Genomic DNA, 112,222 nt, shown 5'->3' with positions numbered 1-112,222 from the left:
CCAGCTTGGGCGCTGGCAGTGGCTCGCGTTTCATCTGCTCGTTGAGCATGTCCAGATGGTTCTCGTACACATGGGCGTCGCCGATGAAGTAGGTGAACCAGCGTGGCGTGTAGCCCGTCAGGCGACCAACCAGGGACAGCAGCGCGGCGCCTTCGGTGAGGTTGAACGGCGTGCCCAGGCCCAGGTCGTTGGAGCGGATGTACAACGTCAGCGAGATCTCGCGGGTTTCCGGGTTGGGGTGGAACTGGTACAGCAAATGGCATGGCGGCAGCGCCATTTCATCGAGCTGGGCGCAGTTCCAGCCGTGGAACAGGATCCGCCGGCTGCCAGGGTCCTTGATGATGGTGTCGACGCACTGGCGAATCTGGTCGATGGCCTTGTACAGCACCACGAAGCTTTCGCCGTTTTCCTCGGCCTGGGCAATCTGCCGATAGCCCTGGCTGGTGGCCACCTCGATTGCCGCCGGGTTGCTCAGGGCGATGCGCTTGTAGGCCGGCCACTGGCGCCACTGCACACCATAGATCTCGCCCAGATCGTCTTCGCCCTGGCGGAACGGATTGGCCAGCCATTGGGCATTCTCGTTGGCATTCTGGTCCCAGACCTTGCAGCCCAGGGCGCGGAATTCCGCGGCATTGTTGACCCCGCGCAGAAAACCGACCATTTCGCCGATGGCCGACTTGAACGCCAGCCGCCGGGTAGTGATCGCCGGAAAGCCTTCCTGCAGGTCGAACCGCAGCATGGCACCCGGGAAACTGATGGTGCGCACGCCGGTGCGGTTGCTTTGCAAGGTGCCGTTCTTGATGACGTGGGCGACCAGTTCCAGATATTGCTTCATGACTTACCTGCATCGTTCAGGGCGCAACCGCAGTCACGCCCAGGCAAAAAGAATCAAACGGCCGGACGCGGAGCCGCCGGCGTGCGGTGGTAGGCCCACCAGATCAACCCCAGGCCGCCCAGGATCATCGGCAGACACAGCACTTGTCCCATGGTCAGCCAGCCCCATGCCAGGTAGCCCAGCTGCGCATCGGGCACACGGACGAATTCGACGATGAAACGGAAGATTCCGTAGAACAGCGCGAACATGCCGGATACCGCCATGGTCGGCCGCGGTTTGCGCGAGAACAACCAGAGGATGATGAACAGCGCGACGCCTTCCAGGGCGAACTGGTAAAGCTGCGAGGGGTGACGGGGCAGCTGTGCCGGATCGCTGAAGGGCGGGAAGATCATGGCCCATGGCACGTCGGTAGCCTTGCCCCACAGCTCGGCGTTGATGAAGTTGCCGATACGCCCGGCGCCCAGCCCGATCGGCACCAACGGGGCGATGAAATCCATCAGTTGGAAAAACGACTTGTCGTTCTTCTTGCCGAACCACCACGCGGCCAGCATCACGCCCAACAGCCCGCCATGGAACGACATGCCGCCCTTCCACACCTCGAATATCAAAGTCGGGTTGGCGATGTATTGCTCCAGATCGTAGAACAGCACGTAGCCGAGGCGGCCGCCGAGGATCACCCCCATTGCGCACCAGAACACCAGGTCCGAGAGCTTTTCCTTGGTCCAGGTCGGGTCGAAACCGTTGAGCCGGCGCGAGGCCAGCAACCAGGCGCCACCAATGCCCACCAGGTACATCAAGCCGTACCAGTGGATTTTCAGCGGTCCGATGGCCAGTGCCACCGGGTCGATCTGCGGGTAAGGCAGCATTGCAATTCCTCAGCTAAGCAAAAAACTCATGCCGACGCTGAACAGCAGCGCGGCGAACAGGCGTTTGAGCACGCGTGGCGATAACTTGTGCGCCAGGCGGGCACCGTATTTGGCGAAAAACATGCTGGTCACGGCGATACCCGCCAGGGCCGGCAGGTAGACGAATCCGAAACTATGCGCTGGCAGGCCCGGCTCGTGCCAGCCCAGCACCATGAAACTTGTCGCGCTGAACAGGGCGATCGGCAAGCCGACCGCCGAGGACGTCGCGACGGCCTGCTGCATCGGCACGCTGCGCCAGGTCAGGAAGGGCACGGTCAACGAGCCGCCGCCGATGCCGAATATGGCCGAAGCCCAACCGATCACCGTGCCGGCCACGCCCAGACCCAGTTTGCCGGGTACCTGGCGGGTGGCCTTGGGCTTGAAGTCCAGCGCCATCTGGATGGACACCAGCACGGCGAACACGCCGATGATTTTCTGCAGGTGCGGGCCCTGGATCAACGACGCCGTGAACGCGCCGATGCCTGCGCCCACCACGATGCCCAGGGTCATCCAGCCGACCACAGGCCACTGCACCGCTTTCATCTGGTGATGGGCACGAATGGCATTGATCGAGGTGAACACGATGGTGGCCAGCGAGGTGCCCACTGCCAGGTGCGTCAGTACCGAGGCATCGAAGCCCTGCAAGGTGAAGCTGAACACCAGCACGGGCACGATGATGATACCGCCGCCCACGCCGAACAGGCCGGCCAGTACGCCAGCGCAGGCACCGAGCAGTAGATACAGCGCGAATTCCATGGTTGCCCCCGTAAACAGTTCGGCATGGTACCGGAACCGGTGCCCCACGCTCCACCTTGCAGCGATGGATAGGCGCGCCGGGGATCGGTAGAGTGAAGCCAAACTACAAGGATTTCCACGTATGTGCCTGATCGTTTTCACCTGGCAGCCCGGTGACGCCCACCCGCTGGTGCTGGCGGGCAACCGTGACGAATTCCACGCACGGCCCACGGCGCCCCTGTGCCAGTGGCGGGAACACCCCGGCGTCCATGCCGGGCGGGATCTGGAAGCCGGCGGTACCTGGCTGGGCATCGGGCCCGAGCAGCGCATCGCCGCCCTGACCAATATCCGCCGACCTGGCCAGCCGCCCGCTCGGCGCTCCAGAGGTGATCTGGTCGCAGGGTTTCTCACCGGCACAGGGTCGATCGACGAGTACCTGCAGCGTGTCATGGACCGCCTGGACGAATATGCCGGATTCAATCTGCTGCTCGGCGATGGCCAGCGCCTGTGCTACCTGCACTCGGCCGAGGGTACCCCACAGTATCTGTCGGCGGGCACCTATGGATTGTCCAATGCCGGGCTCGATACGCCATGGCCCAAGCTGGTGAAGGCCCGTCAGGGGCTGGAAGCATTGGGCAGCCAGCCCAATGCGCTGCTGGACATGCTGGCCGACCCGGCCCAGGCGCCCGAGCATGCATTGCCCGACACCGGCGTGGGCCTGGCCACCGAGCGACTGCTGTCGAGCGTATTCATTACCGGCGCCAGCTACGGGACCCGGGCCAGCACCGTGGTCATCGTCGATGCTGCAGGTCGCCGGGAAATGATCGAGCGCAGTTTCGGCCCACTGGGCAGCGCACTGGGCGAAGTGCGCCTGCAATCGGTCTAGCCAGTTGCCGGCTAAACCGAACGGCCGATGCGTTTGCCCTGGCGCTTGCCGATGTCGCTGGCCTGGCCATCGCGCTGCTTGCCGGTGCGCGCATCGCTGATCAGGCCGGGAATCAATGCCCCTTCGGGGAGGTTCTTCCAGAAGCGGGTGGGCAGGTGGCCCTGCATGACCTTGGGGTTCAGGCGCGCAGGATTGAAGATGTGGCTGTAATAGGTCAGCCACAGTTCGCCTTGCGGGTCGTGCGCCTGCTGCGCCAGCTGTTGCCATTCCAGCGGGCATTGCCGTTCGTGGATCAACTGAGTGCCGTCGTAATAGACCCCGTCCTGGGGCGTTGCGATCAGCCAGCGACTGCGCCCCATGCGGCCGATGAAATGCTCGCTGGCGAGGGCCAGAATGTCGTGGGCCGGTTCATGCCAGGCCACGTACTCGGGGCCCGGTGGCCCCTCGGCTGCCACCGGCAGCTCGACGAAACGCAGGAAGGCATGCAGATGATGGCTTTCACGTCGCACCTGCTTGATGCGCCGGTGCAGTTCACTGCCCAGGCGATCACCCGCCAGCATGGCCGTGCGATCGCCGTGACTGACGCGCCAGAGCACTTCGTACAACAGGCTCCAGCGTTGCTCGCCACGGTACTGCGCGGCGCTTTCAAGAAGCTCGATGAGGGCTACGGGAATGCGCGCCTGGAATGGCCCGATTTCCGCCGGGTAGTGCTCGTCCGTGGCGAACAGGTCCGCCACGGTGTTCCAGCCCACATGACTCGGATCGATCTGATGGCTGAGCAGCCAGCGCGCCTGTTGCCGCCAGGTCGCGAACAGGTTGTCGCAGTCCAGGCATATCATCCCCACAGCCCCAACTGCTGGGGTTGCGGGCGATCACGCAACTGGTCGCGCAGCAGCAAGGTGGAAATCTCGGCCTGCTGCGGGTGGTAGTCGCTGGTGATGAAGAACGGCTTGGCCTTGGCCAGCACGCAACGCAGGCGGGTCAGGTCTTCATAGCGAATCCGCCGCTGCCGGCGCAGCTCCACCAGGCGCTTGGTGGTACGCAGGCCAATACCGGGTATGCGCGCGATCAGCGCCGGTTCGGCACGGTTCAGGTCCAACGGAAAAACGCTTCGGTTTTCCAGCGCCCAGGCCAGTTTCGGGTCGATGTCCAGCGCCAGGTCGCCCGGACCGGACAGCAATTCGTCCGCCTTGTAGCCATAGCTGCGCAGCAGGAAGTCGGCCTGGTAGAGGCGGTGCTCGCGCATCAGCGGCGGCGCTGCCAGCGGTACGCTCTTGGGACTGTTGGGAATGGGGCTGAACGCCGAATAGTAGACCCGCTTGAGGCCGAAGTTGCCGTACAGCGACTCGGCGCTGTGCAGGATGGTGCTGTCATCGGTCTGGTCGGCACCGACGATCATCTGCGTGCTCTGCCCAGCCGGTGTGAAACGCGGCGCGCGCGGCTCGTTGAGCACGGTCTGCTGACCGGTGTAGATGGTGCTCATGGCTTTCTTGATCGAAGCCACGTCTTTTTCCGGGGCCAGGGTCTGCAGGCTGGCATCGGTGGGCAGCTCGATGTTCACGCTCAAGCGATCGGCATAGCGACCGGCCTCGGCGATCAGCGCCGGGTCCGCTTCGGGAATGGTCTTGAGGTGGATGTAACCGCGAAACTGATGTTCCTCGCGCAGCAGGCGTGCGACGCGAATCAACTGCTCCATGGTGTAGTCGGCCGAGCGAATGATGCCCGAGCTCAGGAACAGCCCGCTGATGCAGTTGCGGCGATAGAAATCCACCGTCAGCCGCACCACTTCCTCAGGCGTGAAGCGCGCCCGCGGCACGTCACTGGAGCGGCGGTTGACGCAATACTGGCAATCGAACAGGCAGAAATTGGTCAACAGGATCTTGAGCAGCGATACACAGCGGCCGTCCGGCGTGTAGCTGTGGCAGATGCCCATGCCATTGGTCGAGCCCAGTCCGCCCTTGCCTTCCGAGCTGCGCTTGGGCGCACCGCTGCTGGCGCACGAGGCATCGTACTTGGCGGCGTCGGCGAGGATGCTGAGCTTATCGATCAATTGCATGAAATTTCCCGATACTGTTTTTATGTACAGTACAGAAATACCGGCCCACCAGCAACGCCACCGGTCGGCCAGAAGCCAGGCAGCACGCGGCTTCGGACCTGACCGTCGCCCCCCCCCAGGAACTCAGCCCACGGTGTCGAACTGATCCTTGATGTAGCGGATTTCGCTGCGTCCGTGAGGCGCCGGCAGGCCATCTTCGCCGAGGTTGACGAACACCAGCTTGTCCACGGTCAGGATGCTCTTGCGGGTGATCTTGTTGCGCACTTCGCACGTCAGGGTGATGGAGGTCCGCCCGAACTCGGTCGCCGTGATGCCCAACTCGATGATGTCGCCCTGGCGCGAAGCGCTGACGAAGTTGATCTCGGAGATGTACTTGGTCACCACGCGCTGATTGCCCAACTGGACGATGGCGTAGATGGCCGCTTCCTCGTCGATCCAGCGCAGCAGGCTGCCACCGAACAAGGTGCCGTTGGGGTTGAGGTCTTCGGGTTTTACCCATTTGCGCGTATGAAAATTCATGCTGGCTCCTCTGTTCTTCACCTTAAGTGGCTCGAATCATGGCAGACCGCGGCGCCCGGCTCCATTGAGCTTTGCCTATGAATACCATTATCGATCCGGCGCTGATCGTCAGAAATACTTTGGCAGCTGGGCACATCGCTATATAATCGCCACCGATTCACCCAACGGCCCTTTTCACTCCCGGCCGTTCCCGCCACCCGTCCGAGGGGCGCTGCAGCAGGCTCGACCTGTCAGGCTCGGATGGGGCGTTGTCCTTTCCGGCCTTGCCTGGGGACGCCAAACGCACACAACGGCGCCCATTCGAACCTTACGAATGGAGGCTCTTAATGAGCGCTGTACTTACGCCTGCTGGTTTTTCCGATTTCAAAGTCGCCGACATTTCCCTGGCTGCCTGGGGCCGTCGCGAAACCATCATTGCCGAGTCGGAAATGCCTGCACTGATGGGCCTGCGCCGCAAATACGCCGGCCAGCTGCCGCTCCAGGGTGCGAAGATCCTGGGCTGCATCCACATGACCATCCAGACCGCCGTGCTGATCGAGACTCTGGTCGCGCTGGGTGCCGAAGTGCGCTGGTCCTCGTGCAACATTTTTTCCACCCAGGATCAGGCCGCTGCAGCCATCGCTGCCGCCGGTATCCCGGTGTTCGCCTGGAAAGGTGAAACCGAGGAAGAATACGAGTGGTGCATCGAGCAGACCATCCTCAAGGACGGCCAGCCATGGGATGCCAACATGATCCTGGACGACGGCGGCGATCTGACCGAAATCCTGCACAAGAAATACCCGGCCATGCTGGACAAGGTCCACGGCGTGACCGAAGAAACCACCACCGGCGTGCACCGCCTGCTGGACATGCTGGCCAAGGACGAACTGAAGATCCCGGCCATCAACGTCAACGACTCGGTGACCAAGAGCAAGAACGACAACAAGTACGGCTGCCGTCACAGCCTCAACGACGCCATCAAGCGCGGCACCGACCACCTGTTGTCGGGCAAGCAGGCGCTGGTGATCGGCTACGGTGACGTGGGCAAGGGCTCGGCCCAGTCGCTGCGTCAGGAAGGCATGATCGTCAAGGTTTCCGAAGTCGACCCGATCTGCGCCATGCAGGCCTGCATGGATGGCTACGAGCTGGTTTCGCCATTCATCGACGGCATCAACGATGGCACCGAAGCGAGCATCGACAAGGCCCTGCTGGGCAAGATCGACCTGATCGTCACCACCACCGGTAATGTCAACGTCTGCGATGCCAACATGCTCAAGGCGCTGAAGAAGCGTGCCGTGGTCTGCAACATCGGTCACTTCGACAACGAAATCGACACCGCTTTCATGCGCAAGAACTGGGCATGGGAAGAAGTGAAGCCACAGGTGCACAAGATCCACCGCACCGGTGCCGGCAGCTTCGACGCGCAGAACGACGACTACCTGATCCTGCTGGCCGAAGGCCGTCTGGTTAACCTGGGCAACGCCACCGGTCACCCAAGCCGCATCATGGACGGCTCGTTCGCCAACCAGGTGCTGGCACAGATCTTCCTGTTCGAGCAGAAGTACGCCGACCTGGACGCCAACGGCAAGGCTGCGCGCCTGACCGTCGAAGTGCTGCCAAAGAAACTCGACGAGGAAGTGGCTCTGGAAATGGTCCGCGGCTTCGGCGGCGTGGTCACCCAGCTGACCCAGAAGCAGGCCGACTACATCGGCGTCACCGTCGAAGGTCCGTTCAAGCCAGAAGCCTACCGCTACTAAGCTTCTGCACCGTTGACACGGCGGGCCAGCCAACACTGGCCCGCTCGATGGGTTTACCGAGAAACTGCCATGTCTCAAGATCGTCCCTTAAGCTTCGAGTTCTTTCCGACCAAGACCGATGCCGGGCATGAAAAGCTGATGGGCGTTGCCCGCCAATTGGCTGCCTACAAACCCGATTTCTTTTCCTGCACCTACGGCGCTGGCGGTTCGACCCGCGACCGCACGTTGAACACCGTTCTGCAGCTGGAAAACGAAGTCAATGTTCCCGCCGCTCCGCACCTGTCGTGCGTGGGCGACAGCAAGCAAGAACTGCGTGGCCTGCTCGACCAGTACAAGGCGGCGGGCATCAAGCGCATCGTTGCCCTGCGCGGCGACCTGCCTTCGGGTATGGGCATGTCCAGCGGCGAGCTGCGCCATGCCAACGACCTGGTCGAGTTCATTCGCGCCGAAACCGGCGACCACTTCCACATCGAAGTGGCGGCCTACCCCGAGATGCACCCGCAGGCGCGCAATTTCGAAGATGACCTGGTCAACTTCGCGCGCAAGGCCAATGCCGGCGCCAGCAGCGCAATCACTCAGTACTTCTTCAACGCCGACAGCTATTTCTACTTCGTCGAGCGCGTGCAGAAGCTGGGCGTGAACATTCCGATCGTGCCCGGCATCATGCCGATCACCAACTACAGCAAGCTGGCGCGTTTCTCCGACGCCTGCGGCGCGGAAATCCCGCGCTGGGTGCGCAAGCAGCTGGAAGCCTACGGCGATGACGTGAAAAGCATCCAGGCGTTCGGCGAGCAAGTGATCACGCAGATGTGTGAGCGTTTATTGCAGGGCGGCGCACCGGGCCTGCACTTCTATACCCTTAACCAGGCAGAACCCAGCCTGGCCGTATGGAACAATCTGAAACTCAGCAGCTGAGTCTTCTCAGACGGCCTCAGGGCCTCGGCACATTGCCGGGGCCTTTTTTTGTCGTTCATCAGCATCAGAATCAGGTCCATGGTCACTCAAACCCGCTCTTCTCGTCCGCAGCTGGTCTACCTCGTGTTCGGTGCCGACACCTATCACCGGGAAGCCATCTTCAGCATCTGCAGTGCCCTGGCTCGTCTACGTGAAACGCCCGGTCACAGCATCGACATCCAGGTGTTCACCGACGACCCCGCACCCTACGGCGACCTGCCGGTGCGCGTACGCAATTTCGACGCGGCCACCCGCAAGGCGTGGATGCAGCCGCACGGTTACCACTTCCGCATCAAGCACATGGCGCTGCTCGAAGTGCTGCGCGAATCCGAAGTCGCCCTGCTGATAGACACCGACACCTTCTTCCATCAGTCGCCGCTGGCGCTGTTCGAGCGTATCGCGCCGGGGAGCCTGCTGTGCAACGCGATCGGTATCCGCTATGGCGACTGCCGGGAAAGCGTGCTGTACAGCGCATTGAGCGAAGAACTGCAGGCGCGCGGCCTGGCCGATGACCAGATGCCCCTGATCAACTCCGGGGTGATCGGCCTGCATGCCGACAATGCCTGCCTGCTGGAGCGCTCGATCGAGCTGATGGACGATCTGTACCCGCGGGCCCAGGGCGCCTACATTCTCGAGGAGTTCTGCCTGGGCATCGCCGCCTACCGGCACTACGCCCTGCGCGAGTGCCCCGACCTGATCCACCACTACTGGAGCCGCAAGCAGCTGTTCCGGGCCAAGGTCATGGCGTGGCTGCGCAAGCACCAGGACGTGCCGCTCGACCCCGCTGCGCTGGACGATACCCAGCAAGTCACCGCCCAATTGCCGCGTCCGCCCGCCGCGCAACGCTTGCTGTTCAAGGCCGTGACCCTGCTGCTGCCCGGTCATCAGCGGCAGTTCGTGCGCGAAGTGCTGTATGGCTGCTACCCCCATGCCAACGAATTCGACCAGGCCTGCGCACCCGTCTGGTGGGAAAAGGCCCAGGACAACGTCGAGCGGCGCATGCGCACGCCGCTGCAGCCCAGGCAACTGGAGCAGTGGCTGGGGCATCCCGGCGTTCGTTTACTGCTGGGCCGCCGCCGCAGCTCCATCTATCAGCACCTGACGAGCCGGCAAAAGTCCTGAAAGCCCGGCGCAGACCTTTTCAAGCGGAGCCAGCCGTCGTAATCTCCGGCCCATGGTTGCCATCCTCCGCTCGTTGCCCTCTGCGCTTCTCCTTTGCTGGTGCCTGCAGGCCCACGGCGAAACGCTGCGTATCGTCACCGATTCGTGGGCGCCCTACGCCTTCGAGGAACACGGTAAGGCGCAGGGAATCGACTACGACATCACCGCGCTGATCTTCGAGCGCCTGGGCATTCAAGTGCAATGGCAGTTCCTGCCGTGGAAACGCTGTCTGGCCATGCTCGATCAAGGCCAGGCCGACGGCATCCTCGATATTTTCCAGACCAACGAACGCGACGCCAGCCTGTTCTACCCCAGGGAGCCGCTGTCGGAGGTGGAATGGGTGTTCTACCAGGCCAACGATCGCCCTCACCCAGTGCAGAGCATGACCGACCTCAAGGGGCTGACCGTGGGCATCACGGCCGGGTACGACTACGGTGACGAGTTCGCCCAGGCACCTGGTGTGATCCGCGAGAGCGGACCCAGCCAGGAAGCCAACTTCGGCAAGCTGGCCAAGGCACGCATCGACCTGCTGATCACCGACCGCCGGGTCGGGGAATACACCGTCAAGCGTCTGGGCCTTGAGCAGCGGGTCAGTCGCCTGCCCATGGAGATCGGCAGCAACCCGCAGTTTCTGGCGGTACGCCGCGGCGCCGGGATGGACCTGCTGGTGCAGCGCTTCGCCGCCGAACTGCGCCGGTTCAAACAGGAGCCAGCCTACGCGCAGCTGCTGGCACGCTATGCCGATGCGCCAATGAGTGGTAAAACGCTACCTTCCGCTGCGCCGCATATCCTCCGGCAATCGCCTGCGGACACCGCTGGGCAGCGTGAAAGCAGCGCAATGTGATTGCTCTGTTATACTCGGCCCTTGTGCCAGGCTTACGTCCGGCCGCTCGGCCTTGCCAAGGCCTCCCGAAGCACCTGCCAGCTGGGCTTGCGCCCGCGCACCGCTTCGTGATGCCCCCTTTGCAACCCCAGCAGGACCGGACGCGGCAGTGTCATCACACACCCGTCGCGCCAGGCAAGATTATCCCTCGGGCATAAGCCCCTACTAGAACAGGATTACTCATGTCCTTTGCTTCCCTCGGTCTCTCCGAGGCTCTAGTCCGCGCCATCGAGGCAGCGGGCTACACCCAGCCCACCCCGGTGCAACAGCGGGCCATTCCCGCCGTGTTGCAAGGCCGCGACCTGATGGTTGCCGCTCAGACAGGTACAGGTAAGACCGGCGGTTTCGCCCTTCCGATTCTGGAACGGCTGTTCCCAGGTGGTCACCCGGACAAATCCCAACGTCATGGCCCGCGCCAACCGCGCGTGCTGGTCCTGACTCCGACGCGCGAACTCGCCGCCCAGGTTCACGACAGCTTCAAGACCTATGCCCGCGACCTCAAATTCGTCAGCGCCTGCATCTTCGGCGGTGTCGGCATGAACCCGCAGGTTCAGGCCATGTCCCGCGGTGTCGACGTGCTGGTGGCCTGCCCCGGCCGCCTGCTCGACCTGTGTGGCCAGGGCAGTGTCGATCTGTCCCACGTCGAAATCCTCGTGCTCGACGAAGCTGACCGCATGCTCGACATGGGCTTCGTGCACGACGTCAAGAAAGTACTCTCGCGCCTGCCGTCCAAGCGTCAGAACCTGCTGTTCTCGGCGACGTTCTCCAAGGACATCACCGACCTGGCCGGCAAGCTGCTGCACAACCCCGAGCGCATCGAAGTCACGCCGCCCAACACCACGGTCGAGCGCATCGAACAGCGTGTCTATCGCCTGGCCTCTAGCCACAAGCGTTCGCTGCTGGCGCACCTGATCACTCAGGGCGCGTGGGAGCAGGTACTGGTGTTCACCCGTACCAAGCACGGCGCCAACCGCCTGGCCGAGTACCTGGAGAAGCATGGCCTGAGCGCCGTGGCGATCCACGGCAACAAGAGCCAGAACGCACGCACCAAGGCCCTGGCAGACTTCAAGGCCGGTGCCGTACGCATCATGGTTGCCACCGACATTGCTGCCCGTGGCCTGGACATCGACCAGTTGCCGCACGTGGTCAACTTCGAGCTGCCCAACGTCGACGAAGACTACGTGCACCGTATCGGCCGTACCGGCCGTGCCGGCCGCAGTGGCGAGGCGATCTCGCTGGTCGCGCCGGACGAAGAGAAGCTGCTCAAGAGCATCGAGCGCATGACCAGGCAGAAGATCCCGGACGGTGATCTGATGGGCTTCGATGCCAGCACCGTGGAAGCGGAAAAACCCGAGGTGCGTGAACGCCCTCAGGCCAACAATGCTCGCGGCGCTCGCGCGCCACGCGGCGACGGCAGCAGCAATGCCGGTGGTGGACGCAAGGACAAAGGGAAGGACAAAGGCAAGGAAAAGCCCGCCGGGGCGCGTTCTGAACGCCAACCCCGTGACCAGAAGCCCCGTCAGCCCCAAGCTGCGCGCCCGGCCGTAGAACCGACTGTTTCCGCCAACCGTGCGCCGGACGAATTCCTCGATGACGAAGTGGACAACTTCGGCAACCGCGCGGATTACGTCAGCCCCTATCAGGGCAAGAACCAGGGCCGTGGTCGTCGTCCGGGCGCCTCGGCTCCGGCCGGTGCTGCCGCGCCTGCAGCCGCGCCTCGCCAGGGTCGTCCTGCCGGTGGTGCGCCGCGCAGCGGTGGCGCCGCGCGTCCGGCTGGCACTGGTGACAACGCCGGTGCCAAGCGTGGCCCGCGCAGCAACGGGGGTGGCGCGCGTGACGGCCAGCCCCGTCGCGAAAGCAACCCGCGCAACCGCCGCCCGGCACGTGACGAGCAGCCACGCCAGGAACCGGTGGTAGCTGACTCGCGCAACCCGAGCCAACCGGTGATCGTGCACAAGGAATCGAAGATCGATCGTTTCCCCACCGCCGAGCAGCTGGAGCAATTGCCAAGCCGGCCACGGGGTGAAAAGCCTGCGCTGCTGACGCGTAATCGCGAAGGCTGAGCATGAGGTAGGCAGGCTCGCAGCCCTGTGGGAGCGGGCNCTGCGGCGTTTTTTTGTGTCAGCGAATAACTTACTTCGCTTTCACACCTTCAAACGTGAAGTACAGCTCGACGGTGTCCGACTGTGGACCAAGGTCCATCGACTTGGGCGCGAAGTCCTTGCGGTTGATCGACGTGGTGCCTTCGAAACCGGCACGGTAGCCGCCCCATGGATCCTTGCCTTCACCCAGGAAGGTAGCCTTGATCACGACTGGCTTGGTCACGCCGTGCAGGGTCAGGTCGCCGGTCACGTCAGCAGTGGTCTTGCCATCGGCGCTTTTGCCGGTCGGCTTGACGCTGGTGGACTTGAAGGTAGCCTCGGGAAACGCGGCGACGTCCAGGAAGTCCTTGCTGCTGATGTGCTTGTCGCGTTCGGCGTGGTTGGTGAACACGCTGGCGGTCTTCAAGGTCACGTCGATCTTCGAGTCTTCAGGCTTGGCTGCATCGAAGCTGAACGAGCCGTCGAAGTCCTTGAAGGTACCGGTGATGAAGCTGTAGCCCAGGTGGCTGATCTTGAAGTCGACGAAAGCGTGCTGGCCTTCCTTGTCGATCTTGTAGTCGGCGGCCATGGCCTGGCCTGCGGTGAACAAGGCAGAACCAATGGCAAGTGCGGCGAGCGTCTTTTTCAACATACAGAATATTCCTCGAATAGATTTATAGGTACGGCAGTCAAGCTTTGCGACCCAGCATGCGAATGAGGGTTGCATCACGATCGATGAAGTGGTGTTTCAATGCGGCCAGGCCATGCAATACGGCGAACATCACCAATACCCAGGCCAGGTAGAAATGCACGGTACCGGCGGTTTCAGCCTGATCGGGCAACCCGCTGACCAATGCCGGAATCTCGAACAGTCCGAACACGGGAATTCCCACGCCGTCGGCCGTCGAGATCAGGTAACCGGCGCTCATCACCAGAAACAGGTCCACATAGAGAAACAGGTGGCCCAGATGAGCCGCAGTGCGGGTGAGCTTGCCTTGATTGGGCGTGGGTGGCGGCGGCGGGCTGATGAAGCGCCAGACCACGCGCAGCAGCATGAAGAAGAACAGCACCAGACCGATGCTCTTGTGCAGGTCGGGGCCAGCCTTGCGCCATGGGTCGTAGTAGCCCAGGCCAACCATCCACAGACCGAGGGCAAAAAGCCCGAACACGGTCAGCGCGGCGCCCCAGTGCAGAACGATGCTGACCCAGCCATAGCGAGAGGGAGAATTACGTAGTTGCATGTGCCTGGACCCTGTAAGAACTGCGCTCAAGATGACTGACTCACTTATCGAATTAAAGCGGAAAATCTCGCTTTGAAATATCGATAAAGTCGATTAAGTCAGTATTAAGCGCAGGGATGTCAGTGACAAGGTCGCGACTTCTGCATGTAGAAGGCTCGCCGCCAACCTGCGAAGAAGGCGACGGCGAGGGTGCGAAACCTACGGCTGTACCGCAGGCTTTTTCGCTTCGGTCTTGTTTTTCGGTTCAACCGGCTTTTTGGTTTCGACCGGCTTCTTGGCCGCAGGCTTGTTCACCTCGGCCTTCTTCGTCTCTGGCTTCTTGGCGTCGACCTTTTTCACGGGTGCAGCCTTCTTCACAGGCTCGGCCTTGGCCGGCGTTGGCGCAGGCACCACCACAGGCACCGGGGCGGGCGTTGGAACAGGCGCTGGCGCCGGTACTGGCGCAGGAGCAGGCGCAGGTGCTGGCTCGACCGGCTTGGCCACGGGCGTCTCGCCCCCACCAAACCATTTGGAGAAGAATCCAGGCTTGCTGTCGACGGCCTTCGCTGGCACAGCCACTGGCAGAGCCACTTTGACCGGCTCGAAAGATTTACCTGCCGCCAGGTCCAGAACCTGGCCCGCGGCGTGCTGGCCACTGCGCAGCGCACCTTCCAGCGTGCCTGGGTACAGCGCATCGGTATGTTCACCGGCGAAAGCGATGCGCTGCTGAGGCTTTTCCCAAACCTTCCAGAACTTGCTGATCTGCCCCGGCCCGTAAGCCAGGTAGGCGCCGCCATAGGAAGGATCGACACTGTAGCGACGGATTTCATAGCCAGTGAAGGCACCGCGCGCCTGAGGATAGAACGCGTGCAGGCGGATCAACACCTGGTCGACCATCTGCTTGTCGCCAAAGGCCTGCAGCAGGCGAGCGTTGTCACCGGACAGGTTGATCACCACGTTGGCGCCGCCCTTCAAGGCCGGCTCGATCCACAACATGCCCAGCCCGGTGTTGCTGTAGATCTCGCCGGACATGCGCGCCTTGCTGTCCCACACCGGCGTCTTGAACTTGAGCAGCAACTGGTCGCGCCAACCGTAGTTGGTGCCTTTGATCGCCGCCAGCTGACGATTGTCCAGCGCCGGCGTGAAAGCGATCTTGCCCAGCGCACGCAAGGGTACGGCCAGCACCACGTAACTGGCCTGGTAACCCACGGCACCGACCTTGACGGTCACGCCGTCCTTGTCCTGACTGATGGCCGAGACCGGTGAATCGGTCTTGATGGTCTTGATCTGTTTGACGAAGGCCTGAGCCAGCACGGGGCTGCCGCCAATCAAGCGCGAAGCGCGCAGATCGCGATCGTCGATGTCCTGGTAGACGCGGCTCTGCTGGGCGAAATACAGCAGCGACAGGCGCGATGGTTCGTCATAACGCGTACGAATTTTCTGATTGATCAGCTGCCGTGCCGTGGCGGGCAGTTGCAGGCGGTCCAGCCAGTTGGACACGTTGATCTGGTCCAGGGCGAACAAGGTGCTGGTTGCACCGGGGTTTTCCGGGTCCTTGACCGAGCGGGCCAGGTCATCCAGGGTTTTCTCGTAGCGCTTGAGCGCCTCCGCCGTCGCTGGCTGCTTGGTGGCCAGGTCGGCAGCGCTGAAGTACTCGCCGTCGATCAGGTAGCCGGGGTTGCGGACGAATTCCGGTGCTGGCTGGGTGGCCAGCTTGAAGGTGTTCACATAGCCGTTGAGCACCGGCTGAATCTTGCTGCCGCCGATCCACTCGCTGGTGGCCAGGCCCGAGCGGCCGCCAAGGCTGGGGCGCGCCTCGAGCAAGGTCACCTGCCAGCCCTTGGCCTGCAGCTCATAGGCAGCCGTCAGGCCCGCCAGACCGCCGCCGACGACGATCGCCGTCTGTGCCTTGTCATTGCCCAACGCCTGCGCGCTGAACAGCCCCACCACTATCAGCGCCCAAGCGCGCAACCAACCAGCAGACATGCAGAGAACTCCGGCAGAGCAAGCGATATGGCCGGATCATGCCCCGGCAATGGCAAAGTGCCGCGCAGCATACGCCAGCGCCATACTGCCCGCCAGCGCCGCCATCGAGCATGTTTGGGTTGTGAGCCGAGGCCTCATTGCATAGGCTTGCGCGACTGTTTGCCAAGCGTGTTGCCGCGGGAGAAAAAGATGGGACTCAACGATCAGTGGATGAAGCGCGACCTCGAGGTCTTGTGGCACCCCTGCACCCAGATGAAAGACCACGAGCGGCTGCCGCTGATCCCGATCAAGCGCGGTGAAGGCGTATGGCTGGAGGACTTCGAAGGCAAGCGTTACCTGGATGCGGTCAGCTCCTGGTGGGTCAATGTATTCGGGCACGCCAACCCGCGCATCAATCAGCGCATCAAGGATCAGGTCGATCAGCTGGAACATGTGATTCTGGCCGGCTTCAGCCATCAGCCGGTGATCGAGCTGTCCGAGCGGTTGGTGAAGATGACGCCCGAAGGCCTGACCCGCTGTTTCTACGCCGACAACGGCTCGTCGTGCATCGAAGTCGCGCTGAAGATGAGCTTTCACTACTGGGTCAACCGCGGTCAGCCGAACAAGCAGCGCTTCGTCACGCTGACCAACAGCTATCACGGCGAAACCATTGCGGCGATGTCGGTCGGTGACGTGCCGCTATTCACCGAAACCTACAAGCCGCTGCTGCTCGACACCTTGAAAGTGCCGAGCCCGGACTGCTACCTGCGGCCCGAAGGGGTGAGTTGGGAGGAGCATTCGCGCACGCTGTTCCAAGCCATGGAACACACCCTGGCCGAGCACCATGAAAGCATTGCTGCGGTGATCATCGAACCGTTGATCCAGGGTGCTGGCGGTATGCGCATGTATCACCCGGTGTACCTCAAGCTGTTGCGCGAGGCGTGCGACCGCTACGGCGTGCACCTGATCCACGACGAAATTGCGGTGGGGTTCGGCCGTACCGGAACGATGTTCGCCTGCGAGCAGGCCGGCATCCGTCCGGATTTCCTGTGCCTGTCCAAGGCGCTGACCGGGGGCTACCTGCCGCTGGCCGCCTGTGTGACCACCGATGACGTCTACAGCGCTTTCTACGACGACTACCCGACACTGCGCGCCTTCCTGCATTCGCACAGCTACACCGGCAATCCGCTGGCCTGTGCCGCGGCGCTGGCAACACTGGACATCTTCGAGCAGGACAACGTCATCGAGAACAACCGCGCCCTGGCCGAGCGCATGGCCAGCGCCACGGCGCACCTCGTCGATCATGCCCATGTGGCCGAAGTGCGCCAGACCGGCATGGTCCTGGCCATCGAAATGGTCCAAGACAAGGCCAGCAAGACCGCCTACCCCTGGCAGGAGCGGCGCGGATTGAAAGTATTCAACCACGCACTCGAACGTGGCGCGTTGCTGCGGCCGCTGGGCAGCGTGGTGTATTTCCTGCCGCCCTACGTAATTACGCCCGAGCAAATCGACTTCCTGGCCGAGGTGGCCAGCGAGGGGATCGATATCGCCACGCGCAGCAGCGTGAGCGTGCAGGTAACCGAAGATTTCCACCCTGGGTTTCGCGATCCGGGTTGAGTAGGGCGTCGCCTGTACCAACGCTTTCGCGGCCACTGGCCGCTCCTACAGGGGCACACGATGCAACCGTAGGAGCGGCCAGTGGCCGCAATGAGGCCCGAATAAACACCACAAAATCACCAGAGACACCCCATGCGACTGTCCCGCTTTTTCATCGACGCCCCGCTCGCCCTGGGCGAACACGAACTCCCCGAAGCCCAGGCCCACTACATCGGCCGCGTGCTGCGTATGGCCGCCGGCGACAAGGTGCAGCTGTTCGACGGCAGCGGTCAGGAATACCTCGGCACCTTGCTGGAAGTAGGTAAGAAACGCGTCAGCGTCACCCTCGACGAACAGTTTGCCGGCCAGCCCGATTCGCCGCTGGCCATCCATCTGGGTCAGGGCCTGTCCCGTGGCGAACGGATGGACTGGGCGATCCAGAAAGCTACCGAACTGGGCGTGAGTGAAATCACCCCCCTAGTGAGCGAACGCTGCGAGGTGCGCCTCAAGGACGAGCGCGCCGACAAGCGCATGGCGCACTGGCGCCAGGTAGCGGTCAGCGCGTGCGAGCAGTGCGGCCGTTCCAGCGTGCCGGTCATTCATGCGCCGCAGGCGCTGGCCGATTGGGTCGCTGCCAGCCACGCCGAGCTCAAGCTGGTGCTGCATCCCGTTGCAGAGCCGCTGCTCAGCCATGCAAAACCTGCCAGCCTGGCGTTCCTGATCGGCCCTGAAGGGGGTTTGAGCGATGCCGAAGTGGAGCAGGCCAAGGCCGCCGGCTTTCACGCAGCCCGCCTTGGCCCTCGCGTATTGCGCACCGAAACCGCGCCGGTGGTCGCCTTGGCGGTGGCGCAGCAGCTGTGGGGTGATTTCTAGGGTTCAGATGACGTAAAAAAAGATCGCGATGAAGTGCAGCACGCTGCCTGCGATCACGAACAAGTGCCAGATACCGTGGGCATGGCGCAGGCGTTTGTCCAGTGCGAAGAAGATGATGCCCACGGTGTACAGCGCGCCGCCTGCGGCCAGCCAGGCGAATCCAGCGGGGCCCAGCAGGCGCAGCAGTGGGTTGATCGCGACCAGCACGATCCAGCCCATCACCGCGTAGATCACGACAGACAGCACGCGGGCCTCGGAGCGTGGCTTGATCTCTTGCAACATGCCCAGTACCGCCAGCCCCCAGACCACACCGAACAGGCTCCAGCCCCAGGGCCCGCGCAGGGTGACCAGGCAGAACGGCGTGTAGCTGCCGGCAATCAGCAGGTAGATCGACAGGTGATCGAGCTTCTGCATGAGCGCTTTGCCGCGCCCGCGCACGCTGTGGTAGATCGTGGAAACGCTGTAGAGCAGGATCAGCGTGCTGCCATAGATGCACACGCTGACGATCTTCCAGGGGTCACCTTGAAACGCCGCCAAAAGCAGCAGCCAGACAGCACCGACCGCCGCCAGCACGGCGCCGACCAAATGGGTCCAGGCGTTCATTCGTTCGCCATGGTACATACAAACTCCTTACCCCTGTAGCAGCGGCGCAAGCCGCGTCAAACGCCGACGCGATTGACCGTCCCACCGCGGTGTCCGCCGACGCGGCTCGCACCGCTGCTACAGGGTAGCGGTGATGCCGGACGCGGTTACCGTGACGGCGATCGTCATTACCCGGACGCCGAACGCGGTTGCCGCAACGACAGATTCCTTGTAGCAGCGGCGCGAGCCGCGTCGGCGGGCAGCGCAGTGAACCTGGCGCAACGCGGTGAGGCCTGACGCGGCTCGCGCCGCTGCTACGGGGTCAGCGGACCACGATGCCTTGCTTGGCCATGAACGCTTTGGCTTCGGGCACGGTGTACTCGCCGAAGTGGAAGATACTGGCGGCCAGCACCGCGCTCGCGCCGCCCTGGATCACGCCATCGGCCAGATGCTGCAGGTTGCCCACCCCGCCGGAGGCGATCACCGGGATGCCCAACGCGTCGCTGATGGCGCGGGTCACGCCCAGGTCGAAGCCGTTCTTCATGCCGTCCTGGTCCATGCTGGTCAACAGGATCTCACCCGCGCCCAGGCCTTCCATCTTCTGCGCCCATTGCACGGCATCCAGGCCGGTAGGCTTGCGCCCACCGTGGGTAAAGATCTCCCAGCGCGGCTCTTCGCCGGGCCCTGAGACCTTCTTCGCATCAATGGCCACCACGATGCACTGCGAGCCGAAGCGCGAAGCCGCCTCGCCGACGAACTCCGGGTTGAACACCGCAGCCGTGTTGATCGAGACCTTGTCCGCACCGGCATTGAGCAGGTTACGGATATCCGCCACCGTGCGTACGCCGCCGCCCACGGTCAGGGGAATGAACACCTGGCTGGCCATGCGCTCGACGGTGTGCAGGGTGGTGTCACGGCCGTCGACACTGGCGGTGATGTCCAGGAACGTGATCTCGTCGGCACCCTGCTCGTCGTAGCGCCGGGCGATCTCGACCGGGTCGCCGGCGTCGCGGATGTTCTCGAACTTGACACCCTTGACCACTCGGCCGTTGTCCACGTCCAGGCAGGGGATGATGCGTTTGGCCAGGGCCATGAGGAATCTCCGATTGGATGGGGAGCGAGGTGCTGGCGGACGCGGCTTGCGCCGCTGCTACAGGGGGCCGCGTCCAGCCGTTACGCGTTGTACGAATCGCAGAATGCCTGGGCCTCGGCGACGTCCAGGGTGCCTTCGTAGATGGCGCGGCCAGTGATGGCGCCGATGATGCCCGGCGCCTTGGCATCCAGCAGGGCACGGATGTCGCCCAGGTTGTGGATACCGCCGGAGGCGATCACCGGGATCTTGGTCGCGGCCGCCAGAGCAGCGGTGAAGGGCACGTTGCAGCCCTGCATCATGCCGTCCTTGGCGATGTCGGTGTAGACGATCGCCGCCACGCCATCGGCCTCGAACCGCTTGGCCAGGTCGATGACCTGCACCGTGCTCACTTCCGCCCAGCCGTCGGTGGCGACGAAGCCATCCTTGGCGTCCAGACCAACGATGACCTTGCCGGGGAATGCACGGCAGGCCTCGGCGACGAACTCGGGCTGCTTGACCGCCTTGGTGCCGATGATCACGTAGCTTACGCCGGCCTTGACGTAGTGCTCGATGGTTTCCAGCGAGCGGATGCCGCCGCCGATCTGGATCGGCAAGTGCGGGTAGCGCTTGGCAATGGCAGTGACCACTTCGCCGTTCACCGGCTGGCCTTCGAAGGCGCCGTTGAGGTCGACCAGGTGCAGGCGACGGCAGCCGCCCTCGACCCACTTGGCGGCCATGCTCACCGGATCGTCCGAGAACACCGTGGAATCTTCCATGCGGCCCTGGCGCAGGCGCACGCAGGCACCGTCTTTAAGATCGATAGCGGGGATAATCAGCATCTGCAAAAACCTTCGAAGTCGGTGAACGGCGATGCTCGGAAGTCAGTTCTTCTCGAGCGCCCACAGGTCGCTCTCGATGCTTTCGAACCTCTCGCTGAGGTGCGCCTGCACATCGAAAATCGCCCTGTTGTAATAGTGTGGAGCCATTTCGCGGGTGAACAGCTCGAGCACCTCGAGGGCCTCGAACGAACCCAGGTCGAGATCGAAGCGGTCACGCATGAACCGCTTGATCTTCTCGGCCGCTTCGCTCTCCTGCTCCGGGGTCAGGCTAAGAATGGGCGGCTTGCTGGCCTTGGCCATTACCAGCGTCCATCCCAGGCTGCGAAATTCTGCAGCAGCTGCAGGCCATGGGTATGGCTCTTCTCGGGGTGGAACTGCACGGCGAAACGTGACCCTTCGGCCAGTGCCGCGGCGAAATCACAACCGTAATGGCCGCGCCCCACCACCTGGCCCGGCTTGCCGGCCTCGATGTAATAGCTGTGCACGAAGTAGAAACGCGCCAGGTCGGGAATGTCGTGCCACAGCGGGTGATCCACCGCCTGCTGCACTTCGTTCCAGCCCATGTGCGGGACCTTCAGGTGCTCGCCACCTTCGTGCAGGTCCTTGCCGAAAAAGCGCACCTTGCCGGGAAACACGCCGATGCAGTCGACGCCGGCGTTTTCTTCGCTGTGCTCCATCAAGGCCTGCATGCCAACGCAGATACCCAGGAAAGGACGGTCCTGACTGACTTCGCGCACCAGCGCATCGAAGCCCAGGCGGCGGATTTCAGCCATGCAGTCGCGAATGGCGCCGACACCGGGAAAGACCACGCGGTCGGCTTCACGAATGACATTGGCGTCACTGGTGATCAGCACCTTGCCGGCACCGACATGCTCCAGAGCCTTCGCCACGGAGTGCAGGTTGCCCATGCCGTAGTCGATTACCGCGACGGTCTGCATCAGAGCACGCCCTTGGTCGACGGCATCTGCCCGGCCATGCGTTCGTCGACCGCGACGGCCATGCGCAGCGCGCGGCCGAAGGCCTTGAACACGGTTTCGATCTGGTGATGGGTGTTGTGCCCACGCAGGTTGTCGATGTGCAGGGAGACGTTGGCGTGGTTGACGAATCCCTGGAAGAACTCCTGGAACAGGTCGACATCGAAGCCGCCAACGGTGGCGCGGGTGTAGGGCACGTGCATCTGCAGGCCGGGGCGGCCGGAGAAGTCGATGACCACGCGCGACAGCGCTTCGTCCAGCGGGACGTAGGCGTGGCCGTAGCGAAAGATGCCTTTCTTGTCGCCGATGGCCTTGGCGAATGCCTGGCCCAAGGTGATGCCGACGTCCTCCACGGTGTGGTGGTCGTCGATGTGCAGGTCGCCCTTGCACTCGATGTCCAGGTCGATCAGCCCGTGCCGGGCGATCTGGTCAAGCATGTGCTCAAGAAAAGGAACGCCGATATCGAATCGGGCCTTTCCGGTGCCATCCAGGTTGATCGAGGCTTTGATCTGGGTTTCCAGAGTGTTGCGCTCGACGAACGCGATACGTTCGGCCATCACCAGCTCCGCAAAATCGTTGGGCGAAAAAGGTGATCATTATAGGCACGCAGGCGGGAAACGGGAACAGAGAGGTTCAGAGGGGGATTGGCGGTGCGCCCGTTCGCGGCCGATGACCGCTCCTACGGGATGTCGTAGGAGCGGTCATCGGCCGCGAACGGGCCACCGCCGATTCAAGCATCTACATCAATGAAACAGCACCGCCGTCTTCTGCAGGGTCACCCACACACCCCACGCCAGCGGAATGCCTACGGCCAGCCAGGCAGCAATGGCCAGTGGCTTGGAAGCCGGATTGGCCTTCCACTCCAGCACGGTCGTGCCGTCCGCACCTTTGTCATGGCCCAGCGCCTGCTCGGCCTTGAGCTCGGCATCGGTCATGAAGTACTTGTCGGCCACCGGACGCACCAGCGCGTTGCAGATGAAACCCAGCACCAGCAAACCGGAGAGGATGTACAACGTGGTGTCGTACACGGCCGCGCGGGGAACACCCTGCGCCAGTTGGTAGTCACGCAGGTTGGTCACCAGCACCGGACCCAGCACACCGGCCACGGCCCATGCGGTCAACAGGCGACCGTGGATGGCGCCGACCATCTGCGTGCCGAACAGGTCGGCCAGGTAGGCCGGAACCGTGGCGAAGCCGCCGCCGTACATCGACAGCACGATGCAGAAGGCTGCCACGAACAGCGCGATGCTACCCGAATGACCCAGCGTCGGTACCGAGGCGTACAGTGCCACGCCCAGGGCGAAGAACACGAAGTAGGTCACCTTGCGGCCGATGTAGTCGGAGAACGACGCCCAGAAGAAGCGTCCACCGATGTTGAACAGGCTGAGCAAGCCGGTGAAGCCCGCCGCGATGGCAGCGATCTGCGCCAGTTGCGCCGAGTCCAGCTGGTTGAACGCCAGGTCCACGCCCAGCAGCTTGCCGCCGAACACTTCCTGCAGCAGCGGCGAAGCCATGCCGAGGATGCCGATACCTGCGGAAACGTTGAGGCACAGTACCAGCCACACCAGGGCGAACTGAGGGGTCTTCCAGGCCACGTTCACGTGCACGTGGCGGTTGGTGATCATGCCCTTGGCCTTCTTCGCCGGAGCGACGTAGCCTTCAGGCTTCCAACCGGTAGGCGGTACGCGGTAGGACAGTGCGCCGCCGATCATGAAGACGAAGTAGATCGCCGCCATCACCAGGAAGCTCTGCCACACGCCGACGCTGGTAGGCGAGGCGAAATGACCCATCAGGACCGCTGCCAGCGGTGCGCCGACCATGGCGCCGCCACCGAAGCCCATGATCGCCATGCCGGTAGCCATGCCGCGCTTGTCCGGGAACCACTTGATCAGGGTCGATACCGGGGAAATGTAGCCCAGCCCCAGGCCGATACCGCCGATCACGCCCGAGCCCAGCCACATCAGCCAGATCTGGTGGGTGTAGATACCCAACGCGGAAATGACCAGACCACCGCACCAGCACAGTGCCGAAACCACACCGGCCTTGCGCGGCCCGGCGTGTTCCAGCCAGCCGCCCCAGATGGCTGCCGAGCAGCCCAGGAAGATGAAGAACAGTGTGTAGATCCAGCTCAGCATCGACACCGACCAATCACAGGACGATGAGAATACCTGGCTGAAGAAGCTCATGTCGGGCGCGCACGCCACTGGCGCGGTGATACCGATCGCCTTGGACAATGGCAGCCAGAACACCGAAAAACCGTACGCCATGCCGATGCACAAGTGAATGGCCAACGCCGCTGGTGGAACCAGCCAGCGGTTGAAGCCAGGCTTGGCGATGATCCGCTCCTTGGACAGGAATCCTGGCTGGGCACCCACGCCGCCGCCCGAAAGACTACTGCTCATTTTGTAACCCCCGTTGATTTTTGTAGTTCAGCTGTCTGCACACAAATGCGCCCACATTCTTCACGCGCTTTGGCGATCGATTGTTTTATCGGCAGCACTTGGCAAATCGCGACATAAAGTCGCAGCGGACAGTTGAAGGGGCGGAGATTACCACTAGATGTAACCAATGGAAGCAAACTGCTATCCCTTTATTGCGATGAACTGCCGGGTGGTTGGCAAAATCCTCCTGGATGGCTCTGCAGTCGCCTGACGGACCGGCGAAACCCGCGCCCCAAAGCCCTTGGGCTACCCGGATGAAGCAGCCGTAGGTGCCTAGTGAAATGGCACCGACGGACCGCCCACATCGCCAGTCGCACAACGTTATACTCTCCCGCTAACTTCCAAAATTCGGACTAAAGGACTCGCCCATGAAAGCGTTCGGCAAAATCCTCGGCCTGTGCATTCTCGGTCTGTTGTTGATTCTGGTGGCCCTGGGCTTCGCCCTCACCCACCTGTTCGACCCCAACGACTACAAGGACGAGATTCGCCAACTGGCACGGGACAAGGCTCACGTCGAGCTGACCCTCAACGGGGACATCGGCTGGAGCCTGTTCCCATGGCTGGGTCTGGAACTGCACGACGCCAGCGTGGCCACCCTTGCCAACCCCAAGGCGCCCTTCGCCGACCTGCAGATGCTCGGGCTGTCCGTGCGCGTGCTGCCGCTGCTGCGCAAGGAAGTGCAGATGAGCGACGTACGGGTCGAAGGTCTGAACCTGTCCCTGGAACGTGATGCCAACGGCCACGGCAACTGGGAAGACATCGGCAAGCCGCTGCCCGCCACCACGGCCGACGCCACCGACCCGAACGCACCGGCAGTCACCGAGCCGGGCAAACCGCAGGCGCCCTCGCGCCCGGTCAAGCTCGACATCGACAGCCTGACCGTGAACAACGCCCGCGTGCAGTACAACGACGTGCGCACAGGCCGCATGTACACCGCCGAAAGCATCCAGCTGAGCACCGGCGCCGTCCATGAAGGCGCAGACATTCCGCTGAAACTGACCGCTTTCCTGGGCACCAACCAGCCGGTCGTGCGGGCACGCACGGAGCTTGCCGGCGAGCTTCGCTTCGACCGCGTGCTCAAGCGCTACCAGCTCGAAGACATGCGCCTGAGCGGTGAAGCCTCGGGCGACCCGCTGCAGGGCAAGACCGTGACCTTCAGCGCGCAGGGGCAGTTGCTGCTCGACCAGTCCGCCAACGTCGCCGAATGGACCGGCCTCAAGCTGGCCGCCAATCAGCTGCGCGCGCTGGGCGAACTGCGCGTGCGCAATCTGGACAGCAACCCTCAGCTCACCGGCGGCCTGTCGATTGCCGAGTTCGACCTGCGCGCCTTCTTCGACGGCATCGGCCAACCGCTGCCGGCAATGGCAGCGGGCAGCCTGGGCAAGTTCGAGCTGGTCAGCCGTCTGCAGGGCACCCGCGACAGCCTTGGCCTGGAAGACCTGACGCTGAAACTGGACGACAGCACCTTCACCGGCCGCATCGCCGTAGAGGATTTTGCCCGCCAGGCCCTGCGCATGCAGCTCAAGGGCGACACCTTCAACGCCGATCGCTACCTGCCGACCAAGACCGAAAAGGCCGCCAATGCCAGCGCGGCGCGCCAGGCCGAAGTGCAGAACAGCGAAGCGGCCGCAGTCGCCTCGGGCGAATCACCGCTGCCTGAACCCCCGACCCGCGGCGCCTGGAGCGATGACCGCCTGCTGCCTGTGGAGCGTCTGCGCGCCCTGGACGTGCAGGCCGACCTGACCATTGGCCAACTGACCCTGAAGGGCCTGCCTGTGCACAACGCCACCCTCAAGGCGCAGGGCCAGGGCGGCATGCTGACCCTGCAGACCCTAGCAGGCGGCCTCTACAACGGCAGCTTCAACACCCAGGGCACGCTCGACGTGCGCCCGGACATGCCGGTGCTGGCATTGCAGACACGCATCGACAAGGTGCCCGTTGAAAACTTCATCAAGACGCAGAACGCCAACCCACCGCTGCGCGGCCTGTTGAACCTCAACAGCAACCTCAGCGGTTCAGGCAACAGCCAGAAAGCACTGGTCGAATCGCTCAACGGTACCGCCAGCTTCGTCCTCAACGACGGCGTGCTGGTCAACGCCAACCTCGAGCAGCAGATCTGCCGCGGCATCTCGGTGCTCAACCGCAAAACGCTCAACGGCGAACCGCGCGGCAAGGACACGCCGTTCAAGGAGCTCAAGGGCAGCCTGGTGTTCCGTAACGGTGTGGCCAGCAACCAGGACCTGCTCGTGCGCATCCCCGGCCTGACCGTGAAGGGCAACGGCGACGTCGATCTGCGCGTGCTGGGCATGGACTACCGCATTGGTGTGGTGGTCGACGGCGAACAAGGCACCAGCGCCGACCCGGCCTGCCAGGTGGGCGAGCGCTTCGTCGGCGTCGAGCTGCCGCTGCGCTGCCGCGGCCCGCTGGAGATGGGCGCCAAAGCCTGCCGGATCGACCGTGACGGCTTGGGTCAGGTCGCCGCCAAGCTGGCCGGCGACCGTATTCGCGACAAGATCGACGAGAAGCTCGAAGAAAAACTGGGCGACAAGGTCGATCCAAAACTCAAAGACGCATTGCGAGGTCTGTTCAACCGATGAGCCCCGAGCAGTTTTCCAGCGCCGTGCTGGAATGGTACGACCGCAATGGCCGGCATGATCTGCCCTGGCAGCAGGGCATCAACCCATACCGGGTATGGGTATCGGAAATCATGCTGCAGCAGACCCAGGTCAGCACAGTGCTGAACTACTTCGACCGCTTCATGGCCGCACTGCCCACGGTGCAGGCGCTGGCCGAGGCGCCGGAAGACGAAGTGCTGCACCTGTGGACCGGGCTGGGCTACTACACCCGCGCGCGCAACCTGCAGAAAACCGCGAAAATCGTGATGACCGAGCACGGCGGCGAGTTTCCCCGCGACGTCGAGAAGCTGGTCGAGCTGCCCGGTATCGGCCTGTCCACGGCCGGCGCGATTGCCAGCATCAGCATGGGCCTGCGCGCGCCGATCCTCGACGGCAACGTCAAGCGCGTGCTCGCCCGCTACACCGCGCAGGAAGGTTACCCAGGCGAGCCGAAGGTGGCCAAGGCGCTGTGGGCCACCGCCGAACGCCTGACCCCGCAGACCCGGGTGAACCACTACACCCAGGCAATGATGGATCTGGGCGCCACGCTGTGCACCCGCAGCAAGCCCAGCTGCCTGCTGTGCCCGCTGGAAAAGAGCTGTGAGGCGCACATGCTCGGCCTGGAAATCCGCTACCCGATACCCAAGCCGCGCAAGACCATTCCGCAGCGCGCGACGCTGATGCCCCTGCTCGCCAACCGCGACGGCGCCATCCTGCTCTACCGCAGGCCCTCGACAGGCCTGTGGGGCGGCCTGTGGAGCCTTCCTCAGCTCGACGACCTGAGTGACCTCGACCACCTTGCCGATCAGCACGCACTGCACCTGCTGGGTCGCCGCCAGTTGCCGGCCCTGACGCACACCTTCAGCCATTTCCAGCTGGCCATCGACCCCTGGCTGGTGCAGGTCGAACAGACCGCCCACCACGTGGCCGAGGCCGACTGGCTCTGGTATAACCTCGCCACACCGCCGCGCCTGGGCCTTGCAGCCCCGGTGAAGAAGCTGCTGCAACACGCAGCCGACGCCTTGAACGCAGGAGATCTGTAATGACCCGCACCGTACTGTGCCGCAAGTACAAAGAAGAACTGCCTGGCCTGGAACGCCCCCCCTACCCCGGCGCCAAGGGCGAAGACATCTACAACCACGTCTCCCAGCAAGCCTGGGGCGACTGGCAGAAACACCAGACGCTGCTGATCAACGAGCGCCGCCTGAACATGATGAACGCCGAAGACCGCAAATTCCTTCAGGGCGAAATGGACAAGTACCTGTCCGGCGAGGAATACGCCAAGGCCGACGGCTACGTACCACCCGCCGAATAACCCAGCAAAATCGTAAGCGACGGTAATGATTAAAATTTTTTTCGACATCACGCTTGACGACCCGTCGAAAAACCAGTTTAATGCGCCCCGTTGCCCAGATAGCTCAGTCGGTAGAGCAGGGGATTGAAAATCCCCGTGTCGGCGGTTCGATTCCGTCTCTGGGCACCAAATACCGAAAACCCCTGATTCCGCAAGGTCTCGGGGGTTTTTACTATCTGGAGTAGCTGTAACCCGTCACGCATGAGTACACATGGCGGGTACACGATGGGATTTATGGCACAACCTTGGAAAGATCCCCGCACCGGGACCTACTACATCCGCCGCCGTATCCCGAAGGACATCAAGCCGTTCCTTCCAGACGCAGGTGAGTTTCACAAGCGCTCGCTGGGCACCAAAGATGCCCGAGAGGCCAAGACCCTCTTCGCTGCCGCATGGGGTCTATCTGAAGAAATCTTCCTGAACACTCGCCTTCAGGTTTCCGGCACTCACACCCCTACCCTTCAAGACGCCATCCAGCTCGCTGCAAGATGGGCGAAGGGCGAGCTTGACCACATGGAATCAACCGGACGATTTGAGGGATATCTCATCGGCTCGGATGATTTAGGCCACGAGACCCTGCGCGATCACTTCAGCGTCAGAAACCCGAAAGCCCTTCTGGGCCCTGATGGTCTGGAACCACGCGCTCGACAGCACCTCGATCAAACGGTAGCCGATGAGCTGGCGAAGGTTTCACTGCCAATGCCTTTGCCCGGCACACCATTCCACAAGTATCTGTACGAAGCATTCTTAGGGCAGTATCTGGAGCTGTCTGAGATTGCCTACAAGCGCCACTACGGCAACTACTCTGCGGTCTTTGAGTTGCCTCACGAAGCACCCTTGAGCATCGACAAGACGAAGGCAGCGAGCCCGAGCGAGACCCTGTCCGTGGTCTTTGAGCATTGGGCGAGGAATCATCGTCACATGGGTGATGGGAAGCGTGACGTTGAGAAGACCGCAGGGGAGTATCAGACCACTACCGTCCGCTTCATTGAGCTGCTTGGCGACCTCCCAGTTAAGCAAATCCAGCGCAGGACGATTGAAGAGTTCTACAATCTGCTTCGTCAGTTGCCATCCAAGGGCGAGGGCCTCAAAGGGCTCAACGCACACGAGCAGATTGCCCGAGCCAAACAGCTTGATCTGCCTTTGCTGAGTAGCGCAACGATCAAGAACAAGCTGATGGGCCTTTCCTCGGTCCTTGCCTACGCCGTGCAGATGGAATACATCACAGAGAACCCAGTGGTCGCCTCGGGCATCACGAAGTCCCTGCGCAAGGCGAGCGCCAAGCAATCGCGCACAGCCACTCGCAAACGCTACACCCAAGCGGAACTCATTCAGGTCTTCTCAAGCCCGCTCTTCAAGGGGAAATGGATCGCCCCTCGGGCCTCGTTTGGAGAAGCTTGGAAGTGGTTACCTCTCTTGCTCTGCTACACGGGCGCACGAAGGGAGGAGATTGCCCAGATGAAAGCCAATGAGGTCCGCAAGTCCGAAGACGGCATCTGGTATTTGGACCTTCTTGGGATCTCTGAGGACGGGGCGGATGACGACAGGACCTTGAAGACCAAGGGTAGTCACCGCTTGGTTGCTATCCACCAAGACATCATCGACCTTGGCTTCTTGGGCTACGTCGATGGTCTACCCGCCTCAGGCCAACTCTTCCCGGCCCTCAAGCCCAACCCTACAGGATGGTACGGCCATAACTTTGGGAAACGATGGGGCGTGTACCTGCGTGACGTTGCCGAGCTTGAGACACCTGTAAGCCCCTCGCATGGATTCCGCCATAGCTTCAAGACTATGTGCCGTACCTCAGGGATTCCTGAGGAAACTCATGACGCAATCACTGGGCACGATGATGGGTCTGTGAGTCGACGTTACGGTGAACGTCACTTGCTGAAGACCCAGTACGAGCAATTGAGCCGCCTGCCGAGCATCGCTCATCTTGCAGGGCTTTTGCGGTAGGCGATTCCCAAACTATCTACAGATACGGTCAGGTAATTGGGATTCTGCCAATTGACCATTAGCTTGTACCAGCAGCCTTTCAAGTGGCACTATGCCAGCCGCAGCGCGGTTGAGCCCGTTTTGGGGCGCAGACTGCCTACTATAACTAAGAACTCTCGCGATCAACCCCATCCTCATCCGTATCAAATACTGTCATACAAGGAGTTATAATGAAGATTTTCTTGAGTTGGTCTGGTGAACTGAGCCGTGAACTTGCAGAAGCCCTCCGCGACTGGCTGCCTGCCGTACTCCAAAGTGTAAAGCCTTTCTTTACTCCAAATGATATTGAAAAAGGTGCGCGCTGGAGCAAGGATATCGCACAAGAACTCGAAACCTCATCTTATGGAATATTTTGCCTAACTAAAGAGAACCTACTAAAACCGTGGATAATGTTTGAAGCTGGCGCTCTCTCTAAAAGAATTGATGCGTCCCGTGTTTGCCCAGTCCTATTCGGTGTAGACAATGCCGACTTAGAGGGGCCATTAGTACAGTTTCAGGCGTCACCGTTCAACGAGTCTGAAATTCGAAAACTGATGAAAACCCTAAATTCAGGGCTCGGTGAGCAAAGACTGGAGGACAATGTTCTGACATCCGTGTTCGACATGTGGTGGCCAAGGCTGAACGAAAAGGTGACTAAGATTCTGGAGCGCCACGCTGCCAAGCCCGTGGGCGCGGCCTCCACGCGGCCCGAACGTGAGATACTGGAAGAAATCTTACAACTTGCGCGCCTAAACTCTTCTACTACTTCCAAATCCCGCCGAATAGAGCGCGCGGACAGGGCTGAAATCGCAGACCGAGCAGAACAGATCGATCCTTCCGCAATGCTTCATTCGTTTCGGCACATCTTGGAACTTTGCCGACACATAGAAGAGATTGGACTAAACCAAGATATGCCTCGGATGATCAAGGGAATATTCGAACCTTTGCAATACATCCACCTGAAATCAGATTATAGCAATTATCGCCATGACATCCAGGAAGTCATTGAGCGCATCGAAGAAACAATACACTCAATAGAACGATCGTCCATTTAAAATTCAAGAGAGAATCTCAGTGGCTCGCAACCATATAAAAGCGTAGCGAGCTACGATATCCCAACACCCGCTATGATCTGGCCTGAAGAGTAACTTAGCTCCAAACAGCTATGTGCACTGTGTCAAGCACCGCTCAGCTACTACCACTACTATCCACCCGTGCGAAGCACTTTCTGGGGCTGTAGCTATCCCACTGCGAGGGCATAGCCTTCAGGTACATGCAGTTTGGAGTTTAATGACGCGCTGAATTGTTGCCGTACTTGCTCCGGTCGCCCTCGCGGCTTCTCGTATACCCATTCCCCTTTGAAGGCATTCCATGATCCGCTGGTGCTTGTCTTGATCCACGCTTCGGCCCTTGTAAGCTCCTTGAGCCTTGGCCTTCCTGATGCCATCGAGCTGGCGCCGGCGACGATCCTCATAGTCCTTCCTGGCGACGGCTGCAAGCATATCCAAGAGCATATCGTTGATGGCCCCAAGCATTCTGGATGTGAAGCTGTCAGCGGCTCCAGCTCCTTGGCCCACGAACTGGTGTGAAGTCGGCAGGTCGAGCGAAACCACCCGGACCTCCTTGTCCTTGATGATCCCCCGGAGCTTTTGCCAGTCGGCCTCCGTGAGGCGAGAAAGCCGGTCTACCTGTTCGACCAAGAGGACATCACCGGGATGTGCATCTGACAGCAGACGGAATAGCTGAGGGCGCTGAAGGGTGGCACCACTCTCGTTCTCGATGTAGTAGGCCGCTACCCGCTGCCCATGATCCTGTGCGAAGGCTGTGAGCTGGTCCTTAGCTCGGTGGGCATCTTGGTCAGTGGTGGAGGCCCGAAGGTAAGCACGGATGAACATCGAGAGGAGCCCTGTAGTCGTTTAGGTGTGGTCACTATAGACGTGGTCGTTACAGTGGTCAACACCTGCTAAACAACCACAATCGTCCAGACATCCAGACGTGGTCGCTAAGGCATACCCCAAGAACTACGAAATCAAGCCCTTCGACCCCTGCACTTAGAGGAGGAGATTGACTACCAATGACCGTCAAATCGTGATCAATCCTTGATCCTTTCCAAGGCCTTCATCTGGAGGCGCGAACGGGCTCGTGGTAAGGGCCAAGACATCCGCTTTAAGGCTCATGCGAGGGTAGGCACGGGGGAAGTGCGCGAGTGCGCCCAGATTGAGGTGGTCACTCAGATTTTTACTCCAAATTCCCAAGGCCCTAAGGATTTGGCGGGACCGGCACGGGCGGTCCATCAGTTCCCGAAATCTCTTCCTCCCGCCTTAGTTCATCGTTCACGCTGGTCTCTACAGCCCTAATGAGCGTAGCGATATCCGGTAGCTTTCGGAGCAATGCTGCGTAGTCGTAGCCTTTGAACATCATCCCGTATCCGTGGAACTCACCATTCGAACCCCGAAAGGCCATCGTTACGGGGGTGTAATAGCTCAAATCTGTGTGTGCGAATTGCTGCATTCGGACACGTACGAGTTCGTCGTGGAGCGAGCGCATGTCCGTGGGCACATGACCATCGGGTTTTAGTCTGTGCTTGGTGCCTTTACCTTGGTTTCCCGAAAAGGGTCGAACGTACGTGACTATAAGATCACGAAGCAGAGCATGTCTGACTTCAGGGCGCCTGTAGCGCTTCAAGACCTTCAACGCCTCTGCGGCTGCATTCAGGTCAACCGAATACATTCGAAGGAAATAATAATGTTCGTTGAATTCCAATTACGGACATCCTCTTGGGGAACGGTGGCTGTAGCCGGATTGATGCATCCTAATGCTACTCACCGCACCCGCCCAGTACGACGCAGACGACATTCCCAAGGCTCTCCAGAAGAGGCCCGCCCTGACTGACCCCAAAGGCCACCAGAAGGAGCCCAAGGAATCTGTAGGTGGAACGGTGAGTCGCCAGCGTACGGATAACCGCTATGAAGGGTTTCACTGCCCCCCAGCGGCGTTGATGTTGGCTCGAATACGTCGGCTTACCTTCTCCCTTTCTGCCTTCTCAACGAGGTGAGCTTTGGCCGCAGGTCCCAGAGTTTGAGGGGAACGTTTAATCAGCCGCATAGCTTCGCGGTAATTATCCTTCTCGCGCTCCACGAGATGAACGATGGCCTCTCGCACAGGTACACGTTCAAAACCGACTCCCTCCAGTTCCAACCAGCGGCGGCTCATGAGCAGACGTAGTGTAGCGCTATAGCCCGTTAGGACTGTAAAAGTCAGCTCCTTGTCGAGGACGATCAATGGCTGATAGCGACCATAGCCATCAGGAGCTTGAGTATCGACGAATTGACATTGGCCCAAATGTGGACCGATCTCTTTGAGCATTTTCTTGATGTCGCGAAGGACATGCTTGTGGCTCTTTCCGGTCACCTCAGCGATCTCCAACGAAGACATTCCAGGCAGGCCGTTTAGGGTCGTTGGGCTAACCACTCCAGCCTGGGTAATTTTCTCGAAGATAGAAGCTGTGTCGTTCTTGGTCATGTTCATTGTCTGTTCTCCTTTTGGCAGCGCCCTTCAGGTCGCACCCACAGCCGAGCATCCAGACCCCAGACAAGAGAACGGCGTGGTTGAGCTGCCCCATACGTCCACCAGCGATCACTTTTACGAATCGAGGTATTGACCTTTCAGATGCTCAGCGGTCCTTGGGATCTACCTTTCTATTCCCTACGTTTAATCAGCGGTCAGATCGTAGCTCAGCTCAAGGTCCAGTTTTGCTTTGATCGCTGGGTAACGATCCAAGTAACTGGAGACTCCGTGGATTGCGTGTCGTGCTGCTTTCGCGACCGCTTGCGCTGTCCGCTCAGAAATCATCGGGGTCTTTACAGCTGCCGTTGAAATGTCCTTGAGGTGCATTGCTGCGATGACCGAACCGGGCCGCACATTGAGCTTACCAGCGCTCACACCAGCGGCTGTCGCGGTTGATCCATAGATAATGCTGTCCAGCCAATGAGGTCTTTCAAAGCTCAAGAGGCTCATACGGTGAGCGACCGGGTTTGTTGTGCTCCTCCTTGGCCTGCCTCGCTGGGGGTTCGCGGTGGCATGTTCCTTGGTTGCTGCTTCTCCCGATACGGCTTCAGGTTCTCCTTCAGCCTCCGGCGGGGTCCACTGAGCGGCCTTGCAGGCATCAAAGAAGAGTGTCGGGTCATTACGGCGCTTGTTCGCCCATCGTTCGTAGTCCAGATACTCATCGGGGTACATCATTTCGTTGCCCTCATCAGTTCTCGGTCCGACGGGGTGTCGTTCCGGGTAAAGTGAGGAGTTTTGGAGGCCACGGTTTACAAGGGTTGTAGAGCAGCACCAGATGCACTCATTTGCTCAGGCTCGACTCAGAACGCGCCGCGCCTATTCGTATCGTGGGAGTGTGAGTGTGAGTGTGAGTGTGAGTGTGAGTGTGAGTGTGAGTGTGAGTGTGAGTGTGAGTGTGAGTGTGAGTGTGAGCGTTTGACACGAGTAGTGGTAAGTGCAATCTTTCCAAGATTAACCTGACGCAACTACAGAGGGCGGCTAAATGGAATGGCCTATGGTGCTGCGAGAGCTTCATTTGCAGGGCGGTGTTCGGATTCTCAGTGGCGGTGATCCTAAGACAACTTGTCGCCCGAAAATGGTTAGCGATCGAGGTCTTGTTATTACCTTGAAAAGCTTTGGGAGCTTATATTCAGAGGTTAAAAGTCTGGGTCTCAAAGTTATTGGGTGCGACTTTTATACTACAAGTGACGAGGTTAGCGGTCTGAATCCGCCACAGTGGCGATCATTGAATATTGCTGGACACCCATTATGGTTATGTAATGATCAATGTAATGAATGGTCGTTTATAGCTCATTCGGCGTTTAAGCAGCGTAGTGGATTACTTTGCGATATAGCTTCGCGGATTGCACATCAGCTTAGAGCCTGCGAGTGGAGGCTTCGGCAGCTTTCGGAGGTCTACGAGCAGCAATTAAATAGTCGTCTGCGTGAGAAGCCATTTTTGCCCGATAAGCAGTTTCTTGATGGATATACTTCTTTGTGCTATCTGGCGTTGCAGTCCTTTCTTGTCGATGCTTGCGTGCTTAGAGATTACTTGTCGGAATTTTATTCTGAGGTGGTGATAAAACCTTTGGACTCTGATGCTCCCAAAATAACTACTCTGAGTGGGCTCTTGAAAAGGTGGAAGCGATTACCGCCTACAGACCCCGCAGGTAAGGAGCTACGAGCCTCAGCTGAGTCAGGTCAATGGCTTTTTGAGCTTGGAGCCTACAGAGATTTAGTAGTCCATGTGGCTCCCTTAGCAAACGCGGGCAGAACATTGTTTGCCGTCACTCGCACTTTTGAGATGCCACATGGGGAACTATTGCCAGCGATAAAGTTACCACTCCCAGGTGATCCGGCCCAGCTGACTAAAGAACGTGTCACGGGGCAGTACTTTAAGGATCCTGAGTTAGGATTTGCGCGGCTGAAAAATATCTTGGAAAACACTTCGGACTCTTGGGATTCTTTAGAGTATGCACATGTCTGTATGCAGCAGCTCGGGGCTATCGCAAACTCTGTTTCAAGGGTCTCTCCAGTTCTCCCGGAAATGCCGTTGATAACGCCCAATGATGTAATCGGTGATATAAAGTTTAGCTGAGAAAGGCATCTCGACTTCAGTTGGATAGAGGCTTCTCTCGTCATAATGCTCCCGTAGCAAATGCGCCATCAGGTGACCAGACGCCTTTGAGAACCGTTGCCAGATCGCTACGGGTACGCCTGAGCCGTATGCGTCGTAGGCCACCGTCTGCGAGTGCCCAATGATCGCCTGAGCGAACGCAGCTGGAACGCCCTCAGCTTGCAGCAAGAAAGCCTTCAGGCCCGCGAAGTACTGACGGAGTGCCTTAAGCTCATCCATCACGCCCTGTTCGATTGGATTCGTGGACTGTTCAGCGTCGTAACGAACGGTCTTGCGGATGGTCGGCAGGACCTCCTCAGTGACCACTTACGGAACGGCTCAGATTAAGGAGCACGCCCACGCATCAGCATCGTGTATACGCGAGGCGATCGAATAGCCACGAGTTCGAGGGGACTGCCCGGCCATCCCTATGTTTCAAACTTAGGGATAGCGTGCCCACTTGGAGCTTCACGCCGGTTTCCTTGCTGTGCATTCCCTGAACCGCCATGCTCGGGTTCTTCAAGCCAGCCGCACGGGCCACCTGTGTCGCCACGAACAAAAGGTCGTGCTCAGGGTGGCCGGTCAGACCGTCCAGCTCGATGCCCATAAAGTTGCGTTCAGCTACCTCTTCAAGCCTGCAACCGATAGGCTCTTTTTGTCCCATGGGGGGAGTAGATTTGAAGGTCTATCGGACCCTGAAATATCGTTGATTCGGAAGACGACGTTGAGCTCGGAAATGCTCTCAACCTGAGCCGCCAATTTCCTCAAGATTGCTTCCATCTCGGCTACTTCCTCTCCGCTATCGGCTTTGGGATTCTGCTTGCGACGGCTGCCCTTGGGCGATTTTATGGGCTGATCCGGGTGGCTTCTTTTTATGATCGAGGTGAGTTCATGCGCTGATCGGGACATACCAGCAGCAGGGTCCTTGGGTGTCACCATCATGGTAATCGTAAGAAAATCAGAGGAGATGTCACACCACATACTCTCGATTCGCTCACCGGAGTCGATTGGTCCGATACTGTAAGTAATGCGCTCTGCCTGCTTCTGGTCACGGCGAGCGAACATAAAACTGAGCCGCGTTACGCGCTTCCCGACTGGTTTCTCAACTGCTTCCTCAACTGCGTCCATCTAAAATTCCATAGTTGTGCCACGCCAGACCGCTAAGTGAGGAAGAGCGCGATCAGACCATCACACGAATTGCCAAGGCTATGCAGTGACCAGTAACCGACAAATGCCCCCGCAAGGCAGCGTACCTAAGGCCCTATGCGAATCCAATGGTCACCCTGTTTCGTAAAGAGCCTCTTGGGGGCGCATGGGTGGTGTGGTCATTGATATGAGTACACAGGACGGGTACACTTCGCGACATCGAAGGGGCCTAAACCCCTTGATTTCATTGGGTTTACGGCACTGATGCCCGTGTCGGCGGTTCGATTCCGTCTCTGGGCACCACTAATACCGAGAAACCCCTGAATTGAAAGATTCAGGGGTTTTTTATTGGGCGGGATTTGGGGGCTGGGTGGCCTCCTTATACCCCTGCCATGCTCACACATGCTGTTACCTCTCGAACCTATTCACGTCTGCCCCCCCCTACAGGCTCATCGGCTATCTTTCAGGCTTCGCGCTTATCTCTCGATAAACACCGGGAGCCACCCAACGATCAAAGGACGGATCAAGAGCAAGCACACGGAGTCAGCATGCATGCCGATCAAAAGTCCGAACACCTCTCGCCCGCTTTGGAGTCAATCGGCGAGGAGTCAGCCATGACTTCGAAGAAGCAGGCGTTTCTCAACCACCTTGCCTTGTGCCGGCGGAAGGTCGAGCAGTGGCCGGAATGGAAACAAGCGTTCCTCAAACCACCTGCCAAGGCGCGGACAAGCGATTCCGAAGCGAGGGAACTGGATAACTTGAGCGGCTGACACGNAGCGGCCTTTGCATTCCAGCGGTCCAATCGATCAGCGGCTTAGCGCAACTCGCGCATTACCGGCCTTGCGGCGGCTGGAGACGATCAGCCCGGCGGCGACCACCGCGATGGCCAGGCCACCGGTGGCGAGGATTTCCACGCGGTGGTCTTCGCGCAGGGCCATGGTGGTGAGCACCGCGACGATGAACAGGATGACCAGGTAGGTGAGGCCGGGGAACAGCCACATCTTGAAGTCGATCTTCTCACCGGCCAACTCGCGCTTGCGGCGCATGCGCAGTTGCGACACGGCGATCACCAGGTACACCAGCAGCGCGATGGCGCCGGAGGTGGCAAGCAGGAAGTCGAACACCGCCGCTGGGGCGACGTAGTTGGCGATCACGGCCACGAACGCGGCCGCGGTGGACATCAGCACGGCCACCGACGGGGTACCCGACTTCGAGGTTTTCTGCGCGGCAGCAGGCGCGTCGCCGCGCTTGCTGAGGGAGAACAGCATGCGCGACGCGGTGTACAGCGCAGAGTTCAGGCAGCTGGTCACGGCAACCAATACCACGATATCGACGATCAGCTTGGCGTTGGGGATACCGATCAGCTCGAGAACGGTCTGGTACGAGCCCAGCTCGGCCAGGCGCGGGTCGTTCCACGGCACAAGGGCAACCACCAGGAAGATCGAAACCAGATAGAACAGGAAGATCCGCCAGATCACCGAGTTGGTGGCCTTGGAGATCTGCTGACCTGGGTTCTTCGATTCGGCGGCGGCGATGGTGACGATCTCAGTGCCCATGAACGAGAACATGGTGGTCAGCATGGCGGCGACGACGGCACCCAGCCCGTTGGGCATGAAGCCCATGGTGTCAGTGAGGTGGCTGACACCGCTGACCTGGCTGTTGGGCATGAAGCCGAACACGGCGCCCAGGCCAACGACGATAAAGGCAATGATTGCCAGCACCTTGATCAGCGCGAACCAGAATTCGAATTCACCGTAGTTCTTCACGCTGAACAGGTTGGTCACCGTCAGCACCAAGGTGATCAACAGCGCGAACACCCAATGCGAAACGCCGGGAATCCAGGCATGCAGGATCGAGGCGGCGGCGTTGGCTTCCAGCGGAATCACCAGCACCCAGAACCACCAGTACAACCAGCCGATGGAAAAACCGGCCCAGTGACCGATGGCACGGTCGGCGTAGGTGGAAAACGACCCGGTATCCGGCGAGGCAACGGCCATTTCACCGAGCATGCGCATGACCAGCACCACCAGGCTGCCGGCAGCAGCATAGGCCAGCAGCACGGCAGGGCCGGCAGCGGCGATGGCGTGCCCGGAACCTACGAACAGGCCGGCACCAATGACACCGGCGATCGACAACATAGTTACATGACGCGGCTTGAGTCCCTGAGCGAGACCTGTGGAATTCTGCGTACTCATAAAACTACCTTTGCGAAGAATAGCGTTCTGTCCGGCGGTGATCGCGAGCCTTGTGCAAAGTCCGCTACACCCCGTTCCTTATCTTTTACGCAAAAATTGCGCCAAATTGTACCAAGGTATATCCTGCCGCCCTGAAACGGACCTCTCGGGCATTCGTGCCAACAGATTGAATCTGTTGAGGTTTGCCTTGCGAGCTGAGACGCATTACCGAACTACTCAGCGTGGGGCGATATGCCGCACCAAAAAACGACGCCGGTAACACCTTCGCACAAAAACAGTGCAACCTAAAGGCGCAACTTTTGCATGGGCACTGCGTGGCTCAGGTGCAACTTCGTGCGACCTCCCTCTTATCGCGTTGCCACATTCAAGCCGCATTCGCGCTTTATTCCTCTGGGCAAAACTGGCAACATCGCGCCTTTTTTATCGCGCCCTGCCCGTCCGACGTCCCTGCTGCGGTGCCTTCGCACATCGCGCCAGGCAGATCGGACACAAGCTGCAAGTCCAGCCTCGCCATCCGCGCTATGCTAGCTTTGCGCTTCGCTGTTCACTTTGGTGACGACAGGCCGCACCCGCCTATATGAGGACCGCACATGGCTCAGGCCACGCCCGCTCTGGAAATCCGTAACCTGCACAAGCGCTACGGTGCACTGGACGTGCTCAAGGGCATATCGCTGGCCGCCAATGACGGCGCGGTGATTTCCATCCTCGGTTCGTCCGGCTCCGGCAAGTCGACCCTGCTGCGCTGCATAAACCTGCTGGAGAACCCTCATCAGGGCGAAATCCTGGTGGCCGGTGAAGCGCTCAAGCTCAAGGCCGCCCGCAACGGCGAGCTCATTGCTGCCGACAGCCGCCAGATCAACCGGCTGCGCAGCCAGATCGGTTTCGTCTTCCAGAATTTCAACCTGTGGCCGCACATGAGCGTGCTCGACAACATCATCGAGGCACCGCGCCGCGTACTGGGGCAAAGCCGCGCCGAAGCGATCGAAGTAGCCGAGGCGCTGCTGGCCAAGGTGGGTATCGCCGACAAGCGCCACGCCTATCCGAACGAGCTTTCCGGCGGCCAGCAACAACGTGCAGCGATTGCCCGCACCCTGGCCATGCAGCCCAAGGTTATTCTGTTCGACGAACCGACCTCGGCGCTGGATCCGGAAATGGTCCAAGAGGTACTCGCGGTTATTCGCAACCTGGCCGAAGAAGGCCGTACCATGCTGCTGGTGACACACGAGATGGGCTTTGCCCGGCAGGTCTCCAGCGAGGTGGTGTTTCTGCATCAAGGTCTGGTGGAAGAGCAGGGTACGCCCGAGCAAGTATTCGACAACCCCTTGTCGGCGCGCTGCAGGCAGTTCATGTCCAGCAACCGCTAACGGAGCAATAACAATATGAGCATGAAGAAAATCTTCCTGGCGGTTGCCGCCACACTGCTGGTCAACGGCGCCGCCATGGCTGCCGAAAAACTGAAAATGGGCGTGGAAGCGGCCTACCCACCGTTCAACAACAAGGACACCAGCGGCCAGGTCGTGGGCTTCGACGTCGACATCGGCAAGGCCCTGTGCGCCAAGATGGAAGTGGAGTGCGAAATCGTCACCTCCGACTGGGACGGCATCATTCCCGCATTGCAGTCGCAGAAGTTCGACTTCCTGGTGTCGTCGATGTCGATCACCCCCGAGCGCTCGGAAGTGGTCGACTTCACCAACCCCTACTACAGCAACAAGCTGCAGTTCATTGCCAAGAAGGGCGATGACTTCAAGACCGACGGCGACAGCCTCAAGGGCAAGATCATCGGCGCCCAGCGCGCGACCCTGTCCGGCACCTGGCTGGAAGACAAGTACGGCATGGATGTCGACCTCAAGCTGTACGACACCTCCGAAAACGCCTTTCTCGACCTGAGCAGCGGCCGCCTCGACGCCATCCTGGCCGACAAGTACGCCAGCTACGATTGGCTCAAGAGCGACGCCGGCAAGAATTTCGAATTCAAGGGTGACGCGGTCGAGCAAAGCGACAAGATCGGCATTGCCGTGCGCAAGGGCGATGCCCTGCGCGACAAGCTGAACGCCGCGCTGCAGGAAATCATTGCCGACGGTACCTACAAGAAGATCAACGACAAGTACTTCCCTTTCAGCATCCTCTGACAGCCCGGCGGGCGTCGGCCTACACGGCCGATGCCCGCCCCTGAACAAGCCTGCCCATGAACATCGATCTCTATGGCTTCGGCCCTGCGCTTGCCGCAGGCGCGCTGATGACCGTCAAACTGGCCCTCAGCGCTCTGTGCCTGGGGCTGCTGCTGGGCCTCGCCGGTGCCCTGGCGAAAACCTCCGGCAACCGCCCCCTGCAATTGCTCGGCGGTTTCTACTCGACGCTGGTACGAGGCATTCCCGAATTGCTGTGGGTGTTGCTGATCTACTTCGGCACCGTCAACGGCCTGCGCAGCATCGGCCTGGCGCTGGGCGTCGGCAGCCTGGAACTCAGCCCCTTCGCCGCCGGCGTCATCGCCTTGGGCCTGTGCTTCGGCGCCTACGCCACGGAGGTATTCCGCGGCGCCATCCTGGCCATTCCCAAAGGCCACCGCGAAGCTGGCCTGGCCCTTGGCCTGAGCACGTCGCGCATCTTCATCCGCCTGGTGCTGCCGCAGATGTGGCGCATCGCCCTGCCGGGGCTGGGTAATCTGTTTCTGATTCTGATGAAGGACACCGCACTGGTGTCCGTCATCAGCCTGGAAGAGATCATGCGCAACGCGCAGAACGCCGTCACCGTCAGCAAACAACCCTTCACCTTCTATATGGTTGCCGCCCTGATGTACCTGAGCCTCACCGTGGTCGCCATGGTTGCCCTGCACTTCATGGAGAAACGCGCCTCGCGCGGCTTCGCGAGGGCTTCGCAATGAACTGGGAAGTGATCATCAAGTGGCTGCCGCGCCTGATGCAAGGCGCCACCCTGACCCTCGAGCTGGTGGCCATCGCGGTACTCGCCGGGCTTATCCTGGCCATCCCGCTGGGCATCGCCCGCACCTCGAAGAAGTGGTACATCAGCGGCCTGCCGTACGCCTACATCTTCTTCTTTCGCGGCACCCCGCTGCTGGTGCAGCTGTTTCTGGTGTACTACGGGCTGGCGCAGTTCGACGCGGTGCGCGAGAGCAGCCTGTGGCCGTACCTTCGCAGCCCGTTCTGGTGCGCCGCCGGGACCATGACCCTGCACACCGCCGCCTATATCGCAGAAATCCTGCGCGGGGCGCTGCAAGCCATACCCAAGGGCGAGATCGAAGCCGCCCGCGCCCTCGGCATGTCCCGCAGCAAAGCACTGCTGCACATCATGCTGCCGCGCGCCGCGCGCATCGGCCTGCCGGCCTACAGCAATGAAGTGATCCTGATGCTCAAGGCCAGCTCGCTGGCCAGCACCGTCACCCTGCTGGAACTCACCGGCATGGCCCGCACGATCATCGCCCGCACCTACCTGCCGGTGGAAATCTTCTTCGCCGCTGGCATGTTCTACCTGGCCATGTCGTTCGTGCTGGTGCAGGGCTTCAAACTGCTCGAGCGCTGGCTGCGCGTGGACGCGTGCCAGGGCCGCTGACTCTGCAAGGCGACCAGCTGCGTGAGCGCTTTCACGCACTGGACGCCTTCCTGGCTGACCATGCCGACCTGTGGCGGCCCAAGCCCTTCACCCAATTGACCTTGCCCTGGGAAGCGAAACATCCCGAGCTCGCCACCTGGCTGCGCGCCCGCACCCTGGCCGAGGCCGAGGCTGTGCATAACTCGTTGCTGGAACTGGACGCCCCGGCGCCCTTTCCCGCCTTAGCCCAGCAGGCGCATGCGCTGGCCGCGGTAGGCCCGCTGCCGACCAGTTTTGTGCCCACTGCGCGCCACCGCCTCAACGTCGATGTACCCGGCCGCAAGTGGCAACAGATCGAAGCCTTCGCCGCCGCCCTGCCCTTCGCAAACTCCACCAGCCACTGGCTGGACTGGTGCGCCGGCAAAGGCCACCTCGGCCGACGCCTGCTGCGCGACGGCCAGCAACTCACCTGCCTGGAACACGACCCGGCACTGGTGGCCAGCGGCGCCCAGCTCAGTGCCCATCACGCCCTGCTCGCCCAGCATCAACTGCAAAACGTCATGGCCGACGACCTGCGTCTATTAGCCTCCAGCACCCCCGTCGCCCTTCACGCCTGCGGCGACCTGCACGTCCAGCTCATGCACCGCGCCACCCAGGCAGGCTGCCAACACCTGGCCTTCGCACCCTGTTGCTACAACCGCACCCACGGCGCCTATCGCCGACTGTGCGCCGAACCCTCGGCCCTCTTACTGACCTTCGAAGACCTCGGCCTGCCCCTGGAAGCCACCTTCACCGCCGGCGCCCGCGTGCGCCGACAGCGTGACCACTCCATGGCCCGCCGCCTGGCCTTCGACCTGCTGCAGCGCGAACAACGCGGCATCGACCACTACCTGCCCTGCCCCTCCCTGCCCGCCGCTTGGCTGGACAAACCCTTCGCCGATTACTGCCGCGAGTTGGCGGCACTGCAGAGCGTGCCTATCGGGCATGGCGTGGACTTCGTTGAGCTTGAAGCACGCGGCTGGCAACGACTTGCCCAAGTCCGCAACCTGGAACTACTACGCGGCCTGTTTCGCAAGCCCTTGGAACTGTGGCTGGTGCTCGACCGCGCCCTGTACCTGCAAGAGCGCCGGTACACCGCACAGGTCGGCACCTTCTGCCCGGAAACCCTGACGCCACGCAATCTGATGATCATCGCTGAGCGCAACTGAAGCGTGCGCATCCTGTGGATAACTCTGTGGGTAGAAATGTTGCACGGCGCGCTGGGTCGACGTTCGAACGCCAGACTGATGATCAGTCATTTTTCGTTCATGTCCGATTCGCCAGCGAAAACAGTAGCTTGCGAACGATGTCATCAAACCGACCTAAACGCCGAGCGGTTGCCGAGGTTGGCACGCCAAATGTGCATAAGCACTGGAGGGTTAAGAGCTAAAGGCGAAGAAATTATGCCGCAGGGGGGTTTACTCGGCCGATCGAATAGCTATAATCAGCGCCCTCACTTGCCGGTATAGCTCAGATGGTAGAGCAACTGACTTGTAATCAGTAGGTCCCGGGTTCGATTCCTGGTGCCGGCACCATACAAAACAAGGGCTTGCAGCGATGCAGGCCCTTTGTTTTTGTCCCGCACGTAACAAGCATGCGATGGAGCATGGGTAGACGCCAGAGCACCACTGCCCCGTCGCCAAGCGCGCAGCCATCAACGAGCCCCTCCCAGCGTGGCTGATCTGTTTTCATGGTGACCCATGGGAAACAGGTAACCGAGGTAATTTTCGGTTCGAACCCTCGGAAGCCTTGCCATGCAAGCGTTCCAGCCCAGCTCTGATTGCACTGGTAATGCGCATGGCGCGAGATGCCCATGATCGGATGAGGTGAAGGCCGGGTTGGCAAAGTCTCTGACCGCCAAGCCATGCACCGAGCTGCAGCTTCGGTGCCTTGAGCTTCGAGGTTGGCCCGAAGCCCCCGAAATTCCCGCATCGCCCCATAATGTCCATATTGCTGGTTGATCGTGAGGCGTAAAAAAACCGGCCGAGGCGGGTCTTGGTTCACACCCTTCTTACTGCTGCGTCGTAGACCTCGTCATCACGCCGGGCACCTACGCACACGACCAGGATGATTTCACTACCGTTGATGCGGCAGACGATACGTACATCGCCCGTGCGAATCCGGCGGTACCCGGCCAGTGGCCCGCGCAAGGCCTTGCCGATTTTGTCGGGCTCCCCCTCGGCAATACGCTCACGAATGACCTTCAGCACTCCCTTAGCTTCAGCAGTGCCAAACAGCTAGAGTCCTGTGTCTATCAGTGAATGAAACCGAACAGTCCAGTCCTTCATCTTCATTACCTATTTGAACCGAGCCTCCATATCCTCGAGGCTCACGGTAACGTCGTTCTCAAGGCTAGGCAGGCGGTTGATCGCAAGCAGTTCAGAGCGCAGATCTTCAAGCTCGTCCTGCATGGCTTGGTAGGCGTCGATGCCCACAAGCACGCCGACTGGCTCGTTGTACTTGAAGATCACTAAGTGTGAGATGTCGCCGCTAGTGACGTCATTCAAGCGCGCGCTAAAGTTGCGAGCCATAGCCGTCTCAGAAACCGCCTGCTCAGCTCGATTCAGTAGTGCAGCCATGGTTAACCCCTTCTTGGTCAGAAGATTAAGACGCGTTGATATGTAGTATTTAGACCGGCTGCACCGGTGGCAGCTCAGGATTGATCGATAGAATGCGCCCCGTCGAAGTAGTTTATGTGCAAAGGGATGTATACGTAGCCGCTACTACGAGTACCTAAATCAGCATAATTACATGCCTCATATTGTGCACATACAAGCATGTGATGAGCCGATCAAACTTGGGGCTCACTTCAACCATCCTCCCTCACCCTACCCCCAACCTCCCCAACCACGCCTCATACCTCCCCGGCCACTCCCCAGCCGCTGTCCCCCTCCTCCCCAACCCAAACCCATGCCCGCCTGTCGCATACCGATGCATCTCCACAGCCACCCCGCGCTGCTCACACGCCGCAGCCATGATCAGCGTATTGTGCGGATCAACCACCGAGTCATCTTCCGCCTGCACCAAAAACTCAGGCGGTGTGCTTCCAGTCACGCGGTTCTGCACAGACCACTCAGCCTCTTCTTGCGCCGACGCATCTGGCCCGACCAATACCTTGTGAGTCGAGGTATACGTATAAGGCCGCTCCAACGTAATGGGTGGATAGATCAACGCCGCCCCCTCAGCGACGGCGGAGATCGAATCGATGCTGTCCTGCGCAGCATAGGTCTGAGAATCGCCAAGCGTCGCGGTCATGCCCATCAGATGCCCACCCGCTGAAAAGCCCAGCAGGGTCACATGCTTTTCCCGGCTGCGAACGATGCGCAGCGCGCGTTGCGCATCTTGCAGTGCGACGATGTTGCCGGCGTTCCAGCCTTCGCTCGGCAAGCGGTAGGCCAGCACATAGGCGGTATACCCGCGCTCGTTCAGCCACTGCGCCAAGGGCCATCCCTCAATGCCCAGTTCGATTCGTTTGTAGCCCCCACCGGCAGCGACGATCACTGCTTTTCCATTGGGTGTGGCGGGCTTGAAGATCTGCAGGTAAGGGCGGGTGACGTTGCTCAGAGAGCCATGGGATGTGAGCGAGTTGTCTCCCGACGGTCCGCCTCCGCCTGGCGGTACGCCGCTCCACAGCTCGACTGTTTCGCTGTTGGCCGGTGGATCTTTGGCCTGAGCGGCGGCCAGTTTCAACATCAGCATTGCCGTGCCGGCGCCCAGGATGAAATTGCGGCGATTCATGAAAGCTCACTCAGTCGGTGGACGAGAATTTCTTACGCACCCTAGTATCTTGTTGGGTGCTTGAGGAAAGCTACCTCACTTTCGACCGACCGCACTGAGCTCCGCATATTCTTCAAGCATTCATGATCGACGACTCACTATCACTTCACGCTAACCTGCGCCCATCCGGCCGGAACAAGCCCGCTCAATACTTCCACGTCACCGACGCCGTCAAATTGCGCGGCGCGCCATAGTTGGTCGACCCGGACGATTGATAAAGCGACAGCAAGTACTTGCGATCGGTGACGTTGTTGAGGTTCAGCGAGGTGCTCCAGTTATCGTCGATGTCGTAGCTGGTCATCAAGTCCACCAGCGCGTAGGCCTCTTGGCGCACGTTGCTGTTGGTGTCGACCTCGGTTGCACTCTGCCATTGGAAACGGGTGCCCACCTTGACGCTGGGCATCTCGGGCAGGCGATAGGTCAGGCTGCCGCGCAGGGTGTGGGTGGGGATGTACTTGCGGGTGTCGTCGCCGTTGTCGTCTTCGATCTGCACGAAGGTGTAGCCGCCCGCTATGTCCAGGCCAGGTAGTGCTTCTCCCGACGCGCCCAGTTCGAAGCCATGGCTTTTGACGTTGGTGCCGCGGTACAGGTACTGGCCACCGACGATTTCGCCGGTGAGCTCGGCGACGTTTTGCTGATCGGTTTTGAACGCGGCAGCGGTGAGGGTGAGTCGCTCATCGAGCACGAGGCCTTTGACACCCACTTCCAGGCTTTTGCCTTCGAGTGGCAGGATCAAGCCGCCGCTGGTGCTGCGCAGGTATTGCGGTTTGAAGATTTTCGTCCAGCTGGTGTACAGGCTCCACTGTGGGGTGAGGTCGTAGACCAGGCCGGTGTACGGGGTCACTTTGCCGTGCACCCGTGTGTCGTGGGGCGATCCGTATCCGGCGCCATCGCCGTCGGCGCTGAGCATGCGCGCGCCGGCAATCCAGTGCAGGTCATCGATGACGCTGAAGCGCGCGCCGGCGAACAGGCTCTTTTGTCGGTCGGTGAACAGCTGGGTATTGAGGTCGTCGGTGTAGTTCAGCGGCGGTTGCACGACGTTGCCGGACAGCGCGTCGGCCAGGCTCACCATTTGGTTGCCGGATGAGTCTCTGTAGTGGCCGACCTCGTCGTGGTGGGTGCGACCGTAGTTGGCGCCCAGGGTCAGTTCATGTTCCCTGCCGAACAGCGCGAAGGGGCCGGACAGTTTCGCTTCGGCGGTGACTTGCTCTTCTTTGCTGGTGGTGCGGTTGATATAACCGTACACCTGGTCCGCGGTGGCGGGGATGGCGTAGAACATCTTGGTGTCGGAATCCTGCTTCATTCCGGCCAGGGTCAGGGTGCTGGTCCAGCCATTGTCGAACGCGTGGGTCAGCTCGGCGAAGGCGCGCTGGGTGTGCACGTCCCAGTAAGTCCAGGGCTGGCCGACACTGGAGCTGCGGCTGCTGTAGTGAATGCGGTTGCCCTGGTAGTCGGCGATGGGCAAGGCGCCCCAGGTGCTGCCATTGGAGTAGCTGTTCTGCTGGGTGAAGCCTACCGTGAGGGTGTCGGCATCGGACAGATCGAAAGCCAGAAGGCCTGCTGCGACGTTGACCTCATGGCCGTACTGATCGAGGTAGGAGTTGCCTTTGTCATGGGAGGTGATGAAGCGTCCGCGAACGTTTCCGCTTTCGCTGAGTGGACCTGACACGTCAAAGCTCAAGCGACGGTTGTCCCACGAGCCCACGCTGCTGTCGACCCGCGCCTGGAACGTGTCCGTGGGGCGTTTGCGCACCAGGTTGACCGTGGCAGACGGATCGCCGGTGCCGCTCATCAAGCCGTTGGCGCCGTGCAGCACGTCGACCTGCTCGAACTCGGTCATGTCCTGATCGCCGACCAATACGCCGCCGGAGAACGGCAGGCTCATGCCGTCGAACTCGAAGTTTTCAATCTTGAAACCACGTGAAGTAAAGGCGGTGCGATCGGTTTCGAACTGTTCCACGGTCACCGACGGTGCGTTGCGCAGTGCGTCCTTCACGCTGTTGAGCTGGAAATCGTCCATCTGCTCGCGCGTAATCACGGTGATCGCTTGCGGGGTTTCCTTGTCGCTCAGGCCCAGGCGAGTGGTGCTGGACACAGGGTTTGCCCGGTAACCGCGGGTTGGGCTGACATCACCGGAGGTTTGATACTGGATCTGCGTGGGCGCCAGGAGGATTTCGCTGCTGGCCTGCGTGTTCTGCACCGGGACCAGGTAAACGGTCATGGCATCGGTTCGGGCGAAGGTGTAGCCACTGCCCTGCAACAACTTCGCCAGTGCCTCTTCCGACGAGTAGCGGCCCTCTACGGCAGTGCTGCGCAGGGCACTGTCCAGGTTGCCGTCCAGCAGCACGTTCTGGCCGGACTGCTGGCTGAACTGCAGCAAGGCCTGACGCAGGGGTTGCGCGGAAATATTGAGTGACAACCGCTCTACGGACGTCGCCGCCGGATTGACCTGCGCGCCATGAGCCTGAAGTGCGCCGACGAGCAGTGTGCACGCCAATGCGGTGCCCAGCGCGTTGCGCTGCCAGCGGCTGTCGATGCTGGATTCATGGTTGAGTTGCCTTGCCATTGCGGTCGTACCCCAGGAAGTGCGCGAAAATGCGAATACCAATCAGTCAGGCTAAGACGCATGAGCGCACGCGATTCCCTGAGGATGCGTAAAAGATTTTTCTGCGGGATCAGGCGGGATAGATCAGGGTGATCAGATCGGTGTAACGATCCACACGGACGGCCAGGGCTTTGGTAATGGCGTCGAGCATCTGCTCGGGCTTGTTAAGATTGAGGATCAAACTGACCCGGCGGCTGGCGAGTTGCTTGTCCATGATGAAGATTCGGCCTTCGCGCCAGCGTTGCAACTCATCGATGACCGTGAACAAGGGCTTGTCGAAGAACACCAATCGTCCGCTGCGCCAGGCGAGTACCTGGGCCAGTTCGGCGTGCTGGATGGGGCCGGTCCGATCACTGCTGAAACGCAGCGAAAGGCCCTCCGCCAGATCGATCTGCTGGTTGGCCGTTACCACACGGACCGTCTTGCGGCTTACCGTCAGCAGTGTCGAGGCGTCATCGCATGACAGACAGAATTCGCCCTCGGCGGCCACTACCTGCCCGGATCGGCTGTTGACCGTGAACTCACCGGCGGCTGCGGGCAGCACAGTGAAGTAAGCCTCGCCGTGAAGCAGTTCTACGGCGCGCCGGGTCGGTGAAAAATCCACGTTCAGTGCGGTGTGACCGGCAAGGTCGACGGTGGACCCATCGGGCAAGCTGACCGTCCGCCGCTCGCCCACGGCGCTGCGGACATCGGCGAACGGCAGGCCCATATCGTTGAGCCATAGCACGGAGGCGCATGCACTGACGGCCACGGCACTGGCGGCGATGCCCATGCCGACGAAACGCCGTCGAGACAGGTGCGCAGCGGCCGGTGCCGCGTTGAGCGAATGCAACTGCGCGGACGCGGCCCACAGGTGCTCGAGCTGGGCATAGGCCTCGGCATGTCGGGGGTCGGCATCCAGCCACGCGGCCAACTCCGCCTGTTCCGCCGCAGTGGGCGACCCGCCCTGCATCAACGCAAACCAGGCGCTGGCTCGATGGCTTATGTCGTCGACGTGCGCCTCAGGGAACGCTGGCGGTGGTTTGGCGCTCATTCGGACATACCGATCTTGAGCAGATCCAGGGCGCGCACCATGCGGCTATACGCGGTTTTGGCAGGAATACCCAGGCGCTGGCCGATTTCCACATAGGTCAGACCTTCCACGCGCACCATCAGGAACACCTCGCGACAGGGCGGGGGCATGTTCTGGATCACGACGTTCAACGTATTAAGTTGCTGATGGGCAATTGCTGCTTGTTCGAGCGTTGGCGTGGACGGCTCGAAGCTTGAGGTCGCCTGCAGGTCGAGGGCCTCGCCCTTGCGATGTTCCTGGCGCCGGGTGTGATCGATGAACAGATTGCGCGCGCTGGAGAACAGATACGCGCGGAAATTCGCAATCGGCGTTCGACCCATCTGTTCGGACAGGCGAATGAACGTGTCCTGAGTCAGATCGGCGGCGGTCTCTTTGCAACGCAAACGACGGTCCAGGTAATCCTGAATTTCGCTGCGGTGGGCGAGGTACAGCGCCTTGAGATCTGGGCCGGACATGAAGGAACCTTGAAAGGCGGAGTGGCAAGGGCAGGAAAATATCACAAAGAGAATCATTTGCGCTTGCGAAGGCGTTGTTGCCTGCGCTTTCCTGCCTGCTCAATAGCGCCTTGCGCCAATCAACTCACCCAGCACCTGGTTGGGGATGCGAAAGGGTATGGAGGCGTGGTCCTCGCCAGCTTCGACCACAAAGCCGGTGCGCAGCCCGGTACCGGACAATTCCTGCAGGCGTGAGAACAACGCCCTGGCATCCTGGATGCCCTGAACCGAATCGCGCTCGGCCATCACGATACTCAGGCTGGTCTGCGTCATATCAAGCTGCCCGGTGCGAACGCGCTCGGTAAAGGCGCGTTCAGGCGCCAGCAGGAATTGGTCGCGCCACCACAGGCTGGGGCTGACCGCTACAACGTGTTGAAACAGAGTGGGCCGAGTGAACATCGCGTACACGCCCAGCATGCCGCCGAACGAGTGCCCGACCAGGCTGCGCTGGTCTTCGTCGACTTTGAAATGCTCGGACACCTTGGGCATCAGGCGCGTCTGGATGAAATCGAGAAACAGATCCTGGCCGCCTTGTGGAGGTGTGTTGCGATCGGCGGGCGCAGGCGGTGTGAGGTCGAACGCGCGCCTGGCAAAGTCCAGGGGCGTGTCACTCGGATAACCGATGGCCACCAGGATGGCTCCGCGCAATTTGGCCTGTGCGCGTTTGGCGGCATGAAACGCCGGGAAATAGGCATTGCCGTCCAACAGATAGATGACTGGATAACCGCCGGTATAGGGCACGTCACCCTCGGGAAGGCTGATCATGATGCGGTATTCCAGCCCGCCTTCGCTTTGCATGGTCCATTGCTCGGTACCGTCCAGCGTGACCGGCTGCGCATGAGCGGCCATCGCCGCGCCAACAAGCCAGGCGGTGAACACTGCAATTACTTTACGAATCATGATTTCAGACGGTCCTCGTTGGGCAGGCCCGCAAGCGGATATCGTCGACGTCAAAGAAGCCGACCGGCACACCTGCGCGGTGGAGAATGCTCTCGCATGCCCATAAGACGGATGACGGCGTCGTTTGTCTTGATCTGGCGATGGCCAAACCGATTTACTTGCAGAACGGATCGTCCCAGAACGGGCGCTCGATCTCTTTATAGATATCCGCCCGGCTCAAGCCCAGGTCCTTGAGCCCGGCATCGCTCATCTGCTCCAGTTGGTGCCGTTGCCGAGTCAGTTCATACCAGCGCGCGATGCGCTTCCAGAGATTGGCGAGAGGCCCTAACGACTTATGCTGGGTGCAGCCGTCGTTCGAAACACAGGCATTCACTGTTTGACCTTTCATCTGCTCATCCTCCAGGTTGATGGCTTGATTCTCTGTTCAGGCTTAACATCAATCCAACGAATGTTTTGAATGCTGTGCATCTCAGAGATTGATCAATGTCCCATTACCAGAGCATCGACTCGGAAGTCCTGCGTACTTTCGTGGCCATCGCCGATGAAGGCGGTTTCACCAAGGCCGGCGAGCGGGTTAACCGCACTCAATCGGCAGTGAGCATGCAGATGAAGCGGCTCGAGGAGGACGTGCTGTGTCGGCAATTGTTCGAACGTGATGGCCGGCAGGTGAAGCTGACGGCTGAAGGGCAGATTCTGCTGGGTTACGCGCGCCGCATTCTCAAATTGCACAGCGAAGTGTTCACCACCCTGCGCGAGCCGCACATGGTCGGCACCGTGCGCATCGGCACTCCGGACGACTACGCCATGCGCTTTCTGCCGGGGATCTTGTCCGGCTTCGCCCAGGCGTTTCCGCTGGTGCAGGTGGAGGTCCATTGCGAGAGCTCCCGGCAATTGATGCAACGCAAGGATTTGGATCTGACGATCGTTACCCGTGAGCCCGGGCGCGAAGTCGGCCAGCTGCTGCGTCAGGAACGCTTCGTGTGGGCCGAAGCCGAGGGCTTTTTTCTCCATGAACAAACGCCCGTGCCACTGGCGATGTTCAATACCGACTGTTTTTGCCGGATATGGGCGTGCAATGCCTTGGACGCCGCGCAGAAGCCGTACCGGATCGCCTACTCCAGCCCCAGCCTCGCGGCGATAATGGCCGCGGTCGGCGTTGGCCTGGCGGTCACCGCACAGTTGCAGAGCCTGATCACGCCGGGGCTGCGGATCATCGGCGAAGCCGAGGGCATGCCCTTATTGCCATTGGCGAGCATCATGCTGCTGCGCAACCCCGATACCCGGTCGCCGATGATCGATGCGTTGGCCGAGCATATCGTCGAGGGGTTCAGGCTTTGAGTACCGGAGCAGACTCGACGTCATGACCGATCCCCAACCTGCGCAAAGCTCCCCTACCCCCGCGTCAGCCCGGTCAACGTATCCGCAATCCCCTTGGTCCGCCTCGCCGTGCCTTCCGTGGCCTGGCTCGATGCCTCCAGGGTATCCAGCATCTCCCTCAGCGCGCCCACCCCGGTGGACTGGTCTTCGATCTGCTGAGCCACTCGCTGAATCTCGCTCGACAGCAAGTCCACATCCACGCCGATATCCGCCGCATTCTTGCGGGTGATCTCCGCCAACTTGCGCACCTCGTCGGCCACCACTGCAAACCCTCTGCCCAGTTCGCCAGCGCGGGCTGCTTCGATAGCAGCGTTCAGCGCAAGCAAATTGGTCTGCCCGGCAATCTGCTGGATCACCTGCACGATGGACTGAATCTGCAGGCTCGAACTGGCCAGCGCACGTGCGCCCACGACCGCTTCGTCCGCCTGCCGGGCAAGGTCTTCGACGGTGCTGCCGGCCTGGCTGGACACGGTGTTCTGCCGGTCGATGGTGGCGGCCAGGTCGTCCATGGAAAGGTGCAGTTCGCCGGAGTAATGCTTGATCTGGGTGGCCATCTGCTCCTGTTGTTCGCCCGCGTCGGCGAGCACCTGGCCCAAGGCCGCGAGGCCTTTGAAGACAGGAAGGATGCCGTTGTCCAGGCCGCGGGTGTCGAGGGCGCTGGTGAAGTCGTTGCGCTTGAAGGCTTCGATCTGTTTGACCACCACGTGATTCAAGCCAACCATTTTCTTCAGTTGGCGGCGCAGGAAGAACGCTTTGAATTCGCCGTAGTGAGCGATGAAGCGGTCCACGTATTCGTCGGTGAACGAGGCGCCTTTGGCGACGTGGAAGAAGAAGATCGCGGTCAGGGTCTGGTTAAGGTTCAGGCCGAGGATTTCGCCGAAGGTCGAAAAGCCCACCACCGGCACGTCGCCAAAGAGCCCACGCATGCTGCCCAGGTCATTGGCGTTGTTGAGCCTGCGCAAGATGCAGTCGTTGAGAATGGCGGCGACCGGTTGGCCGCCCTTGCCTTGCAGGAACTTTCGGTAGTCGGTCTCGGTTGCCTGACGCAACGGCGTGCGCTTGACCATGACCAGTTCTTCGCCCGGTGCGACGTCGCAGAACAGTTGGATGATCTGCTGGGTGTGGTCGATGCGGGCAATGGAGCGCACGAACAATTCGCTGCCGACGCGGATGGCAAAGGAGTACTCGGCCAGGTTCTTTTCCAGGGAGTGGCTATCGCATTTGAAGGCGTTGCACAGGGCCTGGACCATGCTCATGATGTTGCCGTTGCTGTCGATCACCTGGTCGATGGTGCGGTCTTCGACGGAGGCGGTGAGCACGCTGAACGTCAGCCCGACCGGTTCGAAGTTCTGGCTTTTGAACACACCGAAGCGGATATCCGGAGCCGTCTTCAGAAAGACGATCTGCGCATGGTTCTGATAGCTGCGCTTGCCGTCGTGGATCAGGGTTTTCTGGAAGTCCGATTTGCCGCCGGCGGAGCCGCCGACGAACAGGCACGGGAAGCGACCGGATTCGTAGAGCGCCTCCATGAAGAACGACTCCGACGCCGACAGCCCGTCGAACACCACATAGGCCAGAGTGTCGCGGTGGTCGATGGGCGTGCTGACCTGCACGCGCTTGATGTTGTTGACCAGCTTTTCGATGCGCTCGCGCATCTCCATGCGTTTGCCGCCCTTGCGGATGTCTTCGCACTCCAGCGGCACCATGACCACTTCCGCCGAGGCAATCACGCTGCGCTCGAAGCATTGCAGGACGATACGGTCCCAATGCTCTCCCGCGGCGCAGTACAAGCCATCGGCGCTGTTGCACAGCTCACCCGAGGTGGTGCACAGGCTGATGGTGCCGTTGGGAAAGCGCTGCCTGACGCTGGCCGCGACCTTGTCGATGTCCAGGTGGGGCGAGACAAAACCTGTCACCAGCACAGGATCCGCGCGCAAACCGGCCAGGGCGCGGTCCAGCTCGGCAGCCGTGCAGCTCAGGCTCACGGCGCCCTGGCTGTTTGCGCGGGCATTGTTGAAGCGTTTGAAAAGGTTCATCACTGGGCTCGCTAGAAGGGGGCACAGCGCACGCGGGGCGTGGCTTGCATTGGTTCTCCTATCGGCCTTGGGAAGGGGGACTTGAAGCAGGTGGTCGGGTTTATAGGGGGAGTGCTGACCGAAATTTTCAGAAACTTTGAGGGTTTTAGTCGAGCTGTCGGCTTCGATATTCTGCTCAGTCTTCTCGGGGTTGAAAATACATGCCCCTAGGGTTATAAAATCCTCATGCACAAGGAGTGCTGAGTGCAGAGCAGACAGCTAATACGCGAGCTGGAGCAGGCCGGCTGGGTACTTGATCGTATCGCCGGAAGTCATCACATGTTCAAGCACCCGAGGCGGGCTCAAACAGTTCCGGTTCCACATCCCAAGAAGGATCTGCCGGTTGGCACGGTCAGAGCCATTCGAAAACTTGCCGGGTTGACCTAGGCTACGGCGGACTCATGAGGAGATATCCATGCGCTACCCAATCTGCATCGAATGGAGTGATGAAAATACAGCCGTCGGTATTCAAGTACCTGACATTCCTGGCGCTATCACCGCTGGCGACACGTTCGAAGAAGCCTACAGCGCAGCGATCGAGATCGCTCATATCATGTTGCAAGACATCGCAACTCGGGGGGCAAGCGTTCCTCTCCCCAGCGCGATGTCCGGCCTTCGAAGCGACCCTGAATACGCGGACATGGGCTGGGGAATGCTTGATGTCGATATAACCCCTTACCTGGGCAAGACTGAGAAGGTCAATGTCACGCTGCCGGGTTTCGTGATTTCGCAGATCGACCGGTTCGTTCGTGAGCACAATGTGAAAAGTCGTTCTTCTTTCTTGACCGATGCGGCTTTGGAAAAGCTGGGCCGTTGAGCTGGCGCTCTGCAAAAGCACTCATTACACGGGCACCAGACGTCCCCGCTGCCGTTTATCGACCAGCGATCCAGCTCTACCGCTCGTTGCTCAAGCTCGGCAACCCGCTGCCGATAGCGCAGGCGGCACTCTTCGCAAGACAGGATTCTCGGGCGTGCTGTACGAACCAGCTCCATCAGGGGCGGGCGTTAACCACTCCTTGGATCAGTCAGATGAAAGTCTCCCATCGTTTGTTCGTTATTTCCGCCTGCGCCTGTGCGGGGCTTGTCGCGATCGCAGTGTTTGCACTGAGCACGTTGCACAACACCATGCTGGACGACCGGCGGCGCGAAATTCATACCGTGCTGAATCTGGCCGCCAAGCAGGTCGAGTACTTTCAGAACGAAGAAAAGGCTGGGCGTTTGAGTACCGAACAGGCCCAGGCCCGCGCCATCGAAACGTTGGCCGCATTGCGCGATGGCAAGAACGCGTATATCTGGACGCGTACCGAAGGCGCGCTGAGCCTGGTTCACCCCAACCAAGCCTTGATTGGCAAGATCGATTTTGGCGCGAGACTGCCCAATGGCAAGACCACTTGGCAGAATTACCTGGACCGCTTGAGCAGCGAGCGTTTCGCGTTTTTCGATGACATGGTGGCCCGATCCGGGGACACCGTTCCGGTGGCCAAGATCAACGGCGTCACCAAGGTGCCTGGCTGGAACTGGATCATGGGCTTCGGCGTATACGCCGATGACATCACCGACGCCTATTGGCAGTTGGCGCTCAAGTTCATGTGGGCCGGCCTGTTTGTTCTGGTAGTCGTGATCGCGGTGGCCTACCGCATGTCTCGCAGTATCTACAACGCCCTGGGCGGTGAGCCGAGGGAAGTGGCCGGTGTGACCAGCAACATTGCCAACGGCGACTTGCGCCACGTGATGCAGGATAAGTATCCGCCTGCCAGCCTGATGGCCGCCGTGGCTCAAATGCAGACTGGGCTGAGGAGCATGATCACTGACATCAAACATGTGGCCGAAGAACTCAAAGGCAGTTCTTCGAGCCTGGGCGAGCAGATGCAGAACATCGATGAAGCTTCGCAACATACATCCGAAGCCACAACGATGACGGCTGCTGCAGTAGAGGAGATGTCCGTCACCATCGACCATATTTCCAGCAATGCGCGCATGACCCAAGTCAACTCGGAACGCTCCGCGGCCCTTGCCGTAGAGGGCGAACGCCTGGTGTCGGAGGTCACTTTTGCCATTGCCGATGTGTCAGAACAGGTGGCGCGTTCTTCCGAACAGATAGCCGGATTGGTTACCCGCGCAGATGAAATCAACGGCATCACCAGCGTGATCAGAAACATCGCCAGCCAGACCAACCTGTTGGCGCTCAATGCGGCCATCGAAGCCGCGCGCGCAGGTGAACAAGGTCGGGGGTTTGCAGTGGTGGCCGATGAAGTGCGGCACCTGGCACAACGAACCGCCCAGGCGACGGAAGAAATCACCACCATGATTGCCGACATCCAGAATGATACGTCCGATGCCGTAAAAGGCATGGCGGCCGTCAAGCCAAAAATGGAAACGGCGGCGTCACTGGCAGACCAGGCGACGGTGGCCTTGCGCGATATCAGTACGGAGTCGTCGGCCACGCTGGCGCAGGTACGGGAAATGGCAGCGGCGACTTCGGAACAGAGCGAGGCGAGCAGCAGTGTTGCACGAAACGTGGAGCTGATCGCCAACATGGTCAATGCGTCTGCAGAATCGGTCAGCATCGCCAACAAGGACGTGAACGCTGTGGTCACTTCAAGCAGGACGTTGACCGACTCTACGGCGCGTTTTCAACTATAGGATTCGTGCAGGTGAAACCAGCTGCGTTGACGATTAGCCGACTCGATGCGCAGTGTGACCTGAAAGCAGCGGACTCTACCAAAATGGCCGCGTGCCACTCGATGCCTAGGGGCAAGCATTAGTGACACGCGTGTGGTGTCCATTGCAGAGATGGTGGTCGAATATGCGCCAGCCCGCAGTGAAGCGCTCACCATGTTAGGTACAGTGGATCATCTATTAAAAATTCGACAACATTGAGGCCTATAAACTACTTTTTCTTCTTGTCTGACGTTTGAGTCAATGCAGATCCGGCCACCGACTTTTCATTCGAAGAAGATTTTTTGTCTTTCAATTGCTCGCTTGCCTTCGATGCAACCTCTTTGCTGGTTTTTTCGTTCTTAGCCATGTTTAGTTTCTCCGGAGGGGTACCGGTCGCGGTACGCTGCCTGAATAAGCTATAGCCGACGGTCCGGCGTTCGTCGAGTCAGGAATAGAAAGTTAAGCGTATTGAACGATACGGAGACTTAGGCGCATATCTTGTCGCTGGCTAAACCATCTCAACGCCAAAGCATGCTAGTCGGATTTTAGGGGTAAGCCGCTCCAATGCCTGCATCTAGATCATAACGTTGCGTCCTACGGGCAACAGCGCTAGATAAAAGCATTACAGGTCACAGCCTGCCACCCTATACACGCCGTAACCCATTCTCCAACTGCCCACCTAGCTCCAAAACCTGCATCCGTCCTGCTTCGTCCATACGGTGAAACAGCACCAACAGCCGCGCCTCTTCATCATCCTCACTGTAGAAATACGAAGGCGGCACATTCAGCACACCTGCGATCAGTGAAACCGTCGACGTATTAGGCGCGTGCTTGCCTGTCTCGTACTGATTCATCCTGGCGCTGGCCGACGCAGGCTCGATCCCCGCCAAAAGTCCCAGCCGCTCTTGCGATATTCCTGCTGCTTTCCTCGCATCCTTCAAACGCTTGCAAAAAATGCTCATTTCTCAGCCTCCATGAAGGCTAAGAGAATCTTAGATTTTGATTGAAAATATACTAAGCATTACTTAGTATTCCAAAATCAAGGCGGGCTCAGCAGTGATTTTTCGTAGGCTGGGCAATGAATGCCAAGGCCAACGCGACCCGCCGTAGAGTCCCACTCACCATCTCGCAAGGAACGCCCCCATGCCCGCCACCACTCACCTCACCAATCTCCACGCTTCAATGCTCAAACACTTGGACATCCCCAACCCAGTCCCCCAAGCCACGCTCCAGCAGTGGCTCAGCGAGGTCAATGCCCTCAGTCAGGCACTGGAAAGCATCCAGCCTGCGATTCAGCAAGTGGTGGATGTTACCGATGCATTGGCGTTGACCGGGCAGTTGCTGGGTGCCGACCACTCCACGGCGCTGGACGCCGACAAGATACGTTGCCTGCTCGAGCCGTTGTGCGAACGGTTGGAGTGGGCGGGCGAGCGGATTCGTCAGGTGCTCTAAAAACGAGCCGTGATTGGCCCGTATCGTAAGCATCCAAAACGGCCCTTGATATCTAGCGTGAGCCGAATAGACTCAACATTCGGCTCATAATATGAGCCGAATAAGATTCCCAATCGGCTCATCAAGGCAAAAACGCTCATGCCCCAGTGGATCTGGCAGCAACCTCAATGGCCTTTATTCTCCTGGCAACCCGAAGAGCTAGCTGACCTGCTGCGTCAATGCACAAGTGAGCAAGGACGGCTGTTGGGCAGGCTTGGCGCCGTTGGTGATGAGAGCAGCCGACAGGGCATGCTCGATACGCTGCTGCAGAACATCGTCACGTCCTCGGCAATCGAGGGTGAGGCACTCAATGCCGGTTCGGTTCGATCTTCCCTGGCTCGCCGCTTGGGTGTACTCGAGCCCAAAGAGGCGCAGAGAACTTCGCGCAGCGAGGGTCTGGCGCAATTGATGGTCGATGCAACGTGCAATCACGCTCAACCTTTGAGCGTGGAGCGCTTGCTGCAGTGGCATTCGCTGCTGTTTCCAGCGGACGATTCGAGTCAGCTGCACACGCCGGTGCGTGTGGGTGAGTTGCGTGGCGATGAGCCGATGCAGGTGGTGTCGGGCAGGCTGGATCGGCCAACGGTGCACTTCGAAGCCCCACCCCGGCGTGGCTTGGAGCAGCAGCTGGAAACGTTCGTTGACTGGTTCAATGTGGCATCTGCCTCGCTGGATCCCCTTCTGCGAGCCGGTATCGCTCACCTCTGGTTCGTCACTCTGCACCCCTTCGACGACGGCAATGGTCGTCTGACCCGCGCGCTCACCGACCTGGCGCTTGCCCAGGGTGACCATCAAGCGGTGCGTTTCTACGCGATGTCAGCCAGCATTCTGGACAACCGGGCAGGTTACTACGCGGTTCTGGAACAAACGCAGAAAGCCGACATGGACGTCACGCCGTGGCTGGTGTGGTTTCTTCAGACATTGCTCGCAGCAATTACCGCAGCGATCTCGAACATCGATCGAGTGCTGAACAAGGCGCGCTTCTGGCAGGCGCACCGTGCGCTGCCGTTGTCGAAGGAGCAGCTGAACGTGATCAATCGCTTGCTCGATGGCGGTGCCAAGGGATTCGAAGAGGGGATCAGCGCCGCGCAGTATCAAGCGGTAGCGAAGGTCAGCAAGGCAACCGCCACCCGCCACCTCGCCGATCTATTGGAAAAGGGCCTGCTGCAACGGTTGCCAGGTGGGGGTAGGAGTACGCGCTATGAGATCGCGTTAGAACAAACTGAACATCCCAAGCCCTGAAAGAAGACCTACCCTTCAAGCCGCATCCGGATGATCCAGCGTTTCCCAGCCCAGGCACGCCAGCGCCAAGGTCCGCGGCACTGCCTCTCGGCCACTGCTGTATCGGCTGATGCTGCGAGCGCTAACACCTAGAGCCTCGGCAGCCTGATCCAGTGTAAGGCGGTGTTTCAATCGCCACTGGATAAAGAGACGCGTATTTTCGTCCGGCGCCGATTGCGCCAGCGCGTCCAGAAATAGCGTGTCGGCGCCGATCTGAATATCGAGCGCAGGCCATTCGACCGTCCAACCTGCGTCGCCCATCACGGCGCCTTCAAAAGCTTTGCCTTTGGTCAATGCGCACAGGCCAGGGTACCTTTTCAAATCGTCATGCATGTTGAGGCGCAATTGCTGACCGCTGGTAAACGTCAGATCAAGTATGGCGCCTGGATGTGCCTGCACAGCCCGCAGGCGGGGGCGTTTCATCAATGCCATTTCTTCCACTCCTTCAGTGAGACAGCTAAACCGCGACTATCCCGATCCAATGAGTATAAGGTTCAGTATCGCCAATTTGGCGATATCACAATACTAGGCTGGAGCCTCAATTTTCCCCTACCCCAAATTCCGCGCCGAATTGCTCAACACCTGCACACACTGCATCAACGCCGGCACCAGCTGGCTTTCGGCGTCGGCGCGGGTCCAGCGGCTGGTGGGGGCGACCACGTGGACGGCGGCCACGGGGCGGCCGTTGCCGCCGATGACGGGGGCGGCGATGGTCATGTCGCCGAGGAACAGTTCCTGGGTGTTCACCGCGTAGCCGCATTCGCGCACGGTTTGCAGCGAGGCCATGATCTCGTCCACGTCGGTGTGGGTGTGCGGGGTGTGCGCGACGCGTACGCTGCTTTGCACCAGGGCCAGGGCCTCGGCGGGTGGCAGGGCGCTGAGGTAGGCACGGCCGGAGCCGGTGCAGTACATCGGCACGCGGCTGCCGATGGGCATGTGCACGGGCACGAAGCGGGCGCTGACGAAGCGCGCGATGTAGGTCATTTCCACACCGGTGGGCTCGGTCAGGCAGGCGGTCTCGCCGGTCAGCCGAGTGAGTTCGGCGAGAAACGGATTGCCCACCTCGATCAGCGAATGAGCATCAAGGTAGCTGAAGCCCAGTTCCAGCACATGTGGGGTCAACTGGTAATGCCGAGTGCGCGAGTGTTTCCGAAGGTAACCCAGGCTTTCCAGGGTGAACACCATGCGTTGGGCCGAGCTTTTGGTCATGTGGGCGGCTTCGGCGATCTCTGCAAGGCTCATGCTGCGGCGCTTGGCGCTGAATGTACGCAGTACGGCCAGGCCTTTTTCCAGGGACTGGTTGAACAGGCTGTTGCGATCTTCGGACATGAGGGCCTCAAGGAAATGAGCAGCGATTGAACCCGGACGACAGCTATCAGACAGCAAATACCGGGCCTGAAAATCGTATAGCGATACGAAACCTTCGTTAAACGATTTTTCAGCTACGTAAATTGATAGCAGAGACCTGTAATGGCATAGAGCTTGCGACCTTCCCCAGGACCGCATGGCGGTGCCCACCTTCCGATTCCTTCTGGAGTGACCCGATGAACAGCCTTTCCCCCCTGTTTCGCCGTTTCGCGCTCGGTATCTGCCTGACGCTTGGTGCCTCCCTGGTGCACGCTGCCGAGGCACCGATGTACAAGGTTGGTGCAACCGCGACGGGTTCGCCCTTTACCTTTCTGGACATCAAGAGCAACAGCATTCAAGGGATGATGGTCGACATCGCCAAAGCAGTCGGCGAGGCCGGTGGCTTCGGCACGCAGATGGAACAGACCAATTTCGCGGCGCTGATCCCGTCGCTGACGTCGGGCAAGCTGGACTTCATTTCGGCAGGCATGCTCAAGACCGAAGAGCGCGCCAAGGTGGTGGACTTCAGCACGCCGGTCTATTCCTACGGCGAAGGCCTGATCGTCAGTGCCGACGACAACACCGCCTACCCCGACCTCAATGCGTTGAAGGGTGAAGTGATCGGCGCCCAGGCGGGCACCGCCTTCTACGACCTGGTCAACAAGCTGGGCATCTTCAAGGAAGTGCGCACCTACGACTCGATTGCCGAGATGGTCCGTGACCTGTCCCTGGGTCGCATCAAGGCCGCCGTGGCCGACCAGCCGATCGTGGCCTACCAGATTCGTCAGAACACCTTCAAAGGGGTGAAGCTGGCTGCGGATTACAAGCCGGCCAAAGTCGGCGATGTGTGCTTCGTGGTGCGCAAGGGTGACAGCGAAACCCTGGAGCGCCTGAACAAGGCCATCGACACCATCAAGGCCAACGGCACGCTGCAGGGCATCGTGCAGAAGTGGGGCGTGTAGGCTGAGGAGCGACCATGAAGCTTGCTGAATTCTTGCAGAACGCGCAGGACTTCCTGCCGATTCTGCTTCAGGGTGCGTGGGTGACCATCCAGATCACGGTGCTATCGTTTCTGCTCAGCAGCGTGCTCGGGCTGGTGCTGGCGCTGCTCAAGCTGTCGCCGATCCGCGCGCTGTCGTGGGCGGCGAGCACGGTGATCAACGTGATCCGCGGGCTGCCGATCATCGTGCAGCTGTTCTATATCTATTTCGTGCTGCCGGAGATGGGCATTCATCTGACCGCCTTCCAGGCCGGCGTGATCGGCATGGGCATCGCCTACTCGGCCTACCAGGCGGAGAACTTTCGGACCGGCATCATTGCCGTCGACCAGGGCCAGCGCGAAGCGTCGGAAGCGCTGGGCATGCGTTCGTTCATGATGATGCGCCGGGTGATCCTGCCACAGGCGTTTCGTATCGCGCTGCCGCCCTACGGCAATACGTTGGTGATGATGCTCAAGGACTCCTCGCTGGTGTCGACCATCACCGTGGCCGAGATGACCCGCCAGGGCCAGCTGATTGCCTCGTCGACCTTCCAGAACATGACCGTCTACACGTTGGTGGCCTTGCTGTACCTGCTGATGAGCCTGCCGCTGGTGTACGGGTTGCGGCGCATGGAGCAGCGTCTGAGCCGGAGGAAGAAGGCATGATCAAGATCAGCCAGTTGCAGAAGAACTATGGCGACCACCGCGTGTTGCACGGGGTCGATCTCGAGGTGCAGAAAGGCGAAGTGGTGTGCCTGATCGGCCCGTCGGGTTCGGGCAAATCGACGTTGCTGCGCTGCATCAATGCGCTGGAAACCTATGAAGGTGGCTCGATCCAGGCCTTCGGTGAGACCGTACAACGCGGCAGCAAGACGGTGCACACCCTGCGCAGCCGCATGGGCATGGTGTTCCAGCGCTTCAATCTGTTCCCCCATCGCACGGTGCTGGAGAACGTGATGGAGGGGCCGTTGTACGTCAAGGGCGAACCGGCCGCGCAGGTGCGCAGCGAGGCGCTGGCATTGCTCGACAAGGTCGGCCTGGCGGAAAAGGCCGATGCCTACCCGGAGCAGTTGTCCGGTGGCCAGCAGCAGCGCGTGGCCATCGCCCGCGCGCTGGCGATGAAGCCTGAGGCCATGCTGTTCGATGAACCGACGTCGGCGCTGGACCCGGAACTGGTGGGCGATGTGCTGCAGGTGATGCGCACCCTGGCCGACGAGGGCATGACCATGATCGTCGTCACTCATGAAATGGGCTTTGCCCGCGAGGTCGCCGACCGCGTGTGCTTCCTGCACGGCGGTTACCTGGTGGAAACCGGGCCGGCCGACGAGGTGCTGGGCAATCCGCAGCACCCGCGCACCCAGGATTTCCTGCGCCGGGTCTTGCATCCGACCACCAGCACCCGGAGCCAGCCATGATCGACGTGCCTTCACTGTGGGCGGCGACCGCGCCGCCTGCGCGGGTCACCCCTCCATTGCGCGAGTCGGGTACGTACGATGTGGTGATCGTCGGCGCCGGGTACACCGGCCTGTCCACTGCGCTGCACCTGGCCGAGCGTGGCGTCAGCGTGTGCGTGCTGGAGGCGCGGGAACCGGGCTGGGGTGCTTCGGGGCGCAACGGCGGGCAGGTCAACCCGACCTTGAAGCATGACCCGGACGAACTGGTGAGGCTGTACGGCGAGGCCGTGGCGGAACCGTTGATCGACACCGTGTCGCGCTCGGCCGACCTGGTGTTCGACCTGATCAAGCGCCACGGCATCGAGTGTGCAGCGGTGCGCAAGGGCTGGATGCAGGTGTCCTATTCGCACAAGGGTGTGGCTGGCCTGCACGCTCGCGCCGCGCAGTGGGAGAAACGCGGGGTGCCGGTGCAGCGCCTGGATGCTGGCGATGTCGCCGCGCGCATGGGCAGCCAGGCGTTCGCCGGCGGTTGGCTGGATGGCCGCGCCGGCGCCATTCAGCCCTTGGCCTATGCCCGTGGGCTGGTCACCGCAGCGCAAGCGGCTGGCGCCAGCATTCATGGGCAGAGCCCAGTGACTGGGCTGCAGCCAGTCGCGTCGGGCTGGCAGGTGCAGACCGCCAGCGGCCACATGGTCAACGCAGCCCAGGTGGTGCTCGCCACCAACGGTTACAGCGATGGCCTGTGGCCGGGCATGGCGCAGAGCGTCCTGGCGGCGAACAGTTTCATCGTTGCGACCCGACCGCTGCAGGGCGCGGCGGCACAGAGCATTCTGGTCGGGCAGGAGACCGTGTCCACGGCGCAACGGTTGCTGTTGTACTTTCGCAAGGACAGCCACGGGCGCCTGCTGATGGGCGGACGCGGCACCTTCAGCGACCCCGGCGCGCCGCAGGATTTCGGCCATCTGGAACGCTCGCTGGCGCTGCTCTTCCCGCAGCTGGGCAAGCTGGATTTCGAATACCGCTGGGCCGGACGCATCGCCATCACCCGAGACTTCATGCCCCACGTGCACCAACCTGCGCCTGGCCTGACCCTGGCGCTGGGTTGCAACGGCCGCGGCATCGCCCTGTGTACCAGCCTGGGGCAACAGCTGGCAGCCAGCCTGTGTGACAGCCGTGCCGATTTTGCCTACCCGGTGAGCCCTCTGCAGAAGCTGCCGATGCATGGCCTGCAACGCTTCTACATCGGCGCAGGCGTGGCCTGGTACAGCCTGCTCGACCGTTTGAACGTGAGCTGAGCGCCTGCGGCAGAGCGTCGCGCACGGGATTGGCGGTGAACCAATCGCCGTGCGCCGGTTTCAAAGGGATTCACCCCGAACAATGGTTGCACCTCCATGCCTAAGAAACTTTCCCTCGCTCTGCTGATGATTTCCGCCCTGGGCCTGGCGGCCTGTGACAAGACCTCCGAAGACCATGTGCAGAAAGCCAACGAGCACACTGAAGCCGCCGCTCAGAAGCAAGCCGAAGGCAAGCCAGCCCAAGCCGCCGAGGAAAAAGCCGAAGCCGCCGAAGAACACGACAAGGCCCGCGAGAAGCGCGTGACCGAAGACCGCCATCAGGCACTATCCTCGGACGTGCCGGACGAGATCAAGGCGCCCGAGAAGAAGTAAATCGCAACGCGATCGGCCCAGGCCCCGCCAGTGATGGACGGGGCTTTTTTGTACCGGGCGCTTGGCTCCAGACCACATTTGGAAACAGCGGGGTGTTCGAAGACCTCGCACAATGTCGTTATTCTGAGATGCCGATACGCAGGAAGCGTGATCGTTTACATCACGGAATAAGCATGATAAAAAGCTTTCGACACAACGGCATGAAGGCTTTCTTCGAAACCGGATCAACCAAGGGCATACGCGCTGATCATGCCAAACGCCTTGCTCGCATCTTGCCGATTCTGGAGCGCGCCATTGATGCTGGCGATGTCGACATGCCGGGGTGGAGGCTGCATCCACTCAAGGGCGATCTGGTGACATATTGGTCGGTGACAGTGAGCGGTAATTGGCGGTTGATCTTTCGCTTCGATGACGGCGACGTCGAATTGCTTGATTACCTCGACTATCACTAAGGATTACTGCGCCATGCCTATGCACAACCCTCCTCATCCCGGCGAAGCGTTGCTGGAAGATGTACTTCCGGCCCTGGACATCAAGATCGCGGAGTTCGCCCGGCGCTTGGGCTATGCCCGGGAAACCCTTTCACGGATCTTGCACGGTCATGCCCCCATCAGCCCGGACCTGGCCGTTCGCCTGGAGCGTGCTGGAATTGGCAAAGCACGCACCTGGCTGGCCGTTCAGGCTGATTGGGATCTATGGCAGGCAGAGCACCGCGAGCAACCGCTGATCGAGCCGTTTGCAGCTCGTATCTACTGACTGTCCAACCCTCAACTGCCCTGCAGCGGCTTGGCATCCTCGAAGAAGTAATCCTGCCAGGAAGCCGGCTTGTTCTTGATCGCGCCGACGCGGTGCATGAATTCCGCCAAGGGGTAGGTGTTCTTCGGCGTTATGGAGAATTCGAACTGGGGGTTGTCGATGATCTTCAGCAACGCGGCCCGGTCGATTTTCGCGCCGGTCACGCGAATGTATGTATCGGCGGCCGCGCCCTTGTCTTTCTGGGCGAAGTCAGCCGCTTCGGCCAGGGCCTCGACGAACGCCTGGTAGGTCTTGGGATTTTCCTCGCGGAATTTCTCGGTGGCGAACAGCACGGTGGGTGAGTTGGGGCCTAGCAGGTCGTACGTGTTGAGTACCACGTGCACATTGGGGTTGGTCAGGGCTTGATCTTGGAACGGCGGATTGGAAAAGTGCCCGCTGAGTTCGGTACCGCCGGCAATCAACGCCGCCGTTGCATCGGGGTGCGGGACGGCGATGGTGTACTTGTCCAGGCGGTTGAATTCCTTGTCCCCCCATTGCTTGGCCGCCGCGTATTGCAGGAACCGCGATTGCACCGACACGCCCACGGCGGGCACGGCGATACGATCCTGCTCGGTGAAGTCGGCGATGGTCTTGACCTTGGGGTTGTTGCTGAGCAGGTAGTACGGGAAGTTGCCCAGCGAGGCGACCGCCTTGACGTTCTGCCGCCCGTGGGTTCGATCCCAGATGGTCAACAGCGGGCCGACACCCGCACCGGCAATATCGATGGCGCCTGACAGCAACGCATCATTGACCGCCGAGCCGCCAGACAGCTGGGTCCAGTCGACCTTGATGTCGATGCCGGCCTCTTTGCCGTGCTTTTCGATGAGGTGCTGGTCGCGCACCACGTTGAGCAGTAGATAAACGATACCGAACTGTTCGGCAATACGAATCTCGCCCTCGGCATGAGCCTGTGCGGGTGCGACCACGGCACCGGCGAGCAGGCTGAAACCCAGGCCGATTGCGGCGGCCAGGCGATTGAACGTGGGTCGAGACATAGAGGCTCCAAGCGACAGAATCAAGGGGGGCTGGAGCCGACTATAGGGGTATAAGAAATTTACTTTAAATACGATTAACGAATAACCATATTCACAGGAATTGATGCCCGGATGTTGGCTGAAAGAAGACGGTCAGCTGCCTACACAAGCTGGACCTGTGCCGCGTCAGCCTCCCAGGGAGCCAAGCCGGGAGGCTGATCTGCCGTGCACTCATCCACACGCCACGCGTGTCACGCTCACTTGGCGAACTTGTACTCGCCGCCCTGCTCCAGCGCTTTTTGATACGCGGGCCGTGCCTGCAGGCGCTCGACCCAGGCAGCCAGGTGCGGGTAGGCGTCCAGCTTGCCCTGGGCTTTGGCCAACTCGCCGACGAAGCTCATCTGCACGTCGGCGCCGGTCAGTTCTTCACCCACCAGGTAAGGCGTCAGGCTGAGGGCGGTATTCAGGTAGCCCAGGTAGTTATCGAGTTCGGATTCGATGCGCGGATGCAGCGGCGCGCCGGCTTCGCCCAGACGGCCGACGTACAGATTGAGCATCAACGGCAGCATGGCCGAGCCTTCGGCGAAGTGCAGCCACTGCACGTACTCGTCGTAGGTGGCACTGGCCGGGTCAGGCTGCAGGGCGCCTTGGCCGTGACGACGGATCAGGTAATCGACGATGGCGCCGGACTCGATGATGGTGTGCGGGCCGTCCTGAATCATCGGCGACTTGCCCAGCGGATGGACCTGCTTGAGCTCGGCCGGCGCTAGGTTGGTTTTCGCGTCACGCTCATAGCGCTTGATCTCGTAGGGTACGTTCAACTCTTCGAGCAGCCAGATGATGCGTTGCGAGCGTGAGTTGTTCAGGTGGTGAACGGTGATCATGACGAAGACCTTCTGTAGGGGCAGGTTAAGAGCAGACCCGGCCTGACCTGCAGAGTGCAAAAAATCCCTGCGCGGAGCGCGCGCTCCTCCACTCCTCTCGATAGCTTTGCGCAGGCAAAACAGTTCCTGCTGCGCCACCCCGTGTTTTCGCAATAAAACGCTTTGGCGACGGCGATTTGTGGCCGCTTGCGCGCAGCCCCTGGCGGTAGATTGGACAGCAGCGGTCCAGCAGAACGACCGAGCGACAACAGCCAGCTCGCCTCCAACCTGCCAACCTTCAGGAGTCCTGTACATGACATCGACGACGCTGCGCGCATTCAAACTGACCGGCCTGGCTTTGCTGGTCGGCGCCTTTGGGCAGGCTTGGGCCGAGGACATTACGTTCGTTTCCCAAGGCGGTGCCTACCAGGAGGCACAGAGCAAGGCCATCCTGGAGCCGGCGGCCAAGAAGCTGGGCCTGACCCTCAAGCAGGACAGCTCGCCCAAGGCCTACCCGATCATCAAGACCCAGGTGGAAAGCGGCAAGGTCAGCTGGGACGTGGTCGACCTGCCGACCGGCGATTGCCTGCGCGGCGAAGCCGAAGGCCTGTTCGAAAAGCTCGACCCAGCCCTGGTGCCCAACGCCGCGCAGCTGCCGGCAGCGCTGAAAGACGACTACACCGTCGGCTACATCAGCTACTCGACCGTGCTGGCCTACCGCACCGACGCCTTCAAGGGCGAGAACGTACCCAAGACCTGGGCGGATTTATGGGACACGAAGAAATTCCCTGGGCAGCGCTCACTGCGCAACCTGCCGCGCCCCACCCTCGAGATTGCCTTGATGGCCGACGGCGTGGCGCCCGACAAGCTGTACCCGCTGGACGTGGAGCGGGCCTTCAAGAAGCTCGAAGAGATCAAGCCGCACATCGCCACCTGGTGGACGTCCGGCGGGCAGTCGGCGCAGCTGATCAGTGACGGTGAAGTGGACATGATCCAGGCCTGGAATGGTCGCATCACGGCGGTGCAGGCCGACGGTGCGCCGGTGGCCTTCGATTACAACCAGGGCGTGCTGGAAACCAACTCGCTGTGCGTGCTCAAGGGCACGGCGCACAAAACGGCAGCGATGAAGTTCGTCAACGAGGCCATCGATGCCAAGCTGCAGGCGGCGCTGCCGATGATCATCGACTACGGCCCGCTGAACCCGGAAGCCTTCAAGACCGGCACGATTCCCGCCGAGCGCGCGGCCAAGCTGCCGTCCTCGCCCGAAAACATCTCGCGCCAGGCGCTGCTGTCGGCCAAGTGGTGGGCGTCGCAGGAAGGGGTAAAGGCCGAAGAGCGCTGGCTGGCCTTTGTGCAGAAAAAGTAGGGGTGTAGTGCCGGGCCGCGATTGACCGCGCCAGGTTGCTGACCGACCAACAACATGCTGCGTGCGCCGGCCCATCGGCGCACGGCTGTGAGGGAATGTTCCATGTCCAACGCCTATCTCGCCAAATCCATGCCTGACGCTCACAGCGAGCCGCCTGCAAGCAATGCCGATGCCCTGGCGCGCGAGGAGCGTCGGGAGAACACCTCGATGTTGCTGCTGCTCGCCCCGGCGCTGTTCATGGTGGTGGTGCTGTTGATCCTGCCGATGTGCTGGCTGGCGTTCCAGTCGGTACAGACCGAAGACGGCTTTTCGCTGGCCAACTACGCGCGCATCTTCGAAGAGCGGATCTACTGGGATACGTTCTACCTGACGTTCAAGATCAGCCTGATCGTGACCCTGCTGTCCATCGTCATGGGCTTCCCGATTGCCTACGCCGCCTCGCGCCTGCAGGGCTTCTGGGCCAACCTGATTCTGATCTGCGTGATCCTGCCGTTCTGGACCAGCGTGCTGGTGCGCTCCTACGCCTGGCTGGTGTTGCTGCAACGGCGCGGGGTGGTCAACCAGACGCTGCTGGACATGGGCATCATCGACCAGCCGCTGAACATGATGCACAACACCACCGGCACGGTGATCGGCACGCTGCACGTGATGCTGCCGTTCATGGTGCTGCCGCTGTATTCGGTGATGAAGAAGATTCCCCAGGACCTGATGCAGGCTTCCGAAAGCCTGGGTGCCAAGCCCTTCTACACCTTTCGCCGGGTGTTCCTGCCGATGGCGGCGCCGGGTGTGATGGCCGGTTCCATCCTGGTTTTCGTGATCTGCCTGGGCTTCTTCATCACCCCTGAACTGCTGGGCGGCGGCCGTACCATCCTGGTGTCGATGCTGGTACAGCGCAACGTCGAGCTCTATCACGCCTGGGGCGCCGCCAGTGCGGTGGGCCTGGTGCTGCTGTTCGTGGTGTTCCTGATCTTCTGGGGCATCAACCGCTTCATCCCCATCGAACGCATCCTGGGAGCACGCTGATGAATACGCTTGCCTACCTGCGCCAGCTACGCCTGTCGCATGTGCTGTTCACCGTGTTGGTCGCGGCGATTCTGCTGTACCTGATCATCCCGGTGCTGATCGTGGTACCGATGTCGTTCTCCGAGGCGCGCTTCCTGCAGTTCCCGCCCAAGGAGTGGTCGCTGCGCTGGTATGAAGCCTTCTTCCACAGTGCCGAGTGGATGTCGGCGGCGCGGGTCAGCCTGATCACGGCGGTGGTGACCACTGCGGTCAGCCTGCCGATCGGCATGGCTGCGGCCTACGCCATCAACAACTCGAACCTGAAGGTGATCCGCACCCTGCAGATCGTGCTGCTGCTGCCCATGATGGTGCCGATCATCCTGATCGCAGCGGGGGTGTTCTTCGTCTACGCGCGGGTGGGGCTGATCAGCTCGCTGACCGGCCTGGTACTGGCGCACATCATGCTGGCCCTGCCCTACGTGATCATTGCCCTGCTCGCCGGGCTGCGCAATTTCGACATGTCGCAGGAGATGGTCGCGCGCAGCCTGGGCATGAACCGCTTTCGCGCGTTCATGGCGGTGACCTTGCCGCAGATCAAGCCCAGCGTGGTCTCGGCAACCTTGTTCGCGTTCATCACCTCGCTGGATGAAACGGTGGTGGCGCTGTTCATTTCCGGGGGCGACAACCAGACCCTGACCAAGCGCATGTTCACCGCGTTGCGCGACGAGATCGACCCGACGATTGCGGCGATCAGTTCGATCCTGATTCTGGCGTCGCTGATTCTGGTGGTGGTGGCTGGGCGCAACAAGCAGGGGTAACACCTCCCAGCACAGCCTGCCGCCACCCCATCGCAATTCAGCATCCACGCCGCGCCGCGCGGCCCATCTCGGCATCGCCCGCTGCGTGGACATTTCTACACTAGGCCATCGTTCGGACTGCAAAGGCACCCTGATCATGTTGAAGCACTCACTGCGTGACCCTTCCCTGCTCGTCGAGCGCGCCTACGCCAATGGCCAGTGGATCAGCGCCGATGACGGCGCCACCCTTGCCGTGACCAATCCTGCCGATGGCAGCGTGATCGCCAACGTACCGGCCTTGCAGGCGGCCGAAACCCGGCGCGCCATTGCCGCCGCCGAGGCTTGCTTCGTCACCTGGCGCGAAGTGCCGGCCGCCGATCGCGCCAAGCTGCTGGAGAAGTGGTACCAACTGATCATGGACAACCAGGAAGACCTGGCCTTGATCATGACCGCCGAACAGGGCAAACCCTTGGGCGAGTCGCGCGGCGAAATCGCCTACGGCGCAAGCTTCGTCAAATGGTTCGCCGAGGAAGCGCGGCGCATCTATGGCGACACCATCCCCTCGCCTGCTGCCGACCGCCGCATCCTGGTACTCAAGCAGCCAATCGGCGTGGTCGCGGCGATCACGCCGTGGAATTTCCCCAACGCCATGATCACGCGCAAGTGCGCACCGGCCCTGGCAGCCGGTTGCCCGGTGCTGGTCAAGCCGTCGGAGATGACCCCGCTATCGGCTCTGGCCCTGGCGGTGTTGGCCGAACGCGCAGGCATTCCGGCCGGGGTGTTCAACGTGCTCACCGGCCTGCCGGCAGGCGTGGGCGGCGAGATGACCAGCAATCCGGCCGTGCGCAAACTGTCGTTCACCGGTTCCACCCGCGTCGGCCAACTGTTGATGAGCCAATGCGCGACGACCATCAAGCGCCTGAGCCTGGAGCTGGGCGGCAACGCGCCGTTCATCGTGTTCGATGACGCCGACCTGGACCTGGCCATTGCCGGGGTCATGCAGAGCAAATTCCGCAACGCCGGACAGACCTGCGTGTGTGCCAACCGCATTCTGGTGCAGGACGGCATCTACGCGCGTTTCGCTGAACGCTTGAAGGCGGCCGTGGCCGAGCTGAAGGTCGGCGACGGTCTGGCTGAGGGTGTGACTATCGGCCCGTTGATCAACGCCGCGGCGGTGGACAAGGTGGCCCGTCACATCAGTGATGCGGTGGAGAAAGGCGCCACCGTTGCCATTGGTGGGTTGCCGCAAAACGATGGCCTGTACGTGCAGCCCACGGTGTTGCTGGACGCCAACGCCGACATGCTGCTGGCCGGCGAGGAGACCTTCGGCCCGGTGGCGCCGCTGTTCCGCTTCCATACCGAGGACGAAGCGCTGGCATTGGCCAACGCCACGCCCTATGGCCTGGGGGCCTATTACTTTACCCAGGACATGCGCCGCGCCTGGCGCGTGGGCGAGCGCCTGGAGTTCGGCATGGTCGGCTTGAACACCGGGATCATTTCCATGGAAGTGGCGCCCTTCGGCGGCATGAAGCAATCGGGCACCGGCCGCGAGGGGTCCAAGTATGGCCTGGACGAATTCCTTGAAGTGAAGGCCTGGCACATCGGTGGGTTGGGTTGAAGGCGCGGGGTCATGACGGGCCTCATTCGCGGGCAGAGACCCGCTCCCACAGGGTTGTGTGCACGTCTTGTGGGAGCGGGTCTCTGCCCGCGAAGAGGCCACCCCTGACATCTTCCCGAAACGACATTCTTGATCTCCTGGAGCACCACAGATGAATTTCACTGAAGGTTTCGAATCGGTCAGCGTCAACCAGGTCAGCAAGCACTACGGCAGCCTCAAGGCGCTGGACAACGTCAACCTCAAGGTCGAAGCCGGCGAGTTCATGTCGTTGCTGGGCCCTTCGGGTTCGGGCAAGACCACCCTGCTGAGCATTCTGGGTGGCTTCATTCGGGTGAGCTCCGGCAACATCCTGTTCGGCGAGCGCAACGTCACCCTGATGCCGCCGCACAAGCGCGAAATCGGCGTGGTGTTCCAGAATTACGCGCTGTTTCCGCACATGACCGTGGGCGAGAACGTGGCCTTCCCGTTGCGTGCCCGCGGCGAAAGCGTGGGCAAGAGCCGGGAGCGGGTCAAACAGGCCCTGGCCACGGTGGAACTCAGTGGCTACGAAGAGCGCTCGATTGCCGCGCTTTCCGGCGGCCAGCGCCAGCGCGTGGCACTGGCCCGGGCCATCGTTTTCGAACCCAAGCTGATCTTGATGGACGAGCCGCTGTCGGCGCTGGACAAGCAGCTGCGCGAGACCATGCAGATCGAGCTGCGCGCCCTGCACAAGCGCCTGGGCGCGACCATGATCTACGTCACCCACGACCAGCGTGAGGCGCTGACCATGAGCGACCGCATCGCCATCATGCGCGGCGGGCAACTGGTTCAGGTCGACACGCCGCGCCGCCTGCACGACCACCCTTCGGACGACTTCGTCGCCAGCTTCATCGGCGAAAGCACGCTGGTGCCGCTGCAACGCAGCGCGAACAACGGTTTGACCCTGGGCACCACGGCCCTGCGCACCACGCGCCCGGTGCCCGCTACGGGCGATGTATTCCTGGCGCTGCAAGCGGAAAAGCTGCTGCTGGACAGCGCCAGCGCCGGGCCTGAATGGAACCGTCTGAGCGGGCGCGTCGCCGACATCGTCTTTCAGGGCGAAAGCTTGAAGGTCTTCGTCGATCTGGACGGTGGGCCCACGGTCAGCCTGCGCCAGCCCAGCCACCACGAAGGCAACCTGAGCCTGCCGCCGATCGGCTCGCCGATGCTGATGCGCCTGCATCCGGAAGACACCATCGTAGTGCCGCGCGCCGGGGTTTGAGGAGGTCAGTGCAGGCCCCTTCGCGGGCAGAAGGCTCGCCGCCCGCGAAGAGGCCAGCACTGACACCCCACCACCCAAACAACCGAATCTACCGCCCCACCCGCAAAAAAAACGCAAACACCCCAGCGCAACCCGCAACTTCGGTGCTTGTGATTTGCGCCACTCCTTATCCTGATCACATCACCCGCCACGCTCGGCGCTCACGGAGATCGAGATGAATTCTGCACTGACCGAAAATCAACGCCTGCTTGCCCTGCGCGAACAACACGTGCCCCGTGGCATCGCCACCGCCCACCCGGTCGTCGCCGCGCGTGCCCAGGGCGCCGAGTTGTGGGACGTGGACAACAAGCGCTATCTGGATTTCGTCGGCGGCATCGGCGTGCTCAATGTTGGCCACAATCACCCGGCCGTGGTCGAGGCGGTGCGCAGCCAGGTGGGCAAGGTGTCCCATGTCAGTTTCCAGGTGGCGGCCTACGAGACCTACATCGACGTGGCCGCGCGGCTGAACGCGTTGATCGGCGGGGACGAACACTACAAGAGCGTGCTGTTCACTTCCGGCGCCGAAGCGGTGGAAAACGCGATCAAGATCGCCCGCGGCTACACCCAGCGGCCAGCGGTGATTTCGTTTCGCGGGGGCTTCCATGGACGCACCCTGTTGGGTGTGACCTTGACCGGCATGAGCCAGCCCTACAAACAGAATTTCGGCCCGTTCCCGGCGGAGATCTATCACGCCAGCTACCCCAACGCCTATCGCGGCATCAGCAGCGACGACGCTCTGGCGCAGTTGCACGAGCTGTTCGCCAGTGACGTGGCGCCGGATCGGGTGGCGGCGATCCTGATCGAGCCGGTGCAGGGCGACGGCGGTTTCCTGGCCGCACCGGTCGAGTTTCTCCAGGCGCTGCGCGCGCTGTGCACGCAGCATGGCATCGTGTTGATCGCCGATGAAATCCAGGCCGGATTCGGCCGTACCGGGAAAATGTTCGGTTTCCAGCATGCGGGTATCCAGCCGGATCTGGTCACGGTGGCCAAGTCTCTGGCCGGTGGCATGCCACTGTCGGGCGTGGTGGGCCGGGCCGAGATCATGGATGCGCCGACCCCCGGTGGGCTGGGTGGTACCTACGGGGGCAACGCCGTGGCCTGTGCGGCCGCGCTGGCGGTGCTGGACCTGTTCGAGCACGAAGACCTGCTGGCGCAGGGCGAGCAGCGCGCGGTGCAGCTGCGCGAGGGCTTGCTGGGGCTGCAGCAACGCTATCCGCGCATCGGTGATGTGCGGGGCCTGGGCTTCATGCTGGCCATCGAGATGGTCAAGGACGACGCCGCGCACAGCGCCGATGCCGATCTCGCCCAGCGGGTCATCGACGAAGCGCGCCAGGCGGGGTTGCTGGTGATCAAGTGTGGGCTGTATCGCAACGTGGTGCGCTTCCTGGCGCCGCTGGTGACCAGCGCCGAACAGGTGGCAGAAGCCCTGCAGATGCTCGACAAGGCATTGGCAAAAGCCGGGGCCTGACTGTGGGAGCGGGGCGGGCGGCGCGCTCTTCGCGGCCACGGACCGCTCCTACGGTGGAAAAGCTGTAGGCGTCTGCAGGGAAGCCATTCATACCGTCGCTCAGGAGCAATCCATGAAAGTCACACAGTACAAGGCCCTGGGGTTCTCCTATGCCACCCTGGTCGACCGTGAACGGGGCATTCTCGAAGGTCTGCGACCCTTGTCGGTGCAGAGCGAAATGCCCGGCAGCGACGCGCAACTGCTGACGGCCTACCGCGCCATCGCCCAAGAGCTCGGCCAGGCAGGCGGCAACCCCAGTGCCAGCGCGTTCCACGGCCAGCTGTACCAGCGCATGGCGCACCGATTGCATGTGATTCCCGGCTGGGATGAAAGTGTTGCCTTCGGTAGCTCGTCGGCCCATTGGCCGATCTTCGAAGACGCCCCCGGCGCCCTGCAGTACCTGAGCAAGTTCTACCGGTTGATACTGATCGCCCCACCCCACGGCATCGATGTCGGCGCGCTGACCCAACGCTTGCCGGTGGCATTCGATGCGGTCATCGAGCCTTGCAACGATGACTGGCACAGCAGCCTCGCCATCGAGCTGCAGCGCCTGGGCCTGGAGCGCTCGCAGTTGCTGCCGGTGCGCAGTACCGAAACGGATGACCCCTGGAACCTGCGCGTGGATTTTCCGGTGTGTACCCTGCACCGTGACCACCGCCAGCCATGGAATCTTTCGCCCCAGGCTCTGGACGGCAAGCGCTGTGAATACGCCAGCCTTGCGGACCTCGCCCATGCCCATCAAACGGCATTGCACGCCTGAGGCCCACGTTCATGCTTTGACTTGACGAGGTCCACCCCATGGATGCTGCAACGAAACTGGATCGCATCGACATCAATATCCTGGTGCAACTGCAGAAGGACGGGCGCATGACCAACGTCAGCCTCGCCGAAGCCGTTGGCCTGTCACCCAGCCCCTGCCTGCAACGGGTCAAACGCCTGGAGTCGGCGGGCTACATCAGTGGCTATGAAGCGCATGTCAATCTGGCCAAGTTCGCCAGCTCCGTCACGGTGTTCACGGAGGTGACCCTGTCGGACCACAAACGTGCCGATTTCGTGAAGTTCGAATCGAGCATCCGCAACATCGACGAGGTGCTCGAATGCCATTTGATCAGCGGCGGGTATGACTATCTGGTGCGGTTCCTGTGCAGCAGCATCCAGCACTACCAGGAGCTGATGGAGTCGATCCTCGACAAGAACATCGGTATCGACAAGTATTTCAGCTACATCGTCATCAAGAGCCCTGTGCTCAAGAGCGCTGTGCCGTTGCGCAGCCTGGTACGCGCGGTTTGATTCACGCACCGCGGTGACCCCGGACGCGGCTTGCGCCGCTGCTACAGGGCCGGTGTCCACGCCCGCCCACCCTACATCCCATGCCGCGTCCGGCCGTTACGCCGCCTCAACTCAAAATGCAAAACACCTTGCGCACTGTCTGCTCGCTCGACCAGGCATTGGTCGCCCCCGCCGGCACCACCACGACCTCGCCGGCGCTGACAGTGCAGGCATCGCCCTGCTCGGGCGTCAAGGTCACTGCGCCCTCCAGAATGAACATCAGCTCGCTGTAGCCTGGCTGCACCTGCTTGCGTGCATAGGGCTCGCACTGCCACAGACCGATGCGCAAGTTGGCCGCGCTGAACAGCGTTTCGCTCCAGGCTTTCGGAGCCGGGGTCAGCAGCACCGTCGCCGACGGCGGCTCGCTGGGCGGCAGTGATTGAGCGAAGTCGATCTTCAGCGGCGTGCGAGGCATGTCATTGCTCGGCGGCAAGCCGGGAAAAGCCATGAACAGGCGACGCAGCTGCCCGCGATGCTGCCAGCGCACCGCGACACCACGAGGCACCACGAAACAATCCCCGGCCTTCAGGCGCAGGTCGAAACCCTCGCCCTGCAGAGTCAGCTCGCCGGCCTCCACGATCCCCAGTTCGACCCAGGGAAAATCATCGATCGACAGATTGGCGCCGACGCTGGTCGAGGCGCCCACTGCGTAGCCCGTGTGGGGGTCATGGAAATGCACGGTACGGCCGGCCGCCAGGGGGTCGTCCTGCAACGCGAAGGCGGCGACGGGTAGACGGCGTTCGAGGGGGGGCTGTGAATAATGCAGGATCGGGGGCATAGGTCTCGTCTTGGCAATGAAGAAGTTCGCGGCTCAGCGGCCGATGGCGTCCAACAGTTGTTGCCAACCTGCGGCCAAGCGTACACCCGGCGCGCGAAAGGCATGCAGGGGAATGGGTTTGAACGTGTCGCCCGCCAGCAGTCCCAGTTTCACCGGCTCGCCCGCAGTCATGGCCGACAGTTGCTTGCCCATGTAGGTGGACATCGCCACGCCACCGCCGTTGTAGCCGATGGCATAGAAGCTGCGCGCGTCCAGTTGACCTGCATGGGGCAGGTAATCGAGGGTCATGGCCACCAGCCCAGACCAGCGAAACGCCACGGGCTGGTCGCGCAGGACCGGAAACACCTCGCCCATGCTGCGTTGCAGGGTGGCGAAGGCGCTGTGCGAATCATCCTTGCCGAACGCTCCGCGGCCGCCGAAGATCAGCCGGTCGCCGACCACTCGAAACCAGCGCAGCATGCGTTTGGTATCGCCACAGACCTGGCCGCCCGGCATCAGTTGGGCCAGGACATCGGCGGGCAGCGGAGCGGTGGCGATGATGGCGCTGCGAAAGGGAATCAGCCGTCGGTGCAGAGTGTCGGTCGCGGCGCTCTGGTCGGAATAGCCGTTGGTGGCATACACCACCTGTCTGGCACTGACCCGCCCCTGGGGCGTCTGCACGATGACCCGGTCGCCTTCCTGGCGGACCTGCAACGCCGGGCTGTTGATGAACATTTTCACGCCGCGCTCGTTCAGGCTGTGAGCCATGCCCCGGGCATAGTTGAGCGGATGGATACCGCCCGCCTTCGGTGTCAGCAGGCCGCCATGAAAAAGGGTCGAGCCGGTCATTTCCCGCACCTGGCCCGCGTCGATCATGCGCGACGACTCGCCGCCGGTTTCGCGCTTGATCCAGTCAGCGGTGTTGCGCAGCCCGGTCAGGGCAAGCTCGTTGTGGGCCGCAGCAATGTGCCCACCCATGTGCAACTGCGCGCCCTCGATGCCCAGGCTGTCGATCATTTCCACCAGGCTGTCCACGGCGGCATAGCCGGTGCGGTACATGTGCAGAGCGGTGTCGCGATCGAAGCGCTGCATCAGCGCAGGAAAGCCGACGCGAAACTTGGGTGATACCACGCCGCCGTTACGGCCACTGGCGCCCCAGGCCAAGGTATTGGCTTCCAGAATCAACGCCTCGCGGCCGCTCAGGGCAATGTGGTGAGCCGCAGACAGCCCGGTGTAGCCGGCACCGACGATCACCACGTCGCACTGCCGCTCGCCCTGCAATGCTTGCAATGCCGGGGCCGGTCGGGCGGTGGCCGCCCATAAACTCTTCGCAGTCATAGCCGGTTTCCACCAGAAGGCGGCGCTCGGAGCAAGCGCCGCTGTTGTCAGCCCAGTTCCTGTTCGACCGCGTCGGCCAGTTGCGCCAACGAGGTGAAATGGTAGTGCGGCTTGGTGTGCTCGGATTCCAGGGTGCCGCCGCTGCCTTTCTGCGCGTGGCGACGTTCGATCCAGCAGGTCTGGTAGCCCAGGCGCATGGCCACGCCAATGTCGTGGTACTGGCTCTGCGCAACGTGAAGAATCTCTTCGAAGACGATGTCCTGCGTGGCCAGCACCCCACGGGTGTAGGCGAAGAACTGCGGATCGGGCTTCTCGAAACGCACGTCATCGACCGTCACGCGCACATCGAAGGGCTCGTCGAGGGTCTTGGCCATGTGGTTCAAGGCCCAGATCTGCGAGTTGGTGGTGGCCACCAGTTTGAAGTGCTTGTGCAGACGCTTCAGCGCCTCGATCGAGTCGGGGAAGGCTGGAAAGTTTTCCACCGCCAGGGCCAGGCCGCGGGCGTATTCGTCGCTGTCGGGCAGGCCAAGCTGGCGGGCGATCAAGTGATAGCAGCGCTCCAGGTCATCCGGCCACCAGCCCGAATCGGGCATGGCGCGGGCATCGCGGTAGGCTTTGAGGATGTCGTCGTCGCTGCACGCCTTGCCCGCTTCGCCAGCCACTTCGCGCACATGGTTGAGAATGCCGGCTTCGAAATCGATCAGGGTGCCGACGACATCGAACGTCAGGGCTTTGAACTGCTTGAATGACATAGGGCGCTCCGCATGATGAACCAGGGAAGGTGCAAGGTGTGGTTCAATTATCAGCCGGGTGAATCGCCATATGTTCTGTTTTGTCCTTACCTCAGGGCATAACCTACCGTTTTTCCCGCGATGGCGGCATACCTGTGTTCATGACGCCTCCGCGATCTTCCGAGCCAGGCATAACTGTGGGTAAAGCGCGTCGACGCGCACGATGTCGGCCTGCATTTCTTCGATGATCCACTGACGCACGCTTTCGACGATGGGGCGGTTCGGACGGTTGGCCGGCGTCACCAGGCAACAGTGCCGGGCACTGACCGTGACCTCGTCACCCACCGGCAGCAACTGCCCGTTGGCCAGGCAGTGGGAGACCACGTTGAGCCAGCCCAGTGCCATGCCTTGGCCAAGCAGGGCGGCCTGCACCACCACCGCATAATCGGAGAACACCAGGGCATTGTCTGCGCGTCCACCCTGGTCGAAAGGCGCCGCCCAGGTACGGTCCTGGTTGTCCATGTGGATCAGCGCGGGCATTGCATTCTTGCCCTTGCCGCTCGGTACGCCGGCGCGGTACTGCGGGCTGCACACGGGCAGGGTGATTTCCGGAAGAACCAGGCTGTCTGCGGCTTTGACGCTGCCGGCGTCGACATAGCGCATACCCAAGTCGACATCCATCAACGGCCCGCCGATGCGTCCGGACATGAGTTGGTAACGCATGTCCACCGCAGGAAAGCGCTCGCTGAAACGGCTCATGCGCGGCATCAGCCAATGCGTGGTGAACGCGGTGGACACCGACAGGGTGATGGTTTCCATGCCGGTGGCGCGGGCGGAGATTTCGCCGATGGCCGACTCGATGGTGTCGAAACCTTCCTGGACCCGGCGGTAAAGAATTGTCCCGCTTTCGGTGAGCCGCGCGCCGCCACGAACGCGTTCGAACAGCTGCACCCCGAGGTGTTCTTCCAGGCGCGAGAGCATGCGGCTCACGGCGGGCTGGCTGACACAGAGTTCGTCGGCCGCACGGGTGAAACTGCCGCAACGGGCGGCTGCCTCGAAAACGAACAAGGAACCGGAACTGGGCAGTTTTCTGCGAAGGTTGGACATGACCTGAGTTTATGCCTGGGAAAACTATTAGTAAATTGCCCTGACAGGAAAACCGTTCCTATTCTGACGGCATGTAACCCTTTTTCCCTGCGGCGCTGTCGGCATATGCGGTGTGTCTGACCGACCGCAGCCAACCCGGACGCGGCTAGCGCCGCTGCTACGGGTACGCAGGCGCATCGGCCTTTTTTATCACTGGTGGAGAGCGACTTTTGAACAATGCGTTGAAGTTCTATATAGACGGCCGATGGGTCGAGCCTTCAGGCGCGCGCCGATTGGCGGTGATCAACCCGGCGAGCGAACAGGCCTTTGCCGAAATCGCCCTGGGTGAACAGGCCGATGTCGATGCGGCCGTCGCGGCGGCGCGGCGTGCCTTTGCCGATTTTGCGTTTACCACTCCGGCCGAACGCAAGGCGCTGCTCGAACGAATTCTCGAGTCCTTCATGGCCCGCTACGACGACATCGCCGCTGCCATCATGCAGGAGGTCGGCGCGCCCAAAGCCTTGGCCTACGACTGGCAGGCCGGCATCGGCAAGCGTCACCTGGAGCAGATGCTGCGCACCCTGGACAGCTTCGAGTTCCGCACCCGGCGCGGCACCACGCTGATCAACCAGGAGCCAGTCGGCGTGGTGGCGTTGATCACGCCCTGGAACTGGCCGATCAACCAGATCGCCTGCAAGGTGGCACCGGCACTGGCCGCCGGCTGCACGCTGGTGCTCAAGCCGAGCGAAATCGCGCCGATCAACGCCATCATTTTTGCCGAAGTGATGCACAGCGCCGGAGTACCGGCGGGCGTGTTCAACCTGATCAATGGCGACGGACCTGGCGTGGGCGCAGCGTTGGCCAGCCACCCCGACGTGGACATGGTGTCGTTCACCGGCTCCACCCGGGCCGGCGTGGAGGTGGCGCGGCTGGCTGCGCCAACGGTCAAGCGGGTGCACCAGGAACTGGGCGGCAAGTCGGCCAATATCCTGCTCGACGATGTAGACCTGCACGCAGCGGTGACGGCAGGGGTCAACGGGTGCTTCGGCAACAGTGGCCAGTCCTGCAACGCGCCCACGCGGATGCTGGTGCCCGCCGCGCTGCACGATCAGGCAGTGGCGATCGCGCGCGCGGCGGCATCGGCCCATCGAGTCGGCGCACCCGACGATCCGTCCACGACCCTGGGCCCGGTGATCAGTGACCGGCAATACCAGGCAATCCAGCGGATGATCGCCATCGGTATCGAGGAAGGCGCGCAGTTGGTGTGTGGCGGCCTAGGCCGACCGGCCGGGCTGGACCTCGGGTATTACGTGCAACCAACGATCTTCGCCGGGGTGGATGCGCAGATGACGATTGCCCGCGAGGAAATCTTCGGCCCGGTGCTGGTGATCCAGCCCTATACCGATGAACAGCACGCGGTACGCATGGCCAACGACAGCGTGTTCGGGCTGGCCGCGTACGTGCAGTCCGCCAGCCTTGCGCGGGCACGCCAGGTTGCCTTGCAGATGCGCGCTGGCAGCGTCTACATCAATTACCCGAGTTGGGACGCAGCGGCGCCGTTCGGTGGCTATAAGCAATCCGGCAATGGCCGCGAATATGCCGAATGGGGGTTGGAAGCGTTCCTGGAGGTGAAGGGTATCGTTGGCTGGGACGCCTGAAACATCGCAGCGCGCCCTTCGCGGCCAAGGACCGCTCCCACAACGGCTCTTGCCACAGGAAATCACGACCACCTGTAAGAGCGGTCACCGGCCGCGAACCAGGCGCCGCGGTCTGCCTGAAACACCGCAGCACGCCCTTCGCGGCCAAGGACCGCTCCCACAACGGCTCTTGCCACAGGAAATCGCGACCACCTGTGGTAGCGGTCACCGGCCGCGAATCAGGCGCCGCGGTCTGCCTGGAGGAACGCGACCTCACCCCGCCTTGATCAGATCGGCGATGCGCTCGGCCATCATGATGGTCGGCACATTGGTGTTGGCGCATGGAATCGACGGCATCAACGACGCATCGCACACCCGCAATGCCGTTACCCCGATCACCCGCCCGTCACCCAAAGTCACCGCTTGGGGATCCTCCGCACGGCCCATGCGGCAGGTGCCTGACGGATGCCAGGTACCGCCCACATTGGCGCGTACGAAGGCGGTCAGCGCCTTGTCGTCGGCCAGCAATTTTTTCAGGGTCACCCCTTGGGTCACCAGGCCTCGCACCAACAGCCCGCGCAAGGGGCCGGCGATGTCCAGCAGCACGCTCAACAGCCCACGCTGCATGGCATTGAAACGGCCAGGCATCGCCACCTTGGCCACCCGTGGCGAGTAGCTGGATGGAAACACCACACTGCGCAGAGCCCCCAGCCCCGGTGCCGACAACGTCTCGGCACCCATGCGCAAAGCCTGCTTCAACCGCTGCAGGTCGCGTGCTTCGGACAGCATCGAGAAACTGACCTCCGGCTCCTGCAACGGATCCAGCGACGTCACCTGCACGCGCCCCCGTGAGTAGGATTTATTGACCCAGAAGAACATCGTACCCAAGCGATAACCCACCGAGTGCCAGCCGGAACGCGACAGGATCGCACCGTGCATGTCACCCGGCACCGTGCCCGGCAACCCGGATGAAAAGCGCACGATGGCCTGCTCGTGATGCTCGTCGACGTGGGGCGTCCGTCCTTGCGCCGTCAGCAGCGCCGACACGGCAATCGACGGATGCTCCATGAGATTGCCGCCCACGCCCGGCCGGTCGACCACCAACGGCACGCCCAGGTCCAGCAGTTGGTCCAGCGGCCCAACCCCACTGCGTATCAACAGCGCAGGGCTGTGGATCGCCCCGGCGCAGACAATCACCTCCTCGGCAAACACGTCCTCGGCCACGCCGGCCTGGTCCAGCAAACGCGCGCCCACCGCCTGGGTGCCGCGGAACAGCACTCGGTCCACCACACACTCGGTGCGCAGGGTCAGGTTGGGGCGGGCACGCACCTCGTCGGTGAGATAGCACACCGACACCGGAATCCGTTCACCCTGCTCGCTGACACCGATGGCACCCACGTAGACGCCATCCTGCCACTCCCCATTCTGGTCCGGGCGGGTGGGCAGGCCACGAGACCCGAGCTCTCCCATCACCGCTTTCACGAAGGGCGACAGAAAAGCCGGTGCAGTACGCCGGATCCGTACCGGTCCGTCGCTACCGTGCAACGGCCCACTGAAATCGCAGTCGGTTTCCAGTTTGCGAAAGTACGGCAGGCAGTTTTCCCAGCTCCAGCCTTCGGCACCGAGCCGCCCCCACTCGTCGTAGTCATCCGGCGCCCCGCGGTTGGTCATCAGCGCATTGATCGCCGATCCGCCGCCGAGCAGGCGCGCCTGCTCATAGCGACGACTGCCCTGAGCGGCCATGCGAGCGGTCAGGCGCTGCCAGATGTTGCGCCCATCCAGATAGGCGCGGCCGGGGTAGCGACTGGCAATGGCCGCGGGCATCTTGCCCGGCGCAATGTCACGCCCGGCTTCCACCAGGCACACGCGCTTGCTGGGGTCTTCGGACAGCCGCGCGGCCAGCACGCACCCCGCGCTGCCGCCGCCGAGAATCAGATAGTCGATCACGCTTGCGGCCGCCTTACTGGACGAATTTCAACCAGCGGTCCTTGGCGGCAATACCGTCGGCCGACGACCACCATTCTTCGGACATCAGCGCCTGCTTGGCGGCGTTCTCCGGCGAGCTTGGGAGTTCCTTGCCCCGTTCGGCGCTGAGCTTGCCAGTGGCGAACGCGGCGGGGTTGCCAGGGCCGTAATCGATGTACTTGGGCAGATCGGCCTGCAGATCGGGCGACACTGCGGTGTCGACGAACTTGACCGCCTGGGCCAGGTTCGGCGCGTTCTTGAGGATGCACAGCTGGGTGTTCTGCAGGATGCCGTCGTTGTAGGTGAAGTCGACATCGACGTTGTCTTTCTTCACCGCGCCCACGCGACCATTCCAGATCATCAGCATGTCCACTTCGCCGTCGTTGAGCAGCTGCGCCGACTGCCCGCCCGAACTCCACCACACGGCGATGTCCGGCTTGATCTGGGCCAGGCGCTTGTAGGCGCGGTCGACGTCCAGCGGGTAGAGTTTGTCGCGCGGCACGCCATCGGAAATCAGCGCCGCTTCCAGGGTACCCATGGGGTCGTTGCGCAATGCGCGGGTGCCGGGGAAATCCTTGACGTTCCAGAAGTCGGCCCAGCTTTGCGGGACCTTCTTCAGGCTCTTGGTGTTGTAGCCCAGGACCGAGGAATAGAACTCGTAGGCCACCGAGTAAGGCGTGCGATAGGCCTCGGGCATGCCCTTGACGTTGGGCATTTTCGCCAGGTCCAGCGGTTCGATCAGGCCTTCGCGGCCACCACGGATACAGTTCGAAGGCGGGGTGTCGATCACGTCCCACACCGGCTTGCCGGTTTCGCCCTGAGCCTTGACCATGGGCCAGGCGTCGGGAACGCTGTCCTGCTTGATGGTGATGCCGAGCAACTTGGCGGCAGGATCGAGGATGGCCTTGGTCTGCGCCTCCTGATACACGCCACCTTGGGAGACGAAGGTAATCTGCTCGGCCTGGGCGTTGGTGGAACACGCCATGGCCACGTACAACAGGGATAGGACAGAACCGAAAGACAAGGTTTTCATGGCAAATCATCCTGGGGGTAGATTAATTCGGCAGCGACAAAAACCTCGACGGGTAGCCCATGTTTGCACCGGTTCTGTATTTTTGTTTGACCGAGCGGGACCGCTGGAAGGTACAAGAGGCGAAGCCTGCGCGACAATGCACCATTAGTCAGTACCACCATGATTTCAGGTTATCGACAGACCCACGTCACCGTGTCCCTGCCGATGCTCCGTGGGAGCGGTCTTTGGCCGCGAACCGGGCACCGCGGTGCATCAGATCATCTGCGGGGTCCTTTTCGCGGCCGATGACCGCTCCCACATCTGACCCACCGCGACAACCCGGACGCGGCTACAGGGGTTTTCCGGTTACCGCAAACGGCAGCCGCTGGCCCAGCGCATCGCGCAGGTGGTTCACGAATGCGGTGATGCGCTGGGGCGTATGGCGCCGTTGCTGGTACATCGCAAACACGTCGGCCTGCGGCGCCTGATGATCGGTCAGCAGTGCCTGCAGCCGGCCACTTGCCAAATGGGCCTGCACGTCCCAGCGCGACCTCAAAATCAAACCGTGGCCGTCCAGTGCCCACCCCAGCGCCACCTCGCCATCATTGCTCGACAGCGTCCCGGTCACCTTGTGCGCGTAGTCCTGGCCATCCTTGCGAAAGCGCCAGATGGCGTAATCACTGCCGAACTGACGCAGCACGATGCAGTTGTGGGCGGCCAGATCGGCCACCCGGGTGGGTGCAGGCATGTCTTCAAGGTATCTCGGTGATGCGCACAGCACGCGCGGATTTTCCAGCAGGCGCACGGCGATGAGCCGCGAATCGGGCGGCTCGCCCATGAACACGCCGAGGTCGAACTGATCATCGAGCAGGCTCATGGGCTGGCTGCTCAGTTCCAGGGATACTTCCAGTTCGGGATGCAGGCGCGCGAACGCCGAGATCACCTGAGCCAGATGCCGTCGGCCGAAGCCCAGTGTGGCGTTGATCCGCAGTCGCCCGTGCAGGGTCGGTTGACGCGTGCCCAGCGCGCTTTCCAGTTCACCGAGCTGACGCAGGATCGGCCGCCCGCCCTCCAGATACAGCACACCTTCGGGCGTCAGCGACAAGCGTCGCGTGGTGCGTTGCAGCAACTGCACACCCAGGCGCTGTTCCAGTTGGCTCAGCCGTTTGCTCACCGCTGGCAGCGACAGGCCAAGATGGCGGGCCACCGCGGTCAGGCTGGCGCGGGTGGCCACCTGCTGAAAGAAGCTCAGGTCGTCGATCATGCTCATGGATTGTTTACCTGAATCTAAGAATGGCTTAACCAACAGGCCAATTATTAATCCCCGCACCCTGATTACACTGAGTCGGCAAGTTCATCAACCCGTGGAGTGGCACCATGAGCAAGTCCAATTACAAGATCGCAGTGATCCCCGGTGACGGCATCGGCAAGGAAGTCATGCCCGAAGGGGTCCGTGTGCTGGATGCCGTGGCTGCCCGCCACGACCTGAACTTGCAGTGGGACTGGTTCGACTTCGCCAGCGCCGATTACTACCTGGCTCACGGCAAGATGATGCCGGACGACTGGTTCGAAACGCTCAAGGGCTACGACGCGATCTACTTCGGTGCCGTGGGCTGGCCCGACGTGGTGCCCGACCATGTGTCGCTGTGGGATTCGCTGTTGCAGTTCCGCCGCGAGTTCGACCAGTACGTCAACCTGCGCCCTTGTCGGCTGATGCCGGGGGTGAAGGCGCCGCTTGCCAACCGCAAGCCTGGCGACATCGATTTCTGGGTCGTGCGCGAGAACACCGAAGGCGAATATTCCAGCGTGGGCGGCAAGATGTTTCCCGGCACCGACCGCGAGATCGTCCTGCAGGAAACGGTGATGACCCGGGTCGGCGTGGATCGCATTCTCAAGTTTGCCTACGAGCTGGCGCAGAGCCGTCCCAAGAAGCACCTGACGTCGGCCACCAAGTCCAACGGCATTGCCATCACCATGCCTTACTGGGACGAGCGCGTGGTCGAGATGGGCAAGAAGTACCCGGAAGTGAACGTCGACAAGTACCACATCGACATTCTCACGGCCAACTTCGTGCTGCATCCGGACTGGTTCGACGTAGTGGTGGCGAGCAACCTGTTCGGCGACATCCTCTCCGACCTTGGCCCGGCCTGCACCGGCACCATCGGCATCGCACCGTCGGCCAACATCAATCCGGAACGCAACTTCCCCAGCCTGTTCGAACCGGTGCACGGCTCGGCGCCGGACATCGCCGGCAAGGGCGTGGCCAACCCCATCGGGCAGATCTGGTGCGGCGCCATGATGCTCGAACACCTCGGCCATCCGGAGGCTGGCGCGGCGGTTCTGGCGGCCATCGAGAAGGTCCTGGCGATGGGCCCGGAACACGCGCCGCTGACCGCCGACATCGGCGGCACCGGCACCACCCGTGCCCTGGGCGAAGCCATCGCCGCCGCCTGTTGAGATAACCCCGTAGGAGCGGCACCCTCTGTGGGAGCGGTCATCGGCCGCGAACCAGGCGCCGCGGTACCCCTGACACACCGCACCGCCCCTTTCGCGAGCAGAGCCCCGCTCCCACACAGCACCGCTGCTACGGTCAACTTGTTCTGTTTTACCCACTCGATTCGGAAGAATGTTGCGCGGCAATCTGGCATCGTCGGTGTTCATCCCGATCGTCCATGAGAACCTGCCTTATGACGCTGCTGTTCAAAGTCCCCGACGAGCGTGCATCGGCCTGGAAAGCCTTGTTCGCCACACATGCACCGGATATCCCCGTGCGTTTCTGGCCGGACATCGGCGACCCGGCGCAGGTCCGCTACTTCGCCGCCTGGCAGCCGCCAGCGGACCTGTATGACCGATTCCCCCAACTCCAGGTGGTCTTCGCCACGTCCGCAGGGGTTGATCAGTTCGACCTTGCGCACGTTCCCGGGTCGGTCAGCGTAGTGCGCATGGTCGACCCTGGCATTGCCCAAGGCATCATCGAGTACACCGGCTTCGCCGTGCTCGCCCTGCATCGACAGATGCCGACCTATCTGCAGCAACAGCGCCAGAGCACGTGGAAAACTCACCCGCTGCTGGCGGCTGGCAAGCGCCGCGTCGGGGTCATGGGCCTAGGCAATCTGGGCCAGGCGGCACTGAATGCGCTGCGGCCGTTCGGCTTTGCCTTGAGTGGCTGGTCGCGCACGCTCAAGAACCTGCCCGGCGTGCAGTGCTATGGCGGACGTGAGCAGTTGCCGGACTTTCTCGGCAGCTGTGACATCCTGCTGTGCCTGTTGCCCTTGACCGCTGACACCGCCGGCATCCTCGATGCGCAGACTTTCGCCGCGCTGCCGGCCGGCGCCAGTCTGATCAATCTGGGCCGCGGTGGTCATCTGGTGGAAGCCGACCTGCTGGCCGCGCTGGATTCAGGCCATCTAGGCCATGCAATCGTCGATGTGCTGGAAGAGGAACCACCGCGCAGCGACCACCCCTTCCTCAGCCACCCGAAAATCTGGCTGACGCCGCACATCGGCGCCATGACCGATCCGCACACAGCGTTCGAGGTGCTGCTGGAGAACATCCGCAGGCATCAGCGAGGGGAACCCATGGTAGGCCTGGTCGAGCCAGGCGCCGGGTATTAGCGGCGAGCGCAGGAAGACAGGATCAACTGTGGGAGCGGTCTTCGGCCGCGAAATGAGCACTGCGGTGTTTCATTTGATCGGCAGGGATGCCTTCGCGGCCGCTGACCGCTACCACGGATACAAAGTCACCTGTGAGAGCGGTTTTCGGCCGCTTTCAGAATTCTCGAGGCACGCCTCAGTGCTTCTTCGGCGTGCTCGGATTGATCATCCGCGACAGGCCCAGGTTCTTCAGGGCCAGCTGCAGCGAGCTGTGGATAACTTGCGGGTTGTCGATCTTGCTCAACTGCGCCAACAGCTCCTTGGCCTTGCTCAGGTTCACCTGGCGCAGCATCCACTTCACCTTGGGCAGGTTGGTGGCGTTCATCGACAGGCTGTCGAACCCCATGGCCATCAACAAGATCGCCGCCGCCGGATCGCCAGCCATCTCGCCACAGATACTCACCGGCTTGCCTTCGGCGTGCGCCTCGGTGACCACATGCTGCAAGGCCTGCAACACGGCCGGGTGCAGGTAGTCGTAGAGATCGGCCACGCGCGGGTTGTTGCGGTCCACGGCCAGCAGGTACTGGGTCAGGTCGTTCGAGCCGACCGAGAGGAAATCGACCTGCCGCGCCAATTCCTTGGTCAGGTACACCGCTGCGGGAATTTCGATCATCACCCCCACCGGCGGCATCGGCACGTCGGTGCCTTCGTCGCGCACTTCGCCCCAGGCCCGGTGAATCAGGTGCAGGGCTTCTTCCAGCTCGTGGGTGCCGGAAATCATCGGCAGCAGAATGCGCAGGTTGTTCAGGCCCTCGCTGGCCTTGAGCATGGCGCGGGTCTGCACCAGAAAGATTTCCGGGTGGTCGAGGGTCACGCGGATCCCGCGCCAGCCCAGGAACGGGTTTTCTTCCTTGATGGGGAAGTACGACAGCGACTTGTCGCCACCGATGTCCAGGCTGCGCATGGTCACCGGCAGCGGGTGGAAGGCCGCCAACTGCTCACGGTAGATCGCCAGTTGTTCCTTCTCGCTGGGGAAGCGCTGGTTGATCATGAACGGCACTTCGGTGCGGTACAGCCCCACACCCTCGGCGCCGCGTTGCTGGGCACGGGCCACATCGGCCAGCAGGCCGGTGTTGACCCACAACGGCATGCGGTGGCCATCCAGGGTAATGCAGGGGAGCTCGCGCAAAGCGTCGAGGCCCAGCGCCAGTTGCCGCTCCTCCTCGACCACATCGGCGAACTGCTTGCTGAGAATGTCGCTGGGGTTGGTATAGACCTCGCCGTGGTAGCCATCGACGATCATCTTGATGCCGTCGACCTTGGAATACGGCAGATCAACCAGGCCCATCACCGTCGGGATGCCCATGGCGCGAGCCAGAATGGCGACGTGGGAGTTGCCCGAGCCCAATACCGACACCAGGCCCACCAGCTTGCCTTCCGGCACTTCGCCGAGCATTGCCGGCGACAGTTCCTCGCTGATCAGGATGGTGTTGTCGGGGTAGACCAGAGTTTGCTGACGCGCCTCCTGCAGGTAGGCCAACAGGCGCCGCCCCAGATCCTTGACGTCGGAGGCGCGCTCGCGCAGATACGCGTCGTCCATCAATTCGAAGCGGTTGACGTGCTCGGTCACGACGTGACGCAGCGCACCCTGGGCCCACTGCCCGGTCTTGATCACGTTGGTCACTTCGCTGCCCAGCGAGGCGTCGTCGAGCATCATCAGGTAGACGTCGAACAGAGCCCGCTCTTCGGGGCGCAGCTGCGTGGCGAGTTTCGCCGACAGGGTGCGCATGTCGTTGCGCACGCCTTCCAGCGCGTTCTGGAACAACGCCAGCTCGGCATCAATGTCGCTGACGCTCTTGTCGGGCACCACGTCCAGATCGGCCGGCGGCAGCATCACCACCGCGGTGCCGACCGCCGCACCGGGCGAGCCAGGCACACCGACGAAACGCGCTTCCTGAATGCCCTTGCCCTGACGCCCCAGACCACGGATCGAGCCGGTGGCTTCGGCATGGGCGATGACGCCCGCCAGTTGCGCGCTCATGGTGACCAGGAAGGCTTCTTCGCCTTCGTCGAACTGACGCCGCTCCTTTTGCTGGATCACCAGCACGCCCACCACACGCCGGTGGTGGATGATCGGCGTGCCGAGAAACGACGCGTAGCGCTCTTCACCCGTTTCGGCGAAGTAGCGATAGCGCGGGTGGCCGGCGGCATTTTCCAGATTGAGCGGTTCTTCGCGCGTGCCCACCAGGCCCACCAGGCCTTCGTTGGGGGCCATGCTGACCTTGCCGATGGAACGCTTGTTGAGGCCTTCGGTGGCCATGAGGACGAAGCGGTTGGTTTCCAGATCCAGCAGGTACACCGAGCAGACCTGGCTGCCCATGGCTTCCTTGACGCGTTGCACGATGATCCCCAGCGCCGACTTGAGATCCTTGGCGGAGTTGACTTCCTGGACGATCTTGCGCAGCGTATTGAGCATGGCTCGGGGTCGAACTCCGTCGTCAGTCGCGCGAGAGAAGGCGCGGGGCTAGCTCTTTGAGCGCGCGTCTGTAGACCTCGCGCTTGAATGTCACCACCTGGCCCAGCGGATACCAATAGCTGACCCAGCGCCAGCCATCGAACTCGGGCTTGCCGGTCAAGTCCATGCGCACGCGCTGTTCGTTGGACACCAGGCGCAGCAGGAACCACTTCTGTTTCTGGCCGATGCACAGCGGTTGGCTGTGCGTACGCACCAGGCGTTGAGGTAGACGATAACGCAACCAGCCGCGGGTGCAGGCAAGTATTTCAACATCCTGGCGTTCCAGCCCGACTTCTTCATTCAGCTCGCGGTACAAGGCCTCTTCCGGCGTTTCCTGAGGGTTGATACCCCCTTGCGGGAATTGCCAGGCGTCCTGATTGATACGCCGAGCCCATAGCACCTGACCGGCGTCATTGGTAAGAATGATGCCAACGTTAGGGCGAAAACCATCGGGGTCGATCACGGCAACAACCTCGTAAACGCATGTTCTGGCATTGTTCCACAAAGCCTGTGAAGGCAGCAACGACGCCGCGTAGCTTATGTGCACGCATGTGAAAAGTCCGTATTCTGTGGGCCTTTTCCTTACTTCATGCGAGTCATTTCATGCGCCTGGCCCTCTTCGACCTCGACAACACGCTGCTCGGCGGCGACAGCGACCATGCCTGGGGTGATTATCTGTGCACGCGCGGCATTCTCGATGCCGACACGTACAAGGCACGCAACGATGAGTTCTACGAAGATTACCTGGCGGGCCGCCTGGACCTGAACGCGTACCTGGATTTCACCTTGGAAATCCTCGCGGCGACGGATGTGGCGCAGTTGGATGAATGGCATCGCGAATTCATGCGCGATTGCATCGAGCCCATCATGCTGCCCAAGGCCGCGGCCCTGCTGCAACAGCATCGCGATGCGGGTGACAAGCTGGTAATTATCACTGCTACCAACCGCTTCGTCACTGGCCCGATCGCCGCGCGGCTGGGTGTCGAGACCTTGCTGGCAACCGAAGTCGAAATGGTTGACGGCCGCTACACCGGGCACAGCTTCGACGTGCCTTGCTTCAAGGAAGGCAAGGTCACGCGCTTGAACCGCTGGATGGAAGAGCACGGCTACGACTTGCAGGACAGCTATTTCTACAGTGACTCGATGAACGACCTGCCCCTGCTGGAGCAAGTCGCCCACCCAGTGGTAGTAGACCCGGACCCGCGCCTGCACGAAGAAGCCAAACGCCGCGGCTGGAAAGAAATCTCCCTGCGCTGATACCCGCAGGAGCGGTCATCGGCCGCGAAAGCCACACCGCGCTGTACCTGACAAACCGCAGCGCCCCTTCGCGGCCACGGACCGCTCCCACAGGATCGCTCCGCAGCGGGTGTCAAACGGGCTTGGTCACCATCAAGCCGATGATCGACAGCAATACCACTACGGCCACCGCCGCGATGATCAGCACATTGCGGCGCTTGGCCGCGATCACGCCTTCGTTCAACCCAGTCGCGAAACGCAGGCGGTTAACCCGGTTGATCAGCAGCAACCAGACCCCACCGCCGATCACGTACAACACCGCGGCAGTGAGAATCCAGGTTTGCCCCAGTGGCCAGCCCACCCTGTGCACCAGCCACCATCCCGTGACGGGAAAGCTCACCAGGCTCAGGGCCATGACCAGCCAGGCATACACCCAGGGCCGTTGCAGGGTGCTGGCGAACGGGAGCCGTTCGCCGCCCTTCCAGCTGCGCCAGGCTCGGTAGATGACGGCCGCCACGCTGCCCAGCAGCACAACGGTGGCAGCGACGTGGAATACTTTCAGAACCGCCAGGCTTTCCATGACGCGTGATCCCCGTGGGCCATTACGATGCATCATCGACAAGCGTAGCAGCCATCGAGTTCAGCGCAGCGAGACATGACCCTGTAACAACTGGTACACCCAGTTACCCTTGTGGGAGCGGGCTCTGCCCGCGAATGGCACACCGCGGACTCAAGCCAGTGCACCGCATCACTACCCCAGGAACAACTGGTACGCCGGATTATCCGTTTCATCCCAGAACGGATAGCCGATCTCGGCCAGCGCGCCGGCCACCAGATGGCGTTCATCCTCGGGCACCTGCAGCCCAGCCACCACACGGCCATCGGCGGCGCCATGGTTGCGGTAGTGGAACATCGAGATGTTCCAGCGCCCGCCCAGCTTGTCGAGGAAGTTGAACAGCGCGCCCGGACGCTCGGGAAACTCGAAGCGCAGCACCATCTCGTCACTGACCCTGACCGCATGGCCGCCGACCATATGGCGGATGTGCAGCTTGGCCAGCTCGTTGTCGGTCAGGTCCAGCACCGGGAAGCCATGCGCCTCGAGGGTCTGCAGCAGCACCGCGCGCGGGTCGCGTTCGGGATGGGTCTGCACGCCGACGAAAATGTGCGCTTCATGGCCGGTGTGATAGCGGTAGTTGAATTCGGTGATCTGCCGTTTGCCGATGGCCTCGCAGAACGCCTTGAAGCTGCCGGGCCGCTCGGGAATGGTCACCGCAATGATGGCCTCGCGGCCCTCGCCCAGCTCGGCCCGCTCGGCCACGTGGCGCAACCGATCGAAGTTGACGTTGGCGCCCGAATCGATCGCCACCAGGGTCTGTCCCGACACGCCCCGGGCCTCGACGTATTTCTTGATCCCGGCGACCCCGAGAGCACCCGCAGGCTCGGTGATCGAACGGGTGTCGTCGTAGATGTCCTTGATCGCCGCGCAGATCTCGTCGGTGCTGACGGTGATCACCTCGTCCACATGGTCCTTGCAGATCTCGAAGGTGTAGTGACCGATCTGCGCCACCGCCACGCCATCGGCGAACAGCCCGACCTGCGGCAGCACCACGCGCTCCCCAGCGTGCATGGCCTGCTGCAGGCAGTTGGAGTCGTCCGGCTCGACGCCGATGATCTTGATGCCTGGACGCAGGTATTTGACGTACGCGGCAATGCCGGCGATCAACCCGCCACCGCCCACCGGTACGAAGATCGCGTCGAGGTCGCCCGGATGCTGGCGCAGAATCTCCATGGCCACCGTGCCCTGCCCGGCAATGGTGTAGGGGTCGTCGTAGGGATGTATGTAGACCATGCCCTGCTCGTCCACCAGCTTGAGCGAGTGGGCCAGGGCTTCGGCGAACGAATCGCCATGCAGCACCACGATGCCGCCACGCGAGCGCACACCCGCGATCTTGATTTCGGGGGTGGTGTTGGGCATCACGATGGTGGCCTTGATGCCCAGCTCGCGCGCCGCCAGCGCCAGGCCCTGGGCATGGTTGCCGGCCGACGCGGTGACCACGCCGCACGCTGCTTCCTGCGCGGTGAGCTGCGACAGCTTGTTGTACGCGCCGCGAATCTTGAACGAGAACACTGGCTGCAGGTCTTCGCGCTTGAGCAGAATCTTGTTGTTCAGGCGCTCGGACAGCTGCCCGGCGGGCTGCAAAGGGGTTTCCACCGCGACGTCGTAGACGCGCGAGGTGAGGATCATCTTTACGTACTGTTCGAGCATGGCAGACATCACTGACGATAACGGGCGGGACCGACGAGTCTAAGCCAACGCCCACCGCAAAACCAAGGTTTTGCCCTTATAATGCGCGCCTTCGGGGCCGAATCCACCAGAGCCCCAACTGCCGCTGCGGAGCTTGCATGACCCAGGACCAACTCAAACAGGCCGTCGCCCAGGCTGCCGTGGATTTCATTCTGCCCAAGCTGGGCGAAAAGAGCGTTGTCGGTGTCGGCACCGGTTCCACCGCCAATTGCTTCATCGATGCGCTGGCCCAGCACAAGAGCGCATTCGACGGCGCCGTGGCCAGTTCCGAGGCAACCGCTGCGCGGCTCAAGGGCCATGGCATCCCGGTGTACGAACTCAACGGCGTCGGTGACCTGGAGTTCTATGTCGACGGCGCCGATGAAAGCGACGAGCACCTGAACCTGATCAAGGGCGGCGGCGCCGCGCTGACTCGCGAAAAGATCGTCGCGGCCGTGGCCACCACCTTCATCTGCATCGCCGATGGCAGCAAGCTGGTGCCGGTATTGGGCGAGTTTCCATTGCCGGTGGAAGTCATTCCCATGGCCCGCAGCCACGTCGCGCGCCAGTTGGTGAAGCTGGGCGGCGACCCGGTCTATCGCGAGGGCGTGGTGACCGACAACGGCAACATCATCATCGATGTGTACAACATGCAGATCATCGACCCGGTGGCGCTGGAAACCCAGATCAATGCCATCGTCGGCGTGGTCACCAACGGCCTGTTCGCCGCCCGCCCGGCCGATGTGCTGCTGCTGGGCACCGCCGAAGGCGTCAAGACCCTCACCCGCCCCGCCTGACCCTCTATTGTGGGAGCGGGGCGGGCGGCGAGCCCTCTGCCCGCGAAAAACACACTGCGGTACACCTGATAAACCGCAGCGCGCCCTTCGCGGCCACGGACCGCTCCCACATGACTCCCCATACCCCCCTGTGGGAGCGGTCATCGGCCGCGAAAAGGACACCCCGGTGTACCTGATACACCGCAGCGCCCCTTCGCGGCCACGGACCGCTCCCACATGAATCCCCATACCCCCCCCTGTGGGAGCGGTCATCGGCCGCGAAAAATACACTGCGGTGTGCCTGGTATACCGTAGAGCCTGTTCCCACAAGAGTCACTGTAGGGCTCCAAGGAAAAACCCATCTATCCATATTCCCAATCGTTAGTTCATTTAAATTTAACAAACGATTAGGGTATATACACCGGACCACCGGACCTGCGTACACCCAAGCAAGGCGACATACGCCGTGCATGACGTGAGGACGGTATGGTCACCCACTCGATTTCCCTCGAACACTCTCAACCCACCCCGGCCGACAACGGCCCGGCGCTCGTGCCTGCGCAGATACTGCGCAATGACCTCGACGCGCTCGACGCCGCGCGAGCCCTCGCCGCCAGCGCCCGTACTCACGCGGCCCGGCGCGACCAGTACCGCGAACTGCCCTGGCAACTGATCGAGCAATTCACCGCGAGCGGCCTGGGCAGCATCACCGTGCCACGCGCCTTCGGCGGCCCGGACGTCAGTTTCGAGACCCTGGCCGAGGTATTCCGCCTCATTAGCGCCGCCGATCCGGCCCTGGGGCAGATTCCGCAGAACCATTTCGGCATCCTGCAGATGCTTCGCGGCACTGCCACCGCGCAACAGCAGCAGACGCTTTTCAGCGCCGTGCTGCAAGGCGCGCGCATCGGCAATGGCGGCCCCGAACGCGGCACCCGCAACACCCTGGAGATCAAGACTCGCATCGTCCGCGACGGTGACGACTGGCAGATCAGCGGACAGAAGTTCTACTCCACCGGCGCGCTGTTCGCCCACTGGGTGGCGGTCAAGGCCGTGGATGAGCACCAGCGCCTGGTCATGGCCTTCGTGCGGCGCGGCACGCCCGGCCTGCAAATCATCGACGACTGGTCCGGCTTCGGCCAGCGCACCACCGCCAGCGGCACTGTGGTGCTGGACCACGTGCAAGTGCCCAGGACCCATGTCGTGGAGATCTGGCGCCAGGCGCAACAACCGAACATTCAGGGCGCCGTATCGCAACTGATGCAGGCGGCCATCGACGCCGGCATTGCCGCTGCGGCAATCGACGACACCATCGCTTTCGTGCGCGAGAAATCCCGCCCGTGGATCGATGCCGGGGTCGAGCGCGCCAGCGACGACCCTTTCGTGATCGCCGACATCGGTCGCCTGAAGCTGGAGCTGCACGCCACCCAGGCGCTGCTGCGCAAGGCTGCGCGCGTGCTCGACCAGCTCGGCCAGGCGCCACTGGACGCCGCCCTTGCCGGGCAAGCCTCGATCGCCGTGGCCGAGGCCAAGGTGATCACCACCGAAATCGCCCTGCACGCCAGCGAAAAGCTCTTCGAGCTGGCCGGCAGCCGCGCCAGCCTCGCCGAGTTCAACCTCGACCGCCATTGGCGCAACGCCCGCGTGCACACCCTGCACGATCCCGTGCGCTGGAAATACCACGCTATCGGCGCCTACCGCCTGAACGGCAGCCTACCTGCGCGCCATTCCTGGATTTGACCAGACCGCTGGAGATCAGCATGAGCTCATTGCCCCACCCCCTCGACGGCGTTGCACGTATCGCCAACGACCAGCAGGCCCTCGACGTTGCCCGCCAACTGGCCCCGCGGTTGCAACGCGACAGCGCCCTGCGCGACCGCGAGCGGCAGCTGCCGCACACCGAACTGGCGCTGTTCTCGCGCTCCGGCCTGGGCGGCATCAGCGTGCCCAAGGCGTTCGGCGGTGCCGGCGTGTCCAGCGTAACCCTGGCCCAGGTCATCGCCTTGCTGGCCGCCGCCGATGGCTCGCTGGGGCAGATCCCACAGAATCATTTCTATGCCCTGGAAGTGCTGCGCATCAACGGCAGCCTGGCGCAACAAAAGCGCCTGTACGCCGACGTGCTGGCAGGCCAGCGACTGGGCAACGCCCTGGCGGAACTGGGCACGCGAACCGCCCATGACCGCACCACGCGCCTGACCCGCGAAGGCGAGGGTTACCGCATCAATGGTCGCAAGTTCTACGCCACCGGCGCGCTGTATGCCCAGTGCATTCCTACCTCGGTGGTCGATGAACAGGGCGTGCAACAACTGGCCTTCGTGCCTGCGAACAGCGCCGGGGTAGAGGTCGTCGATGACTGGAGCGGCTTCGGCCAGCGCACCACGGGCAGCGGCTCGGTGGTGTTCGACAATGTCTGGGTCAGCGCCGACGCCATCGTGCCGTTTCAAAGCGCGTTCGAACGGCCCACCACGGTCGGCCCGTTCGCGCAGATCCTCCACGCTGCAATCGACACCGGCATTGCCCGCGGAGCGTTCGAGGACGCCTTGCAGTTCGTCCGCACCCGCACTCGGCCATGGATCGACGCCACCAGTGACAAGGCTGTAGAAGATCCGCTGTCACTGAAAAGCTTCGGTCATCTGGCGATCCGTCTGCATGCTGCCGAAGCCTTGCTCGAGCGTGCCGGCGAGGTGCTCGACAAGGCACAGGCCGAGCCCACCGCCGAACACGTCGGCGCCGCCTCGATCGCCGTGGCCGAAGCCCGCGCGCTCAGTACCGAAATCTCCCTGGCCGCCGGCAGCACCCTGTTCGAGCTGGCCGGCAGCCAGGCCACCCTGGCCGAGCACGGCCTCGACCGGCATTGGCGCAATGCCCGCGTACACACCCTGCACGACCCTGTGCGCTGGAAGTACCACGCCATCGGCAACTACTACCTCAACGACCAGCTGCCACCACGCCGGGGGACGATCTGATGAGCAAGAAGCAGATCCTGCTCAACGCCTTCAACATGAACTGCGTGGGCCACATCAACCATGGTTTGTGGACCCATCCACGGGACACCTCGAGCCAGTACAAGACCCTGGAATACTGGACCGAACTGGCCCAGTTGCTGGAGCGCGGCCTGTTCGACGGCCTGTTCATCGCCGACATCGTCGGGGTCTACGACATCTATCAGGACTCGATCGACGTGACGCTCAAGGAGTCGATCCAGCTACCGGTCAACGACCCGTTGCTGCTGGTCTCGGCCATGGCCGCGGTCACCCGCCACCTGGGTTTCGGCCTGACCGCCAACCTGACCTACGAGGCGCCGTACCTGTTCGCCCGGCGCCTGTCCACGCTCGATCACCTGACCCGTGGCCGGGTGGGCTGGAACATCGTCACCGGCTATCTGGACAGCGCCGCCAAGGCCATGGGCCTGACCCAACAGGTGGAGCACGACCGCCGCTACGATCAGGCCGACGAATACCTGGAGGTGCTCTACAAACTCTGGGAAGGCAGCTGGGAAGACGATGCCGTGATCGAGGACCGCGAACGGCGTATCTACGCCCAGCCGGAAAAGGTCCACAAGGTAGAGCATGAAGGCGAGTTCTACCGGGTTCAGGGTTACCACCTGTGCGAACCCTCACCGCAGCGCACGCCGCTATTGTTCCAGGCTGGCAGTTCGGCACGCGGCCTGCAGTTCGCCGGTCAGCATGCCGAATGCGTGTTCATCAGCGGACAGAACAAGCAGGCCACCCGCGCCCAGGTGGACAAGGTCCGCAACGCCGCACGCGCAGCCGGCCGCGATCCCCAGGCCGTGAAGGTCTTCATGGGCATCACGGTCATCGTCGCTGCCACCCAGGCACAGGCCCGGGCCAAGCATGATGAGTACCGCAGCTACGCCAGCGCCGAGGCCGGTGTCGCCCACTTCGCCGCCTCTACGGCAATCGACTTCGCCCGCTATGAACTCGACGAGCCCATTCAGTACGTCAAGGGCAATGCCATCGAGTCGGCCACCAAGACCTTGCAGAACAACGACTGGACCCGGCGCAAGCTGCTCGATCAGCACGCCCTGGGCGGGCGCTACATCACCTTGGTCGGTGATCCGGAACAGGTCGCCGACGAACTTGAAGCCTGGATCGCCGAGACCGGCCTGGACGGTTTCAACCTGACCCGCACAGTGACTCCGGAAAGCTACGCGGACTTCATCGACCTGGTGATTCCCGTGCTGCAGGCGCGTGGTTCCTACAAGACCGCCTATGCCCAGGGCACGCTGCGCGAAAAGGTCTTCGGTAATGGCCCTGGGCTGCCTGAAGGGCATGCTGGGTTCAGTTAGAAGCGCGGTGCCTGATCGGGCCTCTTCGCGGCCACCCCAAACAACACAAAAAATCACTGGAAACCCAACATGCTCAAACCCACCTTGCTACTCGCCCTCACCCTCCTCACCGGCCTGGCCCATGCCGCCGATGACAAGCCCCTCATCGTCGGCACCACCGCCGCCTTCGCCATCCCCCTGGAAAGCGCCGTGGAGGAAGCCAAGAAACAGGGCCTGACCATCAAGCTGGTGGAATTTACCGACTGGATCGCGCCCAACGTCAGCCTGGCCGCCGGCGACATCGACGTGAACTACTTCCAGCACATGCCGTTCCTGGAAAACGCCAACACCCAGGCCGGCACCAACCTGGTGCCCTATGCGCCGGGCATCATCAACAACGTCGGCCTGTATGCCAAACGCTACAAAAGCTTCGACGAGCTGCCCAAGGGCGCGACTGTCGCCATTGCCAATGACCCGATCAACAGCGGCCGAGGCCTGCAACTGCTGGCCAAGGCTGGCTTGATCACCCTCAAGCCGGGGGTTGGCTACAAGGCCACCGAAGAGGACATTCTCACCAACCCCAAAAACCTGAAGATTCTCCAGGTCGAGGCGGTGCAGCTGGTGCGCGCCTACGACGACGCCGATCTGGTGCAGGGCTACCCGGCCTACATTCGCCTGTCCAAGACCTTCGACGCAGGTTCGGCGCTGCTGTTCGATGGTCTGGATCATCCTGAATACGTCATCCAGTTCGTGATCAAACCCGAGCGCAAGGACGATCCACGCCTGGCCAAGTTCATCGACATCTACCAGCATTCGCCAGTGGTGCGCGCCTCGCTCGACAAGGTTAACGGCAAGCTCTACCAAGTCGGCTGGAAGGAGTGAACATGCCCACCACTAATGCTCAACGCAGGTTGGCTGATACTGCCGGCATTACCCGGCAGCCTACCGAGCCTCTGGAATTGCATCCACAGCTGACCAACGCACTGGTGCGCTTCATCGGCGTCGGCAAGACCTACCAGGGTGCCCAGGGTCCGGTGCAGGCCCTGCAGGGCATCGACCTGAACATCGAGCGTGGCGAAGTGTTCGGCATCATCGGCCGCAGCGGCGCTGGCAAGTCGTCGCTGATCCGCACCATCAACCGGCTGGAACAGCCCAGCAGCGGGCGCGTGCTGGTCGATCAGGTGGACATCGGTGAGTTCGACGAGGACCGCCTGGTGGCCCTGCGACGGCGCATCGGCATGATCTTCCAGCACTTCAACCTGATGTCGGCGAAAACCGTGTGGCAGAACGTCGAGTTGCCACTCAAGGTCGCTGGTGTGCCCCAGGCCGAGCGCTGGCGCAAGGTCGGTGAGCTGCTCGAACTGGTCGGTCTGCAAGGCAAGCGCGACGCCTATCCGGCGCAGTTGTCCGGCGGGCAGAAGCAGCGTGTCGGCATCGCCCGAGCGCTGGTGCACGACCCGCAGATTCTGCTCTGCGACGAAGCCACCTCGGCGCTGGACCCGGAAACCACCGAGTCGATCCTCGCCCTGTTGCGCGACATCAATCAGCGGCTGGGGCTGACGATCATTCTGATCACTCACGAAATGGCCGTGATCCGCGCCATCTGCGACCGCGTGGTGGTGCTCGAGGGCGGCCAGGTGGTGGAGCAGGGCCCGGTGTGGCAGGTGTTCGGCAACCCCCAGCATGAGATCAGTCGGACATTGCTGGCACCGCTGCAACACGGCCTGCCCGAAGAATTGCGCGCCCGTCTGCGCAGCACGCCTGCCACGCCTGGCGCAGCGCTGGTATTGCGACTGCGCGTGACCGGGGCACAGGCCGGCGAGGCGGACCTGTCGTCGTTGTTCAACCTGCTGGGTGGGCAGGTCAGCCTGCTGCAGGGCGGTATCGAACGCATTCAAGGCCGCGCGCTGGGCAACCTGGTCGTGGCGGTGAGCAATTCGCCCCATGACCGCGAGCATCTGCTGCAACGCGCCGGGCAATGGGCACAACAGGTAGAGGAGCTGGGCTATGTGGTTTGATCGTCTGCTGCAGGGCGCCCTGGACACCTTGCTGATGGTGGGCGTTTCCTCGTTGATCGCGCTGCCGGTGGGTGTGGTGATGGCCGTGGTGCTGGTCACCAGCGACCGGGGCGGTATCTACCAGGCGCCGGCGCTTAACCGGGTGCTGGGCGCGTTCGTCAACCTGTTCCGTTCGGTGCCGTTTCTCATTCTGATGGTGGCGCTGATCCCGTTCACCCGGCTGATCGTCGGGACGACCTATGGCGTGTGGGCAGCCGTGGTGCCGTTGACCATCGCTGCGACGCCGTTCTTCGCGCGCATTGCCGAGGTCAGCCTGCGGGAGGTCGATCATGGCCTGGTCGAAGCCGCGCAGGCCATGGGCTGCCGACGCTGGCACATCGTCTGGCACGTGCTTCTGCCCGAAGCGCGACCGGGCATCGTGGCCGGCTTCACCATCACCGTGGTGACCATGATCAATTCATCGGCGATGGCCGGCGCGATCGGTGCCGGCGGGTTGGGCGACATCGCCTATCGCTACGGCTACCAGCGTTTCGACAGCCAGATCATGCTCACGGTCATCGTGCTGCTGGTGGCCCTGGTGACCCTGATCCAGTTCGGTGGCGACCGGCTGGCGCGGGTGCTCAACAAGCGCTAGTCGTCAGACCGCGGGGCCCCTTCGCGGCCGCTGCCTGCTCCCACAGAAGATCGCATCGACCTCTGTGGGAGCAGGCAGTCCATCAGACCCACCCGCAGCACCAGCACCCTAACCCTGTGGGAGCGGTCAGCGGCCGCGAAAAGGGCGCCGCGGTACATCAGATTGGATCAAGCCTGCTTACCTTCGCCCTCATCTTCCTTGATCCGGTACCAGGCCACATACAGCGCCGGCAGGAACAACAGCGTCAGCAAGGTTGCCACCACGATTCCGCCGATCATTGCGTAGGCCATCGGGCCCCAGAACACCTCGCGGGCGATCGGGATCATGCCCAGACTGGCGGCTGCCGCCGTCAGCAGGATTGGCCGGCGGCGATGCTCGGTTGCTTCCAGCACGGCATCCCAAGGCTTGTAGCCATCGCGTTCATAGGCATCGATCTGGGTCACCAGAATCACCGAGTTGCGGATGATGATGCCGATCAGCGCCAGTATCCCGAGAATCGCCACGAAACCCATGGGCGTCCCGGTCGGCACCAGCGCCAACACCACACCGATGATGCCCAGCGGCGCCACACTGGCGACCAGGAACATCTTCTGCACACTGTGCAGCTGGATCATCAGGAAGGTCGCCATGAGGAACAGCATCAACGGCACCACCTTGGCGATGGGTCCCTGCGCCTTGCCGCTTTCCTCGACCGTACCACCGGTGGCCACCTTGTAGCCCACCGGCAGGCCTTCGGCGAATTTCTCGATCTCGGGCTTGAGCTGGGCCACCAGATCGGTCGGCTGGATATCGTCGCTGACCGCCGCCTTCAAGGTGATGGTCGGCAAGCGATCACGCCGCCACACCAGCGGCTGCTCCAGCTCGTAGCGCACGGTGGCAAAGGCCAGCAGCGGAATCGACGTGCCGCTGGGCGTGACGATCTGCAGGTTCTGCAGGGTTTCCGGCGAACCCCGCTCGGCGTCGTTGGCACGACCGACCACGTTGACCAGATAGATATCGTCATTGACCTGGGTCACCGCCGAGCCGCTGACGATGGTGTTCATCAGCTTCGCCACGTCTTCGGACGACAAGCCCAACTGCCGCGCCTTGTCCTGAGCGATGTCGATGCGCAGCACTTTGCCCGGCTCGTTCCAGTCGTAGATCATCTCGCCGACGTGTGCGTTCTGGTCCAGCAGCGTGGCCAGCTCGATGGCATGCTTGCGCACCTGGTCGATGTCCTTGCCGCTGACCCGGTACTGGATCGGCCGGCCCACCGGCGGCCCCATCTCCAACGCCTGAACATAGGTGCCGATGCCGACGAAGTCTTCGCGCAGGCGCTTCTTCAAGCGCTCGGTCAGCGCGCCACGCTGCCCCAGGCCTTTGCTGACGATCACCAACTGGGCGTAGTAAGGGTTCTCCAACTGCTGGTCCAGCGGCAGATAGAAACGAATCGCGCCCTGACCGATGTAAGTGCTCCAGCGCGCGATGTCCGGATCATCCTTGAGCGTGGCCTCGAGGCGGTCGACTGCCTTGCGCGTCTCGTTGATCGAAGCGTTCTGCGGCAGGTTCAGGTCCACCAGGATTTCCGGGCGGTCGGACGAGGGGAAGAACTGGTTCTGCACGAAACGCATGCAGAACAGCGCCGCAGCGAACAGCAGCAACGTGCCGATGATCGTCAGCCAACGATGACGCATGCAGCCCAGCAGCCCACTGTGGAACCAGCGCGCGACACGCCCCGGCTGCTCCGGCTTGGGTTTGACGTTCTTGCTCAGGATGTGCACGCCGATGACCGGTGCGAACAGCACTGCCACCACCCAGGACACCAGCATGGCCACCGCGATCACGGCAAACAGAGTAAAGGTGTACTCACCGGCCGAGCTGGCGTTCAGGCCGATCGGCACGAAACCGGCCACGGTGACCAAAGTGCCGGTGAGCATCGGGAATGCGGTAGAGGTGTAAGCGAAGGTAGCCGCCTCCTCCTTGCTGTCACCTGCTTCCAGGCGAGTGACCATCATTTCCACGGTGATCATTGCATCGTCCACCAGCAGGCCGAGGGCGATGATCAACGCTCCCAGGGAAATACGCTGCATGGTGATGCCGCTGTACTCCATGAACACGAAGACCATGGCCAGCACCAGCGGAATCGAGCAGGCCACCACCAGGCCAGCGCGCACGCCCAGGCTGATGAAGCTGACGATCAGCACGATGACCACGGCCTCGAACAACGCGCTGGTGAACCCGCCGACGGCCTTCTCGACCACCTCGGCCTGGTCCGAAACCTTGTGCACGCCCACGCCCACCGGCAACTGCGCGGTCAACGCGTTCATGCGCGCATGCAGCGCGGTGCCGAACTCCTGAATGTTGCCGCCGTCCTTCATGGCAATGGCCAGGCCGATGGCGGGCTGGCCGTTGTAGCGGAACATCGGCGCAGCCGGGTCTTTGTAGCCACGTTCGATGTCGGCAATGTCGGTCAGCCGATAGAAGCGGTCGTTGAGCCTGAGGTTGAGCGTTTCCAGGTCTTTCTCTGACTTGAATTGCCCCGAGGTTCGCACCGAAATGCGCTCGGGGCCCGCCTCGATCACACCGGCCGGCGTTACTGCGTTCTGCGCCTGCAACGCGCCGACCACCTGTTGTTGATCCAGGCCGAGCGCGGCGAGTTTGCGCGTGGAGAAATTCAGGTAGATGACTTCGTCCTGCTGACCCACCAGTTGCACCTTGCCCAGGTTGTCGACCTGACGGATCTCGGCACGCACCTGTTCCACATAGTCGCGCAGCTGACGCATGCTCAGGCCGTCGGCGGTGAAAGCATAGATGGAGCCGAACACGTCACCGAATTCATCGTTGAACGAAGGCCCCTGCAGGCCCTGGGGGAAGGTGCCGCGAATATCGTCGACCTTCTTGCGCACCTGATACCAGATCTCTGGAATTGCCTTGGCACTGGTGGTGTCGCGCAGGTACACGAACACCGTGGACTCTCCAGGGCGCGTGTAGCTTTTCACGTAGTCCAGAGAGTCCAGCTCTTCGAGCTTCTTCTCGATGCGGTCGGTGACCTGCTTGAGCGTCTCCTCCTGAGTCGCCCCTGGCCAGCGGCTCTGGATGACCATGGTCTTGATGGCGAACGCCGGGTCCTCTTCACGGCCCAGGTTGAAGTAGGAAAACACGCCCATCAGCAGGCCGACGAACATCAGGTACCAGACGAAGGACTGGTGCTTGAGTGCCCAGTCGGACAGGTTGAAACTTCCCTTCATTGCCGGCTCGCCTCGTCCAGTTTGATTTTCTGCCCGGGTTTCAGGCTGTTGACGCCAGCGCTGACCACGCGCTCGCCTGCCTGCACACCGCTGCCGACCACCACGACGCCACGGTCGCGGCTGAGCACAGTGACCGGACGCGGGTTGACGGTCTTGTTCTGGACGTCCACCAGCCACACCTGGGTCTTGCCGTCGACCTCCTGCACGGCGGTCTCCGGCAGCTCCAGGCGTTGCGCGATGCTCGAACTCAGGGTCACGCTGATCGCGGTGCCCAGGCGCAGGCCGGCAGGGCTCTCGCGCAGGGTCAGGCGTGCGCGACGGGTGCGCGTGGCACTGTCGGGCCGTGGCTCCAGCTCACGCAGGGTGCCGGTGGTGGCAACGCTCGGGTCGAGCTGGGACTGCACACAAAACTCCACGCCCTCGGGCAGGGTTTCGGCAAGCCCGGCGGGCAGGTCGATGACCGCCTCCTTGACGTCGGGGCGGGCCAGGACCACCACCTCTTCACCGGCGCTCACCACTTGCCCGACTTCCACCTTCCATTGGTTGACCACGGCGGCGTGGTCGGCGCGCAATTCGCTGTAGCCCAACTGGTCCTTGGCCTGACTGACGGCGGCCTTGGCCTGGTCGAGCGATGCCTGGGCGGTCTTCAGGTCGGTCTGGGCAATGTCCAGCCCTGCCTGCGCACCGACGCCACGGTCGAACAGCTCCTGCTGGCGCCGCGCGTTGGCCTGGGCATTGATGAACTGCGCCTGCACGCGGGCCAGATCACCCTGGTTCGAGCGCAACTGGTTCTGTTGGTCGGTCGGATCGAGCGTGGCCAGCAGCTGGTTTTTCTCCACCTGGCTGCCGACATCCACCGCACGCCGGGCAATGCGTCCCGACACCCGAAAACCCAGCGTGCTCTCGTAGCGCGCCTGGATATTGCCGGCAAAACGCCCCAGGCTCTGCTGATCCAGGCCCTTGACCTCGACCGACAGCACCGGACGAATCGGCTCGGGGGCTTGCTCTTCCTTCGAGCAGCCGGCCAGCGACAGCACGGCCGCGAACAACGCGATCACCGCTTTCATGGCTGACGCTCCTCGGCAATTTCCACCTGCATGTCCGGGTGCAGCAACTGCCCGCCGGCGACGACCACGCGGTCGCCATTCTTCAGGCCATTGGCGATCACCACTTTGCCGGTCAGGTAACGGCCCACCTCGACCTTGTGCAGATTGACCTTGTCACCTTCCCCCACCACCCACACGGCAGGCTCGGCAATGTCCTTGGTCAACGCCGACCAGGGCAGCTCGACGCTGGTCTTGCCCGGACCGTTGAGCGATGCGTTGACCACAGAGCCCAGGTCCATGCCCTTGGGCAGGCCTTGCAGGGCGATCTTCACGCGCACCGTACCGGTCTGCGCGGACACCGCCGGGGTGACTTCGCGCACGGTACCGGTGGTCTTGATCGCCGGATCGTCGAGCAGGCTGACAGTAATCGGTTGCTGCCCGCCGGGTTGGGCAAACAGCGACTCGTACACGTCGAATACCGCATCGCGGTCGCCATCGCGGGCCAGGCCGAAGATCGGCGCAGTGGCCTGTACCACCTGGCCAACCTCGGCCTGGCGGGCGGTGATCACGCCTGGGGCGTCGGCCACCAGGTCGGTGTAGCTCAGTTGTTCACGGGCATTGGCCAACTGGGCGCTGGCCGCCGCCAACGAACTCTGCGCACCGCGCAGCGCCGCTTGGGCGGAGTCGTATTCACTCTGGCTGGTGTAGCCCTTGGGCAGCAGCTTCTGCTGGCGCACGAAGGCCGCCGATGTCTGCTTCACACGGGCCTGCTCGGCAGCCACCGCGGCCTTGGCCGAATCGACGTTGGTCTGCAGGTCCTTGGGATCCAGGCGCGCCAGCACTTGCCGCGCGCTGACGTGATCGCCCACGTCAACCAAACGCTGGATGATCTTGCCACCGACGCGGAACGACAACTGGGTCTGGATGCGCGCCTGCACATCGCCGGTGAGATTGACCGCAGCGGCGAACTCGCCGCTCTGCACATTCTCCACGCGCACACGCGGATGCGTCGGCTCGATGGGCTTGTCTTCACCACATCCCGCCAGCGCAACCAACAAAAGGGATACCCCTACAACCTTCCAACGAGGACCAGCCATGCAGGCTCCTTTGCGTGCGCTGTGATGCCAGGTGTGTATGCGACTGTGGCCGTGGTGCGAGGTTCATTTGCCGGGAATGGCCCTGCCCGGACAAAGCAAAACGCCGACACTGTACAAGCTGTCGGCGCTCAGGTGAACCGTTGTCACACTCGGGAATCAGAACGCCGGCAATACCGCGCCGCTGTACTTCTTCTCGATGAAGGCTTTGACTTCGGGGCTGGTCAGCGCCTTGGCCAGTTTCTGCATGGCCGGGCTGTCCTTGTTGTCGGGACGGGCCACCAGGAAATTCACGTAAGGCGAATCCGAGCCTTCGATCACCAAGGCATCCTTGGCCGGGTTCAGGCCGGCTTCAAGTGCGTAGTTGGTGTTGATCATGTCCAGCTCGACCTGATCCAGCACGCGCGGCAGCATGGCCGATTCCAGCTCCTTGAACTTGAGGTTCTTGGGGTTGCTGGCGATGTCCTTGGGGGTAGCCAGGGCGTTGCTCGGGTCCTTCAGGGTGATCAGGCCGGCTTTCTGCAGCAGGATCAACGCGCGGCCGCTGTTGCTGCCCTCGTTGGGGATGGCGACGGTATCGCCGTCCTTGAGTTCGCTCAGCGACTTGATCTTCTTCGAGTAACCACCGAAGGGCTCGACGTGCACGCCGATCACGGTGACCAGGTTGGTGCCCTTGCCCTTGTTGAAGCTTTCCAGGTACGGCAGGGTCTGGAAGTAGTTGCCGTCCAGACGCTTTTCGCCTACTTGCACGTTGGGTTGCACGTAGTCGGTGAACACCTTGATGTCCAGCTCGACGCCTTCCTTGGCCAGGGTCGGCTTGATCAGCTCGAGGATCTCGGCGTGCGGAACCGGCGTGGCGGCGATCACTAGTTTTTCTGCCGCGTTGGCCAGGCCGAAAGACAGGGAGGCCGCCAGGGCGGTGAACAGCAAAGCCTTTTTCATGCTAAGTCCTTGAAATTGGGTGGTGGCGGCAGCGATCGGCTAGCCTTGCGCGGACAATACCCGGAATTAATATTCCTACAAATACCTTTTAGTTTGCTGCTTATGCCTTTTTGCCCAGATATTCCAGGCTGCGGTTCAACAGCGCTGCCAAGACAGTCGGGTCGGCGTGCTCGGCGGCCTGCGTCAACAGCTGCTCGAGATGCACGAGCAAGTCCGTGTTCGCGGCCGCTGGCAGATTGAGATGCTCGGGCAGGATCTCGTCGCCGCGGCTGACCAGCAGGGCAAAATGGATGACGTTTTCCAGCTCGCGGGTATTGCCGGGCCAATCGTGGCGTTCCAGCGCTCGCTGCGCATCGGCGCTGATCAGCGGCACGGTCAGGTTCAAACGATGGCTGTAGATGCCCAGGAAATACTCGGCCAGGGCGAGGATATCGCCGGTCCGCTCGCGCAAGGGCGGCAATGTCAGGCGGCCTTCGCCCAGATAGGCATGCAACCGTTCGTTGAATTTCCCCGCGGCCACGGCCTGGCCGAGATCGATGCTCGACGCCGCCACCAGGCGCACGTCCACCGGATTGGGCTGGGCCGCGCCGACGCGGGTCACTTCACGGGTTTCCAACGCCGCGAGCAGCTTGGTTTGAATGGCCAGCGGCAGGTCGGCGATCTCGTCCAGGTACAGGGTGCCGCCGTTGGCCGAGCCGAACCAGCCCGCCCGGCTGCTGGCCGTGCCGCTGTGGGCGCCTGCGCTGTAGCCGAACAGCTCGGCATCGGCGTAGGTCGGGCTGATTGCGCCGCAATTGACCGAGACGAAAAGGCCGCCACGATCACTGCCGCGATGGATGTGCCGGGCGAGCAGTTCCTTGCCGGTGCCGCTTTCACCCTGGATCAGCACCGGCAGTGCCTTGGGCGCGAGCCGTTCGAGCTCCTCGCGCAAACGCCGCGAGCGCGGATCGACGAACACCAGCGCCTTGGCGCGGATGCTCAGCGGGCTCTTGTCGGCGTCGGGAAAGGTCAGCAGCGGCTGGCCGAAGGTGTCATTGTATGCGGTCATGGGCAAGGCTCCCACCGGCCTGGCTGCAGGCGGCGTACTCGGTTGTCGGGCATTCAGGCACGCAGCTGGATGTGCTGGTCCATGCGACTCTGCAGGCGATAGAGGTAGGCAAACCCCTGTTCCCAGCGTTGATGCCCGGACTTGACGTTGATATGCCCGGCACCGGCCAGAATGCCGGCTTCGGCGCCCCAGTCGCGGGCCAGTTGCAAGGCTCGCGGGGCGCTGGCTGCAGGGTCGTTGTCCGAGCCCACCACTTGGCTGGGGAATGGCAGCAGGTGTTTGGGGATGGGCGCGAAGTTGCGCAAGGCCGGCGAGCAGGCTGGTCGCTCTACATCTGCAGGCGCCACCAGCAGGGCTCCGCGAACCTTGCGCAACGATACCAGCGAGGCATGGGCCGACCAGTGGGCAACGGTCACGCATCCCAGGCTGTGAGCAATGAGAATCACCGGATCGGCGCTGGCATTCACCGCGCGGTCCAGCGCCGCGACCCAGTCTTCACGGCGTGGCGTGAGCCAGTCATCCTGCTCGACCCGCGCGCTGTTGGGCAGGTTTCGTTGCCAATGGCTTTGCCAATGATCATCGGACGAGCCCTGCCAGCCTGGCACGATCAGATAGCGGATCGACTCATTGCGCATGGGATGCGCCTCCTGCAAACGTTGCGTTGGAGGCCAGTATAGGGAAAGGATTTATATCCGTTAAGGAATAAGAAGCTATTTATTAATAACCAAAAATCGAGCAATAAGCCGTCCGGATTTCCTGTGGGAGCGGTCCGTGGCCGCGAATCAGCACCGCAGGGCATCAGCCGGTCCGCGCTGTCCTTTTCGCGGCCGATGACCGCTCCCACGCTGCTACAAGGTGCGGGTGATTTTCTGTAGCAGCGCCGCGAGCCGCGTCGGCGGTGCACGCGGTGTCTCTGACGCTCCGCGTTGAATCCGGACGCGGCTCGCGCCGCCGCTACAGCCCAGACGCCTTCTGCCAGACCTTGGGCTTGAAGAACAACGTCTCGCCCCGCGCCAGGCCACTCAGGCTGTCATGGTCCTTGACCACTTCGGCCTCGATCAGCTCGCTCTGCCCCTCGACCTTGAGCGTCACCCGCGTGGTCGCGCCCAACGGGCGAATGTCACGCACCTCGGCGGCGTGATGGTCGTCCAGCTCGTGGCGCGACAGCGACACTTCGTGCGGACGAAACAGCACATGCTCCTCGCCACCCAGCTGCAAGCGGTTGGAGTCACCCAGAAAGTGATAGACGAAGTCGCTGGCCGGGTTCTCGTACACCTCGCCCGGCGAACCGATCTGCTCGATGACACCCTTGTTCATGACCACGATGCGATCCGCTACTTCCATCGCTTCTTCCTGGTCGTGGGTCACGAAGACCGACGTCAGGTTGATGTCCTCGTGCAAGCGCGCCAGCCAGCGACGCAGCTCCTTGCGCACCTTGGCGTCGAGGGCACCGAAGGGTTCGTCGAGCAGCAGCACCTTGGGCTCCACCGCCAGGGCACGGGCC

Annotated in this window: 108 protein-coding genes, 2 tRNA genes, 2 pseudogenes and 1 riboswitch (2 of these 113 only partly in view); of the genes and pseudogenes, 55 read left to right on the top strand and 57 right to left on the bottom strand. The window is 61.9% G+C overall.

Features of this window, described 5'->3' with window-relative positions; translation table 11 throughout:
• The 3 genes in view from IFT98_RS08070 to IFT98_RS08060 are tightly spaced (at most 53 nt apart) and all read right to left on the bottom strand, a layout consistent with a single transcriptional unit that may run on beyond the window.
• Positions 1-835, bottom strand: the 5' portion of a protein-coding gene (locus tag IFT98_RS08070; protein ID WP_192048006.1) for a thymidylate synthase. It extends 137 nt beyond the left edge of the window; only the first 835 of its 972 coding nucleotides appear in the window; the start codon lies at positions 833-835; the stop codon falls past the left edge of the window.
• Positions 836-888: 53 nt separating this feature from the next.
• Complete coding sequence (lgt, locus tag IFT98_RS08065; protein ID WP_192048005.1) at positions 889-1,701, bottom strand: prolipoprotein diacylglyceryl transferase; 813 nt, start codon at positions 1,699-1,701, stop codon at positions 889-891.
• Positions 1,702-1,710: 9 nt separating this feature from the next.
• Positions 1,711-2,496 (bottom strand): sulfite exporter TauE/SafE family protein, encoded by a 786-nt coding sequence (locus IFT98_RS08060; protein WP_192048004.1) that lies wholly within the window; start codon positions 2,494-2,496, stop codon positions 1,711-1,713.
• 121 nt (positions 2,497-2,617) lie between these two features.
• Here IFT98_RS08060 and IFT98_RS08055 point away from each other — a divergent pair, with 121 nt between their 5' ends.
• Positions 2,618-3,361: an NRDE family protein gene (locus IFT98_RS08055; protein WP_192048003.1), complete on the top strand. Its 744-nt coding sequence runs from the start codon at positions 2,618-2,620 to the stop codon at positions 3,359-3,361.
• Positions 3,362-3,372: 11 nt separating this feature from the next.
• On the opposite strand, the gene IFT98_RS08050 is transcribed toward IFT98_RS08055, so the two are convergent.
• From IFT98_RS08050 to IFT98_RS08040, 3 genes are all read right to left on the bottom strand, one after another.
• Positions 3,373-4,200 carry a TIGR03915 family putative DNA repair protein gene (locus tag IFT98_RS08050; protein ID WP_192048002.1) on the bottom strand — a complete coding sequence of 276 codons (828 nt, stop codon included), beginning with the start codon at positions 4,198-4,200 and terminating at the stop codon, positions 3,373-3,375.
• Entirely contained in the window at positions 4,197-5,417 is a 1,221-nt protein-coding gene (locus tag IFT98_RS08045) for a putative DNA modification/repair radical SAM protein (RefSeq protein WP_122480551.1), read from the bottom strand. Before IFT98_RS08045 ends, IFT98_RS08050 begins: the two co-directional genes overlap by 4 nt.
• Before the next feature lie 123 nt (positions 5,418-5,540).
• On the bottom strand, positions 5,541-5,936 hold the full coding sequence (locus tag IFT98_RS08040) for an acyl-CoA thioesterase (RefSeq protein WP_122480552.1): 396 nt from the start codon (positions 5,934-5,936) through the stop codon (positions 5,541-5,543).
• A gap of 197 nt (positions 5,937-6,133) precedes the next feature.
• A riboswitch (S-adenosyl-L-homocysteine riboswitch) is annotated at positions 6,134-6,241 on the top strand.
• Positions 6,242-6,262: 21 nt separating this feature from the next.
• Here IFT98_RS08040 and IFT98_RS08035 point away from each other — a divergent pair.
• The 5 genes from IFT98_RS08035 to IFT98_RS08015 all read left to right on the top strand — a co-directional run bounded on the left by IFT98_RS08035 (position 6,263) and on the right by IFT98_RS08015 (position 12,733).
• Positions 6,263-7,672, top strand: a complete 1,410-nt coding sequence (locus IFT98_RS08035) for an adenosylhomocysteinase (RefSeq protein ID WP_192048001.1) — start codon at positions 6,263-6,265, stop codon at positions 7,670-7,672.
• A gap of 69 nt (positions 7,673-7,741) precedes the next feature.
• Positions 7,742-8,587 (top strand): methylenetetrahydrofolate reductase [NAD(P)H], encoded by an 846-nt coding sequence (gene metF, locus IFT98_RS08030; protein WP_192048000.1) that lies wholly within the window; start codon positions 7,742-7,744, stop codon positions 8,585-8,587.
• Between the two features lie 78 nt (positions 8,588-8,665).
• Positions 8,666-9,748: a hypothetical protein gene (locus tag IFT98_RS08025; RefSeq protein WP_192047999.1), complete on the top strand. Its 1,083-nt coding sequence runs from the start codon at positions 8,666-8,668 to the stop codon at positions 9,746-9,748.
• Between the two features lie 52 nt (positions 9,749-9,800).
• Complete coding sequence (locus IFT98_RS08020) at positions 9,801-10,631, top strand: substrate-binding periplasmic protein (RefSeq protein ID WP_192047998.1); 831 nt, start codon at positions 9,801-9,803, stop codon at positions 10,629-10,631.
• Positions 10,632-10,852: 221 nt separating this feature from the next.
• Entirely contained in the window at positions 10,853-12,733 is a 1,881-nt protein-coding gene (locus IFT98_RS08015; protein WP_122714475.1) for a DEAD/DEAH box helicase, read from the top strand.
• 70 nt (positions 12,734-12,803) lie between these two features.
• Here the strand turns inward: IFT98_RS08015 and IFT98_RS08010 are convergent, their stop codons facing one another.
• The 3 genes from IFT98_RS08010 to IFT98_RS08000 all read right to left on the bottom strand — a co-directional run bounded on the left by IFT98_RS08010 (position 12,804) and on the right by IFT98_RS08000 (position 15,957).
• Entirely contained in the window at positions 12,804-13,403 is a 600-nt protein-coding gene (locus IFT98_RS08010) for a YceI family protein (protein ID WP_122480558.1), read from the bottom strand.
• A 37-nt stretch (positions 13,404-13,440) separates the two neighbouring features.
• Positions 13,441-13,992 (bottom strand): cytochrome b, encoded by a 552-nt coding sequence (locus IFT98_RS08005; protein WP_192047997.1) that lies wholly within the window; start codon positions 13,990-13,992, stop codon positions 13,441-13,443.
• A gap of 198 nt (positions 13,993-14,190) precedes the next feature.
• Complete coding sequence (locus tag IFT98_RS08000; protein ID WP_192047996.1) at positions 14,191-15,957, bottom strand: flavin monoamine oxidase family protein; 1,767 nt, start codon at positions 15,955-15,957, stop codon at positions 14,191-14,193.
• Positions 15,958-16,146: 189 nt separating this feature from the next.
• Here IFT98_RS08000 and IFT98_RS07995 point away from each other — a divergent pair, with 189 nt between their 5' ends.
• Together IFT98_RS07995 and IFT98_RS07990 are read left to right on the top strand one after the other, a co-directional pair.
• Positions 16,147-17,553 (top strand): adenosylmethionine--8-amino-7-oxononanoate transaminase, encoded by a 1,407-nt coding sequence (locus IFT98_RS07995; RefSeq protein WP_192047995.1) that lies wholly within the window; start codon positions 16,147-16,149, stop codon positions 17,551-17,553.
• A 132-nt stretch (positions 17,554-17,685) separates the two neighbouring features.
• Positions 17,686-18,405 carry a 16S rRNA (uracil(1498)-N(3))-methyltransferase gene (locus IFT98_RS07990; protein ID WP_192047994.1) on the top strand — a complete coding sequence of 240 codons (720 nt, stop codon included), beginning with the start codon at positions 17,686-17,688 and terminating at the stop codon, positions 18,403-18,405.
• A gap of 3 nt (positions 18,406-18,408) precedes the next feature.
• Here the strand turns inward: IFT98_RS07990 and trhA are convergent, their stop codons facing one another.
• The 7 genes from trhA to IFT98_RS07955 all read right to left on the bottom strand — a co-directional run bounded on the left by trhA (position 18,409) and on the right by IFT98_RS07955 (position 24,274).
• On the bottom strand, positions 18,409-19,026 hold the full coding sequence (gene trhA / locus IFT98_RS07985) for a PAQR family membrane homeostasis protein TrhA (protein WP_192047993.1): 618 nt from the start codon (positions 19,024-19,026) through the stop codon (positions 18,409-18,411).
• A 283-nt stretch (positions 19,027-19,309) separates the two neighbouring features.
• On the bottom strand, positions 19,310-20,080 hold the full coding sequence (gene hisF, locus IFT98_RS07980; RefSeq protein WP_043191638.1) for an imidazole glycerol phosphate synthase subunit HisF: 771 nt from the start codon (positions 20,078-20,080) through the stop codon (positions 19,310-19,312).
• An 80-nt stretch (positions 20,081-20,160) separates the two neighbouring features.
• Positions 20,161-20,898, bottom strand: coding sequence for a 1-(5-phosphoribosyl)-5-[(5-phosphoribosylamino)methylideneamino]imidazole-4-carboxamide isomerase (hisA, locus tag IFT98_RS07975; RefSeq protein ID WP_192047992.1), 738 nt, complete (start codon positions 20,896-20,898; stop codon positions 20,161-20,163).
• 42 nt (positions 20,899-20,940) lie between these two features.
• Complete coding sequence (locus IFT98_RS07970; RefSeq protein ID WP_122714466.1) at positions 20,941-21,198, bottom strand: DUF2164 domain-containing protein; 258 nt, start codon at positions 21,196-21,198, stop codon at positions 20,941-20,943.
• Positions 21,198-21,836 (bottom strand): imidazole glycerol phosphate synthase subunit HisH, encoded by a 639-nt coding sequence (gene hisH / locus IFT98_RS07965; protein ID WP_192047991.1) that lies wholly within the window; start codon positions 21,834-21,836, stop codon positions 21,198-21,200. Before hisH ends, IFT98_RS07970 begins: the two co-directional genes overlap by 1 nt.
• Entirely contained in the window at positions 21,836-22,429 is a 594-nt protein-coding gene (gene hisB / locus IFT98_RS07960; RefSeq protein WP_043191647.1) for an imidazoleglycerol-phosphate dehydratase HisB, read from the bottom strand. Before hisB ends, hisH begins: the two co-directional genes overlap by 1 nt.
• 186 nt (positions 22,430-22,615) lie before the next feature.
• Positions 22,616-24,274, bottom strand: a complete 1,659-nt coding sequence (locus IFT98_RS07955; RefSeq protein ID WP_122480567.1) for an OFA family MFS transporter — start codon at positions 24,272-24,274, stop codon at positions 22,616-22,618.
• A 407-nt stretch (positions 24,275-24,681) separates the two neighbouring features.
• Between IFT98_RS07955 and IFT98_RS07950 the strand changes: the two genes are divergently transcribed.
• From IFT98_RS07950 to IFT98_RS07925, 6 genes are all read left to right on the top strand, one after another.
• A complete protein-coding gene (locus IFT98_RS07950; RefSeq protein WP_192047990.1) occupies positions 24,682-26,910 on the top strand; it encodes an AsmA family protein in 2,229 nt (742 codons plus the stop codon).
• Entirely contained in the window at positions 26,907-27,971 is a 1,065-nt protein-coding gene (mutY, locus tag IFT98_RS07945) for an A/G-specific adenine glycosylase (RefSeq protein ID WP_192047989.1), read from the top strand. The genes IFT98_RS07950 and mutY overlap by 4 nt, the downstream gene beginning before the upstream one ends.
• Positions 27,971-28,243 (top strand): oxidative damage protection protein, encoded by a 273-nt coding sequence (locus IFT98_RS07940; RefSeq protein ID WP_043191657.1) that lies wholly within the window; start codon positions 27,971-27,973, stop codon positions 28,241-28,243. Before mutY ends, IFT98_RS07940 begins: the two co-directional genes overlap by 1 nt.
• Before the next feature lie 92 nt (positions 28,244-28,335).
• Positions 28,336-28,411: transfer RNA gene (locus tag IFT98_RS07935), tRNA-Phe, on the top strand.
• 105 nt (positions 28,412-28,516) lie between these two features.
• On the top strand, positions 28,517-30,238 hold the full coding sequence (locus IFT98_RS07930) for a site-specific integrase (RefSeq protein WP_244650909.1): 1,722 nt from the start codon (positions 28,517-28,519) through the stop codon (positions 30,236-30,238).
• A gap of 209 nt (positions 30,239-30,447) precedes the next feature.
• Positions 30,448-31,311 carry a toll/interleukin-1 receptor domain-containing protein gene (locus tag IFT98_RS07925; RefSeq protein ID WP_192047987.1) on the top strand — a complete coding sequence of 288 codons (864 nt, stop codon included), beginning with the start codon at positions 30,448-30,450 and terminating at the stop codon, positions 31,309-31,311.
• 210 nt (positions 31,312-31,521) lie between these two features.
• Here IFT98_RS07925 and IFT98_RS07920 read toward each other — a convergent pair whose 3' ends face one another.
• The 5 genes from IFT98_RS07920 to IFT98_RS07905 all read right to left on the bottom strand — a co-directional run bounded on the left by IFT98_RS07920 (position 31,522) and on the right by IFT98_RS07905 (position 34,498).
• A complete protein-coding gene (locus tag IFT98_RS07920; protein ID WP_192047986.1) occupies positions 31,522-32,151 on the bottom strand; it encodes a recombinase family protein in 630 nt (209 codons plus the stop codon).
• A 364-nt stretch (positions 32,152-32,515) separates the two neighbouring features.
• Complete coding sequence (locus IFT98_RS07915; protein WP_192047985.1) at positions 32,516-33,019, bottom strand: hypothetical protein; 504 nt, start codon at positions 33,017-33,019, stop codon at positions 32,516-32,518.
• Between the two features lie 55 nt (positions 33,020-33,074).
• The gene (locus IFT98_RS21220) at positions 33,075-33,236 is read right to left on the bottom strand and encodes a gp19.5 family protein (RefSeq protein ID WP_446730818.1); all 162 of its coding nucleotides are present in this window, start codon (positions 33,234-33,236) and stop codon (positions 33,075-33,077) included.
• Entirely contained in the window at positions 33,233-33,784 is a 552-nt protein-coding gene (locus IFT98_RS07910; RefSeq protein ID WP_192047984.1) for a Rha family transcriptional regulator, read from the bottom strand. Before IFT98_RS07910 ends, IFT98_RS21220 begins: the two co-directional genes overlap by 4 nt.
• Before the next feature lie 183 nt (positions 33,785-33,967).
• Complete coding sequence (locus IFT98_RS07905) at positions 33,968-34,498, bottom strand: hypothetical protein (protein ID WP_192047983.1); 531 nt, start codon at positions 34,496-34,498, stop codon at positions 33,968-33,970.
• 307 nt (positions 34,499-34,805) lie between these two features.
• Here IFT98_RS07905 and IFT98_RS07900 point away from each other — a divergent pair, with 307 nt between their 5' ends.
• Complete coding sequence (locus IFT98_RS07900) at positions 34,806-35,900, top strand: hypothetical protein (RefSeq protein WP_192047982.1); 1,095 nt, start codon at positions 34,806-34,808, stop codon at positions 35,898-35,900.
• 639 nt (positions 35,901-36,539) lie between these two features.
• Here the strand turns inward: IFT98_RS07900 and IFT98_RS07895 are convergent.
• A complete protein-coding gene (locus tag IFT98_RS07895; RefSeq protein ID WP_192047981.1) occupies positions 36,540-37,046 on the bottom strand; it encodes a hypothetical protein in 507 nt (168 codons plus the stop codon).
• Between the two features lie 566 nt (positions 37,047-37,612).
• Between IFT98_RS07895 and IFT98_RS07890 the strand changes: the two genes are divergently transcribed.
• Positions 37,613-37,834, top strand: a complete 222-nt coding sequence (locus IFT98_RS07890; protein WP_192063050.1) for a hypothetical protein — start codon at positions 37,613-37,615, stop codon at positions 37,832-37,834.
• 36 nt (positions 37,835-37,870) lie between these two features.
• Here the strand turns inward: IFT98_RS07890 and gabP are convergent, their stop codons facing one another.
• Positions 37,871-39,259: a GABA permease gene (gene gabP, locus IFT98_RS07885; RefSeq protein ID WP_192048252.1), complete on the bottom strand. Its 1,389-nt coding sequence runs from the start codon at positions 39,257-39,259 to the stop codon at positions 37,871-37,873.
• Positions 39,260-39,849: 590 nt separating this feature from the next.
• Here gabP and IFT98_RS07880 point away from each other — a divergent pair.
• The 6 genes from IFT98_RS07880 to IFT98_RS07855 all read left to right on the top strand — a co-directional run bounded on the left by IFT98_RS07880 (position 39,850) and on the right by IFT98_RS07855 (position 44,379).
• The gene (locus IFT98_RS07880) at positions 39,850-40,623 is read left to right on the top strand and encodes an ABC transporter ATP-binding protein (RefSeq protein WP_122714459.1); all 774 of its coding nucleotides are present in this window, start codon (positions 39,850-39,852) and stop codon (positions 40,621-40,623) included.
• A 15-nt stretch (positions 40,624-40,638) separates the two neighbouring features.
• Positions 40,639-41,388, top strand: a complete 750-nt coding sequence (locus IFT98_RS07875) for an ABC transporter substrate-binding protein (RefSeq protein ID WP_192047980.1) — start codon at positions 40,639-40,641, stop codon at positions 41,386-41,388.
• 56 nt (positions 41,389-41,444) lie between these two features.
• Complete coding sequence (locus tag IFT98_RS07870) at positions 41,445-42,140, top strand: ABC transporter permease (RefSeq protein ID WP_192047979.1); 696 nt, start codon at positions 41,445-41,447, stop codon at positions 42,138-42,140.
• Positions 42,137-42,826, top strand: coding sequence for an ABC transporter permease (locus IFT98_RS07865; RefSeq protein WP_122480575.1), 690 nt, complete (start codon positions 42,137-42,139; stop codon positions 42,824-42,826). The genes IFT98_RS07870 and IFT98_RS07865 overlap by 4 nt, the downstream gene beginning before the upstream one ends.
• Positions 42,811-44,013 (top strand): methyltransferase, encoded by a 1,203-nt coding sequence (locus tag IFT98_RS07860; protein WP_192047978.1) that lies wholly within the window; start codon positions 42,811-42,813, stop codon positions 44,011-44,013. The genes IFT98_RS07865 and IFT98_RS07860 overlap by 16 nt, the downstream gene beginning before the upstream one ends.
• Positions 44,014-44,303: 290 nt before the next feature.
• A tRNA-Thr gene (locus IFT98_RS07855) sits at positions 44,304-44,379 on the top strand.
• A gap of 465 nt (positions 44,380-44,844) precedes the next feature.
• On the opposite strand, the gene IFT98_RS07850 is transcribed toward IFT98_RS07855, so the two are convergent.
• The 8 genes from IFT98_RS07850 to IFT98_RS07815 all read right to left on the bottom strand — a co-directional run bounded on the left by IFT98_RS07850 (position 44,845) and on the right by IFT98_RS07815 (position 52,080).
• Entirely contained in the window at positions 44,845-45,054 is a 210-nt protein-coding gene (locus tag IFT98_RS07850; protein ID WP_342214139.1) for a type II toxin-antitoxin system RelE family toxin, read from the bottom strand.
• A gap of 87 nt (positions 45,055-45,141) precedes the next feature.
• Positions 45,142-45,423 carry a type II toxin-antitoxin system Phd/YefM family antitoxin gene (locus tag IFT98_RS07845; protein ID WP_244650908.1) on the bottom strand — a complete coding sequence of 94 codons (282 nt, stop codon included), beginning with the start codon at positions 45,421-45,423 and terminating at the stop codon, positions 45,142-45,144.
• Positions 45,424-45,667: 244 nt separating this feature from the next.
• Positions 45,668-46,582, bottom strand: coding sequence for an alpha/beta hydrolase (locus IFT98_RS07840; RefSeq protein WP_197976604.1), 915 nt, complete (start codon positions 46,580-46,582; stop codon positions 45,668-45,670).
• A 184-nt stretch (positions 46,583-46,766) separates the two neighbouring features.
• Positions 46,767-49,187, bottom strand: coding sequence for a TonB-dependent siderophore receptor (locus IFT98_RS07835; protein WP_192047977.1), 2,421 nt, complete (start codon positions 49,185-49,187; stop codon positions 46,767-46,769).
• A 109-nt stretch (positions 49,188-49,296) separates the two neighbouring features.
• Positions 49,297-50,259, bottom strand: coding sequence for a FecR family protein (locus IFT98_RS07830; protein ID WP_192047976.1), 963 nt, complete (start codon positions 50,257-50,259; stop codon positions 49,297-49,299).
• The gene (locus tag IFT98_RS07825) at positions 50,256-50,753 is read right to left on the bottom strand and encodes an RNA polymerase sigma factor (protein ID WP_192047975.1); all 498 of its coding nucleotides are present in this window, start codon (positions 50,751-50,753) and stop codon (positions 50,256-50,258) included. Before IFT98_RS07825 ends, IFT98_RS07830 begins: the two co-directional genes overlap by 4 nt.
• A gap of 99 nt (positions 50,754-50,852) precedes the next feature.
• Positions 50,853-51,692: an alpha/beta hydrolase gene (locus IFT98_RS07820; RefSeq protein WP_192047974.1), complete on the bottom strand. Its 840-nt coding sequence runs from the start codon at positions 51,690-51,692 to the stop codon at positions 50,853-50,855.
• A 154-nt stretch (positions 51,693-51,846) separates the two neighbouring features.
• Complete coding sequence (locus tag IFT98_RS07815; protein WP_192047973.1) at positions 51,847-52,080, bottom strand: DUF1127 domain-containing protein; 234 nt, start codon at positions 52,078-52,080, stop codon at positions 51,847-51,849.
• Between the two features lie 95 nt (positions 52,081-52,175).
• Here IFT98_RS07815 and IFT98_RS07810 point away from each other — a divergent pair, with 95 nt between their 5' ends.
• A complete protein-coding gene (locus IFT98_RS07810) occupies positions 52,176-53,030 on the top strand; it encodes a LysR family transcriptional regulator (RefSeq protein WP_122714447.1) in 855 nt (284 codons plus the stop codon).
• Between the two features lie 53 nt (positions 53,031-53,083).
• On the opposite strand, the gene IFT98_RS21215 is transcribed toward IFT98_RS07810, so the two are convergent.
• Both IFT98_RS21215 and IFT98_RS21210 read right to left on the bottom strand, forming a co-directional pair.
• Positions 53,084-53,578 (bottom strand): methyl-accepting chemotaxis protein, encoded by a 495-nt coding sequence (locus tag IFT98_RS21215; RefSeq protein ID WP_244657432.1) that lies wholly within the window; start codon positions 53,576-53,578, stop codon positions 53,084-53,086.
• Positions 53,579-53,950: 372 nt separating this feature from the next.
• A pseudogene (locus IFT98_RS21210) lies at positions 53,951-55,105 on the bottom strand (FIST signal transduction protein); the annotation flags it as partial.
• A gap of 243 nt (positions 55,106-55,348) precedes the next feature.
• Here IFT98_RS21210 and IFT98_RS07800 point away from each other — a divergent pair.
• From IFT98_RS07800 to IFT98_RS21200, 4 genes and pseudogenes are all read left to right on the top strand, one after another.
• Entirely contained in the window at positions 55,349-55,531 is a 183-nt protein-coding gene (locus IFT98_RS07800) for a type II toxin-antitoxin system HicA family toxin (RefSeq protein ID WP_192047971.1), read from the top strand.
• A 28-nt stretch (positions 55,532-55,559) separates the two neighbouring features.
• Positions 55,560-55,961 (top strand): type II toxin-antitoxin system HicB family antitoxin, encoded by a 402-nt coding sequence (locus IFT98_RS07795; RefSeq protein ID WP_192047970.1) that lies wholly within the window; start codon positions 55,560-55,562, stop codon positions 55,959-55,961.
• Between the two features lie 212 nt (positions 55,962-56,173).
• A pseudogene (locus IFT98_RS21205) lies at positions 56,174-56,707 on the top strand (cache domain-containing protein); the annotation flags it as partial.
• Positions 56,708-56,731: 24 nt separating this feature from the next.
• Positions 56,732-57,787, top strand: a complete 1,056-nt coding sequence (locus IFT98_RS21200) for a methyl-accepting chemotaxis protein (RefSeq protein ID WP_446730822.1) — start codon at positions 56,732-56,734, stop codon at positions 57,785-57,787.
• Between the two features lie 247 nt (positions 57,788-58,034).
• On the opposite strand, the gene IFT98_RS07785 is transcribed toward IFT98_RS21200, so the two are convergent.
• On the bottom strand, positions 58,035-58,172 hold the full coding sequence (locus tag IFT98_RS07785; protein WP_192047969.1) for a hypothetical protein: 138 nt from the start codon (positions 58,170-58,172) through the stop codon (positions 58,035-58,037).
• A 277-nt stretch (positions 58,173-58,449) separates the two neighbouring features.
• Positions 58,450-58,767: a helix-turn-helix domain-containing protein gene (locus IFT98_RS07780; RefSeq protein WP_192047968.1), complete on the bottom strand. Its 318-nt coding sequence runs from the start codon at positions 58,765-58,767 to the stop codon at positions 58,450-58,452.
• Positions 58,768-58,948: 181 nt separating this feature from the next.
• On the opposite strand from IFT98_RS07780, the gene IFT98_RS07775 reads away from it, so the two are divergent.
• Together IFT98_RS07775 and IFT98_RS07770 are read left to right on the top strand one after the other, a co-directional pair.
• Complete coding sequence (locus IFT98_RS07775) at positions 58,949-59,257, top strand: hypothetical protein (protein ID WP_192047967.1); 309 nt, start codon at positions 58,949-58,951, stop codon at positions 59,255-59,257.
• Positions 59,258-59,395: 138 nt separating this feature from the next.
• A complete protein-coding gene (locus tag IFT98_RS07770; RefSeq protein ID WP_192047966.1) occupies positions 59,396-60,538 on the top strand; it encodes a Fic family protein in 1,143 nt (380 codons plus the stop codon).
• A 15-nt stretch (positions 60,539-60,553) separates the two neighbouring features.
• Here the strand turns inward: IFT98_RS07770 and IFT98_RS07765 are convergent, their stop codons facing one another.
• A complete protein-coding gene (locus IFT98_RS07765; RefSeq protein ID WP_192047965.1) occupies positions 60,554-61,009 on the bottom strand; it encodes a helix-turn-helix domain-containing protein in 456 nt (151 codons plus the stop codon).
• 117 nt (positions 61,010-61,126) lie between these two features.
• Positions 61,127-61,906, bottom strand: a complete 780-nt coding sequence (locus tag IFT98_RS07760) for an IclR family transcriptional regulator (protein WP_192047964.1) — start codon at positions 61,904-61,906, stop codon at positions 61,127-61,129.
• Between the two features lie 215 nt (positions 61,907-62,121).
• Between IFT98_RS07760 and IFT98_RS07755 the strand changes: the two genes are divergently transcribed.
• From IFT98_RS07755 to IFT98_RS07725, 7 genes are all read left to right on the top strand, one after another.
• Positions 62,122-62,886, top strand: a complete 765-nt coding sequence (locus IFT98_RS07755; protein WP_192047963.1) for an ABC transporter substrate-binding protein — start codon at positions 62,122-62,124, stop codon at positions 62,884-62,886.
• Positions 62,887-62,900: 14 nt separating this feature from the next.
• Positions 62,901-63,569, top strand: coding sequence for an ectoine/hydroxyectoine ABC transporter permease subunit EhuD (gene ehuD, locus IFT98_RS07750; RefSeq protein WP_122480590.1), 669 nt, complete (start codon positions 62,901-62,903; stop codon positions 63,567-63,569).
• Positions 63,566-64,318: an amino acid ABC transporter ATP-binding protein gene (locus IFT98_RS07745; protein WP_122480591.1), complete on the top strand. Its 753-nt coding sequence runs from the start codon at positions 63,566-63,568 to the stop codon at positions 64,316-64,318. The genes ehuD and IFT98_RS07745 overlap by 4 nt, the downstream gene beginning before the upstream one ends.
• Positions 64,319-64,323: 5 nt before the next feature.
• Complete coding sequence (locus tag IFT98_RS07740; protein WP_342214145.1) at positions 64,324-65,592, top strand: NAD(P)/FAD-dependent oxidoreductase; 1,269 nt, start codon at positions 64,324-64,326, stop codon at positions 65,590-65,592.
• Between the two features lie 96 nt (positions 65,593-65,688).
• Positions 65,689-65,964, top strand: coding sequence for a hypothetical protein (locus IFT98_RS07735; protein ID WP_122480593.1), 276 nt, complete (start codon positions 65,689-65,691; stop codon positions 65,962-65,964).
• Between the two features lie 173 nt (positions 65,965-66,137).
• The gene (locus IFT98_RS07730) at positions 66,138-66,416 is read left to right on the top strand and encodes a type II toxin-antitoxin system RelE/ParE family toxin (RefSeq protein ID WP_192047961.1); all 279 of its coding nucleotides are present in this window, start codon (positions 66,138-66,140) and stop codon (positions 66,414-66,416) included.
• 13 nt (positions 66,417-66,429) lie between these two features.
• Positions 66,430-66,720 carry a HigA family addiction module antitoxin gene (locus IFT98_RS07725; RefSeq protein WP_192047960.1) on the top strand — a complete coding sequence of 97 codons (291 nt, stop codon included), beginning with the start codon at positions 66,430-66,432 and terminating at the stop codon, positions 66,718-66,720.
• Positions 66,721-66,731: 11 nt separating this feature from the next.
• On the opposite strand, the gene IFT98_RS07720 is transcribed toward IFT98_RS07725, so the two are convergent.
• Together IFT98_RS07720 and IFT98_RS07715 are read right to left on the bottom strand one after the other, a co-directional pair.
• Complete coding sequence (locus IFT98_RS07720; protein ID WP_192047959.1) at positions 66,732-67,754, bottom strand: ABC transporter substrate-binding protein; 1,023 nt, start codon at positions 67,752-67,754, stop codon at positions 66,732-66,734.
• A gap of 236 nt (positions 67,755-67,990) precedes the next feature.
• Complete coding sequence (locus tag IFT98_RS07715; RefSeq protein ID WP_192047958.1) at positions 67,991-68,617, bottom strand: glutathione S-transferase family protein; 627 nt, start codon at positions 68,615-68,617, stop codon at positions 67,991-67,993.
• 292 nt (positions 68,618-68,909) lie between these two features.
• Here IFT98_RS07715 and IFT98_RS07710 point away from each other — a divergent pair, with 292 nt between their 5' ends.
• The 8 genes from IFT98_RS07710 (at position 68,910) to IFT98_RS07675 (ending at position 77,455) form a co-directional block, all read left to right on the top strand.
• The gene (locus tag IFT98_RS07710; RefSeq protein ID WP_192047957.1) at positions 68,910-69,962 is read left to right on the top strand and encodes an ABC transporter substrate-binding protein; all 1,053 of its coding nucleotides are present in this window, start codon (positions 68,910-68,912) and stop codon (positions 69,960-69,962) included.
• A 102-nt stretch (positions 69,963-70,064) separates the two neighbouring features.
• Positions 70,065-70,985, top strand: a complete 921-nt coding sequence (locus IFT98_RS07705) for an ABC transporter permease (RefSeq protein WP_122801315.1) — start codon at positions 70,065-70,067, stop codon at positions 70,983-70,985.
• Positions 70,985-71,782 carry an ABC transporter permease gene (locus tag IFT98_RS07700; RefSeq protein WP_192047956.1) on the top strand — a complete coding sequence of 266 codons (798 nt, stop codon included), beginning with the start codon at positions 70,985-70,987 and terminating at the stop codon, positions 71,780-71,782. Before IFT98_RS07705 ends, IFT98_RS07700 begins: the two co-directional genes overlap by 1 nt.
• 136 nt (positions 71,783-71,918) lie before the next feature.
• Positions 71,919-73,379, top strand: a complete 1,461-nt coding sequence (locus IFT98_RS07695; protein ID WP_192047955.1) for an NAD-dependent succinate-semialdehyde dehydrogenase — start codon at positions 71,919-71,921, stop codon at positions 73,377-73,379.
• A 151-nt stretch (positions 73,380-73,530) separates the two neighbouring features.
• The gene (locus IFT98_RS07690; RefSeq protein ID WP_192047954.1) at positions 73,531-74,619 is read left to right on the top strand and encodes an ABC transporter ATP-binding protein; all 1,089 of its coding nucleotides are present in this window, start codon (positions 73,531-73,533) and stop codon (positions 74,617-74,619) included.
• 214 nt (positions 74,620-74,833) lie between these two features.
• On the top strand, positions 74,834-76,126 hold the full coding sequence (gene gabT / locus IFT98_RS07685; protein WP_192047953.1) for a 4-aminobutyrate--2-oxoglutarate transaminase: 1,293 nt from the start codon (positions 74,834-74,836) through the stop codon (positions 76,124-76,126).
• Positions 76,127-76,238: 112 nt separating this feature from the next.
• Complete coding sequence (locus IFT98_RS07680; RefSeq protein ID WP_122714428.1) at positions 76,239-76,925, top strand: haloacid dehalogenase; 687 nt, start codon at positions 76,239-76,241, stop codon at positions 76,923-76,925.
• Positions 76,926-76,963: 38 nt separating this feature from the next.
• Positions 76,964-77,455: an Lrp/AsnC family transcriptional regulator gene (locus IFT98_RS07675; RefSeq protein WP_043191751.1), complete on the top strand. Its 492-nt coding sequence runs from the start codon at positions 76,964-76,966 to the stop codon at positions 77,453-77,455.
• A gap of 106 nt (positions 77,456-77,561) precedes the next feature.
• Here the strand turns inward: IFT98_RS07675 and IFT98_RS07670 are convergent, their stop codons facing one another.
• The 4 genes from IFT98_RS07670 to IFT98_RS07655 form a co-directional block, all read right to left on the bottom strand.
• A complete protein-coding gene (locus IFT98_RS07670; protein WP_192047952.1) occupies positions 77,562-78,272 on the bottom strand; it encodes a cupin domain-containing protein in 711 nt (236 codons plus the stop codon).
• A 33-nt stretch (positions 78,273-78,305) separates the two neighbouring features.
• Positions 78,306-79,589, bottom strand: a complete 1,284-nt coding sequence (locus tag IFT98_RS07665) for an NAD(P)/FAD-dependent oxidoreductase (protein WP_192047951.1) — start codon at positions 79,587-79,589, stop codon at positions 78,306-78,308.
• Positions 79,590-79,636: 47 nt separating this feature from the next.
• Positions 79,637-80,341 carry an HAD-IA family hydrolase gene (locus IFT98_RS07660; protein ID WP_192047950.1) on the bottom strand — a complete coding sequence of 235 codons (705 nt, stop codon included), beginning with the start codon at positions 80,339-80,341 and terminating at the stop codon, positions 79,637-79,639.
• 138 nt (positions 80,342-80,479) lie between these two features.
• Positions 80,480-81,427: a LysR family transcriptional regulator gene (locus IFT98_RS07655; protein WP_192047949.1), complete on the bottom strand. Its 948-nt coding sequence runs from the start codon at positions 81,425-81,427 to the stop codon at positions 80,480-80,482.
• Between the two features lie 209 nt (positions 81,428-81,636).
• Between IFT98_RS07655 and IFT98_RS07650 the strand changes: the two genes are divergently transcribed.
• Positions 81,637-83,064, top strand: a complete 1,428-nt coding sequence (locus tag IFT98_RS07650) for an aldehyde dehydrogenase family protein (protein ID WP_192047948.1) — start codon at positions 81,637-81,639, stop codon at positions 83,062-83,064.
• A gap of 252 nt (positions 83,065-83,316) precedes the next feature.
• On the opposite strand, the gene IFT98_RS07645 is transcribed toward IFT98_RS07650, so the two are convergent.
• From IFT98_RS07645 to IFT98_RS07635, 3 genes are all read right to left on the bottom strand, one after another.
• Positions 83,317-84,990: a GMC family oxidoreductase N-terminal domain-containing protein gene (locus IFT98_RS07645; RefSeq protein WP_192047947.1), complete on the bottom strand. Its 1,674-nt coding sequence runs from the start codon at positions 84,988-84,990 to the stop codon at positions 83,317-83,319.
• Positions 84,991-85,003: 13 nt separating this feature from the next.
• Complete coding sequence (locus tag IFT98_RS07640) at positions 85,004-86,041, bottom strand: ABC transporter substrate-binding protein (RefSeq protein ID WP_192047946.1); 1,038 nt, start codon at positions 86,039-86,041, stop codon at positions 85,004-85,006.
• 328 nt (positions 86,042-86,369) lie between these two features.
• The gene (locus IFT98_RS07635) at positions 86,370-87,290 is read right to left on the bottom strand and encodes a LysR substrate-binding domain-containing protein (RefSeq protein WP_192047945.1); all 921 of its coding nucleotides are present in this window, start codon (positions 87,288-87,290) and stop codon (positions 86,370-86,372) included.
• Between the two features lie 107 nt (positions 87,291-87,397).
• Between IFT98_RS07635 and IFT98_RS07630 the strand changes: the two genes are divergently transcribed.
• Both IFT98_RS07630 and IFT98_RS07625 read left to right on the top strand, forming a co-directional pair.
• Entirely contained in the window at positions 87,398-88,477 is a 1,080-nt protein-coding gene (locus tag IFT98_RS07630) for a tartrate dehydrogenase (protein WP_122714417.1), read from the top strand.
• A 230-nt stretch (positions 88,478-88,707) separates the two neighbouring features.
• Positions 88,708-89,634 carry a 2-hydroxyacid dehydrogenase gene (locus IFT98_RS07625; RefSeq protein ID WP_192048243.1) on the top strand — a complete coding sequence of 309 codons (927 nt, stop codon included), beginning with the start codon at positions 88,708-88,710 and terminating at the stop codon, positions 89,632-89,634.
• Between the two features lie 175 nt (positions 89,635-89,809).
• Here IFT98_RS07625 and ptsP read toward each other — a convergent pair whose 3' ends face one another.
• Together ptsP and IFT98_RS07615 are read right to left on the bottom strand one after the other, a co-directional pair.
• Positions 89,810-92,089 (bottom strand): phosphoenolpyruvate--protein phosphotransferase, encoded by a 2,280-nt coding sequence (gene ptsP / locus IFT98_RS07620; RefSeq protein ID WP_122714414.1) that lies wholly within the window; start codon positions 92,087-92,089, stop codon positions 89,810-89,812.
• Between the two features lie 22 nt (positions 92,090-92,111).
• On the bottom strand, positions 92,112-92,591 hold the full coding sequence (locus IFT98_RS07615) for an RNA pyrophosphohydrolase (RefSeq protein ID WP_043191776.1): 480 nt from the start codon (positions 92,589-92,591) through the stop codon (positions 92,112-92,114).
• 140 nt (positions 92,592-92,731) lie between these two features.
• Between IFT98_RS07615 and IFT98_RS07610 the strand changes: the two genes are divergently transcribed.
• Positions 92,732-93,385, top strand: coding sequence for a histidinol-phosphatase (locus IFT98_RS07610; RefSeq protein WP_192047944.1), 654 nt, complete (start codon positions 92,732-92,734; stop codon positions 93,383-93,385).
• Positions 93,386-93,497: 112 nt separating this feature from the next.
• Here the strand turns inward: IFT98_RS07610 and IFT98_RS07605 are convergent, their stop codons facing one another.
• On the bottom strand, positions 93,498-93,944 hold the full coding sequence (locus tag IFT98_RS07605; protein ID WP_192047943.1) for a DUF2269 family protein: 447 nt from the start codon (positions 93,942-93,944) through the stop codon (positions 93,498-93,500).
• 171 nt (positions 93,945-94,115) lie between these two features.
• Complete coding sequence (gene ilvA, locus IFT98_RS07600; protein ID WP_192047942.1) at positions 94,116-95,630, bottom strand: threonine ammonia-lyase, biosynthetic; 1,515 nt, start codon at positions 95,628-95,630, stop codon at positions 94,116-94,118.
• A gap of 137 nt (positions 95,631-95,767) precedes the next feature.
• On the opposite strand from ilvA, the gene rpiA reads away from it, so the two are divergent.
• From rpiA to IFT98_RS07565, 7 genes are all read left to right on the top strand, one after another.
• Complete coding sequence (gene rpiA, locus IFT98_RS07595; RefSeq protein ID WP_192047941.1) at positions 95,768-96,445, top strand: ribose-5-phosphate isomerase RpiA; 678 nt, start codon at positions 95,768-95,770, stop codon at positions 96,443-96,445.
• A 465-nt stretch (positions 96,446-96,910) separates the two neighbouring features.
• Positions 96,911-98,161, top strand: coding sequence for an SfnB family sulfur acquisition oxidoreductase (locus IFT98_RS07590; RefSeq protein ID WP_192047940.1), 1,251 nt, complete (start codon positions 96,911-96,913; stop codon positions 98,159-98,161).
• 20 nt (positions 98,162-98,181) lie between these two features.
• Complete coding sequence (locus IFT98_RS07585; protein WP_192047939.1) at positions 98,182-99,387, top strand: SfnB family sulfur acquisition oxidoreductase; 1,206 nt, start codon at positions 98,182-98,184, stop codon at positions 99,385-99,387.
• Positions 99,387-100,730, top strand: coding sequence for an LLM class flavin-dependent oxidoreductase (locus IFT98_RS07580; protein WP_192047938.1), 1,344 nt, complete (start codon positions 99,387-99,389; stop codon positions 100,728-100,730). The genes IFT98_RS07585 and IFT98_RS07580 overlap by 1 nt, the downstream gene beginning before the upstream one ends.
• Before the next feature lie 69 nt (positions 100,731-100,799).
• Positions 100,800-101,591: a MetQ/NlpA family ABC transporter substrate-binding protein gene (locus IFT98_RS07575; RefSeq protein WP_192047937.1), complete on the top strand. Its 792-nt coding sequence runs from the start codon at positions 100,800-100,802 to the stop codon at positions 101,589-101,591.
• Between the two features lie 2 nt (positions 101,592-101,593).
• Positions 101,594-102,727, top strand: coding sequence for a methionine ABC transporter ATP-binding protein (locus IFT98_RS07570; protein ID WP_192047936.1), 1,134 nt, complete (start codon positions 101,594-101,596; stop codon positions 102,725-102,727).
• Positions 102,717-103,361, top strand: a complete 645-nt coding sequence (locus IFT98_RS07565) for a methionine ABC transporter permease (protein WP_122480625.1) — start codon at positions 102,717-102,719, stop codon at positions 103,359-103,361. Before IFT98_RS07570 ends, IFT98_RS07565 begins: the two co-directional genes overlap by 11 nt.
• Before the next feature lie 167 nt (positions 103,362-103,528).
• On the opposite strand, the gene IFT98_RS07560 is transcribed toward IFT98_RS07565, so the two are convergent.
• The 7 genes from IFT98_RS07560 to IFT98_RS07530 form a co-directional block, all read right to left on the bottom strand.
• Positions 103,529-106,588 (bottom strand): efflux RND transporter permease subunit, encoded by a 3,060-nt coding sequence (locus tag IFT98_RS07560; RefSeq protein ID WP_192047935.1) that lies wholly within the window; start codon positions 106,586-106,588, stop codon positions 103,529-103,531.
• The gene (locus IFT98_RS07555; RefSeq protein ID WP_192047934.1) at positions 106,585-107,655 is read right to left on the bottom strand and encodes an efflux RND transporter periplasmic adaptor subunit; all 1,071 of its coding nucleotides are present in this window, start codon (positions 107,653-107,655) and stop codon (positions 106,585-106,587) included. Before IFT98_RS07555 ends, IFT98_RS07560 begins: the two co-directional genes overlap by 4 nt.
• Complete coding sequence (locus IFT98_RS07550; protein WP_192047933.1) at positions 107,652-108,731, bottom strand: efflux RND transporter periplasmic adaptor subunit; 1,080 nt, start codon at positions 108,729-108,731, stop codon at positions 107,652-107,654. The genes IFT98_RS07555 and IFT98_RS07550 overlap by 4 nt, the downstream gene beginning before the upstream one ends.
• A 156-nt stretch (positions 108,732-108,887) precedes the next feature.
• A complete protein-coding gene (locus IFT98_RS07545; protein WP_192047932.1) occupies positions 108,888-109,670 on the bottom strand; it encodes a MetQ/NlpA family ABC transporter substrate-binding protein in 783 nt (260 codons plus the stop codon).
• Positions 109,671-109,770: 100 nt separating this feature from the next.
• Positions 109,771-110,718, bottom strand: coding sequence for a sigma 54-interacting transcriptional regulator (locus IFT98_RS07540; RefSeq protein WP_192047931.1), 948 nt, complete (start codon positions 110,716-110,718; stop codon positions 109,771-109,773).
• Between the two features lie 53 nt (positions 110,719-110,771).
• Positions 110,772-111,353 carry an alpha/beta hydrolase gene (locus tag IFT98_RS07535; RefSeq protein WP_192047930.1) on the bottom strand — a complete coding sequence of 194 codons (582 nt, stop codon included), beginning with the start codon at positions 111,351-111,353 and terminating at the stop codon, positions 110,772-110,774.
• A 319-nt stretch (positions 111,354-111,672) separates the two neighbouring features.
• Positions 111,673-112,222: the 3' portion of a sulfate/molybdate ABC transporter ATP-binding protein gene (locus tag IFT98_RS07530; protein ID WP_122480632.1), read on the bottom strand. Its footprint extends 440 nt past the window's final position; 550 of the gene's 990 nt are visible here — the last part of the coding sequence; the start codon falls outside the window, past its right edge; its stop codon occupies positions 111,673-111,675.

The sequence above is a fragment of the Pseudomonas sp. CFBP 8770 genome (assembly GCF_014841705.1).
GTDB lineage: Bacteria > Pseudomonadota > Gammaproteobacteria > Pseudomonadales > Pseudomonadaceae > Aquipseudomonas.
This window is presented reverse-complemented; position numbering and strand designations above follow the sequence as displayed.

Excerpts from the sequence above, each read along its gene's own strand:
- rpiA (WP_192047941.1), top strand. The coding sequence starts at position 95,768 with ATGACCCAGGACCAACTCAAACAGGCCGTCGCCCAGGCTGCCGTGGAT.
- IFT98_RS07665 (WP_192047951.1), bottom strand. The coding sequence starts at position 79,589 with ATGACTGCGAAGAGTTTATGGGCGGCCACCGCCCGACCGGCCCCGGCA.
- ilvA (WP_192047942.1), bottom strand. The coding sequence starts at position 95,630 with ATGCTCGAACAGTACGTAAAGATGATCCTCACCTCGCGCGTCTACGAC.
- IFT98_RS07775 (WP_192047967.1), top strand. The coding sequence starts at position 58,949 with ATGCCCGCCACCACTCACCTCACCAATCTCCACGCTTCAATGCTCAAA.
- IFT98_RS07925 (WP_192047987.1), top strand. The coding sequence starts at position 30,448 with ATGAAGATTTTCTTGAGTTGGTCTGGTGAACTGAGCCGTGAACTTGCA.
- IFT98_RS07565 (WP_122480625.1), top strand. The coding sequence starts at position 102,717 with ATGTGGTTTGATCGTCTGCTGCAGGGCGCCCTGGACACCTTGCTGATG.
- IFT98_RS07990 (WP_192047994.1), top strand. The coding sequence starts at position 17,686 with ATGCGACTGTCCCGCTTTTTCATCGACGCCCCGCTCGCCCTGGGCGAA.
- IFT98_RS07630 (WP_122714417.1), top strand. The coding sequence starts at position 87,398 with ATGAGCAAGTCCAATTACAAGATCGCAGTGATCCCCGGTGACGGCATC.
- IFT98_RS08015 (WP_122714475.1), top strand. The coding sequence starts at position 10,853 with ATGTCCTTTGCTTCCCTCGGTCTCTCCGAGGCTCTAGTCCGCGCCATC.
- IFT98_RS08000 (WP_192047996.1), bottom strand. The coding sequence starts at position 15,957 with ATGTCTGCTGGTTGGTTGCGCGCTTGGGCGCTGATAGTGGTGGGGCTG.
- IFT98_RS07540 (WP_192047931.1), bottom strand. The coding sequence starts at position 110,718 with ATGACCGCATACAATGACACCTTCGGCCAGCCGCTGCTGACCTTTCCC.
- IFT98_RS07535 (WP_192047930.1), bottom strand. The coding sequence starts at position 111,353 with ATGCGCAATGAGTCGATCCGCTATCTGATCGTGCCAGGCTGGCAGGGC.
- ehuD (WP_122480590.1), top strand. The coding sequence starts at position 62,901 with ATGAAGCTTGCTGAATTCTTGCAGAACGCGCAGGACTTCCTGCCGATT.
- IFT98_RS07785 (WP_192047969.1), bottom strand. The coding sequence starts at position 58,172 with ATGGCTAAGAACGAAAAAACCAGCAAAGAGGTTGCATCGAAGGCAAGC.
- IFT98_RS07560 (WP_192047935.1), bottom strand. The coding sequence starts at position 106,588 with ATGAAGGGAAGTTTCAACCTGTCCGACTGGGCACTCAAGCACCAGTCC.
- IFT98_RS08025 (WP_192047999.1), top strand. The coding sequence starts at position 8,666 with ATGGTCACTCAAACCCGCTCTTCTCGTCCGCAGCTGGTCTACCTCGTG.
- IFT98_RS07730 (WP_192047961.1), top strand. The coding sequence starts at position 66,138 with ATGATAAAAAGCTTTCGACACAACGGCATGAAGGCTTTCTTCGAAACC.
- IFT98_RS07825 (WP_192047975.1), bottom strand. The coding sequence starts at position 50,753 with ATGTCCGGCCCAGATCTCAAGGCGCTGTACCTCGCCCACCGCAGCGAA.
- IFT98_RS21215 (WP_244657432.1), bottom strand. The coding sequence starts at position 53,578 with ATGGACGACCTGGCCGCCACCATCGACCGGCAGAACACCGTGTCCAGC.
- IFT98_RS07735 (WP_122480593.1), top strand. The coding sequence starts at position 65,689 with ATGCCTAAGAAACTTTCCCTCGCTCTGCTGATGATTTCCGCCCTGGGC.
- IFT98_RS07910 (WP_192047984.1), bottom strand. The coding sequence starts at position 33,784 with ATGAACATGACCAAGAACGACACAGCTTCTATCTTCGAGAAAATTACC.
- IFT98_RS07900 (WP_192047982.1), top strand. The coding sequence starts at position 34,806 with ATGGAATGGCCTATGGTGCTGCGAGAGCTTCATTTGCAGGGCGGTGTT.
- IFT98_RS07880 (WP_122714459.1), top strand. The coding sequence starts at position 39,850 with ATGGCTCAGGCCACGCCCGCTCTGGAAATCCGTAACCTGCACAAGCGC.
- IFT98_RS07815 (WP_192047973.1), bottom strand. The coding sequence starts at position 52,080 with ATGAAAGGTCAAACAGTGAATGCCTGTGTTTCGAACGACGGCTGCACC.
- gabT (WP_192047953.1), top strand. The coding sequence starts at position 74,834 with ATGAATTCTGCACTGACCGAAAATCAACGCCTGCTTGCCCTGCGCGAA.
- IFT98_RS07680 (WP_122714428.1), top strand. The coding sequence starts at position 76,239 with ATGAAAGTCACACAGTACAAGGCCCTGGGGTTCTCCTATGCCACCCTG.
- hisA (WP_192047992.1), bottom strand. The coding sequence starts at position 20,898 with ATGCTGATTATCCCCGCTATCGATCTTAAAGACGGTGCCTGCGTGCGC.
- IFT98_RS07660 (WP_192047950.1), bottom strand. The coding sequence starts at position 80,341 with ATGTCATTCAAGCAGTTCAAAGCCCTGACGTTCGATGTCGTCGGCACC.
- IFT98_RS07610 (WP_192047944.1), top strand. The coding sequence starts at position 92,732 with ATGCGCCTGGCCCTCTTCGACCTCGACAACACGCTGCTCGGCGGCGAC.
- IFT98_RS07760 (WP_192047964.1), bottom strand. The coding sequence starts at position 61,906 with ATGTCCGAAGATCGCAACAGCCTGTTCAACCAGTCCCTGGAAAAAGGC.
- IFT98_RS07920 (WP_192047986.1), bottom strand. The coding sequence starts at position 32,151 with ATGTTCATCCGTGCTTACCTTCGGGCCTCCACCACTGACCAAGATGCC.
- IFT98_RS07575 (WP_192047937.1), top strand. The coding sequence starts at position 100,800 with ATGCTCAAACCCACCTTGCTACTCGCCCTCACCCTCCTCACCGGCCTG.
- IFT98_RS08050 (WP_192048002.1), bottom strand. The coding sequence starts at position 4,200 with ATGATATGCCTGGACTGCGACAACCTGTTCGCGACCTGGCGGCAACAG.
- IFT98_RS08055 (WP_192048003.1), top strand. The coding sequence starts at position 2,618 with ATGTGCCTGATCGTTTTCACCTGGCAGCCCGGTGACGCCCACCCGCTG.
- metF (WP_192048000.1), top strand. The coding sequence starts at position 7,742 with ATGTCTCAAGATCGTCCCTTAAGCTTCGAGTTCTTTCCGACCAAGACC.
- IFT98_RS07950 (WP_192047990.1), top strand. The coding sequence starts at position 24,682 with ATGAAAGCGTTCGGCAAAATCCTCGGCCTGTGCATTCTCGGTCTGTTG.
- IFT98_RS07710 (WP_192047957.1), top strand. The coding sequence starts at position 68,910 with ATGACATCGACGACGCTGCGCGCATTCAAACTGACCGGCCTGGCTTTG.
- IFT98_RS07690 (WP_192047954.1), top strand. The coding sequence starts at position 73,531 with ATGAATTTCACTGAAGGTTTCGAATCGGTCAGCGTCAACCAGGTCAGC.
- IFT98_RS07705 (WP_122801315.1), top strand. The coding sequence starts at position 70,065 with ATGTCCAACGCCTATCTCGCCAAATCCATGCCTGACGCTCACAGCGAG.
- IFT98_RS08045 (WP_122480551.1), bottom strand. The coding sequence starts at position 5,417 with ATGCAATTGATCGATAAGCTCAGCATCCTCGCCGACGCCGCCAAGTAC.
- IFT98_RS07570 (WP_192047936.1), top strand. The coding sequence starts at position 101,594 with ATGCCCACCACTAATGCTCAACGCAGGTTGGCTGATACTGCCGGCATT.
- IFT98_RS07830 (WP_192047976.1), bottom strand. The coding sequence starts at position 50,259 with ATGAGCGCCAAACCACCGCCAGCGTTCCCTGAGGCGCACGTCGACGAC.
- IFT98_RS08010 (WP_122480558.1), bottom strand. The coding sequence starts at position 13,403 with ATGTTGAAAAAGACGCTCGCCGCACTTGCCATTGGTTCTGCCTTGTTC.
- IFT98_RS07545 (WP_192047932.1), bottom strand. The coding sequence starts at position 109,670 with ATGAAAAAGGCTTTGCTGTTCACCGCCCTGGCGGCCTCCCTGTCTTTC.
- IFT98_RS08060 (WP_192048004.1), bottom strand. The coding sequence starts at position 2,496 with ATGGAATTCGCGCTGTATCTACTGCTCGGTGCCTGCGCTGGCGTACTG.
- IFT98_RS07590 (WP_192047940.1), top strand. The coding sequence starts at position 96,911 with ATGGTCACCCACTCGATTTCCCTCGAACACTCTCAACCCACCCCGGCC.
- IFT98_RS07655 (WP_192047949.1), bottom strand. The coding sequence starts at position 81,427 with ATGTCCAACCTTCGCAGAAAACTGCCCAGTTCCGGTTCCTTGTTCGTT.
- hisF (WP_043191638.1), bottom strand. The coding sequence starts at position 20,080 with ATGGCCCTGGCCAAACGCATCATCCCCTGCCTGGACGTGGACAACGGC.
- IFT98_RS07635 (WP_192047945.1), bottom strand. The coding sequence starts at position 87,290 with ATGAGCATGATCGACGACCTGAGCTTCTTTCAGCAGGTGGCCACCCGC.
- hisB (WP_043191647.1), bottom strand. The coding sequence starts at position 22,429 with ATGGCCGAACGTATCGCGTTCGTCGAGCGCAACACTCTGGAAACCCAG.
- IFT98_RS07550 (WP_192047933.1), bottom strand. The coding sequence starts at position 108,731 with ATGGCTGGTCCTCGTTGGAAGGTTGTAGGGGTATCCCTTTTGTTGGTT.
- IFT98_RS08035 (WP_192048001.1), top strand. The coding sequence starts at position 6,263 with ATGAGCGCTGTACTTACGCCTGCTGGTTTTTCCGATTTCAAAGTCGCC.
- IFT98_RS07675 (WP_043191751.1), top strand. The coding sequence starts at position 76,964 with ATGGATGCTGCAACGAAACTGGATCGCATCGACATCAATATCCTGGTG.
- IFT98_RS07605 (WP_192047943.1), bottom strand. The coding sequence starts at position 93,944 with ATGGAAAGCCTGGCGGTTCTGAAAGTATTCCACGTCGCTGCCACCGTT.
- lgt (WP_192048005.1), bottom strand. The coding sequence starts at position 1,701 with ATGCTGCCTTACCCGCAGATCGACCCGGTGGCACTGGCCATCGGACCG.
- IFT98_RS07580 (WP_192047938.1), top strand. The coding sequence starts at position 99,387 with ATGAGCAAGAAGCAGATCCTGCTCAACGCCTTCAACATGAACTGCGTG.
- IFT98_RS07895 (WP_192047981.1), bottom strand. The coding sequence starts at position 37,046 with ATGGACGCAGTTGAGGAAGCAGTTGAGAAACCAGTCGGGAAGCGCGTA.
- IFT98_RS07625 (WP_192048243.1), top strand. The coding sequence starts at position 88,708 with ATGACGCTGCTGTTCAAAGTCCCCGACGAGCGTGCATCGGCCTGGAAA.
- IFT98_RS21200 (WP_446730822.1), top strand. The coding sequence starts at position 56,732 with ATGTGGGCCGGCCTGTTTGTTCTGGTAGTCGTGATCGCGGTGGCCTAC.
- IFT98_RS07940 (WP_043191657.1), top strand. The coding sequence starts at position 27,971 with ATGACCCGCACCGTACTGTGCCGCAAGTACAAAGAAGAACTGCCTGGC.
- IFT98_RS07865 (WP_122480575.1), top strand. The coding sequence starts at position 42,137 with ATGAACTGGGAAGTGATCATCAAGTGGCTGCCGCGCCTGATGCAAGGC.
- hisH (WP_192047991.1), bottom strand. The coding sequence starts at position 21,836 with ATGCAGACCGTCGCGGTAATCGACTACGGCATGGGCAACCTGCACTCC.
- IFT98_RS07725 (WP_192047960.1), top strand. The coding sequence starts at position 66,430 with ATGCCTATGCACAACCCTCCTCATCCCGGCGAAGCGTTGCTGGAAGAT.
- IFT98_RS07795 (WP_192047970.1), top strand. The coding sequence starts at position 55,560 with ATGCGCTACCCAATCTGCATCGAATGGAGTGATGAAAATACAGCCGTC.
- IFT98_RS07890 (WP_192063050.1), top strand. The coding sequence starts at position 37,613 with ATGCATGCCGATCAAAAGTCCGAACACCTCTCGCCCGCTTTGGAGTCA.
- IFT98_RS07670 (WP_192047952.1), bottom strand. The coding sequence starts at position 78,272 with ATGCCCCCGATCCTGCATTATTCACAGCCCCCCCTCGAACGCCGTCTA.
- IFT98_RS07870 (WP_192047979.1), top strand. The coding sequence starts at position 41,445 with ATGAACATCGATCTCTATGGCTTCGGCCCTGCGCTTGCCGCAGGCGCG.
- IFT98_RS07955 (WP_122480567.1), bottom strand. The coding sequence starts at position 24,274 with ATGAGCAGTAGTCTTTCGGGCGGCGGCGTGGGTGCCCAGCCAGGATTC.
- ptsP (WP_122714414.1), bottom strand. The coding sequence starts at position 92,089 with ATGCTCAATACGCTGCGCAAGATCGTCCAGGAAGTCAACTCCGCCAAG.
- IFT98_RS07585 (WP_192047939.1), top strand. The coding sequence starts at position 98,182 with ATGAGCTCATTGCCCCACCCCCTCGACGGCGTTGCACGTATCGCCAAC.
- IFT98_RS07820 (WP_192047974.1), bottom strand. The coding sequence starts at position 51,692 with ATGATTCGTAAAGTAATTGCAGTGTTCACCGCCTGGCTTGTTGGCGCG.
- IFT98_RS07970 (WP_122714466.1), bottom strand. The coding sequence starts at position 21,198 with ATGGCCAAGGCCAGCAAGCCGCCCATTCTTAGCCTGACCCCGGAGCAG.
- IFT98_RS07640 (WP_192047946.1), bottom strand. The coding sequence starts at position 86,041 with ATGAAAACCTTGTCTTTCGGTTCTGTCCTATCCCTGTTGTACGTGGCC.
- IFT98_RS07930 (WP_244650909.1), top strand. The coding sequence starts at position 28,517 with ATGGCACAACCTTGGAAAGATCCCCGCACCGGGACCTACTACATCCGC.
- IFT98_RS07905 (WP_192047983.1), bottom strand. The coding sequence starts at position 34,498 with ATGATGTACCCCGATGAGTATCTGGACTACGAACGATGGGCGAACAAG.
- IFT98_RS07720 (WP_192047959.1), bottom strand. The coding sequence starts at position 67,754 with ATGTCTCGACCCACGTTCAATCGCCTGGCCGCCGCAATCGGCCTGGGT.
- IFT98_RS07700 (WP_192047956.1), top strand. The coding sequence starts at position 70,985 with ATGAATACGCTTGCCTACCTGCGCCAGCTACGCCTGTCGCATGTGCTG.
- IFT98_RS07770 (WP_192047966.1), top strand. The coding sequence starts at position 59,396 with ATGCCCCAGTGGATCTGGCAGCAACCTCAATGGCCTTTATTCTCCTGG.
- IFT98_RS07695 (WP_192047955.1), top strand. The coding sequence starts at position 71,919 with ATGTTGAAGCACTCACTGCGTGACCCTTCCCTGCTCGTCGAGCGCGCC.
- IFT98_RS08020 (WP_192047998.1), top strand. The coding sequence starts at position 9,801 with ATGGTTGCCATCCTCCGCTCGTTGCCCTCTGCGCTTCTCCTTTGCTGG.
- IFT98_RS07810 (WP_122714447.1), top strand. The coding sequence starts at position 52,176 with ATGTCCCATTACCAGAGCATCGACTCGGAAGTCCTGCGTACTTTCGTG.
- IFT98_RS07555 (WP_192047934.1), bottom strand. The coding sequence starts at position 107,655 with ATGAAAGCGGTGATCGCGTTGTTCGCGGCCGTGCTGTCGCTGGCCGGC.
- IFT98_RS07835 (WP_192047977.1), bottom strand. The coding sequence starts at position 49,187 with ATGGCAAGGCAACTCAACCATGAATCCAGCATCGACAGCCGCTGGCAG.
- IFT98_RS07845 (WP_244650908.1), bottom strand. The coding sequence starts at position 45,423 with ATGGCTGCACTACTGAATCGAGCTGAGCAGGCGGTTTCTGAGACGGCT.
- IFT98_RS08005 (WP_192047997.1), bottom strand. The coding sequence starts at position 13,992 with ATGCAACTACGTAATTCTCCCTCTCGCTATGGCTGGGTCAGCATCGTT.
- IFT98_RS07765 (WP_192047965.1), bottom strand. The coding sequence starts at position 61,009 with ATGGCATTGATGAAACGCCCCCGCCTGCGGGCTGTGCAGGCACATCCA.
- IFT98_RS07875 (WP_192047980.1), top strand. The coding sequence starts at position 40,639 with ATGAGCATGAAGAAAATCTTCCTGGCGGTTGCCGCCACACTGCTGGTC.
- IFT98_RS07745 (WP_122480591.1), top strand. The coding sequence starts at position 63,566 with ATGATCAAGATCAGCCAGTTGCAGAAGAACTATGGCGACCACCGCGTG.
- IFT98_RS07995 (WP_192047995.1), top strand. The coding sequence starts at position 16,147 with ATGGGACTCAACGATCAGTGGATGAAGCGCGACCTCGAGGTCTTGTGG.
- IFT98_RS07780 (WP_192047968.1), bottom strand. The coding sequence starts at position 58,767 with ATGAGCATTTTTTGCAAGCGTTTGAAGGATGCGAGGAAAGCAGCAGGA.
- trhA (WP_192047993.1), bottom strand. The coding sequence starts at position 19,026 with ATGTACCATGGCGAACGAATGAACGCCTGGACCCATTTGGTCGGCGCC.
- IFT98_RS07840 (WP_197976604.1), bottom strand. The coding sequence starts at position 46,582 with ATGAATCGCCGCAATTTCATCCTGGGCGCCGGCACGGCAATGCTGATG.
- IFT98_RS08040 (WP_122480552.1), bottom strand. The coding sequence starts at position 5,936 with ATGAATTTTCATACGCGCAAATGGGTAAAACCCGAAGACCTCAACCCC.
- IFT98_RS07755 (WP_192047963.1), top strand. The coding sequence starts at position 62,122 with ATGAACAGCCTTTCCCCCCTGTTTCGCCGTTTCGCGCTCGGTATCTGC.
- gabP (WP_192048252.1), bottom strand. The coding sequence starts at position 39,259 with ATGAGTACGCAGAATTCCACAGGTCTCGCTCAGGGACTCAAGCCGCGT.
- IFT98_RS07715 (WP_192047958.1), bottom strand. The coding sequence starts at position 68,617 with ATGATCACCGTTCACCACCTGAACAACTCACGCTCGCAACGCATCATC.
- mutY (WP_192047989.1), top strand. The coding sequence starts at position 26,907 with ATGAGCCCCGAGCAGTTTTCCAGCGCCGTGCTGGAATGGTACGACCGC.